The following is a 114,552-nucleotide window of genomic DNA, read 5'->3' as shown; positions in this document are numbered from 1 at the left end:
GCACAAATGACCCTAGACTCCGCCCATAGCTCTTTCATAGAGGAGGCTATGACATGGGACTCACGAGGCCAATCAACGCATTGATGATCTGTGCTGCATTCGCATTTATTGGCGCCCTTATCATAGGCGTTCTTCCGTAACCGCCAGAGCGGAAGAAGACAGCACCAAAATAGTCTAAGCTATTCGAAAGGCCGGGTTTTTCGCCCGGCCTTTTGCATTTCAGCTCAAATCAAGCTGCCGCCGACCCCGCCACTTCCGCCTCATGCGAGCGGATGCCGATCATATGGCAGATGGCGAACACCAGATCGGCGCGGTTCATGGTGTAGAAGTGGAAGTCGCTGACGCCGCGCTCGACCAGGTCGAGCACCTGCTCGGCCGCCACCGCCGACGCCACCAGCGCATGCGTTTGTGGGTCGTTTTGCAGCCCTTCGAAACGCTCGGCCAGCCATGCCGGCACCAGCGCGCCACAGCGTGCGGAGAAGTTGGCGACCTGGGTGAAATTGTGCACCGGCAGGATGCCGGGCACGATCGGGATGTAGATGCCGGCGCGCCGCGCCTTCTCGACGTAACGCTCGTAGAGATCGTTGTCGAAGAAGAACTGGGTGATCGCCCGCGTCGCGCCATTGTCGGCCTTGCGCTTCAGCATGTCGAAGTCGGTGGCGAAGTCGGGGCTTTCCGGATGCTTTTCCGGATAGGCCGAGACCGAAATGTCGAAATCGCCGGCATCCTTCAGCGCCCCGACCAGTTCGGCGCCATTGGCATAGCCATCGGGATGCGGCCGGTAGGCGGTGCCGACACCCGCCGCCGGATCACCGCGCAAGGCGACGAAGCGCCGGACGCCCATTTCGGCGAATTCTCGGACCACGGCGTCGACCTCATGGCGCGCGGCGTCGACGCAGGTCATGTGCGCCGCTGGCGTCAGCGTCGTCTCGTTGAGGATGCGCTTGACCGTGCGGGCCGTGCGTTCGCGTGTCGAGCCGCCGGCGCCATAGGTCACCGAAACGAATTTCGGCTTCAGCGGCTCGAGCCTGGTGACGGTATCCCAGAGCCTGGCTTCCATCTCGTCGGTCTTTGGCGGGAAGAACTCGAAGGAAACGCGGACCTTGTCGCCAATGTCGGGACGGCGGGAAAAGCGGAACTGGTTCATCAGGCGGTTTCCCCAATCTGGTATGCTTTGGCCGGTAGTGTGTCGTTTGAAGGCTCGGCGATCAGCATGCGGCGATCGCGGCCGAGCCACAGCTTGACGGTGAGCCTGGCTTCGTTGCCGCCGCGCGGCTCGAACTCCTGGGCATCTTCGAGGTCGAGTCCGGCCTCGGCGAACCACTCCGATATCTGCCGGTCGGAAAAGCCTAACCGGACATGCGCATGCTGGTCGCGCAGGAATTCCAGCGCATGCGGCGCGAAGTCGACGATCACCAGGCGGCCCGCCGGGCGCAACAGCCTCGCCGCCTCGCGGATGGCGCGTGCCGGGTCGTCGAGATAGTGCAGCACCTGATGGATGGTGACGAGATCGAACGCGTCGCGCTCGACCGGCGGTGCGAAGATGTCGCCCTGGCGAACCTGCGCGTTCGAAACGCCGGCCTTGTCGAGATTGGCGCGCGCCACCGTCAGCATCTCGCGCGACATGTCGATGCCGACGCCGCGCCGGTAGAGCGGCGAGAAGATTTCAAGCAGCCGCCCGGTGCCGGTGCCGAGGTCGAGCATGGACTGGAACGGTCGCTTGCCGACCAGCTTGAGGAGTGCGGCTTCCACTGCGCGATCCGGCACATGCAGCGAGCGGATGTGATCCCAGCTGGCGGCGTTTTCGGAGAAATATTCGGCCGCACGGTCCTGCCGCTTGCGCTTGACGGCAGCCAGCCGTTCGAGATCGCGCTCGACCTGCGGATCGGCACCGCGAATGCCCGAGACCAGACCCATGACGAAGTCGCGGGCGGAATCCGTGTCCGACAGCCGGAAGAATGCCCAGGAGCCCTCCTGGTAGCGGCCGATCAACCCTGCTTCCATCAGCAGCTTAAGATGGCGCGACACGCGCGGCTGCGACTGACTGAGTATCTCGGTGAGATCGGACACGGTAAGATCGCCGCGCGACAGCAGCGTCAGGATGCGCAGGCGGCTCGATTCGGCCGCCGCCTTGAGCGTATCCACCATCGTATCGAGCGAAACATGCATGGGCGCGGTCCCATTGAAAAAGATATAAACATATGTTTATGTCGATTTCGACTGGCTGGCAAGGCCTATGTCGCTTCCTGACAAGAAAATGCCGCACACGTGATCCCTGCCTCGGGGAGCCGCTTTTCCGTGACGATGGTCGCGAAACATGTGGTAGAGGCGAAACATGTTCGAGACGCGTGACGGCGAAAAGCTCCTGCAGGTCGATCCGGCCGATATGCCGCCGGATGGCCAAGTCGTGTTCATCGGCCGCGTCGCCTCGCCATGGACTTCAAGGGAAAGCTGCCCGAAGAACATGCGCGCGGCCCGCGAGACCGGACAGGCGGCGACGGTTCTGATCGACCCCGCCTTTCGCGACGGCCTGCTTGCCCTGGAGCGCGCCAGCCACATCGTAATCCTGTCCTGGCTGCATCACGCGCCGCGGAGTCTGATTGTGCAAAAGCCGCGCCATGCGGCTGAGCCGAAAGGGGTTTTCTCGCTGCGCTCGCCTGCCCGGCCGAACCCGATCGGGCTGCATGTCGCCGGGCTGATCGCCGTCGACATCGGCAGCGGCCGCATCGATATCGACGCCATCGATGTGCTCGACGGAACGCCCGTCATCGACATCAAACCCTATTTCGCCTCGACCGACGCCTTTGCTGAGGCGACCATTGCCGGGCGCGACGAGAAATGAGCGCGCCAACCGGCCGCCGCCGCGCCATCGCCAAGGCGCTGACCGCGCTCCTGCCGCTGGCGCCCTATGCCGACATGGAGAAAATCCGTGCCGAAGCCGGCGCGGTGCACATGAAGACGCTGCCGCCTGGCATTGCGGTGTGGCTGGCGACGATCGCCCATATCAGGCACGGCCATACCCACTATGAAAAGCTGCTGGCCGAGGGCTATGACCGCGACTCGGCGCGTTTTTTCGTCATCGAGCAGACCAACATGGTGCTGACGCGCTGGCGGGCAACACGCCTGCTCGAAGCCGATGATGAAGAAGAATGAAGCCGCTACGGCTATTGCCGGGTCAGCACGGCGACAGCGTTGTAGGGCTGGCCGTCGGCCTAGGGCCGCGCGAGCTACGTCTCACTTTCGATACGTTCAGCGATGGCAAACGCCTGTAGATGCTTGGCCTTGGCGGCGTCTTCTGAGTTGGCGATAATCGAATAGAACGCTGCGCGAGTTATGTCTTTTCTGGAGGCCTTTGGGTGCACCGCCTTCACGGCCTTGACTAGTTCCTTCGGCGCCATCGCCGGGGTCGCTATCCGTGCGAGCGTGGCGGCGACATCGTGCAAATCTGAAGTTTTCATAGAGGTCTCCTCCTTTCCAAAATTAGGAACGCTGGAACGCGGCTGGGGGGACATTGCCTAGGAATTCATTCGGTCGTCATGTTGGGGCGGCAAAATCGCAAGTACTGATACCTCTCAGTGGTTCCCAAGACAAACTGCCCGGCTCCTTCGGCTGGGCATTTTTTTGGGCCCAAGTCTGGCTAACTTCGATTTGCAAGCCGGAAATCGTCGTCCCCCTATTGCAACAAAACGCCAAGCCTCCACGTTCCCCCTGACAACCGCCCCAAGGAGCGCGATTTGCCGACATATCAGGTTGAAGAAATGAGCGGTGACGAGGTCACGGCAACCCACGTGATCGATGCCAAAACGCCGTTGCGGGCGGCACGGGATGCGACTGAACGTGACGTGACCCTGCGCACACACGAGACCGTGTGGATCAGAGTGGCCGACGAGAAACGAGGGCATATTTTCGAGTACACCTTCAGTCTGTAGCAGGCGGCCCCCTGGCGGCTATTGGAGGGTCCGCGCCTCACAGCCGGCGGGTCACTTAGCGCGAGCTTTATTAGTTTCGGAAGATTTTAACGAATCATTGACCGCGCTGTCCCAGAATGAGACGGCGCGGTCAAAGTGCCCACGAGGCTGCGCAGGCGGCTCCGGCAACTCACCCGCCACAGTGTGTCGGAGCCGCTCCCACCATTTGTTATACCAGCAATGGTTGAACCAACGGTTACGACACGGGCTTTCCGATACGTTATCCCGGTCGTTACGATTGCGCAGAGTTTACAGTTTCCGAGGCTTAGGCTCGTTCTTCGCGTATCAGCACTAGGGTGCGCATCGACTCGTGCTCGCGGCGTCAACCTCAACCGTCCAATCGTCATTGCGCTTGTGCCTTACGAAATCGCAACCACGCAAAGCCTCCCGAAACGTCTCCGGGTCAATGCCCGCCGCGTTCAGAGTGATATAAGTCCGCCAAATGCAAAAGGCTTTCCACCCTTTGGTTGCGTCATTCGTTCATTTGGTTGTATTCCGCCAGTACTAGCGGGCGCGTATACCTTCCTTCAGCCGGCGCCGCCATCTTGATGCCCCTGCCGGTTAGGCCCGGTGCTTACTGGCCTACCCGCCCCAGGTGCCGGGCCGCTGCTTCCGATAAGTGCCTCAAGTTCACCCAGCGTAAATTCAATCTGGTATCGGTATTTCGAATCTTCCGAGTAAATGCCCTCTGCTTCGATCGTTATCACCGGGCCGCCAGTTCCAGGTTTGACATGGCCGTCGATCAAAGGTCGATCGAAGATGGTTCGAGAAGTTCCTTCCCGTTTGGCAGGCCCGACCAGCATCCGCATTTGCTTTACCCCGTTCCGTCGTTCGCGATGAAGTGGCGGACCCTCACCCACCCCCAACCATGTCTTCTCTATGCAATTGCGGTGCCAAATAACTGACCCCATTTGGGTCACCAAAGGCCGCCGGCCGAAGAAGCCTGCCGCTCCATTCACGGCAGCGGCAGGCGCAGTTGGCCCGGGCGTTGGAGACCCGGCGCAGAACCAACCTTTAGAGTCCGCTGTTGTTCCAGCCTGTTCCGCGCTTCAGACCTTTGCGCCATGGTTAACGACCTTTGGCTGGCCGCTCTGTAAGTCGCATCACAGTGCCTGGGGATTCGACAGTCCGCCTACAGATACAGCACTATTGCAGCCCGTGTGGGGATAAGGGGAGATTACAAAATGTCATTTCCAGACGGCAATGTCGCCGAAGGCCCCGGCTTCAACGTGTTCTGCGTCAAGGCTGGCCAACTACCGACGCCGGCCATCGGCGTTCTGCCCGGCATCACCCGGCGAACCGTGTTCGATCTTTGCGCCGAAGCCCGGCCTTGCCGCCGCCCCGGCTGATGTCAGCGTCGCCGCGCTGAAGGGAGCCGACGAAGTCTTCATCACCTCCACAGCCGGCGGCATCATGCCGGTGACGGTGATCGACGGCGCTCCTGTCGCCGACGGTAAGATAGGCGCGATCACCAGTCGGCTGATGGCGCGCTACGGCAAAAGCATGACGACCCGGCCTGGGCGATCCCGGTGCGCTATCCCTGACCAACCGAGCCTGTTGCTTAACCGGCAGCCTCAAAAAGAATCTCCCTCCCCTCTGGAAAATCGCGGGATGCACCGTATATGGCACAAACGGAGAAGCCTCCGTTTCCATCCCCAATTCACGGCCCGCATGGGCAAGGATTCAACATCATGACATCAAAGGTTTGGTTCATCACCGGATCGTCGAAGGGTTTTGGCCGCGTCTGGGCCGAGGCAGCGCTCGCTCGTGGCGACCGTGTCGCCGCGACCGCGCGTGACGCCGGCACCCTCGCCGATCTCGTCGCCGAATATGGCGACAACATCGCCGCAATAAAGCTCGACGTCACCGACAAGAAGGCCGTCAATGCGGCAATCGCCGAGGCGCACAAGCGTTTTGGCCGGCTCGACGTCGTCATCAACAATGCCGGCTATGGCCATTTCGGCGCCATCGAGGAAGTCAGTGAACAGGAAGCCCGCGACCAGATCGAGACCAATGTCTTCGGCGCGCTCTGGGTCACTCAGGCCGCGTTGCCGATCATGCGGTCGCAGCGCTCGGGCCACATAATCCAGATCTCGTCGATCGGCGGCGTCAACGCTTTTGCCTCGCTCGGCCTCTACCACGCCTCGAAATGGGCGCTCGAAGCCTTCAGCCAGTCGCTTAGCCTGGAAGTTGCCGAGTTCGGCATCCACGTCACGCTGGTCGAGCCGGGCGGCTTCTCCACCGACTGGTCCGGCGCCTCGGCCAAGGTCTCCAAGCCGATCGAGGCCTACGCGCCTGCCCGTGCCGCAATGGCCGAGCGCCGAAGCCGCGCCGTGGCCGGTGACCCCGAGGCCACCGGACCGGCGATGCTCGAAATCGTCGATGCCGCGGAGCCGCCGCTGCGCGTGTTCTTCGGCGACGGCGGCCTGCCAATGATCAAGCAGGAATACGCCAACCGCATCGCGCTTTGGGAAAAGTGGGACCACGTTTCGGTCGAAGCGCAGGGCGCGAAGAAGAACCGCAAGGCAGCTTGAACGCGTCTAGAGATGGGCTGCGTCGCCTTGGCGGCGCAGCCCCTCCCTGAGCGATACTTAGGCCCGATAAATCCACTGCTCGGGCACGCGCACCGAAATCTCTTCCCCTGTAGTAATACAACCCGGTTTCTCGACCCAGGCAACCAGGCCGCGCAGCCGCTTCGCCGCCTTGGGGAAGGCCAGCGCGCCGGCCTCGCGATCGGCCATGCCGGCATTTTCGGCAATCGAACGTCCGGCAAGGCGGCACGGTCCGTTCTGCGCATCGACCTTGATCGTCACCCCATCCCTGAAGAACAACAGCGTGCCTGACGGCAGCATCGACAGATGCGGCACGCCTTCCATAGAAAGATTGGCGCCGATCCATTCCGGCTTGATTTCGGCGAGGCCCATCCGTTCGGCGACGATGGCGAGCTCGTCCGCCGCCACGATCGATATCTGCCGTTCGTTGCGCATTTCGGTGCCACGCGGATACCAGGGTTCGCGCCCGCCGGAACGGCGCGTGGCGCCGGCGTGGAAGTCGCCGTCGATACCGTCGAAACCTAGCCGCAACTCTTCCACCAGGCGCGTCTGGAAATGATCTGACGGCGCGACGTAGAGCGCCGCCACTTTGGCGGAAAGCTTCTTGGCAGGAATGATTTCGACCGGCCTCTCAGCCTCGGGGAAGAGATCCGGCGTGGCGTTCTGTCTCTGAATCATGCCCGTGGTTTTGCCTCTCGAGCGGCAAGGCCGCAAGAGCGGTCTCGGCCAAAGCGCGCAACTCTTCCACCGAAGCGCCGTCCCGCGCCTGGATCGACATGCCGTTCATGGTCCCGGCCAGGTATTTGGCGAAGCCCTCGACGGAAATTCCTTCCGGCAAGTCACCTTTTGCCTTGCCCTGCGCCAGCCGTCCCGCGATCGCCGCTTCGCTCGCCTTGCGATAGGTCTTGAGCTCATCGGCAATGGCCTGCGCCTGTGGTGAGGCTGCCAGCGCGCCGCTGACGAACAGGCAGCCGCCGGGCTTGCCGGGCCTGGAATAGGCCGCCGCCGCCCCGAGCAGCAACCGCCGGATCGCCTCCCCCGTCGAAACCGGGGCGCTCAGCGCTTCCAGCGCAAAGCCGATCTCGGTCTGGTGGTAGCGCTCAAGCGCCATGCGGAACAAAGTCTCCTTGTCGGTGAAGGCGTTGTAGATCTGTGGCGGCGTCAGCCCCATCGCCTCGCGCAGCATGGTGAGCGACGTCGCCTCATAGCCATGCTCCCAAAACAGATGCATCGCCGCATCCAGTGCCCGGTCGGGATCGAAGGCGCGTGGCCGACCGCCGCGCTGCTTTTCCAAATTATCCATAGCGATCGATACGAAACCTATTGACTCAGCTTCTCCGCATAACGTAACAATCGATACGAAACATGGCAAGCAGCAACTGCAGGGCCATGCGATACCAGGAGAGGATAGAAAATGCCCATCACCGTAACCGCACCGCATGGCGTACTGACCCCGGCGGGAGAGCACGAGATCCTGCCGCGTCTCAGCGCCGCTCTCATCGAAGCCTCTGGCGCCACCGGCAATGCGTTCTTCACCGAGATTGTCGGTGGCACGGTCCATATCCTTCCGCCGCACCACATCTACGCCGGCGGCGCCAATCGACCTGTCGTCATGGTCGAGTTGAAACTGCCCAACATCGGCCTTTCGTCTGTCGATGCCCGCAAGGCCTTCATTGCCGCTGCCGCCGCTGTAGTTGCCGAGCTCTGCGTGCCCGGTCACAGGCCCGAAAACACCTGGATCAACATCGTCAACGCGCCCGACGGCGGCTGGGGTATCGGCGACAGGCAGTATACGGGTGAAGCCCTCATCGCTGCAGCTGCCACGGCCGCGCAGTGATACGGCAAAACGCCATCGAACAGGAACCAGCCGATGCGGCTCTCCCCTTCGCTGTTCTTCACCACCAATTGCGAACTGGCACTGGCCTTCTACGAACAATGCGGTCTTGGCCGGGCAACCATCCTGCTGCGCTGGGGTGACAACGGCATGCCGGTGCGCACAGAAGCCATGCGCGGAAACGTCCTGCATGCGCGCTTCGAAGGTCCGGGCGTGGTGTTTCACGCGTCCGACAATGATGATGCGGAGCCGATGAAAGGCTCCGCTTTGATGCTGGAGTTCGACGACCCGGCCAAAATGCGCGAGCTTTTCGACCGCATGGCCGCAGGCGGCCGCATCACCGTGGCTTTGGCGAGGCAATATTGGGGAAGCAGTTTCGGCATGCTGGTCGACGCCTTTGGAGTGCAGTGGATGTTCTCCGGCCAATGAGCGCGGATCACGATCTTCTTACCTGAAAAAGGGAACCAGTTGCGCATTGCGCCGCAATGCCGCCGTGCTGCACCGGCTTCATGGTGAGAGAAGTCTGGAGATCTCCCATGCGCCCCGGGACGGCAATCACATTGCTCTGGCTGATCTGGGTCGTGTCCTGGTTTCTAGCCGCCTTCTGGTCCGATCCGGTGAAAAAGCGCGCCGGCATCCAGGCGGAGCTTCGCTATCGCGCTTTGTGGTTGCTCGGCGCGGTGCTGCTGTTCATTCCCGCGCATGGCTATGCCGGCCGGCTGAGGTTCTGGTTTCCGACCCTTGCCGAAGCGTGGATCTGCGCGGGGCTCATCGCCATTGGCCTTTTGTTCGCCTGGTGGGCGCGGCTTCATCTCGGCCGTCTCTGGTCGGCTTCGGTGACGGCCAAGGCCGAACATCGTGTCGTCGATACCGGTCCCTACGGAATGGTCCGCCATCCGATCTATACCGGACTGCTCTTGGCGATCCTGGCCACCATGGCGGCCAAAGGCACGGTCTGGGGCATCGCCGGCGCGGCCTTTCTCACCATCGGCATCATCGTCAAGGCAAGGCTTGAGGAGCGCTTTCTGCGCGGCGAACTGGGTAGTGCCTATGACGATTATGTTCGACGGGTGCCAATGCTGGTGCCGTTCGCGCCAGCCTGATTACAACATCCGCAACAGCGCGCCACCAATCGAATAACCGGCGCCAAACGCGCACAGCACGCCGAAATCGCCAGGCTTCATGTCAGCGTGGTTTTCCGACAGCGCGATGATGGCGCCGGCGCCGGCGGTGTTGCCGAGCCGCTCCAGCACCATTGGCGCACGGTCATGGTCGACCTCATGCCCGAAAGCCAGCTTCAGGATCATGGCGTTCATCCGCGCATTGGCCTGATGCAGCCAGAAGCGCCGGACGGCATGCGGCGTCAGCCCGTGCTCGGCCAGGAACTCGACAATGAATTTGTGGCCGGCGACGGTGACTTCCTTGAACACCTTGTTGCCGACCTGCTTGATCAGATTGCCCTCGAGGTTGATCATGTAGGGGTCGTCCTGGGCGGTGCGGGTGTGGTAGCCCAGATTGGTACGGATATTGTTCGACATCTGCGTCCAGGTGCGCGTGTCCAGCACCTCGAAGCGCCCCGGCCGCTTCTCGCCCTTGGCCAAACCCTCGACCACCATCGTCACGGACGCGTCGCCGAAGATGAAATGCGTCTGCCGGTCGCGGAAATTGAGATGACCGGTGATGATCTCCGGGGTAACCACCAGCACCCGCTTGTGCGCGCCCGTGCGCACCAGATTGACCGCGATGTGCAGAGCGGCGGCCGCCGACGAACAGCCAAGGCCCATATCGAAACCGGCGCCGTTGGTGCCCAGCGCCTCCTGCATTTCGATGGCGATTGCCGGATATGGGCGCTGCTGGTGCGAGGCCGAGCAGATCACTAGATCGATGTCGGACGGCTTCAGGCCGGCATGGTCGAGCGCCTTTTTCGCCGAGGCGACGCCGAACTCGGCCTGCAGCGACAGCGCATCGTCGGGCCGCGCCGGGATGCGCGGCGCCATCCGGGTCGGATCGAGAATGCCTTCCCGCTCGATGACATGACGGGTCTGGACGCCCGAGGCGTGCACGATGAAGGCGCTGTCGGATTTCTGCAGCAGCGTCTCGCCCGAAACCTCGCGTCGCGCATTCTCGGCGTCGACCCAGGCATTGAAGCTGGCGACCAGTTCTTCATTGGTGATCTTGGCTTCAGGGATTTCAACGCCGATGCCGCTGATGATGACGCGATGCATATCCAGTCCGTCCATGCGCAGGCGTTGTCGTTCTCATGTGGGCGACGAAAAGGCTCGGCGCAACACTTTTCTCACCCGGCCGGTTTACGCCGGCTTAAGCCGTGCGCATTGGAGGCGTTCGCCAAAGTATTAACTGGCCAGCTTGGCGACGATGAAAATGCGCGGGAAGCGCAGCAGCACCTTGCCGTTTGCGGTCTTCGGATAGGCCTGTTTTATCTTGGCGGTGTAGCTGCCGAGGAAAATCTTGCGCTCGTCCGTGTCCAGCGGATCGAGAAAGGGCTTCAACCCGGTCGACTTCACCCATTCGACGATCGCCTCGGCGTCATCAAGCGGATGATTGTAGGCCGTATGCCAGATATCCACCCGGTCGGAGAGCGGCGACAACAGATCATAGTAGAACGATGCTGGCGGCAATGGTCCGCGCGCAGCCCCCGCCATCTTGGCAGTGAACGGCATTTCGGCCGCGGTCTCGCGCATCAGCTGATGCGACGGTTCAAGCAGATTGTCGGGCATCTGGACAGCCAGCGCGCCGCCGGGCGCGAGAAAGCCCATCAGCCGCTGGAAGACAGCCGGATGGGTGGGCAGCCACTGGAACACCGCATTGGCGAAGATGACGTTGACCGGCTCGTCCGGCTGCCATGTCGAGGCATCCGCAAGGTCGAAGTTGACGCTGGGCAGGCGCGCCCGCGCCTTTTCGATCATGTCGGGCGAAGTGTCGAAGCCACTGACCTCGGCATCCGGCCAGCGCTCGACCAGCAACTCGGTCGAGTTGCCCGGCCCGCAGCCGATGTCGACCACCCGGCGCGGGAAATCCACCGGCACCTGCGCTACGAGATCACGCGCTGGGCGCGTGCGCTCATCCTCGAACTTCAGATATTGGGCGGCGGACCAATCAGCCATTTGAGCTCCTCATATCGCTTTGAGAACCCGCCGCCCGCTGTATCCCTTACCGCGTCAGACGCTTGTGGGTCATGCGGTGAGGCGCCGCTGCTTCCGCACCCAGGCGCCGCAGCTTGTCCTTCTCATATTCCTCGAAATTGCCTTCGAACCATTCGACATGCGCGTCGCCCTCGAAGGCCAGCATGTGGGTGGCCATGCGGTCGAGGAACATGCGGTCGTGGCTGATGATGACAGCGCAGCCGGCATAGGCTTCGAGCGCGTCTTCCAGCGCGCCCAGTGTTTCGGTGTCGAGGTCGTTGGTCGGTTCGTCGAGCAGCAGCACATTGCCGCCACCCTTCAGCATCTTGGCCAAATGCACACGGTTGCGCTGGCCGCCCGAGAGATTGCCGACCTTCTGCTGCTGGTCACCGCCACGGAAGTTGAAGGACGAGCAATAGGCGCGGCTGTTGACCTCGTGCTTGCCGAGCTTGATGATCTCGGCGCCGCCTGAAATCTCCTCCCACACCGTCTTGTTCCCATCGAGCGCGTCCCGGCTCTGGTCGACATAGCCGAGCTTGACGGTCTCGCCGATACGCACCGTCCCTGCATCCGGCTTTTCCTGGCCGGTGAACGTCTTGAACAGCGTCGTCTTGCCGGCGCCGTTCGGGCCGATGACTCCGACAATGCCGCCGGGCGGCAGCCTGAATGACAGGTTCTCGATCAGAAGCTCGTCGCCAAAGCCCTTGTTGAGCCCCTCGACCTCGATGACGACATTGCCGAGACGCTCGCTCGACGGGATGACGATCTGCGTGTCGGTCGGCTTGCGGTTCTGCGACTGCTCGACCAATTCCTCGTACGCTTTGATACGCGCCTTGGACTTGGTCTGGCGTGCCTTGGGCGAGGACTGGATCCACTCGCGCTCGCGCCAGATCGACTTCTGGCGGGCGTCGTCCTCGCGGCCTTCCTGAATCAGGCGCTTGGCCTTGGCGTCGAGATATTTGGTGTAGTTGCCCTCGTAAGGAATGCCGCGGCCGCGATCGAGTTCGAGGATCCAGCCGGTGACATTGTCGAGGAAGTAGCGGTCGTGGGTGATGATCAGCACCGAGCCAGGATAGTCGCGAAGGTGCTTTTCCAGCCACGCCGTGGTCTCGGCGTCGAGATGGTTGGTCGGTTCGTCGAGCAGTAGAAGGTCGGGCTGGCGCAGCAGCAGCTGGCAAAGCGCGACGCGGCGGCGCTCGCCGCCCGACAGGTTGGTCACTTCGGAATCGCCTGGCGGGCACTGCAGCGCGTCCATCGCCATCTCGACCTGCTGTTCGAGATCCCACAGGTTCAACCGGTCCATCTCATCCTGGAGCTTGCCGGACTCGTCCGCCGTCTCGTCGGAATAGTTCATCATCAGTTCGTTGTAGCGCTCGATGATGGCGGTCTTCCGGGCGACGCCTTCCATGACGTTTTCCATCACGGTCTTGTTCGGGTCGAGATGCGGCTCCTGCGCGAGATAGCCGACAGTAGCACCCTCGGCCAGCCAGGCCTCGCCCTGGAACTCCTTGTCGAGCCCGGCCATGATGCGCAGGATGGTCGACTTACCCGAGCCGTTAGGCCCGAGAATGCCGATCTTGGCATCCGGATAGAATGACAGATGAACGTTATCGAGCACCTTCTTGGTGCCATAGGCCTTGGACAGGCCGGACATGTGATAGATGAACTGGCGAGCCACGCGCGCTTTCCCTGACAGTTGACCGAAAATGTCGGATTGAATGGAGGTTGGGCGCTATGTAGGCGATGCCGGGCCGAACGGCAATCGCTTTTGCCATTTCAAGCCGGGCGTACACCGCACGTTAAGTTTTCCGCCGGTCGCAGGGCGCGCTGAAATCGCCGGTTAACTCTTCAGCGTCAAAACAGGATCGATCGCAGGCCGCGCGGACACTCACACCGCGGACGCGGCATAAGCGGCTGAAGCACTGGCGCCTATTGGCTCCGCTTGCGCTGCTGCACCGCGCTGACCGCAACCGAAACGCCCATCACTGCGATCGCCAGCCATTTCAGCGTGGTGATGATCGGACCGGCATCGATATCGTACGCGATGAACAGCAGGATGCCCGGCACCAGCAGGCCGCACATGACCAGCATGATGCGGTTGACCTGCCAGGACACTTTCGCCGCCAGCGCATCGTCGCCGGCCTCGGTGACAAGGCCGGCGCGCATGTCCTTGGAGGCCATGAGCGCGCTGGACAGGCGCATTGAGATTGGCAGGCCAAGTCCGATGATGAGGAAAGCGCATGCCGCCAGCAGAGCTGAGAATTTCAGCGCGCTGGTCTCGGCCGGCACTGGAAACAAGAGGGTTGCCAGCGGCAGGAAGACACAGACGATGCCGAGCGCGGCGATGGCGATGAAGATCGCGGCATTGACCCAAGTGAACAGTTGGTAGCGGCCGGCCCCGATCGGCGCGGCGAGCACGCGCATGCGCGCCCACTCGGCATCGGTATAGGAAAAGCCCGGCCATTCCATGCGGCCGTCCTGGATTGCAATCATTCCCCTGGCCCAGAAAGCCAGCCGCGCCAGTGCGCCTGATGTCATGCCGCTTATCGCCCCCCGCCGAATGAAATGCGTCCAGACCTTATCACCGCGTCGCTGCGAGGCGACAGACGGAAATCCTACTGGAACCCGGCCGCATCGACCGAGCCCTTCGGGCAGCCGGCCTTGGTCGTCGGCGCCGAGGCGAGCATCAGATTGCCCAGCGAACTGTCCGGGCCGATCGGGCCGGTCAGGCCGAGCGTGAGCTCGCCGATCAGCCGTCTGCCGCTTGACGGATCGACCAGGCAGGACACGCGCACCCGCGCGCCGGCGCCGGCGCCGAAGGCGCTGTCGAAAGCGTTGCGGATCTGGTCCGAGGTCAGCTGCTTGCCCACATTCTTGGTGAAAAGCTCGCGCACCGGCGAGGCATTCACCGCCCGCATGAGGTTCAACGCCTCGGCAAAATACTCCTGCTGGCTCTTGCCGTAGCAGGTGCCATGCTTGATCCACTCATGCCGTTCGAGCTTGGACGCCGTGCCCGGCATCACCTGGTCAAGCTCGGCGCGCGTGTTGGCATCGAGATCGACCGGCGGCAGGTCTGCCCAATGAGCCGGATTGTCATTGGCCTTGTCGCTCGCCGGTACCTGGCAATAGAAATTGCCGTTCGGCTGCGGCCACAGGCCGTGCAAGGTAAAATGCGACGCGTCGAAACCGCCCGCCGTCTGCGCCTGGCATTCCGGCTTGCTCGACTTGGTTTCGCAGAAGGCCGGCTGCCAGCTCAGCGCAAAGACATATTCAGGCTTTCCCGAAGCCGCAGGTTTGCCCTGATCGGCTGGTGCGGCCGGCTGGGCCGACGCGCTGCCACCGGTAACATGGCCACAGCTGATCTTGACCCAGCGACGCTCCGGATCGGCGCCGGGAACGCGGATGAGGTAATGCGTCGGCGTATCCTTGTTGCCGGCCAGGAGGTCGTAGCTCTGTCCGGCTGCGGTCGCGATATTGCCCGGGTTCTTGCCGCTCTTGATCGCCTGCGTTGCCGGACATGCGGCATCGGCTACGAAGGAGCCGCTCATCTTCACGTCGGCTCGCGCAGCGCCCGCGCCGGCCAGCGCAACAAACACCGCAGCCACTATTGCCGATATCCGCATTCCAGCACTCCTAGTGTGTCATGGCGCAAGCTAGAAACGTACGACATGTCAGAATTACGATTTCTTTCGCCGGCCGCAAAAAAACAATGTCCACAAGGTGCGGCTTGGCGCTTCCCAACCTCCCCTTGACGTCGCTCCCGCCGTCGCCCAACAGTCATTGAGGGAGCGAGACATGGCATTTGACAAGCAGACGACGCTGGCCTCACCGACCGGGGCGGCGCTCAACCTTTACGTGAAGCACGCAGAGGGTAGCCCGCGCGCGGTCGTCCAGATCAACCACGGCCTGGCCGAACACGCCGCGCGCTACGCCCGCTTCGCCGATTACCTGTCGCCGCGTGGCTTTCATGTCTACGTCCAGGACCATCGCGGCCACGGCGCGACCAAGGCGCCCGATGCCCCGCTCGGCAGGTTCGCTGGCACAGGCGGCCAGGCCAAGGTGATCGCCGATGTCGACGCAGTCCACGATTTGATCGCCAAGGAGCAGCCCGGCCTGCCGGTCATCCTGTTCGGCCATTCGATGGGTGCTTCGGTGGCGCTCAATTACCTCCTGGCGCACTCGCCACGGGTGCACGCCGCCGCGATCTGGAACGGCAATTTCTCGCAAGGTCTGCTTGGTCAGCTTGCGCTAGCCATCCTGGCTTATGAGCGATTCAGGCTAGGCTCCGACGTCCCCTCGCGCATCTTGCCCCGGCTGACCTTCCAGGCCTGGGGCAAGGCGGTGCCCAACCACAAGACGCTGTTCGACTGGCTGTCGCGCGACGAAGCGGAAGTGGCCAAATACATCGCCGATCCGCTCTGCGGCTGGGACGCCTCGATCTCGATGTGGCGCGATGTCGTCCAGATGGCGCAGAACGGCGGCAAGGATTCCGGCTTTGCCGGCGTCCGGCGCGACCTCCCCGTCAGCATCGTCGGCGGCGAGAAGGACCCGGCTTCAGACTATGGCAAGGGCATCGATCATCTCGCCAAACGCATGCGCGCGATGGGCTTTTCGAATCTGGCTTCAAAGGTTTACGCCGACACCCGCCACGAAAGCCTGAACGAGGTGAACCGCGACCTCATCATGGAGGATTTTGCCGCCTGGGCCGATGGCGTGTTGAAACCCTGACATCGCTGGCCCAGCGCAAGGCCCGTGACAGCGGCATCTCGGATTGATAGAGGCTGCGGTTCCGACCCGTTTTGGTGATTTATGGCTGAACCTCCGCTGAAAGGCGTCCGCGTCGTCGAACTTGCCCGCATCTTGGCCGGCCCATGGGCAGGACAATTGCTGGCCGATCTCGGCGCCGATGTCATCAAGGTCGAGAGCCCCGATGGCGGCGACGACACCCGCAAATGGGGCCCGCCCTTCGTCATGAGTCATGACGGCGAAAACCTGTCGGCCGCCTATTACCATTCCTGCAATCGCGGCAAGCGTTCCATCGCGGTTGATTTCTCGACGCCCGAAGGAGCGGAGACAGTGCGCCGGCTGGTCGCCACGGCCGACGTACTGATCGAAAACTTCAAGCTCGGCGGCCTGAAGAAGTATGGCCTTGACTTCGAGAGCCTGAAGGCGATCAACCCGCGCCTTGTCTATTGCTCGATCACCGGCTTCGGTCAGGACGGGCCCTATGCGCCACGCGCGGGCTATGATTTCATCATCCAGGCCATGGCCGGCATGATGTCGATCACCGGCGAGGCCGGACGCGAGCCGCAAAAGGCCGGCGTTGCCATCTCGGACATTTTCACCGGCCTCTATTCGGTGATCGCCATCCAGGCAGCGCTTCGCCATGCCGAAAAGACCGGCGAAGGCCAGCATATCGACATGGCGCTGTTCGACACCCAGATCTCGGCGCTCGGCAACCAGAACCTCAACTACCTCGTCTCCGGCAAGTCGCCGGTGCAGATGGGCAATGCGCATATGAACATCGCCCCTTATGAGGTCGTGCCGGTCAGGGACGGCCACATCATCCTGGCGGTCGGCAATGACGGCCAGTTCGGCAAATTCTGTGCCGCTGTTGGTCTCGACCATCTCCCAGCGAATCCCGATTTCGCCACCAACCCGGCCCGTGTCGCCAACCGGGCGAAATTGCGCGAGCATATGATCGAAACGTTGAAGAACTGGGATCGCGATCCGCTGCTGGCGAAGCTCGAAGCGGCAAGCGTGCCGGCGAGCCCGATCAACAATATCGGCCAGATGTTTGCCGATCCGCAGACCATCGCGCGCGGCATGCGCCTCGACCTTGACGACGGCCACGGCAATCGTCTGCCGTCGGTGCGCGCGCCGATGGTGATGTCCGGCACGCCGCTGGTCTATGAGCGCCCCTCGCCGCGCCTTGGCGAACACACCGAAGAAATCCTTGCCGAACTGGAGAGATCAGCGAAATGAAGACCGGCGGACAACTGATCGTCGACGCGCTGGAAGCGAACGGCATCGATCGCATCTTTTGCGTGCCGGGCGAATCCTATCTCGCGGTGCTTGACGCGCTGCATGACTCGCCGATCCGTACCATCGTCTGCCGCCAGGAAGGCGGTGCTGCGATGATGGCCGATTGCCAGGGGCGGCTGACCGGCAAGCCCGGCATCTGTTTCGTCACCCGCGGCCCCGGCGCCACCAACGCATCGGCCGGCATTCACATCGCTATGCAGGATTCGGTCCCCGTGATCCTGTTCATCGGTCAGGTCGCCAGCCACGCCAAGGAGCGCGAGGCGTTCCAGGAGGTGGATTACAAGCGGTTCTTCGGCGACATCGCCAAATGGGTGGTCGAGATCGATGATGCCGCGCGCATCCCCGAATTCGTCACCCGAGCCTTTGCGGTGGCAACCTCAGGCCGTCCCGGTCCCGTCGTCATCTCGCTGCCCGAGGACATGCTGACCAGCGTCGTCGAAGCGCCCGCGGCCTTGCCGCACACACCTGTCGAAACCCGCCCCGGCGAAGCCGAACTCGACGCGCTGGAGAAACTGCTCGGCAAAGCCAGGCGTCCTTTCGTCATCCTGGGCGGCACTCGCTGGGACGAGGAAGCAGTGGCACGCATGCGTGCGATCGCCGAAGCCTGGTCGCTGCCGGTCGGCTGTTCCTTCCGCCGCCAGATGCTGTTCGATCATCTCCACCCGAACTATGCCGGCGATGTCGGCATCGGCATCAACCCGAAGCTGGCGACGGCGATCGGGCAGGCCGACCTGGTGCTGCTGATCGGCGGCCGCATGGGCGAGATGCCCTCTTCCGACTACACGCTGCTGAAGAGCCCCTATCCCGACCAGACGCTGGTGCATGTCCATGCCGATGCCGGTGAACTCGGCCGCGTCTACCGGCCGACGCTGGCGATCAACGCTTCACCATCTGCCTTCGTCGAAGCCTTTGCCAAGCGCAAGCCGGCCTCCGCGCCAGCCTGGGCCGATGAGACAGCCAAGCTGCACGCCGCCTATCTCGACTGGTCGACGCCGCCGGAAAGCGGCCCTGGCCCGGTCCAGATGGGACCGATCATGAATTACCTGGAAAAGATGCTGCCCGACGACGCCATTCTGACCAACGGCGCCGGCAACTACGCCACCTGGGTCCATCGCTTCCACCGCTTCCGCCGCTTTGCCACGCAAGGCGCGCCCACCTCCGGCTCGATGGGCTACGGCACCCCGGCCGCAGTCGCGGCCAAGGCTCTCTATCCGGACCGCACCGTGATCGCCTTTGCCGGCGACGGCTGCTTCCTGATGAACGGCCAGGAATTTGCGACCGCCGTCCAGTATGACCTGCCGATCATCGTCATCGTCGTCAACAACGGCATTTACGGCACCATCCGCATGCACCAGGAGCGCGACTATCCCGGCCGCGTCGTCGCTACAGATCTGAAGAACCCTGACTTTGCCGCCCTTGCCCGCGCCTATGGCGGCCATGGCGAGACCGTGGAGACGACGACCGATTTCGCGCCCGCCTTCGAACGCGCACGGGCCAGCGGCAAGCCGGCGATCGTCGAGATCAGGCTCGATCCCGAGGCGATCACACCAACCCGGACGATGACGCAGATCCGCGACAAGGCCTGACGAAAAATGGGCGGTCGACCGCCCCGTTTGTCGGCCTCGTTGCGCTACTTCACAGCTTCGATCTGGCCGCGGATTTCGCCGTCCTTGTTGGCGGCGGTGTGGACGTTAACGTAGTATTTGCCGGCCTCCAGATCGGCAGCCTGCGCGTCGGTCAACGTCTCCGAACCCTTGATGGGGCTCTTGAGCTTCTTGAACGGGATCACAGGCCCGGCATTTTCGCCCATCGCGGCCGGGCCGTGAATGTGGGCGGCCGTCGCAGGCCCGCTGAGGCCGGAATATTTGACGTTCCAGCTGAGCTTCTTCTTGGCGGTGTCGAAGGTGAATGTTGCGGTCCCCTTGCCCTTGGTGGTTACAGGTGGGTTCTGCTGACCGCCATCGAGAGTCGCCTTGTACTTCACAACATCGGCCATGGCCGGCGATGCGAGCAGGAAGGCGGTCGAAACGGCGAGCGCCGAAAGCATCGGCAACGATAGGATGCGCATGAAGAACCTCCGTTGATTGCAGCATCCCGTACGGCTCCCCGGCGCACGGATGCTTCCCTGCAACGGCTGAACGAGGCAATGTATCCCGGCACACGCAGATGTTACCGGCCGCACCAAGAAAGGGCAGTCACCCGCCCTTTTTTGGATTTCCGAAAAGCCAATCAGGCGCCGGCCAGCGCCTGCGTCAGGTCGGCGATCAAATCGTCCGGGTGCTCGACGCCGATCGACAGCCTGACCGTGGTCTCCAGCACGCCGATGCGTTGGCGCACGTCGAAGGGGATGCCGGAATGGGTCATGGCCGCCGGATGGCTGGCGAGTGATTCCGTGCCGCCGAGGCTGACCGCCAGCTTGAAGATCTGCAGCCCGTTGAGAAAGGCGAAGGCTGCCTTCTGCCCGCCCCTGATATCGAAAGAGAATGTCGAGCCGGCGCCGCTACACTGCGCCTTGTAGGCGCGGCCGGCAGCGGTATCCTCACCGAGGAACGGCAGGTAATGCACCTTCTCGACCTTCGCATGGTCGCGCAGGAATTCGGCCACCAGGCGCGCATTGTCGTTGGCCCGCTCCATGCGGATCGACAGCGTCTCCAGCGAACGGCCGAGCATCCAGCAGGAATGCGGGTCTAGCTGCGTGCCGATGGCGCCGCGCAGCGCCTTGATCGGCTTGGTCATCGCCTTGCTGCCCATGGCTGCACCGGCGATCAGGTCGGAATGCCCGCCGACATATTTGGTCAGCGAATAGACCGAGACATCGGCGCCATGTTCGATCGGCCGCTGAAACACCGGGCCGAGCAGGGTGTTGTCGCAGACGACGATCGGCGTCGATCCTTGGCTCGACCCTATTTCGTCGGCGATCTTCCTGATCAGCGCGATGTCGACCAGGCTGTTGGTCGGATTTGACGGGGTTTCGATCAGGATGACCGAGACGCGCCCCTTCGCCACGGCAGCATCGGCAACCGCCCGCACCGCCTTCTCGTCGACGCCATCGGCAAAGCCGACAGCGCCGATGCCGAAGCCGGACAGCGTGCGCGTCAAAAGCGTCTCGGTGCCGCCGTAAAGCGGCTGCGAATGCAGGATGACATCGCCCGGACGGGCATAGGCAAGCAGCGTGGTGGCGATCGCCGACATGCCTGACGAAAACAGGATGCAGGCGTCGGTCCCCTCATAGACCGCCAGCCGGTCCTCGACGATCTCTGAGTTGGGATGGTTGAAGCGCGAATAGACCAGACCGGACGCCGTGCCGCTCGGCGGCTCCTTGCGGCCGGAGGTGTAGTCGAAGAAATCGCGCCCCTCTTCCGCCGACTTGAACACGAAGGTCGAGGTCAGGAACACCGGCGGCTTGACGGCGCCCTCCGAAAGCTGCGGATCAAAGCCATAGCTCAGCATCAGCGTCTCGGGATGGAGCTTGTGGTTGCCGATGTGGGTTTTCGACGGGCGCGGCGCGGTCATGGTTTTTCCTGCGTTCTGGAGGAGCCTCGCGGGGCAATTTATGCGATCCCCATCGCGCAGTCCTTGCTATTTTCGGCCCCACATGAATGCATATGAGCAACAAATTGCCGAGGGACGATAAAAGTGCAGCAGAAGATAGCCGACGATTTTGACCTTAAAATCCTGCGCGAACTGCAGGCCGACGCCCGCATCACCAACAACGAGCTTGCCGAACGCATCGGTCTGTCGCCTTCGCCTTGCCTCCGCCGGGTGCGCCGGCTGGAGGAAGCCGGCATTATCAGAGGGTACACGACACTGGTCGATCCGGCCGCCTTCGGCTGGAGCATGGTCGCCATCGCCACCGTCCGGCTCAGCCGCCAGAACGAGGACGAGATCGTCATGTTCGAGGACGCGATCCGCGGCTGGGAAGAGGTGCTGGAATGCCACCTCGTCACCGGGTCGCGCGACTATGTGCTGAAGGTGGTGACCGGCAGCCTCGAACAGTACGAGCGCTTCATCAAGGAAAAGATCGCGCGGCTGAAATGCGTTGCCTCGATCGAAACCAGCTTCGTCATGAACACCATAAAGGAACGGCGCCTTTGACACTTGGTCGAAGGCGCCGCTCTCGAGTTCGAAATTATCGAACCAGGCTTATTTGATCGCCTTGTCGGTGATCGCCGTTGTGTAGGCGCCTTCCGGCGCCTTGGTGATGATCTTCTGGTCGAGCAGCGCCTTGGCGGTGCGCTCATAGGTCGCCGGATCGAGCTTGCCGTCGGCATTGTCGATCAGCTTGGCGACTTCGCTCATCATCCGCTTCTGGTGGTTCTCGTCCTGGCCGCCGGCGTCCATGACGATGCCTGCGGCCTCGTCATTGTTGTCGACGGCGTATTTCCAGCCCTTCATCGAGGCGCGCACGAAACGCACCATCTTGTCTTCGAAGGCCGGGTCCTTGAGCTTATCTTCCGAGGCATAGAGCCCGTCCTCGAGCAGGTCGTTGCCCATCGCCGAGTAGTTGAACACGGTCAGCTGTTCCGGCTTGTAGCCGGCGTCGATCAGCTGCCAGTACTCGTTGTAGGTCATGACCGAAATGCAGTCGGCCTGCTTCTGGATCAGCGGCTGCACGTCGAAGCTCTGCTTCAGAACGGTGACGCCATCGGCGCCGCCTTCGGTCTTGAGGCCGAGCTTGTTCATCCAGGCGTAGAACGGATATTCATTGCCGAAGAACCAGACGCCGAGCGTATGGCCCTTGAAGTCGGCTTCGGTCTTGATCGGGCCATCCTTCGGGCAGACCAGCTCCATGCCGGCCTTCTTGAACGGCTGGGCGATGTTGACCAGCGGCACGCCCTTTTCGCGCGCGGCCAGCGCACCGCCCATCCAGTCGACGATGACGTCGGCACCGCCGCCGGCAATCACCTGCTCCGGCGCGATATCGGGACCGCCCGGCTTGATGTCGACGTCGAGGCCTTCGGCCTCATAGAAACCCTTGGCCTTGGCGACATAATAGCCGGCAAACTGGGCCTGTGTGACCCATTTCAGCTGCAAGGTCACCTTGTCGGCGGCCATGGCCTGGAACGCGGCCAGCGACATCGCGCCGGCGAGCATCGGAATGATCAGTCTTTTCATGTTTTTACCCTCTGAAGTTAACAACCAAACCCACCGCCCTATCCACCACGGACAGAGGGATGCCAAAACGTGACAGCTCTTTCGATGAGAGCGACCACGCCATAAAAGACCGAACCCGCCAGTGCTGCAACTGCGATTTCGGCCCAGACCATGTCGATGTTCATCCGCCCGACCTCGGTCGAGATGCGGAAGCCCATGCCGACGACCGGCGTGCCGAAGAATTCGGCGACGATGGCGCCGATCAGCGCCAGCGTCGAGTTGATCTTCAGCGCGTTGAAGATGAAGGGCGCGGCGGCCGGCAGCCGGAGCTTCAACAGCGTCGGCCAGTAGCTCGATGCATAGGTGCGCATCAGGTCGCGTTCCATATGGCCGGAAGCGGCAAGGCCGGCGACCGTGTTCACCAGCATCGGGAAGAAGGTCATGATGATGACGACGGCTGCCTTGGATGGCCAGTCGAAGCCGAACCACATCACCATGATCGGCGCCACACCGATGATCGGCAGCGCCGAGACCATATTGCCGATCGGCAAGAGCCCGCGGCGCAGGAACGGCACGCGGTCGGCCGCAATCGCCACCAGAAAACCCGCACCGCTGCCGACGACATAGCCGAAGATCACCGCCTTGAAGATGGTCTGGCGGACATCGGCGCCGAGCACCGGCAGTGAACTGGCGATGCGCGCGCCGATGGCGCTCGGCGGCGGCAAAAGGATGAAGGGGATGCCGGCGCCGCGCGTCACCGCCTCCCAGATGATCAGGATCCAGGCGCCGAAGATCGCCGGGATGATCAGGCGCAGCGCCATCCGCATTCCTTTTTTCATCGGCCGAAGCCCCGACAGCACCGCCACGCAGCGCCAGGCCAGCAGCCAGGCAGCGGCGAGCAACAGGAAAAACGGCGCCAATGCCGTGCCTTCGAAACCGGCAATGCCCGAGATCAGCATCCAGGCGACGAGATGGGCGCCGACAAACAGCACCACGGCCTCCGCCAGCGACGAAATCCTGAGCATCGAGATCAGCCCCGCCAGCAAGGCCAGGCCGATCATCGGGGTTTTTATTCCGAAATAAGGGTAGTCGAAGCTGGCCATTGGATTTGCAAGGGCTGCCGCTTCCGGCTTCGACATCGCGCCGAGCGCCAGAGCGACAAGACACAGAAGAATGGCAAGCATCGCTTGCCAGGATGGCTTCAGCCAGTTCATGCCGGCCTCCCGCCCATGGCGCGGTCGACGAGGCGCCCGGCTATGCCCACCACCATGACCAGCAGCGCCGCCACCACCGAGCCGGCAACCAGCGCTGACCAGATATCGATGGACTGGCTGTAGTAGGCGCCGGCGAGCAGCTTGGCGCCGATACCGGCGACGGCACCGGTCGGCAGTTCGCCGACAATGGCGCCGACCAGGCTTGCTGCCACCGCCACCTTCATCGAGGTGAAAAGGAACGGCACCGAGGCCGGTACGCGGAGCTTCCAGAAGGTCTGCGCGACACTGGCATTGTAGGTATGCATCAGGTCGAGATGCATAAGTTCGGGCGAGCGCAGGCCTTTCACCATACCCACCGTCACCGGGAAGAACGACAGATAGGTCGAGATCATCGCCTTCGGGATCAGGCCGCTGATGCCGATTGCCCCCAGCACGACGATGATCATCGGCGCCACCGCCAGGATCGGAATGGTCTGCGAGGCGATGATCCACGGCATCAGGCTGCGGTCGAGCGTCGCCACATGGACGATGCCGACCGCAATGATGATGCCGAGCGCGGTGCCGAAGGCAAAGCCGAGCAGCGTCGACGACAGCGTCACCCAGGCGTTGTAGACGAGGCTGCGGGTCGAGGTGATGGGCCGCAGAAAGGTGTTCTCGAAGAAATTCACTGCCACCTGATGCGGCGCCGGCAGTGTCGGCTTCGGCTGCGACAGCGTCTTGCCGATGAATTCGACGGTGCCGGGTGTTTCGTTCGCACGGCGGTCGAGATCGCGCTGGAACGGCGTGTTGAGGATGACGGCGAAAACGTACCAGAGCACGATCAATCCAGCGAGGATCGAAGTCACTGGAACGATCTTGTCGCGGAAGCTGTCCATCTAGCGCACCGCCTCAATCTTCATAGCTGTGCCCCGCGTGCAGACCATCGCGGACGCGCGCTGCGATCGCCAGGAATTCCGGCGTCTCGCGGATGTGAAGCGGCCGCTCTCTGGGCAGCGTCGATTCGATGACATCGGTGACGCGGCCCGGGCGTGGCGACATGACGACGATGCGCGTCGAAAGATAAACGGCCTCGGGAATGGAGTGGGTGACGAAGCAGATGGTCTTGTTGGTGCGTCCCCACAATTCCAGCAATTGCTTATTGAGGTGATCGCGCACGATCTCGTCCAGCGCTCCGAACGGCTCGTCCATCAAAAGCAGGTCGGCGTCGAAGGCGAGAGCGCGAGCGATCGAGGCACGCTGCTGCATACCGCCGGAAAGCTGCCAGGGGTATTTCTTCTCGAACCCGGAGAGGTTGACGAGTTCCATCGTGCGCTTGATGCGCTCGGCCTGCTCGGTCCTGGAAAGGCCAATGATCTCCAGCGGCAGCGCCACGTTGCGCTCGATCGTGCGCCACGGGAACAGGGCAGCCGCCTGGAAGACGTAACCATAGGCGCGTTTCTCGCGCGCCTGCTCCGGCGTCATGCCATTGACGGAAATGGTTCCCGATGTCGGCTTCTCCAGGTCGGCGATGACGCGCAGCAAGGTGGTCTTGCCGCAACCGGACGGGCCGATGAAGGAGACGAACTCACCCTTGCCGATGGTGAGGTCGACATTGGAGAGCGCCTGTACCGGACCGTCATTGGTCTGGAAGGTGAGGCCGAGTTTGCTTGCCGAAACGACGGCTGGCGAGGTTCCGGTCATTGGCTGCAGCCTGCCTCTCGCAGCCTCTGGCGCGCAGGATGAAATGCCGTTGCATTTGCATTGATGTTGTTTTCCACTCGTCCAATCCCCATCAATCGACGCCCGGAGCCTTGCCGATGTCGCCCAAACCCACCTGCCACCTTATCCGTCCTGAAAGCACTTATGAAGGCAAGCAGGGACTGACCTATTTTGCCGGCATCGCCGCCGAAACCGTCGGCTCGTCCGGCATCTGCATGCATCTGCTCACCATGCCGCCCGGCGCCCGCGCCAAGGCGCATCTGCATGAAAGCCATGAGACGGCGATCTACGTGCTTTCCGGCGAGGTCCACACCTGGTATGGCGACCGGCTCGAGAACCACATCGTCGTCAAGGCCGGTGACCTCTTCTACATCCCGGCCGGGGTGCCGCATCTGCCGGCCAATCTGAGCAACGCGCCGTCCTCGGCGGTCATCGCCCGCACCGATCCCAACGAACAGGAAAGCGTCGTCCTGCTGCCGGAACTGGATGCGCTGGTCGCCTAATCTGAAGGGGTAGGCACTCGCCGTCATTTGCACCGCGAGACTTCGCCCATCACATTGCCGTCCTCGTCTGTGATCGTCAGCTTCTTTGCGTTCTTGGCGCTGCGCTTGATGGTGAACTTGGTCGGCTCCTGTCCGTCTTCGCCTTCTGCCTCACATGTTGCCGTCACCACCAGCGAACCGTCGGCCTGCGCCTGCTTCTGCGTGAACGTGCAGGCGCTGGCCGCGGTGACCAATGCCTCGTCGGTCAAAAGCAGCATCTGATCGGCGGCGACTTCCTGGCCGTTCCGGTTGATGCAGCCATATTTGTCGCCATAGGGCTTCGACAGGTCGATGCCCGCCGCCGAAGCCTGACCGGCCAGAACGACAAGCATCGCAACAGACAAACCAAAACGACGCATGCTCATTCCCCCAACACCCAACGTCACGAACACGGTTGCAACGGCCCCATTTCTTCAAGGCCCGGAATGGTCACGAAGAAACCATCCTCGCCCTTGTTGGTGACCATAATGGTTTCAGCCGTCGTCCCCGCCTCACCTTCGGCGGAACAGGTCGCACCAAGCGATTGCGTACCCGAAGCCGACGTCAATTGCTGCGCGAACCGGCAGCCGCTGCCATAGGTCTCGATGCCCTCCGCGGTCAGCACGATATAGTCGTCGCGGTCCTGATAACCGGCCTTCGCAAAGGCACAGCCGGCGTCGTTGCCCCAAGAGCCGAGCAGCCTGTCGGCCGCGGTTGCGGGACCGGCGATGACGATCGCCACGACCAGTGAGATGAGCGCTGCGGAGCTCCGCAACCTCAAACCCCTGTCGCCGGAATGCCGGTGCGTTCCACCTTGCGCGGCGCGGTAATGTCCTTCCAGGTCGACAGCGCCCGATTGACGGCCGCATTCGGCTCGCGGGCGACGAACTCGCCATGGCCGGGCTTGGCCTTGATCTCGGCTTCCTCGATCGACAATTCGCCACGCGAAAACACGAAGCGCGGCGTTCCGGTCACCTCGAACCCTTCGAAAACATTGTAGTCGATGACGGACTGCTGCTTCTTGGCAGTGATCTTCTTCTTGCGCTTCGGGTCCCACACCACGATGTCGGCATCGGCGCCTTCGACGATGGCGCCCTTCTTCGGATACATGTTGAGGATCTTGGCGATGTTGGTCGAGGTCACCGCGACGAACTCGTTCATCGTCAGCCGTCCAGTGTTGACGCCTCTCGTCCACAGTACCGGCATACGATCTTCGAGCCCGCCGGTGCCGTTCGGAATCTTGGTGAAATCGCCGACGCCGTTACGCTTCTGCTTGGTGGTGAAGGCGCAGTGGTCGGTCGCCACCACCTGCAGCGATCCCGCCTGCAGGCCGGCCCACAGCGAATCCTGATGCAACTTGTTGCGGAAGGGCGGGCTCATCACGCGGCGTGCCGCATGGTCCCAGTCCTTGTCGAAATACTCGCTCTCGTCCAGCGTCAGATGCTGGATCAGCGGCTCGCCGAAAACCCGCATGCCCTTTTGCCGCGCCCGGCGGATCGCCTCGTGGCTCTGCTCGCAGGAGACATGCACGACATAGAGCGGTACGCCGGCCATGTCGGCGATCATGATGGCGCGGTTGGTCGCCTCGCCCTCCACTTCCGGCGGACGCGAATAGGCATGGCCCTCGGGGCCGCTATTGCCGGCGGCGAGCAGCTTTTGCGAAAGTGCTGCAACCACATCGCCATTCTCGGCATGCACCAGCGGCAGTGCGCCAAGATCGGCGCAGCGCTGGAACGACGCATACATCTCGTCGTCGTCGACCATCAGCGCGCCTTTGTAGGCCATGAAATGTTTGAACGAGGTGATGCCCTTGTCGACGACCGTGGCCATCTCGTCGAACACCTGCTTGCCCCACCAGGTGATCGCCATGTGGAAAGAATAGTCGCAGGACGCCTTTGAGGTCTTGTTGTCCCACATCTGCAAGGCTTCGAGCAGCGATTGCTGCGGCGCCGGCAGGCAGAAATCGACCACCATCGTCGTGCCGCCCGAAAGTGCGGCGCGCGTGCCGGACTCGAAATCGTCGGCCGAATAGGTGCCCATGAACGGCATTTCGAGATGGGTGTGCGGATCGATGCCGCCCGGCATGATGTAACAGCCGGTGGCGTCGAACTCATGGTCGCCATGCAGGTTGGAGCCGATGGCGACAATCTTGCCGTGCTGCATCAGCACATCGGCCTTCCAGGTGCGGTCGGCGGTGACGATAGTGCCGTTTCGGATGACTTTGGTCATTTTTCTTGTTCCCTTGTTCTTGTCGCGCTTCTTGTGAGCGTCGTTTGAACCCAGATTTCTAGTTCACGCCACGATCCCCGCAGTTTCCACCACCGCGTGGAACAGCACGTCGGCGCCGGCCGAAGCCCATTCCTTGGTGATCTCCTCGGCCTCGTTGTGGCTCAACCCATCCACGCAGGGGCACATCACCATGGCGGTCGGCGCGACTCGGTTGATCCAGCAGGCGTCATGGCCGGCGCCGGAGACGATGTTGCGATGCGTGTAGCCGAGGCGGTCGGCAGCATCGCGGATCGCGTTGACGCAGCCGGCGTCGAAGGTCACCGGGTCGAAATGGCCGACCTGCTCGATGGCGTATTCGATGTCGAGCGCGTCGCAGATCGTGTCGATGCCTTCGCGGATGCGGCCGTCCATCGCGTCGAGCACCTCCTTCTCCGGCGAGCGGATGTCGATGGTGAATACGGTGCGCCCGGCGATGATGTTGCGTGAATTGGGAAACACTTCCATGTGGCCGACCGCGCCGACGGCGTCGGGCTGGTAGTCCATGGCGATTTCGTGCACCAGTTCGATAACCCGGGCCATGCCGAGCCCGGCATTGCGGCGCTTGGGCATCGGCGTCGAGCCGGTATGCGCCTCCTTGCCGGTCAGCGTCACCTGCAGCCATTTCAAGCCTTGGCCGTGGGTGACGACGCCGATGTCGATGCCTTCATCCTCGAGGATCGGCCCCTGCTCGATATGCAGTTCGAAGAAGGCGTGGATCTTGCGATCGCCGACCTTCTCGGTGCCCTTCCAGCCGATGCGCTCCAGCTCCTCGCCGAATTTTTTCCCCTGCTTGTCGGTGTGCTGGTACACGTCCGCCTGCTCGAGCACGCCGGCGAAAACGCCGGAAGCCATCATCGCCGGGGCAAAGCGCGAGCCTTCCTCGTTGGTCCAGTTGGTGACGACGATCGGATGCCTGGTCGTGATGCCGAGGTCGTTGAGCGAGCGGATGATCTCCAGTCCGCCGAGCACTCCAAGCACGCCGTCATACTTGCCGCCGGTCGGCTGCGTATCGAGATGGCTGCCGACATAAACCGGCGGCAGGCTGGGATCGGCGCCTTCGCGGCGGGCAAACATGGTGCCCATTTCATCGAGGCCCATTTCGAGCCCGGCGGCCTCGCACCAGCGCTTGAACAGATGCCGGCCCTCGCCGTCCTCGTCGGTCACGGTCTGGCGATTGTTGCCGCCGGCAATGCCGGGACCGATCTTCGCCATCTCCATGATGGAATCCCACAAACGGTCTGAATTGATTCGCAGATTCTCGCCGGGTGCAGCCATTCAAAATCTCTCCAATTGCGCGGCGTCCCCCTCCCCCTCGAGGGGAGGGTGGCCGCGAAGCGGTCGGGTGGGGTCGCCCGCGACGCGCTCGACCTTTTCCTTGACCACCTGCGCGACATGCCACGCGCTGTTTATGACATCGGGCTCATCAACGCGAAAGACGTCAAACCCTAGGGAGCGCAGATAAGCGTCACGAACAGCATCGTGCCGTTTGCCCTTCTCGTATTCGTGCAGATCACCATCGACCTCGACGATCAGCTTTACGGCAAGACAAGCAAAGTCGACGATATAGGGACCTATCGGGCACTGGCGGCGAAACTTGATGCCAGCCGATTTCAGGTCCCGCAGCTCATACCAGAGCAGGTTCTCACCTTTAGTCGCGTGAACTCGAAGTGCGCGCGCCTTTTGGCGCATTTCGAAGCTCACGCGGGTACGGGGCATCAGCGGCAGCCTCGCAGCAAAAGAACAGGTCGGCGCCCGGTCGCACCGACCCCACCCGACCGCTTCGCGGCCACCCTCCCCTCGAGGGGGAGGGATATCCGCGCCCAGTGCTTCAATCTATCGCCCTTAGCACTTCACGCACATGGTCGATCAATTCGTTGATCTGGCCCTTGGTGATGATCAGCGGCGGCGACAGCGCGATGATGTCGCCGGTGGTGCGGATCAGGGCGCCGCGCTCGAACGCCTTGACGAAGGCCGAGAAGGCCCGCTTGGTCGGGCTGCCGGCGATCGGCGCCAGTTCGATCGCGCCGATCAGGCCGATGTTCCTGATGTCGATGACATGCGGCTCGCCCTTCAGCGAATGCAGCGCATCTTCCCAGTAAGGCGCGAGTTCCTCGCCACGGGTGAGCAGGCCTTCTTCCTTGTAGGTGTCGAGCGTGCCGAGCGCCGCCGCACACGCGATCGGATTGCCCGAATAGGTGTAGCCGTGGAAGAACTCGATCATGTGCTCGGGACCGGTCATGAAGGCGTCGTGGATTTCCTTCTTGACGAACACCGCACCCATCGGGATGACGCCGTTGGAGACGCCCTTGGCGGTGGTCATGATGTCGGGCGTGACGACGAAATAGTCGGCGGCGAAGGGCGCGCCAAGGCGGCCGAACCCGGTGATGACCTCGTCGAAGATCAGCAGGATGCCGTGCTTGGTGCAGATTTCGCGCAGCTTCTGCAGATAGCCCTTCGGCGGCAGGATGACGCCGGTGGAACCGGCGACCGGCTCGACGATGACGGCGGCGATGGTCGAGGCGTCATGCAGCGTAACGATGCGCTCCAGCTCGCTGGCAAGCTCCGCGCCATATTCCGGCACGCCCTTGGAGAAGGCGTTCTTCTCCGGCAGATGCGTATGCGGCATGTGATCCACGCCGCCGAGCAGCGTGCCGAACATCTTGCGGTTGCTGACGATGCCGCCAACCGAGATGCCGCCGAAATTGACGCCGTGATAGCCGCGCTCGCGGCCGATCAGGCGCGTGCGCGCGCCCTCGCCCCGCACGCGATGATAGGCGATCGCCATCTTAAGCGCGGTATCGACCGACTCTGACCCGGAATTGGTGAAGAAGACGTGGTCCATGCCCTTGGGCGCGATATCGACCAGGCGGTTGGCCAGCTCGAACACGATCGGGTGGCCCATCTGGAAGGCCGGCGCATAGTCGAGTTCGGCGGCCTGATGCTGGATTGCTTCGGTGATCTTCGGCCGGCAGTGGCCGGCATTGACGCACCAGAGGCCGGCGGTGCCGTCGAGCACCTTGCGGCCGTCGCTGGTGGTGTAGTGCATGTCCTTGGCGGACACGAACATGCGTGGCGCCTGCTTGAACTGCCGGTTTGCCGTGAACGGCATCCAGAATGCGCTGAGATCGTTCGGCGTGACTTTCAGCCGGTTGGACATGACCAAGACTTCCCCTTGTAACCTGTTTCGGTGCGCTAACGCTTGGTCGTTCCAACACTTGGTCTTTGCGACGTTTTCATGCTACGCAAATTTTGACCGATTGGACAAACGTTAGCACCGCCCTGTCGGCGGTCAAGGGATTACTAGCGGAAATGCGGCCTCCGAAGTGCGCTCCACGGCTCAGGGAAAAACTGGTCCAGAGAATTGGTCCAGATGACCCGCGCGACCAAGGCTTGGCCTTATGACCGACGCCATCGAAGGCTCCGCCCCTCGCCGCACCCGCATCCAGCAGGAAAAGCGCGAACTGATCCTGGAAGCGGCGCTCGAAGTCTTCTCCGCCAACGGCTTTCGCGGCTCGACCATCGACCAGATCGCCGAAGCCGCGGGGATGTCGAAGCCGAACCTGCTCTATTATTTCCGCCGCAAGGAAGACATTCACGAGACGCTGATGGAGCGGCTGCTGGCGACCTGGCTGGCGCCGCTGCGCGAACTCGACGACATCGGGGATCCCTTGACCGAGCTGCGGAGCTACATTCGGCGCAAGCTTGAAATGGCGCGCGATTTTCCCAGGGAGAGCCGGCTGTTCGCCAACGAGATCCTGCAAGGCGCGCCGCGCATCATGCCACTTTTGGAAGGCGAGCTGAAAACGCTGGTTGACGAGAAGGCCAATGTCATCAAGGGCTGGATGCGCGCCGGCAAGATCGCCCGCACCGATCCCTGGCACCTGATCTTCTCGATCTGGGCGACGACGCAGCATTACGCCGATTTCGACGTCCAGGTCCGTGCCGTGCTCGGCCCCGACCGCGGCGGCGACGGCCGATTCGAGGACGCGGCGCGCTTTCTCGAACAGCTGTTTATCGACGGATTGAAGCCGAAGGGCTAAGGCGCTAGCAGCTCAGGCGCTGCGCAGTTCCTGCGGCTGCGCCTTCAGCAGCTCCTCCAGCTTGGCAACCGAATTCTGCTCGGCCAGCGGCGTGTAGACGATCAGCTTCATGTCCGAGCCGTCATCGATCGACAGGCTCATATGCTCGAACGCCATGGGGCCTGCGATCGGATGGCGCAGATACTTCTTGCCGGACAGGCGATGCACCACGTCGCGTTGCGGCCACCATTCCCGGAATTCCGGGCTTGAGCGCATCATCAGCGCGATCAGCCGCTCGAAATCCGGATCGCCGGTATATTTCGCGCTTTCGGCTCGAAACGCGGCAAGGGTTGCACGCGCCACCCGTTCCCAGTCGACCAGCAGGTGGCGCCGGTGCGGATCGGTGAAAACACCATGGATGATGTTGCGGGCATCGCCCTCCAGCAGGCCGTAATCGCCAAAGATGGCGACGGCTCCTGCATTCCAGGCCAGCACATCCCAGCGCGGCCCGACAATATAGGCCGGCTGCAGGACCATGCTCTGCAGCATGTGCAGCAAAGGGCCTTCGACCTTGACCGGGGTAATGTGCCGCCGCTCCGGCTGCTGGCGGCCGGCCAGCGTGAACAAATGCCGCTTCTCGGCGGCGTCGAGCCGCAAGGCCTCGCCAAGCGCCGTCAGCACCTCCACGGACGGCCGCACATCCCTGCCCTGTTCCAGCCAGGTGTACCAGGTGGTGCCGACGCCGGCGATCATCGCCACCTCTTCGCGTCTCAGGCCGGGCGTGCGTCGCCTGGCGCCGGCAGCAATGCCTGTGGCCGAAGGCGAAAGCCTTTCGCGGCGCGAACGCAGGAAGGCACCGAGCTCGCGCCGGCGGCTGTCTTCAGGCGAAGGTGCGGAAGCATCCATGAGGTTCAGTATAGCAGTATCAATACCAGGATAAAGTTTGAACTGTTTGTGATGCGCAAAGCGCCCCATCTTGGCGGGCAGAGCGAACATGGAGGCTCCCAATATGGACGTGAAAGACAAGACAATCCTCATCACCGGCTCGACCGACGGCGTCGGCCGCGTCGTCGCGCAAAGGCTGGGCGGAGCCGGCGCCCGCGTGCTGGTGCATGGCCGCGACGCGGCGCGCGGCAAGGCAACCGTCGCCGAAATCGAAGCCGCCGGCGGCAAGGCCGAGTTTCTCGCCGCCGACCTCGCTTCGCTGGCCGAGGTTCACCGCCTTGCCGAAGCCGTGCGTGCCAGCACCGAGCGGCTCGATATCCTCATCAACAATGCCGGCATCGGCACCGCCGGCGCCAAGCGGCAGCTCAGCGCCGATGGCTTCGAACTGCGCTTTGCCGTCAACTATCTCGCCGGCTTCCTGCTGACGTCGGAACTGCTGCCACTGCTCAAGGCGAGTTCGCCGGCGCGCATCGTCAATGTCGCCTCGGCCGGCCAGCAAGCGATCGATTTCAGCGACGTCATGCTGAGCCATGGCTATGACGGCGTGCGCGCATATTGCCAGAGCAAGCTGGCGCAGATCCTGTTCACCATCGATCTGGCAGAGCAGTTGAAAGGCAGCGGCGTCACCGTCAACGCCCTGCATCCCGCGAGTTACATGGACACCACCATGGTCCGACAGGCCGGCGTAACCCCGTGGAGTTCGGTCGCGACCGGTGCCGAGGCCATCCTCAACCTTGCGACATCGCCCGCGCTGGAGGGCCGCAGCGGCCTCTATTTCGACGGCCAAAGGGAATCCCGCGCCGACGCGCAAGCCTATGACGCGAAGGCGCGGCAGCAACTGCGAACCCTGAGCCTCGACCTCGTCGGAAAGGGCTCGCCAAAATCGAAGGAACAGCATTCATGAGCAAGATCGAACACACCATCATCATCGGCGGCTCCTCCGGCATCGGGCTGGCGACGGCGCGCAAGCTGCTTGGTCCGGGCATGGAGGTGACCATCACCGGACGAAACCAGGACAAGCTGAACAGCGCTTGGAAGAGCCTTGGCGGCGCCGTCGGCAAGGCGGCCTTCGATGCTTCGAAGCCGGACGAAGTCCGCCAGTTCTTCAGGGAAATCGGACCTTTCGATCACCTCGTGCTCGCCGCCAGCGGCGGCAAGGGGCTTGGCCCTTTCGAAAGCCTCGACCTTGCCGACATCGCCGGCGGCGTCGACGAAAAGGTGCGGCCGCAGCTGTCATGCCTGCAGGCAGCCTTGCCGACCCTCAACAGATCGGGATCGGTCACCTTCATATCGGCGGTGTCGGCACAATTGTCGGCGCCCGGCGTCGCCGGCATCGCCGCCGTCAACGGCATGCTCCTGACCGTCGTGCCGATCCTTGCCGTCGAGCTGAAGCCGCTGCGCGTCAACGTCGTGGCGCCCGGCGTCATCGACACGCCATGGTGGGATTTTTTGCCCAACGACCAGCGGCAGGCGGTTTTCCGCGAATATGCCGGCAAGACGCCCGTGGGCAGGATAGGACGCGCCGAAGATGTCGCCGGCGCAATCGCCTTCCTGGTTTCCAACGGTTTCATGACCGGCCAGGTGCTGACCTGCGACGGGGGCCTGCGCTACGCAGCCTGAACAATGAGGGCGCGCGGACCTTTCATCCGCGCGCAGCGCGTCCGATCACGCTGCTTTGGCAGCCGGCATCGGGTGAATGGCGTGGAACGGGATGCAGAGCCTGTTCCAGGTGTTGATCATGCCGATCGCGACCGACAGCTTGACCAGTTCCTCTTCAGAAAAATGCGCGAGCGTGCGGGCATAGAGTTCGTCCGAAACGTCATTGCTGGCGATCAGGGTCGTGGCCTCGGTCCAGGCAAAGGCCGCACGTTCGCGCTCGGAAAACAGCGGCGATTCCTTCCAGGCCGAAACCAGATAGAGGCGTGTCTCGGTCTCGCCGTCGCGCCGCGCCTCGCGGCTGTGCATCTCGACGCAGTATGAGCAGCCATTGATCTGCGACGCCCTGAGCTTGACCAGATGCAGCAGGCCCACCTCAAGCCCGCAGTCGTCGACCGCCTTGTTGAGCGCCGACACCGCCTTCATGATCTCGGGCGCCTTGGCGAAGAATTGCAGTCTCTGTTTCATCATCTTTCCTTTCACATCTGTCTGGCGGGTTAAATCTGTTTGGTCGAAGCGGGTTTCTGCAGCCGCTGATGGCGCGCCACAAAGGCACAGCTGGCGGCAAACGATCGCGGATCGCCTTCGGCTTCATAATCAGCCACGATGTCGGACAACCGGGTTTCCGCCAGGGCCGCGCGATAGGCGCGCTCGGCCTTCAGCATCGCGGCATTGATGCCGCAGGGCTTCACATAGGCCGAAGCATCGATCTTGACCGGGCCGCGCTGGCGGATCTCGCCGCAGCGGAAAGCAGGCTCACGGCCTTCGATGGCCAGCACGATGTCGAGCAGCGTGATGCGCTCGGCCGGCCGCGCCAGACGGTAGCCGCCCGACGGCCCCGGCACCGATTCCAGGATGCGTGCCGCCGTGAGCTGGTTGAGATTCTTCAAGAGATAGCTCGGCGACAGCCCGAAGCACTCCGCGAGCGCCGCGCCCGGCATCGTGCTGTTGCCGTCGACGCTGGCCAGCGTCGCCGCGCAGTGGATAGCCGCCTCAACGCCCTCGCCCAGTTTCATCGTGCCATCTCCAATTCATGGATGTCTTTTATCGTGGATATTTTTTATCTGCAATAGGAAAATACAGAAATTCGCGAGTTCGCGATGGCTTTACAGGACTTGGGTTCCTCGCCCCGTGAAGCGGGGGAGAGGTGGCCCGGCGAAGCCGGGGCGGAGAGGGGGACGCCCTCTGCGAAGTCAGAATCTATTAGGGATGCGCGCGAACAGGGTAGAAGGCGAAACCGTGGGCAACTCTCAGTCGTCCGAAGGCCCCTCTCCGTCCCGGCTTCGCCGGGCCACCTCTCCCCACTTCGTGGGGCGAGGAACCCAAGCTTATTCCGCGGCCACCTTCGCCATCGGGTTGTTGGGATGCGTCGTCCAGTTGGCGTAGACCGGCGATACCGGCTTGCCGGTGCGCTGATCCATCACGCCGGCGGCCAGCGGCTCCATGGTGATGCAGTTCTCCACCGGGCAGACATTGACGCATAGATTGCAGCCGACGCATTCGGCCTCGATGACCTCAAAGTGCCTGACGCCGTCGACCATATTGGTAATCGCTTGGTGCGAAGTGTCCTCGCAGGCGATGTGACAGCGGCCGCATTTGATGCAGGCATCCTGGTCGATATGCGCCTTGGCGACATAGTTGAGGTTGAGATACTGCCAATCGGTGACGTTGGGCGTGGCGCGGCCGATAATGTCGTCGAGCGTCGCGTGGCCCTTCTCGTCCATCCAGTTTTCCAGACCGGCGATCATCTCCTCCACGATCTTGAAGCCGTAAGTCATCGCCGCGGTGCACACCTGCACATTGCCGGCGCCGAGGGCCATGAATTCGGCCGCATCGCGCCAGGTGGTGATGCCGCCAATGCCGGAGATCGGCAGGCCGCGGGTTTCGGCATCGCGTGCAATCTCGGCCACCATGTTCATGGCGATCGGCTTCACCGCCGGGCCGCAATAGCCGCCATGCGAACCCTTGCCGTCGATGGTCGGCTGCGGCGCGAAACTGTCGAGATCGACGCCGGTGATCGAGTTGATGGTGTTGATCAGCGATACCGCGTCGGTACCGCCGGCAAGGGCGGCGCGTGCCGGCTTGCGCACATCGGTGATATTGGGCGTCAGCTTGGTGATGACAGGCATGCGGGTGTTCTGCTTGCACCAGCGCACTACCATTTCGATATATTCCGGCACCTGGCCGACAGCCGCGCCCATGCCGCGTTCGGACATGCCGTGCGGGCAGCCGAAATTGAGCTCGATGCCGTCGGCTTCGGTCTCCTCGACCACCGGCAGGATCGCCTTCCAGGCGTCCTCGACGCAAGGCACCATCAGCGAGACGACGATGGCGCGGTCGGGCCAGTCCTTCTTGACCTGCTTGATCTCGCGCAGATTGACCTGCAGGTCGCGGTCGGTGATCAGCTCGATATTGTTGAGGCCGAGCAGGCGGCGGTCCGCGCCCCAGATCGCGCCGTAGCGCGGGCCGTTGACGTTCACCACCGGCGGGCCTTCCTCGCCCAGCGTCTTCCAGACCACACCGCCCCAGCCCGCCTTGAAGGCCCGGATGACGTTGTAGGCCTTGTCGGTCGGCGGCGCCGAGGCCAGCCAGAACGGATTGGGCGATTTGATGCCGACGAAATTGTTGCGGATGTCAGCCATGACAGGTCCCTTTCAACCGAGACGAAGGAGCAGTTCGACGGGTGCAAGAATGCCGCCTTCAAGCGCGGCGGTGAGATTGGCGATCTTGGTCCGCGCGTTCTCGCCCATGATAAGATTGACGCCGGGCGGCGGTTTTTTGCCTTCCGCCTGCGCCGCAGCCATGCGCGCTCGTATCGTGGCGAAGAATTCGATGGCAAAGGCGCCGCGTGGGCGCTCGGCGGCTACGGAGAACCCTGCAGCCGCGGCAGCCGAGCGATAATCGTCGGGCGTGGCGACGAAGGACATGCTCTCGTCGGATGCCCATGGCAGCGGATAGGTCAGCGTGCCCGACTTCAGCCGCATCACATCGTAGACGGCAAAGACGCCGCCCGGCTTGAGCACACGCGCCGCCTCGCTCATCAGCTTTTTCTTGTCGGGCAGATTCATGCCGACATGCAGGATCATGGCCGTATCAAAACTTGTGTTGCTGAACGGCATGTCAAGCGCGCTGCCCTGCACGAACCGGACTTTGTCGGCCATTCCCACCCGCTTCGACAGGCTGGTCGCGATGTCGACATAGCTTTGCGTCAGATCAATGCCGGTGACATCGGCGCCGGCATTGTTGGCGGCAAAGCGGGCTGGGCCACCCACGCCGGAACCAATGTCGAGCAGCCTGGCCCCCGGCTTCAACCCCATCTGGCCGATGAGTTCCCGGGTGGCAGCGATACCGCCAATGTGGAATTCGTCGACCGCTTCGAGATCGCCAGCGCGCAGATGGGCAATGTCCACGCCGGTATCGGCGAGCACGGCAAGAATGTGCTGCTCAAGATCCGATACGTCGTAGTGACGGGCGATGCCCGATTCCACCGAGGCCATGATCTCTATCCCTGCGTCAGACTCCTGTTGATGCTCTCCGCCGCATCGCGGCCTTGCGCGACGGCCGAGACCGTCAAATCGTCGCCGCCAAAAATGCAATCACCGCCGGCCCAGACATTGGCGAGCGAAGTGCGCCCTTCCGCGTCCACCTTGATGCGGCCAGCTTCGAGTTCGATCGACGCGCCGCTGCCGTTGAGTGCGGCCGGCACAAAGCTCTGGCCGATCGCCTTGAACACCTGGTCGGCGGCGAGCGTCAGCGTCTCGCCAGTGCCGGCAAGCCTGTCGCCGTTCATTGTTGTGTATTCGAGTTCGATACCCGACACCTTGCCACCTTCGGCAATGACCCGCTTCGGCTGCAGCCAGTGGCGGATGGTGACGCCGTTGGCGGCGGCCAGATCCTGTTCGAATTCGGAGGCGTTCATGTGCTCCTGGCCGCGCCGGTAGCAGATCGTCACCTCCTCGGCGCCGAGCAGCTTCGACTGCACCGCCGCATCGATCGCCGTCATGCCGCCGCCGATGACGACGACGCGCCGGCCGACCGGCAGGCTGGAGAGATCGCTGGCCTGGCGAAGCTCGGAAATGAACTCGACCGCATTGGTGACGCCGTCCGCGTCCTCGCCGTCGGCGCGCAACGCATTGACGCCGCCAAGCCCCATGCCGAGGAACACGGCATCGTAATTCCGGGTCAGGTCCGACAGCTGGTAGTCGCGCCCGAGCGCCTTGCCGTTCTGGATGTCGATGCCGCCGACAGCGGTGACGTAGTCGACCTCGGCCTGGGCAAAATTGTCGATGCTCTTGTAGGCGGCGATGCCGTATTCGTTGAGGCCGCCGGCCTTCGGGCGGGCTTCGAGAATGGTCACCTCGTGGCCATGGCGGGCAAGCCGGTGCGCGGCGGCAAGGCCGGCCGGTCCTGCGCCGACGACGGCGACCGACTTGCCGGTCGATTCCGCGCGCGGATAAAATTGCTTGTGCTCGGCCATGGCGACATCGGTGGCGTAGCGCTGCAGGCGGCCGATCTGCACCGGCTTGCCTTCCGCCACCTCGCGCACACAGACCTCTTCGCACAGCGTCTCGGTCGGGCAGACGCGGGCGCACATGCCGCCGAGAATGTTCTGGTCGAAGATCGTCTTGGCCGAACCGATCGGGTTGCCGGTCGAGATCTGGCGGATGAACAGCGGAATGTCGATCGAGGTCGGGCATGCGTTCATGCACGGCGCGTCGTAGCAGAAATAGCAGCGGTCGGATTCGACCAGCGCCTCGTGATGATCGAGCGGCAGATGCAGGTCGGAAAAATTCTCAGCATACTGGTCGGCCGGGAGCCGTCCGCCGGCAATACCGTCCTTGAACTGGCCTTCTGGCATCGTCAGTTCCCCATGTTTTCGTTTTGGGGGAAGGCTAGCACGTTTTATTTTTTTATCAATTGGTCAATTTTCACTGCAAGCCTCTGAAAACCTTCAATAATAACATGATTTTTTTACTCATGTTATGGGTTTTCGCCTCAGCTTGCAGGTGAAAAGCCGGAGCCTGGAGCGCCACCATGGATGGACCTGATCTCATCGGCGACCAATTGCTGCAGCCGCCACAGATTGCGGTCGCGAATGCCGAATTCCTCGAGGTGACTGACGGTGTTGTAGAGATATTCCGCACCCGAGCCGACATGCCCGCAGGCCCTCGCCAGTACCCGCGCCACCGTGTCCAACGGCTGCCCGAGCGACGTCCCCCTGCCCCTCACCCCGACCCAGAAGCCGAGCGCCCGCACCACCCCTTGCGCCGTGCGCACCGGAACCCACCGGACCGAGCCGACACTCTCATGGTCGTCGATCTCGCGCCGCAACAGTCTTTCGATCTGCTGCGGCTTGTCACCTTCAGGCAGACGGTAGATGACGCCATCGCATCGGCCGCCGCGTTCGAGCGCCATCATCAGCCCCGGCTGCGCGACGCTGCCGCGCCAGCGCACCATGTCGAGGCAAAACGAGCGATGCCAGCCGAACGCCGTGGCGCACTGGCGCTCGACGGATTCGAAAGCCGGCTTCCAGATCAGCGAGCCATAGGCGAACACCCACAGCGGCCCCGCATCGGCTTCGTCGGAGAGCTGCAAGGCAAGCGTGCGGAAGTCCTCGTCGGTGAGCTGGGTCCAGCTGCCGTCGGGGCCGGGATCGACCTCCTCGCGATGGCACAGTGACACAAGCTCAGGCGTGAGTGACATACGGCGCATGAAACGACTACCCCTCGTTCGCCCAAGGAAAGTCGAAAACCGCCGCGCGTGCAAGCCGCCGAGTGGGGCGAAGTGCGGAACGATGTGTCAACGCACACGTTGAATTTTCTGCGGTTCGCTGTCGGGTTCGCGTCGGTGAAATCGTCCTTTGACGGATCGGACAACGATCGATGCAGGAAGGTGAGGAGACCAAAATGCCAAAATCGCCGATGCCCTTCTTCTGGTACGAGCTGATGACCACCGACCTCGATGCGGCGCAAGCGTTCTACACAACCGTCGTCGGCTGGCGGGCCGAGCCCTTCGACAAGGCGCCCGGCATGCCGCGCTACATCGTGGTGAACTCCGCCGAGCGTGGCGTCGGCGGGCTGATGACCATGCCCGAGGACGCCGCCAAGATGGGCATGAAGCCGGCCTGGCTCGGCTATATCCACACCAAGGATACAGATGCCTCGACCAAGGCGCTGAAGGAAGCAGGCGGGGCCGTCCACCGCGAACCCGACGACATTCCCGGCGTCGGCCGCTTCTCCGTCGTCGCCGACCCGCAAGGCGCTGCCTTCATGTTCCTGCAGCCTAATGGGCCCGACCAGCCCGCCCTGCCGTCTACCACACCCGGCCATGTCGGCTGGCATGAGCTTTATGCAGCGGACCGGCAGAAGGCCTTCGATTTCTATTCCAGCCAGTTCGGCTGGACCGATGCCGGCAGCATGGACATCGGCGAGATGGGCATCTATCAGACCTTCTCTGCCGGCCCTGAATCCGGCGGCGGCATCATGAACAAGCCGCAGCAGCTTCCGGTGCTGGTGTGGCTGTTCTATTTCAATGTCGACGCCATCGACGCCGCCGCCAAGCGCGTCACCGACAATGGCGGCAAGATCGTCATGGGTCCGATGCCGGTGCCGACCGGCCAATGGATCGCTCAGTTCACCGATCCGCAAGGCGCCTATTTCGCCCTCATTGCGCCGGAACGCTGATCCGGCTGACAGGCATGAACCGAACGGTTCTCATCGCGCCGCCCGGCGCGATGAGAGAGGACGTCACTCCGGCGCCAGCACCGCGACCTTGATGGTCTGTTCCTTGGCGCCACTGATCTGAATCGAGGCCAGCCCCGCCGGCAGCTTGAAACGCACGCTCTTGCGTATGCCGGGGCAGGTTTTGACGCCACTAAAGCCTGCCGACTTGATTGCATGGTCGCCTTGGATGACATCGATCCAGGCTTGGCCGGAGAGGCTTATCTGCAGCTCGCCTTCAGGCGGCACGGTCACATTTGCTGTCGCGCCGAACGTCCCTGCTGCGGGCGCGCGTTCCGGAGGCAAGGTGAAGGCGACCTCGTCCACCGCTTCCAGTGTGAAGTCGACCGCGTGGCCAACCGCCAAGGCTGCGCCGGACTGCGCGGCGGGTGCTGCCGCAAACAGTGTCTGTTCTCGTGTAACTGGCCATTTGAAGGCATCACAGCCAGCGTCCTGGGCCATGGCGACGCTGGTGCCTGCAATAATTGCGAAGAGGCTGACGGCGAATGTTTTCATGATGCGAGAACCACCCCGTGGGAATATCGCCATCGATACAACCATAAGGATACAAATGCAACCCATACGAGAAAAATATTCACCCAGAATTGTGGAACGTCACCATCACCGATTGTTGATGACAGGCCCTGGGAAGTGAATGGTCCACCGTGGGACGATCATTTATGGGCGATCTGGGGGTAATTGGAGATTTAGATGACGCTTTTTGACGGTCTCGCCAGATTTCAGCCGCAGGCACTCGGAATTCTGCGCATCATCACGGCCCTGCAGTTCATCGAGCATGGCTCGCAGAAGCTATTCAACTTCCCGGTCAGCGCCGAGCCTCACGCTCTTAACGGGCTGTCGACGACGGCAGGAATTCTGGAATTCGCCGGCGGCATCCTGCTGGCGCTTGGGCTGTTCACCCGACCCGTTGCCTTCCTGCTCGCCGGCGAGATGGCCATCGCCTATTTCATGGCGCACTTCCCGCGCGACTTCTTCCCGATCAACAACAGTGGCGACGCGGCGATCTCGTTCTGCTTCATCTTCCTCTATCTGGTGTTTGCCGGCGCCGGCGCTTTCGCGCTCGACAACCGCCGCAACGCCTGACAAGGGCGGGATAAGAGGGTGAGCCTTCACCCTCGCATGCGTTCGAAATTCGCATCGAACAGCGGCGCGGCCTGCATGCGCGCGGCGTGACGCTTGCCCAACAGTTCGATCTCGAAGCCGTCGCTCTCATCGGCGATCTCCTTCGGCACATAGCCCAGGGCGACGGATTTTTTCGGATGGTGCGCATAGCCGCCTGACGTCACCCAGCCGCGCACCGCGCCGCCGAACCAGATCGGCTCGTCGCCGATGACATCGGCATCGTCGGCATCGAGGATGAAGGTGCGCAGCCTGAGCTTGCCGCCTTGCTTGCGCTCGGCGAGAGCCGCCGCCTTGCCGATGAAATCCGCCTCCTTGCCATAAGCGACGAAACGGTCAAGCCCGGCCTCCAGCGGCCCGTAGATCGGCCGGTATTCGCGCGCCCATGAGCCGTAATTTTTCTCCAGCCGAAGCGCATTGAGCGCGCGCGAGCCGAACAGGCCGATGCCGAACTCCTCGCCCGCCGCCGTCAGCGCCTGGAAGGCGGCGCGCTGATATTCCGGCGCCACCCAGATCTCGTAGCCGAGGTCGCCGGTGTAGCTGACGCGGCCAACCAGGCACGGCGCCATGCCGATATCCATTTTGGCGACGGCCATGAACGGAAACCCGGAATTGGAGACGTCCGTGCGCGTGACTTTCGCCAGCACCGCCCGCGCCTTGGGCCCGGCGATCGCCAGGCCGGTGAGTTTCTGCCCAAGCGCCTCGATCCGGACCGAGCCGTCCTTGGGTAGATGCGCCTCGAACCAGCGCATGTGATATTGCTCGGCGACACCCGAGCCGGCGATGAACCATTCGCCGTCGCCGATGTTGGCAAGCGTGAAATCACCGATCAGCTTGCCGTCGTCCTTCAGCATCGGCGCCAGTGTCATGCGGCCAGGTTTCGGCAGCTTGCAGGCAAAGATACGATCGAGCCAAGCGGCTGCCCCCTCGCCGGTCACCTTGTATTTGGCGAAGTTCGAAATCTCAGCGAGGCCGACGCCTTCACGGACGGTCGCAACTTCCTTCGCGACATGGGTGAAGTCGCTCGAGCGCCGCCACGAAAACTCGTCCTTGACGCCCTCAGGCGCATACCAGAGCGGCACCTCCAGCCCATAGGACACGCCCCATTGCGCGCCCCTGGCCGACAACAAATCGTAGATCGGCGTCGTCTTCAGCTGCCGTCCGGCGAGCAGTTCCTCATTGGGGAAGCGGATCGAGAAGCGGCGCGAGTAATTCTCGCGCACTTTGGCGTTGGTGTAGGCCATCGTCGCCCAGTCGCCATAGCGCGCAACATCCATGGCCCAGATGTCGGCGCCGGGATCGCCCTCGATCATCCAGTTGGACAGCGCCAGTCCAACGCCGCCGCCCTGGCTGAAGCCGGCCATGACGCCGCAGGCGACCCAGAAACCCGGCAGCCCGCGCACCGGCCCGACCAGCGGATTGCCGTCGGGGGCGAAGGTGAAGGGTCCGTTGATGATCTGCTTGATGCCGGTCCTCTCGAACGCCGGGAAATGCCGAAAGCCGACCTCGAGCGACGGCGCGATCCGGTCGATGTCGGGCTCCAGCAATTCATGGCCGAAATTCCACGGTGTGGAGAACTCGGACCAGACCTTGTTGGCCTTCTCGTAGGTGCCCATCAGCATGCCGCCGCGCTCCTGGCGCAGGTACAGCTCGCCGTCGAAATCGACGGCATGGATGATCTCGGTGCCGGTCTTGGCGTTCCACGCCGCGACCTCGGGCATGTCTTCCGTGATCAGGTACATGTGCTCCATGGCCAGCACCGGCAGTTCCAGCCCGACCATGCGGCCGACCTCCCGCGCCCACAAGCCACCGGCATTGACGACATGCTCGGCCACCACCTCGCCCTTGTTGGTGATGACGCGCCACATGCCGTCGGGCCGCCGCACAACGTCCTCCACCTTGGTGAAGCGCTCCACTTCCGCGCCCAGTTTCCGCGCGGCCTTGGCATAGGCGTGGGTCACGCCGGACGGATCGAGATGGCCGTCCTCCTTGTTGCGGACGGCGCCGACGAATTGTTTCGGGTCGAGCAGCGGCATCAGTTCGGCCGCCTCATTGGCCGAGATTTCCTCGAGGTCGATGCCGAGATAACGCCCCTTGGCAACGACGCCGCGCAGCCAGTCGAGCCGCGCCTCGGTGGCCGCCAGAAGCACGCCGCCGGTCAGGTGCACCCCGGTCGCCTGACCCGAAAGCTCCTCGATCTCCTTGTAGAGCGAGATCGTGTATTTCTGCAGCTTGGCGACGTTGGGGTCGCCATTGATGGTGTGCATGCCGCCGGCCGCATGCCAGGTCGAGCCGGAAGTCAACTCGTCGCGCTCCAGAAGCACGACGTCGGTCCAGCCATGGCGTGCCAGATGGAACAGCACCGAGCATCCGACGACGCCACCGCCAATGACCACGACCTTTGCATGCGATTTCATGGATTTTTTTCTGATATCAGTGAGTTGTATGGATGAAATGAATCAGGATGGGAGCATCACGGCTCGCCCTGCCCGATCGCTTCCTTGCGCCTGGCCATGTACGCCTCCAGCGCCTCGCGCACGGCTATGTCCATCACCGGCTCGACATAGTCTTCCAGCGCCTTCTTCCACAGCCGCGTCGCGCGCGCCGTCGTGTCGAGGCCACCGGCTTCCTGCCATGCCTCGTAGTTCTGCCAGTTGGACAGGATCGGCTGGTAGAAAGCGGTGGCATAGCGTTCCAGCGTGTGCGGCTCGCCGAAGAAGTGGCCACCTGTGGGCACCGCGCCAAGCGCCTCGACCGCCAGCTCCGCCTCGTCGACGACGATCGGGCGCAGAAACTCCATCATGTGCTGGATCATTTCGACATCGATGATGAGCTTTTCGAACGACGCCGTCAGCCCGCCCTCCTGCCAGCCGGCGGCGTGGTAGACGAGGTTGCCATGGCCCAGCACCGTGCCCCACAGCGCCATCAACGTCTCATAGGCGCCTTGCGCGTCCGCCGCATTCGAGGCCGACCCCGGCGTCGTGCGGTAGGGCAGAGAATAGCGCCGCGCCAATTGCCCTGAGGCAATGTTGGCCTTGGTGTTCTCCGGCGTACCGAAGGCCGGCGCGCCCGACTTCATGTCGACATTGGAGGTGAAGGCGCCGTACATCACCGGTGCGCCGGGGCGCACCAGCTGCGTCAGCACCACGCCGAACAGCGCCTCGGCATTCTGCTGCGCCAATGCGCCTGCCAGCGTCACCGGGCTCATCGCGCCCATCAGCGTGAACGGCGTCACCGCCACCGACTGGCCGAATTCGGCCATGGTCATCAGACCCTCTGCCATCATCTCATCGAAGCGGCGCGGCGAGTTGACCGAGATGATGGTGGCAATGCCGGGATCATCGCGCATCTCGTCCAGCTTCAGTCCGCGCGCGATCGCCATCATCTCGATGCCGTCCAGCGCCCGGCCCCGGCCGATCGCCGAGACATGGAAGGATTTGTCGGTCAGCGTCAGATTGGTGAAATAGGTGTCCATATGCCTGGTGTTGGCGGGCAGTTCCACCGGCGCGCAGACCTGGTTGCCCAGCATGTGAATGCAGTTGAAATGCTGCGCCAGCCGGGTGAGGTCGGCATAGTCGCGCAAATTGCCGGCACGGCGGCCACGCTCCATGTCGTGCACATTGGGCGGCCCGGCGACGAGGGTGAAATTGATCGTATTGCCGCCCAGATGAATGGCGTTTGCCGGATTGCGCGGGGTAAGCGTATAGCTCGCCCGCGTGGTCTTCAGCGCCTCGGCAACAAGGCCCCTGTCGATGCGGACATTCGCCGTCGCATGGTCGACCGTGGCGCCGGCTCTTTCGAACAGCGACAGCGCCCGCTGAGACATCACCTCGATGCCGAAATTCTCCAGAATGTGCATCGAAGCCTGATGGATGGCCTCGATCTGGTCGGCCGACAGCATTGCCATCGGCGGATAGGGATTGGTCACCCGCCTGAGCGGCAGTTGCCGGATGGCCGACGGCCCTCTGTTGCTGGTTCGCTCTGCGCCGCGCTTGCGTCTTGGTTCGTTCATGCCCGGCATCAGAGCGCCGGCATCGGCGCGCGGCTGTCAGGAATCCGCCCTTCACGGGCGTGATTTTAGCCAAGGCGGCATTTTCGTATTTGAATGAAGACAAAAGCGACGCAAAAAGTCGGAATAGTGGTGCCAACTCGAGGCAGCGCAACCGAGCCGGCAGGACGTTAAGAAAGGCCGCAAGATTCCCTTTATGATTTCGGCCTATTCGTCTTTCCCATGCGTAGGTCGAGTTTTAGTAAAATTGTAGCGGTTGGTGTGCTGCTGGCTCTCTCGGCCTGCGCGACGCCGCCAAACCATATCAACAATGTCTGCGCCGTCTTCGACCAGAATGACGGCTGGTTCGACAACTGGCAGGCGGCGGCCGAGCGCGCCTCGCAGAAATACGGCATCCCGGTTCCGGTGCTGATGGCGACGGTGCGCAAGGAGTCCGGCTTCAAGAGCAACGCCAGGCCGCCACGCACCAAGCTGCTCGGCTTCATTCCGTGGAAGCATGTCTCCTCGGCCACCGGTTTTTCGCAGGCACTCGACGGCACCTGGTCGCAATATCAGAGCGAAACCGGCAGCTGGGGGGCGCGGCGGACAAAATTCGCCGATGCCGTCGATTTCGTCGGCTGGTATCATTCCAAGACCGCCGACACCTTCGGCGTCGCCCACAACGACACCTACAATCTCTATCTCGCCTACTATCTCGGCTGGACCGCCTATGGCCGCGGCAATCGCGGCGACGCCGGTGTGCAAGGCTATGCGCGGGCGACCGAAAAGATGGCCCGCGACTATGATGCGCAGTTACGGCAATGCGAAAACTAGCACCCTTCCCGGTTTAGTGCCGCCTTGTCGTATCTTTCGGCTTTTTGACACCGGTTTCGGAAGCCTCGTCGACTACTTTGTTGCGACGGGCTCGCATTCCAGCCTGGCCCTGCTCCACGGCCTCGCCGATCTCGTCCGCTTCCGCGCTCGACGATTTGCCACGCGGCCGGTTGGGCGCTGTTCCTGTCGAACCCGGACCACTGCCATGCGGTGCGTCTTCCGGCACGCCCTCATGCGCGGCATGCTCCTTGTCGAACTTGATCACCTGATCCATCTTGGCCAGCACATCGTCAGACAGCCAGCACAGGCTCATATGGCCGTCGCCAAGATTCTTCACCGGCGGCACCTTGGTCTCGCACAGATTGTCCGGCACCAGCTTCTTGTAGCCGCAGCGCGTCTGGAACGGGCAGCCGGTCGGCGGGTTCATCGCCGACGGAATGTCGCCCTCGAGCACGATGTGCTTCTTCACCACGCTGGTGTCGGCGATCGGGATCGCTGACAGCAACGCCTCGGTATAGGGATGGTAGGGCGGCGAGAAGATCTGGTCGGTCGTGCCTTGCTCGACGATGTAGCCGAGATACATGACGACGACGCGGTCGGCGATGTAGCGCACCACCGACAAATCGTGGCTGATGAACAGCATCGTCGTCTTGTTCTTGCGCTGGATGTCCATCAACAGTTCGGTCACCGCCGCCTGCACCGAGACGTCGAGCGCCGAAACCGGCTCGTCGGCCACCACCACCTTGGCATCGCCGGCAAAGGCGCGCGCCACACCGATGCGCTGCTTCTGTCCGCCCGACAGCTGGCGCGGCTTGCGGGTCTCGAAGGCTCTCGGCAGCTTCACCAGGTCGAGCAGCTCAAGCATCCGCTTGCGGCGTTCGGCCACCGTCTTGCCGACATTGAATTTTTCCAACGTGCGGATGATCTGCGAGCCGACCGAGTGGCTGGGGTTCAGCGTATCGAACGGGTTCTGGAACACCATCTGGATCGACGACACCGTATCGACGCTGCGCTTCTCGATGCCGGTCGACTGGATCTCCTTGTTGCCGAGCGTCACGCTGCCGGAACTCGCCGTCTCCAGCCCGAGCAACACCTTTGCCAGCGTCGACTTTCCGCAGCCGGATTCGCCGACGATGGCAACCGTCTCGGATTCACGCGCCTCGAACGAGATCGTCTCGTTGGCCTTGACGACACGGCCCTCGCTCGAGCCGAACACCTCGCTGCCGCCGACCTTGTAGTATTTCTTGAGGTCCTGGATCTTGAGCACCGGCGCACCGGGCTCGACCTTGTCATTGACCTTCTTGGCGCCCGGCGGCAGCGCCTCCCAGTCGATCTCGTTGAAGCGCACGCAGCGCGAGAAATGCCCCTCGTGGCCGGCGACTTCGATCATCGGGATTTCGGCGGCGTTGCAGACGCCCTCGACGAAATGGTGGCACCGGGGCCCGAAATTGCAGCCCTTGGGCCGCTCATGCGGCAACGGCAACTGGCCGGGAATGGCGATCAGCGGCCGCGAATTCTTGTCGGCGCCGGGCAGCGGGATCGAGCGGAACAGCCCTTGCGTATAGGGATGACGCATGCGGTCGAAGACGTCCTTGATCTTGCCGGTCTCGACCGCTTCGCCCGAATACATCACGGTGATGCGGTCGCAGGTTTCGAGGATCAGGCCGAGATTGTGCGACACGAAGATCATCGAGGTGCCGAACTTTTCGCCCAGCCCCCTGACCAGTTCGACGATGCCCGCCTCCACCGTCACGTCGAGCGCCGTGGTCGGCTCGTCGAGCAACAGCAACGCCGGCTTCGACAGCAGCGCCATGGCGATGACGATGCGCTGCTGCTGGCCACCGGAAAGCTGGTGCGGATAGGAGCGCATCATGCGCTCGGGATCCGGCAGCTTTACAGCGCGCACCATTTCGAGCGCCCTTTTGTACGCCTCCTCCTTCGACACCTTGTCGTGGATCAGCGGCACTTCCATCAATTGCTGGCCGACCTTCATCGCCGGATTGAGGCTGGCCATCGGCTCCTGGTAGATCATGGCGATCTTGTTGCCGCGAATGGCGCGCAGCTCTTCGTCGGAGAGCTCGCCCATGTCCTTGCCCTGGAACTTGATCTTGCCGCCGACGATCTTTCCGATGTTGGAGAGGTCGCGCATGATGCCGAGCGACACCGTCGACTTGCCACAGCCGGATTCACCGACGATGCCCATCGCTTCGCCGGGCATTACCGTGCAGGAAAAATCCATGACGGCAGGGATCTCGCCCTTGCGGGTGAAGAAGGAGATCGACAGGTTCTCGATCTCGATGATCGGTTCTCCGGGATTTCGAACTGCCTCATTCATGGGTCGCTCCAATCCTTGGTTTTTCTCTGAGCATGATCTTTTCCGAAAACCGGTTGCCAATTTTCGGGATCATGCTCTGCGGGCCGAACCCGCAGATCAGTCTTTCATCGATTGCTCGCGCAGCGAGTCGGCGAGCAGGTTCAGCCCCAGCACGAACGACATCAGCGCGATCGTCGGCGGCAACGCCGGATGGATGAAGGAGCGCAGCAGGCGGCTGGCGTCCTTGATCGCGGTGCCCCAGTCCGGGCTCTCCGGTGCCAGGCCGAGACCGAAGTACCCCAGCGTGCCGAGCAGGATCGTGGTGTAGCCGATGCGCAGGCAGGCATCGACGATCAGCGGTCCGCGCGCATTGGGCAGGATCTCCCACAGCATGATGTACCAGGGTGATTCACCGCGCGTCTGCGCTGCCGCCACATAGTCGCGCGTCTTGATGTCCATCACCAGGCCGCGCACGATGCGGAACACGCCGGGGCTGGAGGCGAACACCACCGCCACGAAGATGTTGAGCTGGTTGGGATCGATGTGGATGACCCTGAACGGATCGGCATCGAAGACCAGGCCGGCATAGACCCACCCCCCGATGACCAGCGTCAGCCCCATGAGAATGTAGAGCCGATCCGGCCGGTTTTTGTAGCGGGTCCAGAACAGCACGGAAAAGAAGATGATCGGAAACAGAAAAAACAACCCGGCCATCGCATAGGGGATAGGCGTGTCCATGATGCCCGGCGTCACCAGGAGGTAGAACAGCAGGATCACCGGGAAGGCCAGAACCAGATTGGCCAGGAACGACAGAACGGTGTCGATCCTGCCGCCATAATAACCGGCTGGCAGGCCGAGCGTAATGCCGACCATCAGCGCGAACCCCGTCGCCGCCGGTGCGATGATCAGCACGATCTGGCTCCCATAGACCATGCGTGAGAAGACATCGCGGGCGAGCTTGTCGCCGCCGAAATAGTAGATGAGCTTCGACGTCGGCTCGATCGCGCCCGGCAGCGCGTCCTTCATGATCGGCACCTGGGAGAGCGGATCGAAGGGCGCGACGGTCGCTGCGAAGATCGCCGTGAACAGCCAGAACAGGCAGATGCCGACACCGACAATGCCGACGCCGCTGTCGAACAGCTGGCCATAGAGGCCGAGGCGTTTCTTATAGGCGAAGCTCGCCCCCATCACCAGGGCAAGCCCTAACCAGACCGGCCAGAAACGGGCAATCACGCCCAGTATGATACTGAAGGCACCGATATATTCGACCTGCATCCGCTCAGCCCCCTATTGCACTCTGATACGCGGATTGAGGAACGCGTAGCCGACATCCGAAATGAGCTGGGTGATGAGGACGATGAACACCGAGACCAGCGAACAGCCAAGCAGGAGATCGATGTCGTTGTTGCCCGCCGCCTCGACCAGCGTGTAGCCAAAGCCCTGATAGCGGAACATCACCTCGACGATGACGACGCCGGTGAGCAGCCAGGGAAACTGCAACATGATGACCGTGAACGGCGCGATCAGCGCATTGCGTAGGGCGTGCTTGATAACGACGCTGCCGAAGGACAGTCCCTTCAGCCGGGCGGTGCGTATGTATTGCTGCGTCATCACCTCGACCATCGAGGCGCGGGTCATGCGGGCGATGTAGCCGATGCCGTAGATCGCCAGCGTCATCACCGGAAGCGTGAAATTGTAGAAAGTGATGCCCTGGCTTGCCGAGGCGGCCGAACCGTTCAACCAGCCGAGCCACGAGGCGAAGATGACGGTGAAGATGACGCCCGACACATATTCAGGCGTAGCCGTCGACGCGATCGAGGCGACGGAAAGCGTCCGGTCCGTTCGCGAGCCCTCGCGCATGCCGGCAAGGATGCCGACCAGCAGCGAAATCGGCACCATCACCGCGAGCACACAGAGCATCAGGATGCCGGTGGCGCCGAGTGCCGGAAAAAGCTTGGAGGCGACGGATGCCTTGAACTTGGTCGAGCAGCCGAAATCGCCCTCGATGATGCCGGAGAATTTCGGCTCCAGCGGATCGTTGCAAAAGGAAAAGCGCTGCGCCGGCTTGCCTGTCGCGGGATCGGTCACCGGTTGCTTGGGCAGGATGCCCAGCCATTGGCCGTAGCGCACGAAGAAGTTCTGCCGATAGCCGTGTTCGGCCAGCCAGCTTTCGAGCTGATCGGCGGATGTATGCATTTCGGTCTGGCTGATCGCCAGCTTCTTCAGATTGGGGTCGAGATTGATCAGGAAGAAGACGACCATCGTCAGGCACAGCATCGTCAATGCCATGGTGCCGAGACGCCGGATTACGAAAGAAAGCATGGCGGTCCCCTGCCCGTCTGGTTGGGGTTGGAGCCAGCGTGGACAACCAGCTTTGCCGTTACCGGCAGAGTTGGCCGTCAAACAGGCCCTCGGATGCGATCAACCCTGTTTTATTGCACGATCCCTCGCGAAGAGTCCGCAACTTTTTTGCTGCGCCGGCTCCAGGTTCTGGATCATGCGAGGAGTGATGGGGAGGGCGGCGAAGCGCCCTCCCGATCGGTCCGATCAAGCCTGGTCGAGCCAGATCTTGCCGTAGTCGCGTTCGTAGGTCGGATGCATCTTGTAGTTTTGCACCGCCTTGACCGAGTGGCTGTAGAGCTTGCGCCAGTAGGGCTGGATGATGATGCCGGAATCCTGCAGCGTCTGCTCGATGTCCTTCATCATTTCCTTGCGCTTGACAGCGTCGGCGACCGAAAGCGCGGCGTTGAGCTTGGTGTCCCAGTCGGGATTCGACCAGGCACACTCGTTCCAGGCTTCGCCGGTGCGGTAGGCCAAAGCCAGAACCTGGACGCCGAGCGGGCGCATGTTCCAGTTGGTCATCGACAGCGGATACTTCGTCCAATCGTTCCAGAACGTCGATCCCGGCAGCACTGTGCGCTTCACCTTGATGCCCGCGTCGCGCAGCTGCGCGGCGATGGCATCACCGGTGTTCTTGTGCCAGTCCTCGTCGACGGTGATCAGTTCATGCTCGAAGTCGGCCTGGCCGGCTTCCGCCATCAGCGCCTTGGCTTTGGCCGGATCGCGCGCGATCTTCGGCAGTTCGAAATATTCCGGATGGATCGCGCAGACATGGTGGTTTTCTGCGACGGTGCCGGCATTGCCGTAGCCAAGCTGCAGGACGACGGCGTTGTCGACGCCGAGCTGCAGGGCCTGACGGACCTTCTGGTTGTCGTAAGGCTTGTTGGTGACGTTGGTGCGGCAGACGATGGTCGCCGCGGTCACTACCTCGGACTTCACCAGATCCATCCCGTCGAGAATCGACACATAGTCGGCCGAGGTCTCGAAATTGGTGTGGACTTCGCCGGCTTCGAAGGCGCTGACCATGGCCGCCGGATCCGTGCCGTAGTCGATAAACTCGATGCCGTCCAGGAAGACCTCGCCGTCCCACCACTTGTTGTCTTCGCGACGCTTGTAGACCACCTTCTGGCCGACATCGTAGGACACCAGTTCGAACGGACCTGTGCCGATCGGGCAGGCTTTGAAGTCGCCGCCCTTCTCATCGAAGCTCTTGTGGACGATGAGAGCAACATAGTCGCAAATGCCGGGAATGATCGAGATGTCGGGCTTTGTCAGCGAGAGCTTGACGGTCATGTCGTCGACTTTGGTCACCGCGCCTTCACGCAGCTTGCCGGTTTTATCGTCGAACAATGTGCCAAGACGGCCAGGCATGGAATTGCCTTCGGCGGCCTTCTCGCCCCAACGATTGAAATTGAACAACACGTCGTCGGCGGTAAATGCATCGCCGTTATGCCAGGTCACGCCCTTGCGCACATGCAGCGTGTACTCAGTGGCGTCGTCGTTGACTTCCCAGCTCTCCAGAAGATAGGGGCGGAATGTGTATTCGGTGGTGTACTTGACCAGCGGCTCGAGCGCCTGGCGCTCGGCATTGGCGATTTCCGACCAGTCGGACTTGCGCGGATCCTTGGGATCCTTGATCCACTGGGCAACCTTCAGAATGCCACCTTTCTTGCCTTGAACCTCTTCGGCCTTGGCCGGCGTCGGCTCTACCAGGCCGAGCATGCCATAGGCCATCGCCGTGGACGCGCCAAAGACGCTGGCCAGAGCGAGGAATTCGCGGCGATCGACCTTGCCTGCCTTGGCCTCTTCGGCCATCGCCAGGATATGATCGGGAACGCGATCGCCATTACTCTTGTAAATTGTCATGACTTAACTCCCATTGTTGGCTTTCCGCCTTTTAACATTCCGCATCCAGGCCGCGATGTCAAAGACGGCATGGATTGGGAACATGTTGGCGAATGTGCAACTTTGAAAGGGGAGCGGTTCGCGCGATAACGACAGTCTTGGCGCAAATTTGCTACTGCCTGACGGATTCCTCAGGAATCTCGTTTCGTCGATGAAACGAGACATCGACTCAAGCTTGGCCAGTTCCACCGGTGGGCCCAGAGTCCGGCCGAAGGATCAATACTCCTTCTCGTAGAAAATGCCGCCCTTGGCTTCGCCGCCATCGTTGGCCTCGCCGCGCAGCTTGACGCCGCGCCCGACATTGAGGTCGATCGTCGCCTTGCCCGATCCCGGCTTGTCGCCCTTCTGGATCGTGACATAGGTGCGGTCGTTGAGGTATTTGCCCGCCGACACGGCGGTACCGCCCTGATCGTCCGTAGTCACATCCAGGTCGTCGACGCCGATTGCACTGCGCAGGTTTTCAAGCAGCGAGGTCGAGCCGCCGACGCCGGCCAGCTGCCCGGCAGCCTCAGCCAACTGTGCGATCTGCAGCGGCGACAGGTTCGACATAGAGCGGCCGAAGATCAGTTGCGCCAGCACTTCGTCCTCCGGCAGCGCCGGCACGGAGGAGAAGGTGAATTTCGGATTGGTCGCCTCGCCCGATACCACGATGGTCACGGTGGTGCTCGTCGTTGTCGAGGTCGCGGTCAAATTGAGATAGGGCACCAGCGAGCCGGAAAAGCCGACCGTGCCCTCGGTGAAGGTCAGCCGCTTGCCGAGGATCGACAGCCGCCCGCGCTGCAGGGTGAAGGTGCCGACCGCTTGCGGCGAAGCCGCGGGGCCGGTCAGCCTCAGCGAACCACCGAGTTCGGCGTCGACACCCCTGCCCTGGACGAAGATCTGGTTCGGCGCATTGACGGTGACATCGAGATTGAGGCCACTGCCGCCACTGCCGCTGGCCGCTACCGGCCGCAAGGCCTTGTCCTGCGCCCGCACGCTGGCCGGCGCGTTCTTGTGCTTGACGCCGAGCGCCGCCAGCGATCCCGGCAGTTTTTCCGGAACGGTAATGACCGTCTTGGCCAAGTTGACGGTACCCGAAATCACCGGCGCCGAGGTCAGCGGCCCCTTGATGGTAAGGTCGCCGCCGAGATTGGCCGTGACCACGCGTCCATCGGTATAGCGGCCGTCGACCAGCTTGATCGACAGGTCGGCGGGGAAGCCTTGCGCCGGATTGATGCCGACCGTGCCTGAGGCCGACAGGCTGCCGCGTGTCGACAGCGTGCCGGTCAGGCGGTTGATCCTGGCGACGCCGTTGCCGATCGAAACATCCGCGGCAATGTCATTGACGGCAAGGCCCGAGCGCGCGTCGACGAGGCGGGCGCCTGAGGTGCTGACCGTGCCGCCGATTACGGGCGATGTCGCCGGGCCGCGCACCTGGATATTGACGTTGGCAGTGCCACTCAGCGACAGGCCTTGCGCGGCAAGCTTGGCGGCGAGGAACGAGAAAGGCACCTTGCCGTTGAAGTCGAGCACCAGCGCCGGTGTGCCCGCTGTGGTCACCGTGCCGCCACCCTTGAGCCCAAGCCCGGCGCCGTCGCTGATGTCCGCGTTGAAGGTGAGTTTCTTGCCAGCGAACGTTCCCGACGAGGAAATGTTCATGCCGCCGAGGCCGGCACCGCGGGTCTGCGATGTCTGCACCCCGCCGGCGTCGATGTCGAAGGCAACGGCAGGATTGGCCGGCGCGCCGGTCACCTTGACTGTTCCGGAAATCGACCCGGCGGCCTGGAGGCCCGGCGAGAAACTGTTGGCGAGCGAAGCCGGCACCTTGGCCAGTGCGGCATTGATGTCGAGCGCCTGCCCGACCCTGCCGGTCACCGTCGCCGTGCCGCCGCCGAGATTGAGCACCAGCCTGTCCAGCGTCGTCGTGCCATTGGCGATGCTGACGGTCGAGGCCTGCGCGATAGCAGCCTTGATGCCTTGGACGGTTGCCTGGCCTGACGCAAGTTCAATGGTGGTGGTGCCGCCTGCCACCCTCACCCGGCCCGCAGCCTTCGCCGGAATGCCCTTGACGGTGGCGCCGCCGGAAAAGCCGGTCCAGTCGCCATCGCGCTTGAGGTCGACATCGATGCCGCTGATGACGGTGCCGCTGGAGACAACGCTGTCGGCGCGAATTTTGCCTGAGATGACCGGTGCGGCGAGATAGTTGGCAATCAGCGCATCGACCGACACCGTCTTCGCCTGGAGGTCGCCGCGTGTGATCGAAGCCGTCGAAGCCTTGACGGCAACGTTGGCACCGTCCGCGGTCTTGGAGAAGGCGATGGTGCCGCGCATATCGCCCTCGGCCTTTTCCAGCGCCAGCGCTGCCAGCGGTCCGATATCGGGCAGGTCGAGCGCGATGGTGCCGACCGGCACGAAGGCCTCGTCGAGCGCGAGATCGCCGGAAATCCTGTTCTTGCCGAGCGACAGCAGCAGGCCGTTGATGGCGCTCTTGCCGTCGGTCGTCGCCAGCACCGCACTGCCTTGCAGCGCCTGCCCCGCGACATTGCCGGTCAGTTGCACATTGGCCGCCGGATTGGCTGCATCGGCCTTGCCGGTGGCCGTCAGCTTCAGCCCGGTGATTTCGCGTTCCGCCACCAGCAGCCGGTCGCTGTTGACCGTCAGCGACAGGTCCGGCGCCATCATCGGGCCCTGCGCATCGAGCGCGAAGCGAACCGCGCCCTTGGCGTCCTTCGACAGCAGCGAGATGTCCGATAGCGCGCCCTTGATATCGGCGCTGAGCTTGTTGTCGGCGAGGCCGGCCTGGCCGTCGGCGGTCAGCGCGCCTGACACCAGTTTGACCGGATTGGCGCTGACATTGCCTTTGTCATCCCGCTTCAGCGTGGCGCTGAGCTGCGTCCGCTCGGCCAGCACGCTGCGCACTGCCGCCGGCAACGCCGATGACAGTGCATCGGCGTTGAGGTTGAGGTCGATGGCGCCGTCGGCGAAGGAGACGCGGCCATTGAAGGCGCTGACCAATGCATCGCCCTGTACCGAGCCATTGTCGATGGTGATTGCATCCGCCGCCAGGCTGCCGGCGACCTTGGCGGTAATCTTGCCGGCAATCAGCGGTGCGATGGTTGGATTGTCCAGACCGATCTTTTCCGCCGTCACCGTGCCCGAGATCGGGCCGGTTCGGCTTTTTACATCGAAGGCATCGGAGTGCAGCGCCAGCGCGATGCCTTCAACCTTGGTGAAATTCGTCGCCGCCGACGGCAACACCGCCGAGATGTCGAGCTTCGCCTGCGCGGCCTGCCCCGCCGCCTTCACCGACAGCGCCTGCAATTCGAGCTTGATAGGACTCTCGGTGCTGCCAAGCGTCAGCGGCAGGCTTGGGCCGGACGATGTCAGGTCGAGCACGAAATCGCTGGTGCCGTTCGGGTTGATGGAGCCGGCCGCCTTGCCGGAGATTCTTTCGCCACTGAGCGTCGCCTGGTCCAGCACCACGCCACCTGCCGTGGAATAACTGCCGGCCGCATCGAGGTCGAGCGGCCCGAGCCCCGCCTGGCGGGTCTGGCTGGTTTCGGCGCCGGCCAGTTTTGCCTTAAAGCGGATGTCGGGATTTGCCGATGGCCCGGTGATTTGCGCCGTGCCGTCGAGCGTGCCCGCCGCAGCGAGGCCTGGCGAGAAATCGTTGGCGAGCGCCGCCGGCAGCGCCGAGAAATTTGCCGCCAGATCGAGCGTCTGCCCTGCCGTGCCCGAAAGCGTCACTGAGCCGCCGCCCAGATCGACCACCAGTCTTTGAATGGTGGTGACGCCATCGGCGATCGTCAGGCTGGACGGCTCGGTGATCGCCGCCTTGATGCCGCGCACCGTCGCCTCGCCGGACGCGATCTCGACGCTGGTCGTGCCGCCGGCGATCTTCGCCCGCCCTGCAGCAGTCGCCGGGATGCCGGCGATGGTGGCGCCGCCGGCAAAATTGGTCCAGTCGCCGTCGCGCTTGAGGTCGACACCTATGCCGCTGACCACCGTCGTCCCCGAGGTCACGCTGTCGGCCTTGATCGTCCCGGAGATCGCCGGGCTGTTGAGATAGTTGGCGATCAGCGCGCTGACGGTGATTGCCTTGGCCGCCACATTGCCGCGCGATATCGACACGCTGGCCGCATTGACGGTGACGGTGGGGGCCTCGCCGTCCTTAGCGAAGACCACGGTGCCGCCGATATCGCCGGCCGCCGTCTGCCCGGCCAGCGATGCCAGCGGCGCGATGTCGGGAGCGGCGATCGTCAACGTGCCCAGCGGCAGGAAATGATCGTCGAGCGCGAGGTCGCCCGACACCTTGTTGTCGCCCAGCGCCACGCTGAGCCCATTGATCGAGCGCTTGCCATCGCTGGTCACCAGCGCTGCCTTGATGGCAAGCGGCTGCTCGTCGACCGAGCCGGTCAGCGACACATCTGCGGCCGGGCTGACAATGTCCGCCTTGCCCGATGCGGTCAGCTTGATGTCCTTGACCGTCCGGCCCGACGCCGTCAGGCTGACACTTTCAGCCGTGACAGAAAAATCCGGCGCGTTGCGCGCGCCGCTCGCCGTCAGTGCGAAATCGACGCCACCGGCGACCGGCACGCCAACCAGCGGCGACAGCACCGAGACGTCGCCGAGCTTGCCCTTGATGTCGGCCTGGATGTCGCTGCCTTGCGCGCTGGCGGTACCGCTGGCGCTGAGCGAGCCGGAGGTAAGTTCGATCGAATTGGCGGCAAACGAGCCCTGCGGATCGCGGGTTGCTGTCGCCGAAAACTTGACCCGTTCGCCGAGCAGCGAACTGATCTGTGGTGGCAGCGCCGTCGACACCGCATCGGCGTTCATCTTCAGCGTCATGGCGAGATCGGCCAGCGTCACCTTGGCCGTCAGCCCGGCATTGAGCGCATCTGAGCGCAACGTGCCTTCATCGAGCGAGATTTCATCCTTGCTGACCGTACCACCGAGAGAGGCGGTCAGCTTGCCGGTGATCAGCGGCGCCAGCGTCGCCACGTCGGTCTTCAGGCCGGCCGCCGCCAGCGACACGCTGACCGGGCCGCTGCGGTTCTCGATGTCAAAGCCGTCGGAATGGATCTTCGCATCGAGATTGTTCACCTGGGAGCCGCCCGCCACCACCGAGACGAGTGAAGCGCTGGCGTCGATCATCGGCGCCTTGCCATCGCCGAACGCGCGCGCGGTGACATTGTTGATGGCCACCATGATCGGCTGCGCCGGGCTGCCGACATTGACGGTGACCGGCTCACCCTTGGAAGCGAGTTCCACCGAAAGGTCGCTGGCGCCCTTCGGATCGACCATGCCTGAGGCGGTGCCGTGGACAGCGTCGCTCTCGATCGCGGCGCGCTCGATGTCGACGCCGCCGGCCGTGGTCGCGGTCCCGGCAAAATCAAAACTGGTCTTGCCGGCAAACAGCGACTTGAACCGTTCCGGTAGAAAGCCTTCGAACGAACCATCGCCCTTGGCCTCTATCCGGTTACCCTTGTCGGTCAGCTGATGACGGCCGGTGAGTTGGGTGACGATCTGGCCGTCGACCATGAAAGTGCCGACGCCGCTCCAGTTGGCCAGCGGCCCGGTGCCGGAGACGACGATGTTGACCGGCGGCGCGCCCGGCAGCTTGAGCAGATTGGCGATGATGCCGCCCGCAGGCTCGGATGCCTTGAGATCGAGGTCGAGCTTGTTGTCGGCAGGCGCGAAATGGATGTTGGCGTCGACATTGCCTTGCTTGCCGTCATGGCGGGTGAGGTTGAGCACCGTCTCAATCGCCAGCGGCGAGGCATCGACCTTGGCAGATCCCTTGGCGGCGAGCTCGGCAATGCCGCTACCGGCAAGTTGTTGGCCGAGAGCGATCTGCGGCAGATCGATCGCTCTGATATCGAGCGAAACCGGCAGACCGGTCGACCCGCTCTTGCTCGGCTCGGTGCTCGCGACCGGCAGCCGCGCCAGTTCGATGCGCTCGGCGGCGATCCGGTCAGCGCTGAAATTCTTCGACAGCAATGCCAAGGGCGACCAGTCGACGGCCACTTTTCGCGCCACCAGCCAGGCGCCGTCGCGGTCTTCCAGAACGACATGGTCCACCGTCAGCGCGCCGGACCAGATGCCGTCAATGCCGCTGACCGTGACCTTGCTGTCCCCCGATGAGGCCATAGTCGAAATGATGCCGGCGAGGTTTTCACGGCCGCGCTCGGTCTTGGTCAGCACGACGAGCGCGCCTATGGCCGCCGCCAGCACGATCAGCAGCGTGTAAAGAAAGAGGCGAAGGATGCGTTTGACTATCTTCATCGTCAGAACGCCTGTCCGATGCCGGCATAAATGCCGAAACGCGGGTCGCCACGATCGCGGTTGAGCGGCAGGGCGGCATCGATGCGCAGCGGCCCGAACGGGGTAATATAGCGCAGACCGACGCCGGCGCCGACCTTCACGTCGGAAAAGTCCGGCGTCGATTTGGTCGACACGGTGCCGGCATCAACGAACGGGACGACGCCGATCGTATCGGTGATCGCGATGCGCATCTCGACCGATGTCTCGAAGAAGGAAAGCCCGCCGATCGGCTGATTATCGATATCCTTGGGGCCGATCCCCTGATAGGCGTAGCCGCGCACCGAGCCGCCGCCGCCGGAATAGAAGCGCCGGTCGGCCGGAACATGTTCGAGGCTGGTGCCGACGATCGAACCCAGGGCGACGCGTTCGGCAAGCACGAATTTCGACGCCGTGTCGAGCGACTGATAGGCCGACCCCTCGCCCTTCAGCTTGAGGAAGGCGGCGCCGCTCATAATGTCGTAGCTCGGCTCGGCATAGGCCAGCACCCTGAAGCCGCTGGTCGGATTGAGCCGGTTGTCGCGGTTGTCATAGACATATTGCAGCGGAATGCTGGCGATCAGGTATTTGTGCTTGCCGAAAGCGTCGGTGATCCTGGAATAGTCGAGCGCGATTTCAGCCGAAACCGTCTGCTTCTTGTCGATCTCATAGGACAGGCCGGTGCTGCCCTTGACCGAGAAATGGTCGTAGGCGTCGGGATGTTCGAGCACTGTCTTGACGCTGGCGATGAATTTGGAGGCCGGCCCGACGACACCCGGCTTTTCGAACATGATGCCGGCATTGTAGTTGAGCTCGCTCAAATCATTGCTGCCGATGCCGCTGATCTTGCCGTCGATGCGCAGCTTTTCGGCCCGGCCGAACAGATTGCGGTGGCCCCAATAGCCTTCGAGGCCGAGCCCCTCGGTGTTGGAGAAGGTGCCGCCGACGCCGAAATAGCGCGGCTTGCGCTCGCTGACCTGCACGCCGATCGGGATGTTGCCGTCGGCGTCGAGAGCGTCGGCTTCCTTCAGCGTGACACTGTTGAACACCTCCAGCCCGAGCAGCCGGTCGCGGGCGTCGTCGATCTCATCAGGCGAATATTGCCGGCCGCGTTTCAGCCCGGTCATGTATTCGGTGAACTCGCGATCCACCTTCTCGGTCCCCTCGACGGTGGTGTCGCCATAGCCGGCTACCGGCCCTGCGGCCACCGTCAGCGTCACGTCGAGCGTCGAGGTGTCGTGCTCGGCGACGACCTGCCGGTCGGTGATTCGGGCCAGCGGCCGCCCCTCCTGCTTCAGCGCCCGCACGATCAGCGCCTCGGCCTTGAGCACGGCGCCGGACCCGGCATCGCCGCCCGCAATCAAGCCGAAATCGGCGCTCGCCAGCCCGGCGGCATCGCCTTCCAGCCTAATGTTGCCAAGGGTGAATTTAGGCCCGCTGGCGATGCTGATCACCACCGGAATCGGCTGCGGACCAGCAAATTCGGCGTCCGGCGGCAGATCGTCGAGCGCCTTGCCCTGGATGGTGATGGTGACGACGCCTTCATAGCGGGCATCCGAATAGAGGGCGGCGACCAGCTGCTCGCGGTCGCTGCGCGCCTTGGCCAAAAGGCCGAGCGAACCGGAAACCGGGCGCTCCTCGTCGGCTTTCAGCGTCGAGGCGTTTTCGAGCTTCTTGACCAGGTCCTTGTCGGCATCGGGCGCCTCGATGCTGACGGAATAGCGCAGCGGGTCGACAATATCGGCGTCCTCATCGTTCGATGAGCCCCACAATTTGATGCCGAAGATCTCGAAGGCGGCCGCCGACCCCGATTCGAAGACAAGCACGGTCGAGCACGCCAACGCCAACAGCAGCGCGCGCGAAGCCACGCGCCGCAGCGCGCCTCCCCCTGACATGTGCCTTTCATACGCCGGCATTAAGACAACCTAGATGACAAAACTAAAATTGGAATGAAGTTTTGAAGTGCTCGTAAAGGGGCCACAATCCAATTGTCTGAAATAGGCAGGGCTTGGAATTCACACCTTCTGCGTTGCCGCAAGAAAGCGTGATCCCTTTCCCTGTGGATGAAACATCTCACATACTGGCCATCGGCCGGCATGGGAACCCGTTGGCAGGCGTTAACCTGTCCGTCCTCGTGTTGACAAGCTTGACTGAAGCTTGAACATGCCGCGGACGTAAGCAGTGTCTGGAGGGTGTTATGGCAATGCGCGCGGCTCGTGGTCTGTCTATCCTGATCCTTCTCTTTTTCGCCTGGGGGGCAGTCGCGCAAGCGGCCGAAGCCCGCCGGGTTGTGACCTCAAACAATTCCGACTATTTCGGCTTCGATCTCAGATCGGACCAGAATGTCAGCCTCGATCAGTGCAAGACCACATGCCTTGGCGACCCCGCCTGCCGCGCCTTCACCTACAATAACAAGGCCAAGTGGTGCTTCCTCAAATCCGACTACAACCAGCTGAAACCGTTCAGCGGCGCTATCGCGGGCAAGGTCGTCAATGTCGATGGCGACCCCGATATCGGCGCCCCGCCGGAACTCACCTTCTTCCCCAACTGGATGGCCGACCAGGCCCAGCAATACCGCAACAAGTTGACCGATCCGGCCTATGACAAGCCGAGCGATGGGCTGGAAGCGCTCCGCGCCGCGGCCGAACAGGCCGCACTGACCGGCGACCATGTCCAGGCCATGAACAAATATGAGGCTGCCGTTTCGGTCCTGCCCGATGACGCCCAGCTGTGGCTCGGCCTGGCCCGCGAAACGCTTGCCCAGCAGCCCGCTAATGGCAGCTCGGGAGCTTATAATTTGCCGGTTAAGGGTACGTCCGCAGCCTTCAATGCCTACAAATTGCTGCGCACCACCAAGACCCGCGCCGAGGTGCTGGCGCTGCTCGGCAACGGCCTCGACCGCCGCGATCTCTACCGTCCGGCCCTGCAGGCCTATGAGGCGAGCCTTGCTCTGGTCAGCTCGCCGGCGGTCAAGGCCGAATATGAGGACCTCAAGGCCCGCAAGGGCTTCCGCGTCATCGATCACTCGGTCGACGCCGATACCAGCGCGCCGCGCATTTGCGCGCAGTTTTCCGAGGAACTGGTCAAGACCGGCGTCGATTACGCCCAGTTCGTCACCGTCGACAACCAGCCGCCCAAGGGCGTCGAAGCCAAGGACAAGCAGATCTGCGTCGAAGGTCTGGAGCATGGCCAGCATTACGAAGTGACTTTCCGCGCCGGGCTGCCGGCGGCGATCGGCGAAGTGACTGCCGCCCCGGTTGTGCTGTCGATCTATGTCCAGGACCGCGCACCGTCCGCCCGCTTCACCGGCGACAGCTTTGTGCTGCCGGCCGGCGCCCGCCGCGGTATTCCGGTCGTCACCGTCAACATGACCGCCGCGCAGATGAAGCTCTACCGCATCGGCGATCGTTCGCTGGCGCAGCTTCTGTCCGGCTACCAGTTCCTGAAGCAGCTCGACGGCTACGACATCTCAAGCATTTCCGACCAGATGGGCGAGCCTGTCTGGGAGGGCCAGCTCGACATCGCCAACGACCTCAACAAGGACGTCACGACGTCGTTCCCGGTCGACGAGGCCTTGCCGCAGCGCAAGCCCGGCGTCTACGTGCTGACCGCGGAACCGGTCAACGAAAATGATGACGACAATTACAATTCGCTTGCCACCCAGTGGTTCGTCATCTCCGACATCGGCCTTTCGACCTATACCGGCCAGGACGGGCTGAATGTGTTCACCCGCTCACTCGGCACCGCCAAGCCGATCGCAGGCGCGGAACTGACGCTGCTGGCCAGGAACAATGAAATCCTCGGCACCGCGACGTCGGATGCCGAAGGCCACGCCGTCTTCAACCCAGGCCTGACACGCGGCGACGGCGGCATGGTGCCGGCCGTGCTGATGGCCAAGCAGGGCGACAACGACTTCGTCTTCCTCGACATGGGCCGCGCCGGCTTCGATCTTTCCGATCGCGGCGTCTCCGGACGTGCCGCACCTGGTGCGCTCGATGTCTATGCCTGGACCGAACGCGGCATCTACCGCGCAGGCGAGGACGTGCATGTTGCGGCCCTTGCCCGCGACGGCGCCTCCAAGGCGGTCGAGAACCTGCCGCTTACCTTCATCTTCACCCGTCCCGACGGCGTCGAGAACCGCCGCATTGTCGCCGACGGCGTGTCGGCCGGCGGCTATGCCGTCGACCTGCCGCTCGAAGCCAACGCCATGCGCGGCACCTGGACGGTGTCGATCTACACCGATCCCGAGCAGGCCGCCGTTTCCAGCCAGATGTTCCTGGTCGAAGACTTCGTGCCGGATCGCATCGAATTCGACATGAAGTCCGACAAGCAGGAGATCGCACAGGGCGAAACCGCCAACATCGACATTGACGGCCGCTTCCTCTATGGCGCGCCGGCTGCCGGTCTCGCGCTCGAAGGCGAACTGACGCTGTCGACCGCTCGCGACTGGGACCGTTTCGCCGGCTATTCGTTCGGCCTCGCCGACGAGCAGTCGGCCGAACCCTCGGTCACGCCCTTCACCGGTCTTCCGGTGGTCGGCGACGACGGCAAGGCGACCTTCCCGGTCAGCGTCGACCAGCTGCCCGCGACCACCAAGCTGGTCGACGCCAAGGTCACGGTCCGCATGCGCGAAACCGGCGGTCGTGCCATCGAGCGCTCGCTCAACATCGGCATTCGCCCGCAGGGCCACATGATCGGCATCCGTCCGGACTTTGCCGACAATGAGGTGCCGCAGGGCGGCACCGCCAAATTCAGCCTGATCGCGGTCGATCCCGACGGCAAGCGCGAAACGTTGAAGGGCGCACAGTGGTCGCTGGTCAAGGTCGAGCGCAATTACCAGTGGTACCGCAACAACAACTCCTGGAACTACGAGCCGGTCACCTTCACCAAATCGATCGCGAACGGCCAGGTCGATCTCAGCGCCGATGCCGAGGCGACCGTGACGATGCCGGTCGACTGGGGCCAGTACCGGCTCGAGATCGAGACTGCCGATCCCGAAGGTCCGGCGACCAGCTATGAGTTCGACGCCGGCTGGTATGTCTCCTCGACTTCCACCGAAACGCCTGATGGCCTCGAGATCGCCCTCGACAAGGATAGCTACGCCGCCGGCGAAGTGGCCAAGCTGAAAGTGTCGCCGCATTTTGCCGGCGAACTGCTGGTTACCATCGGCGCCGACAAGCTGCTCAAGACCGTCACGGCAACCGTACCGGCCGGCGGCAGCACGGTCGACATTCCGGTCGGCGACGATTGGGGCGCCGGCGCTTACATCACCGCAACCCTGTTCCGGCCCGGCGATGCGCAGGAAACCCGCATGCCTGCCCGCGCCATCGGTGTGAAATGGCTGACGGTCGATCCGGGCTCGAAAAAGCTCGCCGTTACGCTCACGCCGCCGGACAAGACCATGCCGCGCCAGCAGCTGTCGATCCCCGTTTCGGTGGCCGGCGTTGCACCGGGCAGCAATGCCTATGTCACGGTCGCTGCCGTCGATGTCGGCATCCTGAACCTCACCAACTACAAGGCGCCGGATCCGGAGAATTGGTATTTCGGCCAGCGCATGCTGGGGCTTGAGGTCCGCGATATCTATGGCCGCCTGATCGATGGCTCGCTCGGCACCACCGGCAAGCTCAGGACCGGCGGCGACGGCGCCGCCATGCAGACGCAAGGCAGTCCGCCGACCGAAAAGCTGGTCGCCTTCTTCTCCGGCCCGGTCCAGCTCGACGCCGACGGCAAGGCAAGGGTCGACTTCGACATTCCGCAGTTCAACGGCACCGTGCGCGTCATGGCCGTCGCCTGGACCAAAGATGCCGTCGGCCATTCCTCGACAGACGTCATCGTGCGTGATCCGGTGGTGATCACCGCCGGCCTGCCGCGCTTCCTGGCGCCTGGCGACAATGCCGTCATGCGGCTCGACGTCGCCGACACGGACGGTCCGGAAGGCGACTATGCCTTGTCGATCGACACCACGGGCGACCTCTCGACCGGCGACAAGCCGCTGCCCGAAAAGCTGACGCTGGCCAAGGGCAAGCGCCAGACGCTGACGGTGCCGCTTATCGCCACGACGGCCGGTAACGCTTCACTGACCATCAAGCTCGCCCATGGCGACGGCACCTCCGTCGAACAGACGCTCTATGTGCCGGTGCGTCCGGCGCAATTGCCGGTCACCACCCGGCTGGTGGTCGACCTCAAGGGCAATGGCGGTTCGCTGCGCGTCGACAAGGAACTGCTCGCGGCAAGCCTGCTCGACGGCGCCTCGGTCAGCGTCGGCGTTTCGCAGGCAGCCGCCTTCGACGTGCCGTCGCTGCTGATGACGCTCGATCGCTACCCCTATGGTTGCGCCGAGCAGACCACCAGCCGCGCCATGCCACTGCTCTACGTCAACGATCTGGCGTCATCCGTCGGCATGCAAAGCGATCCCGATCTGCACGACCGCGTCCAGGCCGCCATCTACAAGGTGCTGAGCTACCAGGCCTCGGCCGGCAGCTTCGGCCTGTGGGGTCCGGGCTCCGGCGATCTGTGGCTGGATTCCTACGTCACCGACTTCCTGACCCGGGCGCGCGAGCAGAACTACGACGTGCCGGCGCTGGCGATGAGCCAGGCGCTGAGCAATCTGCAAAACTCGGTCGGCTACGACCAGGACGTCCAGGACCGCGGCAGCGAGATCGCCTACGCGCTCTACGTTCTGGCCCGCAACAAGAAGGCCTCGGTCGGCGATCTGCGCTACTACGCCGACACCAAGCTCGAAGCCTTCTCGAGCCCGATGGCCGTCGCCCAGCTGGCGGCGAGCCTGGCGCTCTACGGCGACGCGCAACGTTCGGAAGCGACCTTCCAGACGGCGTTGCAGCTGGCCAAGTCGACCACGGACTACGATTACTACCGGTCCGACTATGGCTCGCGGCTGCGTGACGGCGCCGCGATCCTGGCTCTCGCCGCCGAATCGAAGCCGGTGCCGACCATCGTGCCGGAGCTGATCCGGCTGGTGGCGAGGGAACGCGCCGATACCCGCTGGACCAGCACGCAGGACGAGTCCTGGATGCTGCTGGCGGCCCGGGCGCTGAAGTCGGGCAACGACTCGATCAAGCTGTCGGTCAACGGCGCGCCGCATGCCGGTGGTTACTCCACCCAGCTCAGCGGCACTGATATATCCGACAGCCCGCTGACCATCGCCAACACCGGCTCGACGCCGCTGCAGGCGGTCGTCACAACGGTCGCCTCGCCGGTCGAGCCGCTGCCGGCCGGCGGTGACGGCTTCACCATCGATCGCACCTACTACAAGCTCGATGGCACCGAGGCCAACGTCACCGAGGCGACGCAGAACGAACGCTATGTGGTCGTGCTCAAGATCTATGAGCAGAACCGCTGGCCATCTCGCCTGCTGATCACCGACCTGTTGCCGGCCGGTTTCGAGATCGACAATCCGGGCCTGGTTTCCAGCGCCCAGCTGTCGAACTTCACCTGGCTGGCGCAGACCGACGCCGCTCATCTCGAATTCCGCGACGATCGTTTCGTCGCGGCGTTCAACCCCAATGACGGCGACGGCGACCGCAACATCATGCTGGCCTACGTCGTACGCGCGGTGACGCCGGGCACCTATGCTCATCCGGCAGCCACGGTGGAGGACATGTACCGGCCGCAATACTCGGCCCGCACCGCCACCGGCATGATGGAGATCAAGGCGCCGTAAGGCGCCTTGGCGAAGATGAGCGCGCCGACGGCAGTGATAGTCTCCTTCTCCCCGTCACCACACGGGGAGGTGAGGAATGGTCCGCGCAGCGGACGAAAAGCCAATTGCTTGGCTTTTCGAATGACGAACGCCCGAAGGGCCGTCGGCCCGGCAGGCGGATGAGGGGCAGCACCATGCTCTCCAGAAAATTTCTCCATCGAACAGGCATCGCCGCAGCTTCCCTCCTGGGCTTTGCTGCATTCGCGGCTGCTTCTCTCTGGGAACTCGACCGCGCCTTCCCGCCGCCGCTGCCCGAAAAACTCACCGTCTCCACCGAAGTCCAGGATCGCGACGGCCAGCTGTTGCGCGCCTTCGCTACGCCGGACGGCTACTGGCGGCTCGACACAAGGCTCGACCAGGTCGACAAGCAGTTCGTCGACATGCTGGTCACCTATGAAGACAAACGCTTCTGGGACCATGATGGCGTCGACGTGCTGGCGCTGGCACGCGCCGCCGGCCAGTTCGTCACCAACGGCCATATCGTCTCAGGCGGCTCGACGCTGTCGATGCAGCTCGCCCGCCTGATCGAGCCGCGCGAAAGCCGCAGCCTCGGGTCCAAGCTCAAGCAGATGCTGCGCGCCATCCAGATCGAACGGCGTCTGTCCAAGCAGGAGATCCTTGAGCGCTATCTGACGCTGGCACCCTATGGCGGCAACCTCGAAGGCGTGCGCGCCGCGTCGCTCGCCTATTTCGGCAAGGAGCCGAAACGGCTGACGGTCTCGGAAGCCGCCCTGCTGGTGGCGCTGCCGCAATTGCCGGAAAAGCGCCGGCCGGACCGCAATCTCGGCATCGCGCATGCCGCCCGCGACCGTGTGCTGAACCGCATGGTTTCATCGGGCCTGCTTGGAGAGCGCGAGGCCGCGCGCGCCGCCCTTGACGATGTCTCGGGCCTGCGCCGCAAACTGCCGGCGCTGGCGCCGCACGCCGCCTATGCCATGCTGCCCAAGGCCGTGCCCGGCAAGCCGCTGCAGCTGACCATCCGCAAAAGCGTCCAGCAAGGGCTGGAACAGGTGGCACGCGATGCCGCCATCAAGCTCGGCCCTCGCCTTTCCGTCGCCATGGTCATGGCCGATGCCCGCACTGGCGACATTCTGGGCGAAGTGGGCTCGGCCGACTTCTTCGATGCCAGCCGCTCCGGCTGGATCGACATGACCAAGATCGTGCGCTCGCCCGGTTCGACGCTGAAGCCGTTCATCTATGGCCTCGCCTTCGAGCAGGGTCTGGTGGCGCAGGAAATGCTGATCGAGGACAGTCCGGTCGATTTTGGCGGCTACCGGCCGAAGAATTTCGACATGGGCTATCAGGGTGATGTCTCGATCCGCCAGGCGCTGCAGCTGTCGCTCAATGTGCCGGCGATCCGTGTGCTTGATTCTGTCGGCCCGGCACGGCTGATGGCGCGCTTCCGCCAGGCCGGCGTCAGTCCCGTGCTGCCGGTCAACGAGGCGCCGGGCCTCGCCATCGGCCTCGGTGGCGTCGGCGTGACGCTGCGCGATCTCGTCCAGCTCTTTACCGGGCTCGCCAATGGCGGCAAGGCGAACACGCTGCACGACGGCACCGAGCCGGCCAATGCCGAACGCACCACCGCCACCATTCTCGACGCCCAGGCGAACTGGCAGATCACCGACATATTGTCAGGCGTCAAGGCGCCCGAAGGCGCCTTGCAGCGTGGCATCGCCTACAAGACCGGGACGTCCTACGGCTATCGCGATGCGTGGTCGGTCGGCTTCGATGGCCGCTACGTGCTGGGCGTATGGGTCGGCCGCGCCGATGCCGGCGCGGTGCCCGGCTTGTCCGGCTATGTCTCGGCCGCGCCCATCCTGTTCGAGGGCTTTGTCCGCTCAGGCCTCGCCGCCGTTCCGCTGCCCAGCCAGCCGGCCGGCGTTGTCAAGGCAAAGCGCGAGGATCTGCCGGTGACACTGGCGCGCTTCGGCGCCGGCGCTGACGGGTTGGTGCAGGCAAGCCAGACCGAGCCGGCGCCAACGATCATATTCCCGCCCAACGGCGCCCGAGTCGATCTCGCCACCAATTCCGCCGAAGCCTCACCGCTGGTGCTCAAGCTGCAGGGCGGCCGCGCGCCATTCCGCTGGCTCGCCAACGGCAAGCCGCTCGTCGGCATCGACCGCCGCCGCACCGCCACCTGGCTGCCCGACGGCGCCGGCTATTCGACGCTGACGGTCATCGATGCCGTGGGCCGTGCGGCCAGCGTGAAGGTGTTCGTTGAATAGAGTGCGGCAGGCGATTCAAAGCATTGGACTTTGCGTCCTGCAGCTAGTCGTCTTCGTTCTCCCCGCCTCCGCCGACCCCCTGCCCGCCGGATTTGTTCGCCTGGCCGATGTCGATCTATCGATCCGCCAGGACATCCGCTATGCCGGCCTGGAAAATTTCCTGCATCGCAAGGCACAGGGCTATCACGCACCGGTCTGCATTCTCACGAAGCAAGCTGCGAAGGCTCTGTCAGGTGTGCAGAAGGAACTCGCGACCGACGGCCTGACGCTGGTCGTCTTCGACTGTTACCGACCGGCGCGTGCCGTCGCCGACATGGGCAAGTGGACCAGAGAAGGCGGGCCACCCGATCCGCAATGGTATCCCAAGGTCAAGCGCGGCGACCTGATCGCCAAGGGCTATATCGGCGAACTGTCCACTCATTCGCGCGGCTCGACCGTCGATGTCGCCATCGCCCGCAGCGACGGCAAGAGCACGTCATTCGCCACTTGCGGTGCGACCGGCGCCGGGACCCTCGATTTCGGCACCAGCTTCGACTGCTTCGACCCGGCAAGCGAAACCGCCCACCGCCCGCTGGCAACAGAGGCGGCGGCAAACCGCAAAAGACTGCTCGATGCCATGCGTGCCGGCGGCTTCAAGAATTATGCGCGCGAGTGGTGGCACTACACGCTGGCGAATGAGCCGTTCCCGAAGCAGCGCTTCGACTTCGCCGTCACTGCGAATTGAAACCCTGCCAAGTGCTTCGACGAATCTCCACCCGAGCGACCTTGCCTCCGCTCGGCCCGCTTCTAAATAGCGCCCCACCGGCCTGGAGTCGGCACAGGCTAATATGAGGAAAATGTTTCCTCTCAGCGCATAATATCGGCGAAAAATTGCTTCGGAGGGGCAAAAAAGGCAACGTTGAATGCATCTAATTTCTATCAATTCGATAGAGTTCAGCCGTCATCAACGGAGGCGGAAATGACCAAACCTCATTTCAGGAAACTGCTCGGCGCACTGGTCGCCACATCGATCCAGTTCGGCACGCTCGGTTTCGCGTTTGCCGATACCACCATTCTCAACGTGTCGTATGACCCGACACGCGAACTCTACAAAGCCTATGATGAGGCCTTCGCCGCGCACTGGAAGGCCGAGACCGGCGAGACGGTGACCATCCAGCAATCGCATGGCGGATCGGGTGCCCAGGCCCGCGCCGTGATCGATGGCCTCGACGCCGATGTGGTCACGCTGGCGCTCGAAGGCGACATCAACGCCATCGTCACCAAGTCGAAGAAGATCAATCCGGACTGGCGCAAAAAGTTCGAGAACAATTCGGCGCCCTACACGTCGACCATCATCTTCCTGGTCCGCAAGGGTAACCCTAAGGGCATCCATGACTGGAGCGATCTGGTCAAGGACGGCGTCCAGGTGATCACGCCGAACCCGAAAACGTCGGGCGGCGCGCGCTGGAACTACCTCGCCGCCTGGGCCTACGCCAGCGCCAACGACGGCGGCGACGAAGCCAAGACCAAGGAATTCGTCGGCAAGCTCTACGCCAATGCTCCGGTGCTCGACACCGGCGCGCGTGGCTCCACCGTCACCTTCGCGCAAAAGGGTCTCGGCGACGTGCTGATCGGCTGGGAAAACGACGCCTATTTGGCACTCAATGAATTCGGCGCCGACAATTTCGAGATCGTCTACCCCCCGACCTCGATCCTGGCCGAGCCGCCGGTCGCCGTGGTCGATGCCAATGTCGATGCCAAGGGTACGCGCAAGGTCGCCGAAGCCTACCTCGGCTGGCTCTATTCCAAGGAAGCTCAGACCATCATCGCCAAGAACCACTATCGTCCGGCCAAGCCCGAACTGGTGGATCCGGCGGATGTTCCGAAGACGCCGGAAATCAAGCTGATCTCCATCGACGATCCGCTTTTCGGCGGTTGGAAGAAAGCACAGCCTTATCATTTCGGCGATGGTGGTATATTCGACCAGATCTACAAGCCGGCCCAATGAGCTAAGACCCGCGAGTTAAGATCAGGACGACATGACCACAGCACCCGCCAAGGCGGGGTGGCGATTCAGGCAGCCGAGTGTCATTCCGGGTTTCGGATTGACGCTCGGCTTCTCGCTTGCCTACCTCACGCTCATCATTCTCATCCCCTTGTCGGGGCTCATCTGGCGTTCGGCTGCCCTCGGCTGGACCGATTTCCTTGCGATCGCCACCGATCGCCGGACCCTCAACGCGCTTGAAATCAGCTTCGGCACCGCCTTTATCGCGGCTGCCGTAAACGTCGTATTCGGCACGCTCGTTGCCTGGGTGCTGGTGCGCTACCGCTTCCCGGGCCGCCGCATCGTCGATGCCATGGTCGACCTGCCCTTCGCGCTGCCCACAGCGGTCGCCGGCATTGCGCTCACCACGCTTTACGCGCCCAATGGCTGGATCGGCTCCCTTCTGGCGCCGCTCGGCATCAAGGTCGCCTATACCCCGCTCGGCATCGTCGTGGCGCTGGTCTTCATCGGCCTGCCCTTCGTCGTGCGCACGGTGCAGCCGATCATGGAGGAGATCGACAAGGAAGTGGAGGAGGCAGCCGCCACGCTCGGCGCCAATCGCTTCCAGATCATCACCCGCATCCTGTTTCCGGGACTGGCGCCGGCCATCGTCACCGGCTTCTCGCTCGCTTTCGCGCGCGGCGTCGGCGAATATGGCTCGGTCATCTTCATTGCCGGCAACCTGCCCTACAAGTCGGAGATCGCGCCGCTTCTGATCGTCATCCGGCTGGAGGAGTATAATTACCCCGCAGCGACCGCGATCGCGGCGATCATGCTTCTGCTGTCGTTCCTGATGCTCCTGATCGTCAATCTCGCGCAGTCATGGAGCCGCAAACGCTATGGCTGATCCCGAAATCAAATCCTACGAGCCGCATCACGAGAGCCAGTCGGCGGCGGTGACCGAGAGCCTGCCGGTGCGGCTGCTGCTGATGGCGGTGGCCTTCGCCTTCCTCGCGATCTTTGTGCTCCTGCCGCTGATCATCGTCTTCCACGAAGCGCTGGCCAAAGGCGTGGGCGCTTACTCGGAAGCGCTGTCCAATCCCGACACACGCTCGGCAATCCGACTGACGCTGCTGGTGGCGGCCATCGCCGTGCCGCTCAACGCCGTCTTCGGGATTTCGGCTTCCTGGGCGATCGCCAAGTTCGAGTTCAAGGGCAAGGCGTTTCTGACCACGCTGATCGACCTGCCCTTCTCGGTCTCGCCGGTCATTTCCGGCCTGGTCTATGTCCTGCTGTTCGGCGCGCAAGGGCTGCTTGGCGGCTGGTTGAAGGCGCACGGCATCCAGATCCTGTTCGCCGTGCCCGGCATTGTGCTCGCCACCGTCTTCGTGACTTTCCCCTTCGTCGCCCGCGAACTGATCCCGCTGATGCAGGAACAGGGCAATGGCGATGAGGAGGCAGCCCTTTCGCTCGGCGCCAATGGCTGGCAGACCTTCTGGTACGTGACACTACCCAACATCAAATGGGGATTGCTCTACGGCGTGCTTCTGTGCAACGCACGCTCCATGGGCGAATTCGGCGCGGTTTCGGTCGTGTCCGGCCACATACGCGGGCTGACCAACACCATGCCGTTGCATGTCGAAATCCTCTACAACGAGTACAACGCCGTCGGCGCTTTTGCCGTCGCTTCGCTGCTTGCCGGCCTGGCACTGGTGACGCTGGTCTTGAAAACACTTCTCGAGATGCGCTACGGCGCCGAGATCGCCGCGACACGCGGGCATTGATTGAGGGATTTGCATGGAAGTTCGCGTTGCCAACGTGCGCAAGGAGTTTGACCGGTTTCCGGCCCTCCATGACGTATCGCTTGACATCAAGTCGGGTGAGCTGATCGCGCTGCTGGGGCCGTCCGGCTCTGGCAAGACGACGCTGCTGAGGTTGATCGCCGGACTGGAGCGGCCGACGCTTGGAAAGATCTTCTTCGGCGACGAGGATGCCTCACAGAAGTCGATCCAGGATCGCAATGTCGGCTTCGTCTTCCAGCACTATGCGCTGTTCCGGCACATGACGGTCGCCGCTAATATCGGCTTCGGCCTGAAGGTCCGGCATGGACCGTCGCGGCCGCCGGCAGCCGAAATCCGCCGCCGCGCCTCGGAGCTGCTTGACCTCGTCCAGCTTTCCGGCTTGGAAAAGCGCTACCCGGCGCAGCTTTCGGGCGGTCAGCGGCAGCGCGTGGCGCTGGCGCGCGCCATGGCGATCGAGCCCAAGGTTCTGTTGCTCGACGAACCGTTCGGCGCGCTCGACGCGCAGGTGCGGCGCGAACTCCGCCGCTGGCTGCGCGAGATTCACGACCGCACCGGCCACACCACCGTCTTCGTCACCCACGACCAGGAAGAGGCGCTGGAGCTTGCCGACCGCGTCGTGGTGATGAGCCAGGGCCGCATCGAACAGGTCGGTTCGGCCGACGAGATTTACGACACCCCGAACTCGCCCTTCGTCTACTCCTTCATCGGTGAATCGAGCTCGCTTCCGGTCAAGGTCGAAAATGGCGAGATCTGGCTTGCCGACCGTCCGATCGGCGTGTCGGCGCCGCATGCGCCCGAGGGCGATGCGACGTTGTACTTCCGTCCGCACGATATCGAACTGCTCGACGGCTGCAGCGGCTGCATCGCCGGCACGGTCGCCGCCAGCCGTCGCGTCGCCGGCACCAGGCGCGTTGAACTCGAAATCGGCGGCGAACGCCAGCGGGTAGAAATCGAATTGCCTGTCGACCACCCGGCGGCGCAGAAGAGCCGGGTAGCCTTCAGGCCGAGGCGCTGGAAGCTTTTCCCGGCGGCATAGACGTCATCCATCAACGGGCCGAAGCGATTCAACTTGGAAGGAAATCCTACCAACCGGCTGTTTCGGCAATACTATTTCTCACCACTGGATGGCAGGCCGCGTCTGCATGTCTGGTCGCGCTGGACATGGTCCTATTATGTTGGCGCATTATATCGATGCATTCGAGCCGGCAGTCCCAAGGAGTCCCTTTTCATGAAGCGATTTTTGCTCAAGTTTGCCACCGCCGCCGGCCTGTTTCTCGCCTCTTCGCAAGCTTGGTCGGCCGACAAGTTGCTCAACGCCTCCTATGATGTCGGGCGCGAACTGTTCGTCCAGGTGAACAAGGCTTTCATCGCCGGCCATCCCGGCGTCAGCATCGACCAGTCGCATGCCGGCACCTCGGCGCAGGCGCGCGCCATTGCCGAAGGCCTAGCCGCCGATGTCGTCACCTTCAACCAGGTCACCGACATCGACTTCCTGGTCAAGAAAGGCCTTATCTCCGCCGACTGGCAGAAGGATTTTCCCGACAACGCCTCGCCCTTCTATTCGCTGCCTTCATTCCTCGTCCGCGCGGGCAATCCCAAGCACATCAAGGACTGGAATGACCTCGTGCGCGACGACGTGCAGGTGATCTTCCCCAATCCGAAAACCTCGGGCAACGCGCGCTACACCTATCTGGCGGCGACCGCCTACGCCAAGGAGGCCTTCAACGGTGACGACACCAAGGTGAAGGAGTTTGTCACCAAGCTGTTCAACAACGTGCCGATCTTCGACACCGGCGGCCGCGCCGCCACCACGACCTTCGTGCAGCGCGAGATCGGCGACGTGCTGATCACCTTCGAGTCCGAGACGCGTGGCATCCGCAAGGAGTATGGCGACGACAAGTTCGAACAGGTCACCCCTACCGTCAGCCTGCTCGCCGAATTCCCAGTGGCCATTGTCGACAAGGTCGCCGACGAGCATGGCAGCCGTGACCTCGCCAAGAGCTATCTCGACTTCCTCTACACACCGGAGGGTCAGACCATCGCCGCCGAAAATGGCCTGCGCGCCCGCAACACTGAAATCGCCGCCAAATACAAGGCCGATTTCCCCGATGTCCGTCTGCTGACGGTGGAAGACGTCTTCGGCGGCTGGGACAAGGTGCAGAAGGAACACTTCGCCGCCGGCGGCCTGCTCGACCAGATCTACGGCAGCCGCTGATATCAGCAGCGTCCGGACTGAAAACTGAACAAGAAAGCCGGCTCTTTGCCGGCTTTTTCGTTTGGCACAGACAAACTGCTTCCCCGAACGATCAGCGCTATCCGTGAAAAACGTTACAAAGAATCAACGCCTTTGTGCCTAACCTCTCGACCGGGCGGCTTGTTCTGCGCGAAACCGGGTTGTTCAGGCGAAACGTCATGATTTGCACACAAACAACCGCCAGATGCGGGTGGTTGGGGTTTTCATGAACTGAATCGGGCATGCTTACCAAAAAAGGCAAATACGGCCTCAAGGCCCTCGTGCATCTTTCCGGCCTGCCGGTCGGCCAGCTTGCATTCGTCAACGACATTGCTGTTGCCAACAACATTCCGAAGAAATTCCTCGACGCCATCCTGGGTGAGTTGCGCAATGCCGGCTTCGTCCAGAGCCGCAAGGGCAAGGAAGGCGGCTATCGCCTCGCCAGGCCAGCCTCCGAGATCAAGATCGGCCATGTCGTGCGCGTCCTGGACGGGCCGCTGGCGCCAATCCCCTGCGCCAGCCGCACGCAGTACCAGCGCTGCGAGGATTGCGACGAGGCGACCTGCCAGGTCCGGCACATGATGCTGGAGGTGCGCCAGGCCATCGCCGAGGTGCTGGATAACAGAAGCCTCGCCGCCATGCGTGATGCCGACAATGACGATTTTCCGGTCGAGCTGACGTCGCAGATCTAAGCAATTCCAGGAAAAGTGTGAAGCGGTTTTCCGTCCGGAATTGCGTAAAAACAAAGAGATAGATCTGATCTCTCAGACCAGACCGAGCCTGCCGGCCAGGCCGACGCGCTGGATCTTGCCGGTCGGGCCCTTGGGTATTTCCTGCAGAAACAGGATGTGGCGCGGCACCTTGAACTCGACGATGCGGCCGCGCGCAAAATCGCGGATCTGCTCTGCATCGGCGGTAGCGCCCTCGGCCAGCACGATGGCAGCACCCACCTCCTCGCCCAGCATGGCGTGCGGCACGGCGAAGGTCACCGCCTGCGCCACCAGCGGATGATCGAGCAGCACATTGTCGACCTCAAGCGGCGATATCTTCTCGCCGCCGCGATTGATGATCTCCTTCAGCCGCCCGGTGATCTTGAGGTCGCCATCCTCATCGATCAGGCCCTGGTCGCCGGTGCGGAACCAGCCATCGGTGAAGGCAGCTTCATTGGCCAACGGATTGTTGAGATAGCCATCATGGATGTTGGCGCCCCGCACGGCGATCTCGCCCTTCTGGCCCGCCGGCAGGATCGTCCCCTTGTCGTCGAGGATCGTCACCTTCGGACCGGCAGGCAGGCCGACCGAGCCCGGCTTGCGGCGCGCCGGCGGCAGCCCGTTCGAGGTCATCTGGTGCGCCGCCTCGGTCATGCCATAGGCCTCGACCACCGGACAGCCGAAGACGCGCTCGAGGTCGCGGAACACAGTATCGGGAAGCGCTGCCGAAGACGACCGGATGAAGCGCAGCCTTGCAGCCGCGATCGTCTCGCCATTGCGCGCCGCGCGCGCCAGGATCGCCTGATGCATGGTCGGCACCGCGCTGTACCAGCTCGGTCGGAAGTCGGCCAGCCAGCCATAGAATTTGAGCGGGTTGAAGCCTGGCGTGCAGACAACGGCGCCGCCGACTGCCAGCTGTGCGCTGAGCGCCGCCATCAGCCCGTGAATGTGGAACAGCGGCATCACGTTGAGACAGACATCGTTTGCCGACAGCGCCAGCGTGCGGGCGATGTTGGCCATCGATGCCTGCAGATTGCGTTGCCGCAAGCCGACGATCTTCGGCCGCGCCGTGGTTCCCGATGTGTGCAGGACCAGCGCGAAATCGTCGGGTCCGTTGAGCTGCGCGTCGCCGGCGCCGGCAAGCTGGGCGTTGCCCGAAAGCACAAACTCGCCAGTTTTCGCGCCTTCAGGCACAACGACATCGAGCACGGCAATGCCGAGCCCCTTTGCGGCGTTGCGCGCGGCCTCGCCCATCCCTTGTCCGCACAGCAGAAACTTCACGTCGAGATCGCCGAGATAGAAGCGAAATTCGTCTTCGCCGTAAGCTGGATTGAGCGGCGCCGCCGTCGCCAGCGCCGAGACCGCCAGGAAACAGGTCGCCATTTCCGGGCCGTTGGGCAGGACGATGCCGACAGCTGTGCCCCGGCGAACGCCGCGCCTGGCGAGATCGCCGCAGAGTTGGTCGACAAGGTTTGTGAGGCCGGCAAAGCTGAGCGGAGCCCGGTCCGGCGCCATCAGCGCCACCGCGGCCGGCTGCCAGGGCGCCAGTTGCGGAAGTGCTGCCGATAGGGCCTGTTTCAAGCTCGAACCCTGAATGGCGTTCACCATGGCCTGCCGGCGCCGATTGCGCGCCTGTGGCAGACGCAGTAAAGCGATTTTAGGACGCGCGCAAGAACAGGTGGACACCGATCGGATGAGGCTGCCGTGGCTGGGAAAATCCCGGAAAGCCGATCGGACACCATCGTCCGCCGTCATCTACCACACTGAAATCATTGCCGACGTGCTGGTGCCCGATCGCGCCGAGCATGTCCGCTTCTTCAGCCGCAAGGTGGTTCGCGCCGGCAAGTTGCGCACCTTCAACAACAGGGATCTTCGCGAGTGCCTTCTGGCCGTCTTCTATCTCGGCGTCGCGGCAGTGCTGCCGGCCGGTTGGTGGGCCGCGATCTGCAGCCGCGTATCGGGGCTGCGCCTCAAGCGCCACACCCGCAAGGATTTCGTGCGTTACGCCGCCGCGACACGAGCAGTGCTCGGCAATGGCATCGATGCACAAAAGCAGTTCCGGGCCTTGCTCTACGCCAGCCATCGCCGGCGCCTGCTGTTTGCCGTGCATCTCGTCGGCCGCCGCTGGTCACCCGATATCCGGCTGGAGGGCCTGGAAGGCCTGCAAGCGGCGCTGAAGCGCGGCCACGGCGCCATCATCTGGTGCGATCAATTCACCGCCCAGACCATCATCGGCAAGCGCGCGCTCTATGAAGCCGGCATTGAGGCGCACCAGCTCAGCGTCAGCGCTCACGGCATATCCGACTCGACCTTCGGCCTGCGCTTCCTGAACCCGCCGATCGTCCGGGTCGAGAATCGTTTCCTGAAAGGCCGGATCGTGTTCGATCGCAGCGACGCCTTCCAGGTCACCGGCCGGATCCAGAAGATCCTTGGCAACAACGGCGTCGTGTTGGTGACCAACACCGTGCATGCCGGCTCGACATTCACCGAAGTCGGCATTGGCGAAAGCGGCTGGACCCACCTCGCCTCGGCGCCGACGAATTTCGCCGCCAGAGGCAAGGCGGCGCTGTTTTCCATGTCGACCTTCGAGACCGACCCGTTCCGCCAATACCGTGCCATCCTGAGCCCCGAACTGGTGCCGGCCCCGGCGGGAACCGGTGAGCCCACGACAAGGGCCGGCGGCGCCAAGAACATGGCATTGCAGGCCGAGTACATCCTGCTCAAGCGCGACCGCTTGCTGGAGGCGCTGAAACTCTATCCCGAGCAAATGATGGTCTGGTCCGGCCACGACCGGTTCACCGAACGGCCCGAAAGCGCCCTGCCCGATGACGGTGGTTCATGATTTTGCGCCGGCCAGCAGGCTGGCAACGGCGGTGACGATGCCGGCCACAGGAAGTGTGGCATCGACCGTCAGCGCCTGCTCGTCGGCGCCAGGTGGCTCAAGGATGGCGAACTGGCTTTCGACCAGGCTGGCCGGCATGAAATGCCCCTTGCGCTTGGCGACGCGCCGCTTGGCGGTGGCGGGATCGATCTCCAGATAGACGAAAACGATATCCCGGCGGAAGCCACGCAGCCGATCGCGGTAGCTGCGCTTCAGCGCCGAACAGGCGGCGACCACGCTTTGGCCGCTGCCGGCCAGGTCCGCGATCTGCTCGCCAATGGCATTGAGCCAGCCTTCGCGAAGCTGATCGGTGAGCGGCTCGCCTCTCGCCATGCGCGCGACGTTTTCGGGCGGGTGCAGCCTGTCGCCTTCGACAAATACGGCCCCCTCCGCTGCTGCCAGCGCCTTGCCGACGGCCGACTTACCGCAGCCGGCGACGCCCATCACTACAATGGTTCGAGGCACCGGGCCGGGAGCGTCCATTGGCGCTTTTGCCGTCTTTTCGTCCACGGTCAGCGGCTTGCCGGCGCGCGGCCGTAGAGCAGGAGCATGGCGACGATGACAACACCATAGATAATCTGCCGCCCCGCCTCGGGCATCTGCATGACCGACAGGATGGACTGCAGGAGCGTAATCAAGATGACGCCGGCGACCGTGCCGAGATAGGAGCCGCGGCCGCCGAGGATCGAGGTGCCGCCCAGCACCACGGCGGCGATCGACGGCAGGAGATAGGCATCGCCCATCGACTGCGCCGCCTTGGAAGCATAGCCGGCGAGAAGCACGCCGCCGAAGGCCGAGAGGCCACCCGATATGGCGAAGGCGATCATCACCACGCGTCTGGTGTCGACGCCGGAGAGATAGGCGGCACGCTCGCGGTTGCCGATGCCGTAGACGGTGCGGCCGAAGCTGGTGCGGGTCAGCACGAACACCATCGCAGCACCGATCAGCGCCCAGATGATGACGGCGTTAGGCACGCCCGGAATGGTAAAACCTGTCGCGAGATAACGCATGGCGCCGGTGGCCGAATCCTGTGGCGAGAAGCCACCTGTATAGACGACCATGAGCCCTTGCGCGACGGCGTTGGTGGCGAGTGTGATGATCATCGAGGGGATGCGCAGATAGGCGACGCCGATGCCGTTGACGATGCCGATCATGATACCGCAGAAGATGCCGAACGGGATGGCAAGCGCCACGCCGACCGGGCCGTAGGCCGCAGCCGCGGCCGCCATCATGGCGCCGACCGCCACCGACCACGGCACCGACAGATCGATCTGGCCAAGCAGGATGACCAGCATCATGCCTGTGGCGATGACCCCGAGGAACGACGCCACCTTGAGCTGCTGCAACAGATATTCCGGCGACAGGAAGCTGCGCGAATAAAGGCTGCCGAGAAACAGCAAGAGCACGATGCAGGCAAAGGCGGTGACAACTGCCGGATCGGCGCGGCGGATGAATTTCGGCATGCGCCCGGCGATGCCGCCGATGGTCGTCTCGCTCACAGGAACCACTCCAGCCGGTTGCGGACCCGAAACAGGGCGAAGGCGCCGAGGCTGACCGCGATCAGCAGGACAACGCCCTGGAACAGCGGCTGCCACAGCGGGTCGAAATCGAAGACGAACAGCAGGTCGCCGATGGTGCGGAAGGCTAGCGCGCCGAAGATGGCGCCGATGGCGCTGCCCTTGCCGCCGAACAGCGAGACCCCGCCCAGCACCACGGCGGCGATCGAAAACAGCGTATAGGCGTTGCCGCTGGCATAGGCGGCATCGCCCGTATAGGTGAAGAAGGTCAGGAACAGCCCGCCGATCGCCGCCAGCAGCCCGGCAAGCGCGTAGGCGGCGAACTTGCCGCGCCGGATCGGCACACCTGACATGTAGGCAGCCGTCTCGGAGGAGCCCGCGGCGTAGGCGGCACGGCCCAGCACCGAACGGCTGAATGGCACCCAGACGATCAGCACCACGGCGAACAGCGTGACCAGGCTCGCCGGCACGATGCCGAAGAGGCGCCCGGTGAGCGCATCGGCCAGATCCTCGTTGACCGAGCCGCCCGGGAACGGCCTGAGCAGCAGTGCGATGCCGAAATAGACGGCACCCGTGGCGATGGTGGCCACGATCGGCTGCAGTCGGCCGTAGATGACGATGGCGCCGTTGATCGCGCCGCACAGCAGCCCGGTGCCGAGCACGGCGACGACGCCGAAGGCGGTCTCGAGGCCGGTGCCGATGACCAGCCAGGAGGCCAGGCAATTGGTCAGCGTGAAGATCATGCCGACGGAAAGGTCGATGCCGGCGGTGATCACCACCAGCGTCTGCGCCATGGCGACGAAGGCGAGCAGCACGCCCTTGTTGGAGGCCGTCTGCACGACATTGGCGGTAAATCCCGCCGGATGGTTCGCGGTGTAGATCGCGAACATGACGATGAAGATAGCGAACGCCAGCAGGGTTCCGCGTTGTTCGGCAAGCCAGTAGCGCCAATCCTTCACGCGTCCGCTCCATGCCTGGGGGTGGCGTCGCCGCCATGGATGTTGAGCGCGCTGGCGATCAGCGCCCGTTCTGTGATCTCGGCGCCGACCAGCTCTCGCTTGACCGCGCCGTCATAGAGCACCAGCACCCGGTCGCAGCAGCCGATCAGCTCGTCATAGTCGGTCGAGTAGAACAGGATCGCCGCACCCGCGTCCGCAAGCTTGCGCATCAGTTGATACAGCTCCTGTTTGGTGCCGACGTCGATGCCGCGCGTCGGATCGTTGAGCAGGATGATGCGCGGCTGGCGCATCAGCCATTTGGCGATGACCACCTTCTGCTGGTTGCCGCCCGACAAGGCGCCGACCGGAATGTCGAGGCCGGCGGTCTTGATCGCCAGCAGCCCGACCATGTCGTCGATCAGCCGCTGCTCGGCGGCGCGGTCGATGATGCCGGCTTTGGACAGCCGATCGAGGGCGGCGAAGGAGAGGTTCTCGCGAACCGTCATCGGCAGCATCAGGCCTTCGGTCTTGCGGTCTTCCGGGATCAGCGCCATACCGACCCTGTTGTCGCGCGCCGCTGCCGGGCTGGTGATCGAAACCGGCTTGCCGTCGATAAGGATCTGGCCGCTGAGGCCGCGCAGCACACCGAAAAAGGCAAGCAGCAATTCGCGCTGGCCTTGCCCGTCCAGCCCGCCGAGACCGACGACTTCGCCAGCCCTGACGCTGAGCGAGATGTCGTCCAGCCGGTCCGTCCAGGAGAGCTTGCGCGCCTCGAGAACCGGCGGGGCGGTGTCGAGCGCCCGCGTCGGCTTCGGCGGAAATATGTGGCTGTATTCGCGGCCGATCATCAGCTCGACAACCTCATTGTCGCTCTTGGTGCCTGCCGCATAGGAGGCGACGGTGCGACCGTTGCGAAACACCGTGCACTGGTCGGCGAGTTCGGCGATCTCGTTCATCCGGTGCGAGATGTAGAGCAGCGCCAGCCCTTCGCCACGCAGCCGCTTCAGGACTGCGAAGATCTTGGCGACATCGGCGGCAGCCAGCGCCGACGTTGCCTCGTCGAGGATCAGGATGCGCGGCTTCCTGGCCAACGCCTTGGCGATCTCGACCATCTGCCTTCTTGAAAGGGGAAGATCCTTGACCAGCGCCAGCGGATGGATGTCGGCCGCACCCGCGCGTGCCAGCGCCTCTTCGGCAATGCGGCGCTGCGCCTTGCGGTCGATCATGCCGAACCGGGTCGGCGGATCGGAAATGACGATGTTGTCGGCGACGCTAAGCTCGGGGACCAGCGACAGTTCCTGGAAGATGCAGACGATGCCGGCCTGGTTGGCCGCGGCCGGCGAGGCAAAGCTGACCTCACGCCCGTCCAGCGTCATCGTGCCCTCGTCGGGCGCCACCACGCCGGCCATGACCTTGATCAGCGTCGATTTGCCGGCGCCGTTTTCGCCGAGGATGGCGTGGATGCTGCCTGATGTGACCGAAAGTTCGGCCTTCTCCAGCGCACGCACGCCGCCATAGCGCTTGGAAATGCCTTCCATGCGAAAGAGTGGAGCTGCACCGTCCATCAGCCCTCCGGGGCAGTTTTATGGATTGAGATGGCAAGCGGTTCGGCGCCGCGGAGCATCCCGCGGCGCCGATTGTGCAGCCTATTGGTCGGCCTTGGTCTGGCCCATGATTTCCTGCGCGGTGAAATTGATGCCGCAGGTCGGGAAGGAATTGCCGACGAAGAAATTGTCGGACTGGTCAGGGAAGTAGTCCTGGCCTTCCTTGAAGTTTGGATCCTCGACGATGGCGAGCGGTAGCTTGACCGATTGCGGCACGACCTGACCCTCAAGTGCGGCGATCGCCGTCTTGATGGCGACCGCGACCTGGGCAGGGCCAGTGCCGGCCGAGGAGCATTTCAGGCCGTCCGCCGCGTGCGCCGCGCAGAATTTGCGGAAACCGTTCTCGGTTTCGCCGCCGAACGGCACGAACGGATGCTTGGCGTCGATCATCGCCTGAACAATGCCTGTGTCGCCGCCCTGGCCGGTTATGCCGACGAACGGACCATTGGTGGCGATCGCGTCAGCCGTGACCTTCTGCGCTGTCGGATCATCCCACTTGCCGGCGACTTCGGTGACGTCCCATTTCTTGCCCGAGGCGTCGAAGACCTCATGGATGCCGTTGTGGCGGTCGGTATCGACCGACGTGCCGGCAACGCCGCGCACTTCAAGTATCTTGCCGCCATCCGGTATATGGTTGATTAGCCATTTGGCCCACAGTTCGCCAAGACCCTTCTGGTCCACGTTGACGTTGATGGCGTCCTTGGTGTCGAGGATGTTGTCGAAGGCGACCAGCACGACACCGGCTTCCTTGGCGCGCTTGATGACCGGCCCGAAGGCGGTGGGATTCTGCGCGTTGACGACGATGGCGTCAAAACCGGAATCGATGAAGTTATTGATCGCCGAGATTTGCGCCGGCACATCCTCGCCGGTCGATACGACCTTGAATTCCTTCAACTTTGCCGCGACGTCCTTCTGCGCAGCATAGGCCTTGGCCGTCTGGATCATCTGGATGCGCCAGGTGTTGGCGATATAGCCGTTGGCGAGCGCGATGCGGTATGGGCCTTCCTTCTTGGGGAATTTGAAGAACTGTGTATCGGCCGCCCACGGCGCGAAGCAGTCGGGCTCGGCCGCTGGTCCCTTGACGACTTCAGGTTCGGCCATCGCCGACGAACTCAACATGACGAATGCAGTGGCGGCAACGATGCCGCCAACGAATGACTTGATCATCGATATTCCTCCCGTTTGCAGTTCTACTTGATGCTGCTGCTTGATGCTGTTTGTCGTGGTAATTTCCCACGCCCGGCGACGGCTCCGCAGCCTTGCCGGCGGCACGTCTCAAGGGCCCGAAGCCGGCCCGATCCCCTCCCCCTCGCCGCCTCACGGGCGAGAAATGAAACCTAGCATATTATACATAATAAACAAGATGAGCTGTTGCTTATGTATAATAAACAGGCTTGGCTCCTCCGCCAAAGTGCCTGCCTGTCAAAAATGGTAGCGCTACCATGACGTTGTGTAAAGCACCATTTGCTGAAGGTTCGAAAGCATTTTCAGCGTGCCGTGCTCAAGCGCGGCTTGAGCTCGAAACCAAGGTCGACGACCCGCTGCTCGGGCCTTCGCCCAGCGATCGCCGCCAGCGCCATGGCAACGGATCGACGTCCGATTTCATAGCGAGGGGTGCGGATGCTGGTGATCGGCGGGAACGCCGCCTGCATCATCTCAAGATCGTTGAAGCCGACAATGCCGATCGTCTTCGGCACGTCGAGTGCGGCGCTATGGCATTCGAACAGAACGCCGAGCGCGATATCGTCATTGTTGCAGAAGACGCCGTCGAGCGCCGGCATCTTGGCCAGCGCATCGCGAAGCAGCTCGCGGCCGAGCGTCACGCTGGACAACAGCGGCGTGGTGGTGATCAGCCGCGGGTCGAACAGGCCGGCCTTCTCCATTGCGGCGCGATAGCCGGCCAGGCGCCGTTGCGAGCGCGGATCCATGCGCGCGCCTATGAATCCGATCCGCCGGTAGCCCGCCTCGATCAGATGCTCGGTCGCTGTCCTGCCGCCGTCGAAATGCGAGAAGCCAACCAGCATGTCGACCGGGTCGGGCCCGGTCTCCATCACCTGCACCACCGGACAGCCGGCGCTCTCCAGCAGTTTTCGCGACGTCGGCGTCTGGTCGATGCCGGCCACGATCAGCGCCGCGGGACGCTGCGGCGCGAACACCTGCAGCAGGCGTTCCTCTTCGAGGCCGGAATAATGGGTGTTGCCGAGCTGGACGCGAAACGGGCCGTCCGACAGACTGTCATAGATACCGCGCACCACTTCGGCGAAGACGTTGTTGGTCAGCGACGGCACCAGCACACCGAACACATCGGCACGCGCCGAGGCCAGCGCCCGCGCATTGGGATCCGGGACATAGCCGAGCTCGTCGACGGCGGCCAGGATCTGGCGGCGCAGATCCTGGCTGACGCGGTCGGGTTCGCGCAGCGCCCGCGACACGGTGATGGCGCCGACGCCGGCCTTGCGCGCAACATCGGAGATCGTCGGGCGGCCGCCGCCGCGGCGCGAGCGTGGCTTGGTCATGGCCCTGCCCCTTGCGTCGCGCGCGATTGCGGCTTCGTCGTCTGTGTCGCCATGTTTGCCCGGCTTCCCCACTGCGCCATGCCGCTTGGCGTCGCGCAGCAACTGGCGATTGTCAAGCCAACGCCGATTGCGGCCGCCGACTGACGTCCTCAGGCCGTAACCATGGCCGGGCGCCGCGCCCTCCACATCAGCAAAAGGATGGCCGCCACGTTGATCAGGTTCCACGCGATGCCGTTGAGGAACGCTGCCGCGTAGGAGCCAGTCAGGTCGTAGATCCAGCCCGACATCCAGCCACCGATCGCCATGCCGAAGATGGTCGCCATCATGACGATGCCGATACGCTGGCCGGCCTCCCTGGCCGGTAAATATTCGCGCACGATGATAGCATAGCAAGGCACGATGCCGCCTTGCGACAGGCCGAACACCAGCGACACGACATAGAGCGAGGCGAGCCCGTCGAACGGGATGTAGAACAAAAGCGACAGGCATTGCAGCACGGAACCGATAAGCAGGGTTTTCACGCCGCCGATGCGGTCGGCGACAAAGCCGGAGGCGAGCCGGCTGACGACGCCCGCCGCCATCATGATCGACAGCATGTCGGCGCCATGGGCGATGCCGTAACCAAGATCCATGCAATAGGCGACGATGTGCACCTGCGGCATCGACATTGCCACGCAGCAGCCTAAACCCGCGACGACCAGCAACACCTGTAGCGCCGCCGGCGAGATTGAAATCGGCTGCACAGGCCGGCTTCCGGACGAGCCTGCCGCCGCGTCGGGAGCGCCGCGCCGCAGCAAAAGCACCAGCGGTATCATGGTGAGCAGACAAAAGATGCCGATCGCGGCATAGGTGAAGCGCCAGCCTTCCGCCTTGATCAGCGTCGGCATGATGGTTGGCCACAGCGTTCCGGCGAGATAATTGCCCGCCGCCGCCGCCGTGACGGCGACGCCGCGTCGACGGTTGAACCAATGCGAAATGTCGGCGATCAACGGTCCAAAGATCACTGATGAGCCAAGGCCGATAAGCACCCCCTGGGCAAGGGTGAATTGCAGGATCGACGTTGACGCCGCCGCGAGCAGCAGTCCGGCGGCGAGTGCCATCGAGGAGATCAGCGCCGGGATCCAATAGCCCATGCGGTCGATGGCGCGGCCGACCAGCACATTGCCGGCGGCAAAGCCCACCATGGTTGCGGTGTAGGGCATCGATGCCGCCGCGCGGTCGACGCCGAATTCCGCCTGCACGGCCGGCAGCACCACCACGACGGCCCACATGCCGACCGCACCGATGGTCGCCAGCAGCATCGAGATGGCAAGCCGCATCCAGGCATAGGAGCTGTCGATGCCGGGGCTGCTCGCCTGATTGGCGACGATTGGGGTCAAGGCGTTTCCTGTCTGCGGTTCCGGGAGTCGACACGCTGGCGTCACTATCGGCACATTCGTAGCGACGGGCAGCGCCACAGCGCTCCGATCCGTGGCTCCAGCGGCCAGGGGATTTTTTCCGGAACCGGCAACGCCGTGCCGAGTTTTCGACGAGAAGGAGTTTGCCATGACCACGAAGAAAAAATGGTCCGCCGACGTGACCGAACACAGCGATGCGATGGACCTCGAGGCGCACATCTTCGAAGCCGACGATGCCAAAAAGATCGCGGCGTCGCTCAAGCGCTCGGCCGAACACAGCGACCGCCGCAAGGCCGAGCCCTTCCAGTCGGCCATGTCGATGCTCAATTTCTACATCAACCGTGCCGGCAAGAACCTGCCGCAGAAGCGCCGGAAAGTGCTCGAGGACGCCAAGGACGAACTGCGCGCTGCTTTCGGCCGGCAAGAGCAGCATTAGTCCTCACGATTGGTTCTGCCGAATTCACCTCAACTGGACCTAGTGACAGGTCCTCTTTCCCTCCAGTTTGCAGCCTCGGCATTGCGTTCCCCCAAGCCTGCAAAGCAGCGGCATGACGGTCAAGATCGGCATCAATCCCATTACCTGGAGCAATGACGATGTTCCCGAACTCGGCGGCGACACGCCGCTCGAGACCTGCCTGTCGGAAACCAGGCAGGCCGGCTATCGCGGCACCGAGCTCGGCGGCAAATTTCCCAGGCGAAGCGACGAGCTTGGACCGATCCTGTCCTCCTATGGGCTGGAGCTCGTCTCCGGCTGGTATGACGGCCGCATTCTCGACCGCACGGTCGACGAGGAATTCGCCGCCATCACCCCGCATCTGACGCTGCTGCGCGACCTCGGCGCCAAGGTCGTCGTCTATGCCGACACGTCGCGCGGCCGTCATGACGGCATCTTTGCGCCGATCTCGCAGCGCCCTCGTCTCGCCGATGGCGAATGGGCGGCCTATGGCGAGAAGCTGACCGAGCTCGCCGACCGCATGACCGTCTTCGGCGTTGGCATGGCTTTCCATCACCATATGGGCACCATCGTCGAGACGGACGATGAGGTCGGCAGGTTGATGGCAACGACAGGAAAAAGCGTCGGCCTGCTGTTCGACACCGGCCATTGCCTGTTTTCGGGCGGCGACCCGGCCTCTCTGTTGCACCGGCATCTCGACCGCATCGTGCACTTCCACTGCAAGGACGTCCGCGCGGCGGTGCTGGAAAGGGCGCGGCGCGAAGACATGAGTTTCATGGCGGCGGTGATGGAAGGGATCTTTACCGTGCCCGGCGACGGTTCCGTCGACTTCCTGGCATTGCTGAAGCCTCTCGCAAAGCGCGGCTTCGAAGGCTGGATCGTCGTCGAGGCCGAACAGGACCCGGCCAAGGCAAATCCCTTGACCTATGCCACGAAGGGTTATGCTTCGCTTCTAGCCACGGCCCGCAAGGCCGGGTTCGAGGTAGCGACACGAGACTTGGCCTGACCACCGCCGGGGGGCTGGTGGTTGGCCGGTTGGGCGCGCGCCTCGGTAGGGGTAGCGACGCGAAAGCGCCCGGCGATCCGCGCCGCCGTCCTCCCCTGGCGGCGCGGATCGCATAATTCTCGGCACCGGCTTGGGGAGGTCGGACTTTCCAAGGAGTTTCCAGCTTGAGGCTGGCGGCAAGCCGTGCCTTGATGCAGGTGGAGGGGCGACATGGCATTCGAGGCGGCACTCGGCACGGAACGGCTTTGCACCATCCGTGAGATTGCGCAAAAGGCGGAGCTCGGCGCGGCCACCGTGCATCGCGCGCTGAAGAACAGCCGCGAAGTCCGTGCCGAAACCAGGCGGCTGGTGCTCGAGACCGTCTGCCTGCTCAACGAAGAAAAGATCGCCCGCGCAGCCAGGTTCGTCGGAGACTAGCTTGGCCGACCACATGCGCCTTTCCCTCGACATCATGTCGGTCGACCGCGCCTCGGACGAGCCGATGCACCGGCAGATCTACGGTGCCTTGCGGCGTTTCATTCTGGACGGCCAGATCCAGCAGAACACGTTGCTGCCCTCGACCCGCTCGCTGGCCGAGGATCTGAAGGTCGGCCGCAACACGGTGATTGCCGCTTACGACCAGCTGCTCGCCGAAGGTTTTATCGAGGCGCGCGCCGGATCCGGCACCTGGGTGGCGCCGATCCAGCAGAAGCGCCCGCCGGCCTCGATGCGCGCCGGCCTCGCCGCTCCGCAAAAATTGTCGCGGCGCGGCCAGACCATCGTCAACGGCCCGCAGCCGCCGCGCAACGCCGGCGTCATCAACTTCCACCCCGGCGTACCCGAGACCGCGTCCTTCCCTTTCACCATCTGGTCGAGCCTGCTCACGCGCAATGCGCGCAGCCGCGACGAAAACCTGCTGGGATATCTCTCCTTTGCCGGCCATCCCGGCCTCCGCCAGGCCATCGCCTCGACCATCAGCCTGTCGCGCGGCATCAACTGCACCGCCGACCAGGTCATCGTCGTTACCGGCGCGCAGGCAGCGCTCGACCTCGCCTCGCGCGTGCTGATGGACGAGGGCGATCATGTCTGGATGGAGGAGCCCGGCTATCTCGGCGCCAAGAGCGCCTTCCTCGCCAGCGGCGCCAGGCTCGCGCCGTTAAAGGTCAACCGGCACGGCTGGCACCTATCCGACCCCGATCTGCCGCCGCCGCGGCTGATCTATGTGACGCCGTCCTGCCAGTGGCCGTTCGGCACCATCATGCGCATCGAGGAGCGGCTGCAACTGCTCGACATCGCCGAACGCCACGGCGCCTGGATCGTCGAGGACGATTATGACGGTGAATACCGTTTTCGCGGCCGGCCGGTGCCGGCTTTGCGCGGCCTCGATCACGCCGACCGCGTCGTCTATATCGGCTCCTTCGGCAAGACGCTGATCCCGGCGCTGCGCATCGGCTATCTCATCGTGCCGCGCGAATTGTCGGTGCCGTTCGACCGCGCCGTCTCGATCACCGGCCAGTTCGCGCCGCTGATCCTGCAGGCGACGGTCAACGACTTCATCACGCAGGGCTATTTCGCAACGCATCTTAAGCGCATGCGCCGGCTCTATGCGCGCCGGCAGGCCAATTTCGTCAAGCTGTGCCAGGAACATCTGTCCGAATGGCTGACGGTGGCCGAGAACGATTCCGGCATGCAATTGTTGGCGAGTTTCACAAAGCCGTACAAGGACATCGACGTCGTCGTCGCCGCCGTGAAGGAGGGGCTGGACGTCCAGGGCATTTCCATCAACTACCATTCGAGCGAGCCCGAACACGGCCTGCTGCTCGGCTACGCCGCGATGGACGAGCGCCAGATTCTGCGCGCAGTGCTGGCGCTGCGTGCCGCCTTCATGCGGCTGGACCGGCAGTAGGCCGGGCCCAGCCGGCGTGCCTCAATTCACACTGTCGAATTTCTGCAGATCGACGGGGGCGGCCTTGCGCACCTCGACATCGTCCAGCGAGGCGTGTTCAAGCGCTACTCGCGCGGCTGCATCGATGTTGTGGATCATGTCGTCGATCTCGGCATCGCTGTGTGCCGGGTTCATTGCCACCATCACCGTGCGGTTGAGGATGTCGAGCGAACCCTTGCCGAGATCGTCGGCATAGGTGAGCCGCAGGCCTTTGTTTTCCGGCAGCGTGTAGGGGTTCAGGGCCGGATGATGCGCGCCCTCGTGCATCAGCACCTGGTCCCACTGGGTGAAATTGTGGCGGCCCGTCTTGCCGGCAATGACGCTCGGAATGGTCTTGGAGAAAGTCTGCGCCGCCTGTTCGCTGGGCAGCAGATACATCACCTGCGCCGCGCAATCGTCGTCCGGGCTGTTCATCGGCGACGGCGTCAGGCCTAGATTGCCGAGATGACGGGTGCCGGCCAGCACCTTCTTCTTCTCGGCCCGCATCGCCTCGATGATGCCGTCGAGCCGGTCGAGCTGCACGTTGAGCATCGCCCCCATAAGTTCCGAAGCGCGCGCGCCGATGCCGGCGAACGGCTTGATGCTGTCATTGCGGCCCTGCCAGTAGAAATGGCAGGGATCGATGGCGCAGCGCGCACGCTCCGCCACCTTCGGATCGCTGGTGGCGATGCCGCCGCCTTCGCCCGAGGTCATGTTCTTGAAGTAGTTGAAGGAGTAGGCGCCGGCATGGCCGATGGAGCCAAGCTTCTTGCCCTCATAGCCGCCGCCAATGCCCTGGCAGACGTCCTCAAGAACCAGCAGGCCGCGTTTTTTGGCGATGTCCATGATGGCATTCATGTTGCAAGCCGCCCCCCACATATGCACAGGAATGACCGCCTTGGTTCGCGGGCCGACTGCGTCGCGCAGGGCTACCGGATCGATGGTCAGGCTTTCGTCGATATCGACGATGACCGGAATGGCACCGACTGACAGGACAGCGGTAGCGGTCGCCATATAGGTGTGCGCCGGCACCAGCACCTCATCGCCAGGCCCGATGCCGAGCCCGATCAGGCCGGCGGCGAGCCCATAGGTGCCGCTGGCGGCAAGCGCAAAGTGCTCGACGCCGAGATGCCTGGCGTAGCGCGCCTCGAAGCGGTCGCACTCGCTGTTGTCGCCATAGCGAAACAGTGCGCCCAAGCGGATCACTCTGGCAATGGCTTCGATCTCTTCTTCGCCGGCGGTGTACATGGCAAGTCTCCACATCGCTTGATGGTGTGAAAGCAGTACGCTTGCCGGCGCGGTTTGAAAGAACCACTCCGCCGCGATCGAACCAAGCCATCCCGGCCTAAATCGTACCCATCCGAATTCGCTGAAGTGGCCCTGTTGGAACAACCAGTTTGGGCGTTCCATCGCGTCCAGTTGGGCAAACGGTCGGTTCCATGCAGGACGGGACATACTTTGGAAGACCCTCGCGAGCGGCATGCCGGACAGGCGGTGCCCGTTCATGAATGCCCCTGCCGCTTCCAGACGACAGATCGTGCTGCATGAAGACGATGTCGGCATGTGCCATGGCGCCAACAGCGCTTTCCTCGAACTGACTGGGCTCGGCGCCTGCAGTTCCGGCGCGGTGATGGTGCCTTGCCCGTGGTTTCCTGAGATGGCCGAAGCGGCGGCTGCCGATCCGCGGCTCGATCTCGGCGTCCACCTGACGCTCAACAGCGAAAAACAGCACTACAAATGGCGGCCGCTGACGTCGCCCTCGCGCGCCGCCGGCCTGACCGACGAGTTCGGCTATTTCTGGCCCGATGTCGCGACCACGCGCCGCAAGGCAGCACCTCAGGCAGTCGAGACCGAACTGCGCGCCCAGATCGACACCGCCTACCGCGCCGGCATCGACGTCACCCATCTCGATGCCCATATGGGCACGGCGCTCTCGCCCGAATTCTGCGACATCTATATCCGGCTCGGCCTGGAATATCGCCTGCCGGTGCTGCTGACCAAAACGCTGTCGGCCTATGCGCCCAACGACAATCTGGTTGGCGTCACCGAAGCGGCGTTCCAGCGCGGCGTTGCCGAGGCCCGCGCCAAAGGCTTTGTCATCTTCGACGCCGCGATCCAGACGACCTGGGGCCGTCCGCGTTCGAAGCCGATAGAGCCGGCCTACAAGGCATTGGTCGAAGGCGTGCGTGAAGGCCTGACCTTCTTTTGCCTGCACTTCAACGCGCCGGGCGAACTCGAGCTGATCGAGCCGCGCTCCGCCTATATCCGTACCGAGGAATATGAACTGTTCCGCGACCATGCCTTTCGCGACTGGCTCGGCGCGCGGGACATCGACATTATCGGCATGAAGCCGTTGCGCGAGGATCTGCGCGCGCGGCTCGGAGCATCGACACCGGCAAAGGCCCGCAAAGCGGCCACCCGGTCAGCGCTGTAAGGCGAACCGTCGGCCTGCGGCGCAAAGAGGGAATTGGAACTGCAACGACAATGGGAGAATGACATGAAGACCGTTCTGAAACTGGCGCTCGGCGCGCTTGTCTCGATGAGCATGCTGGCAGGCGTCGCGCATACCGCTGGCCTGAAGGATCCGAAGGATGTCCGCATCACCTTCGTGGTGCATGGCTCGGCCTCCGACCCCTACTGGTCGGTGGTCAAGCGCGGCGTCGACGATGCGGCAGCACTGACCGGCGCCAAGGTCGAATATTACGCGCCGCAAGTCTTCGACGTGGTCGAGCAGGCGCGTTTGCTCGACGCGGCCATCGCCACCAATCCGGATGGCATTGCCGTCTCCATCGCCGACGCCAATGCACTCGGCAAATCCGTCAAGGCGGGTCTTGCTGCCAATATCCCGATGGTGGTTCTCGATTCCGGCGAGAAGGAAGGCGCCGAGCTGGGCACCACGCTCTATGTCGGCACCGTCTCCGAATATGACTCCGGCAAGAAGGCCGGCGAACGGCTGGCCAAGGACGGCACGCTCAAGGTCGTCTGCATCAACCATGAGGTCGGCAATGTCAGCCTCGACCAGCGCTGCCAGGGTTTGAATGACGGGCTGAAGCCTTCAGGCGGCGGCACCGAAGTGCTGACCGTGTCGCCCGATCCGGCCGACATCCAGCGCCGCACCGAGGCCTATCTGTCGGCACATCCCGACACCCAGGCCGTGTTCGCGCTCGGCGCCACCGCAGCCAACCCGCTGATCCCGTTCTTCCGCCAGAAGGAACTGTTCGGCAAGATCAAGCTCTACACATTCGACATCAGCCCCGAAGTCCTGGATTCCGTCGTCGCCGGCGAAATGGGCTTCGGCATGGACGCGCAGCAATATCTGATGGGTTACCTGCCGGTGATCTATCTGGTCGAGCACGCAACGCACGGCTTCTGGCCGCAGAACAATGCCTATACCGGCCCGCTGTTCATCGATACGCCCGACAAGGCCAAGGCTATCCTGGCGCTCGCCAAGGACGGCATCCGCTAAGGCCTGAACGATCTCTGCAGGGGAAGGCCCCGTGGCGCTTTCCCTGCAGTCATCGACATTGCGAATTGAGCGATTGGGGAGCCTAATGGCTGTCGTGGAAGACAAGGCGATACCTTCGGAAGCACCAGCGAAAGACCGCTTCGGCATGACGTCGAAGCGCGCCGCCGGCGCCGATGAGCGGCTGGCCAAAACCGGCCGGCTGACGCAATGGCTGCGCCGGCCTGAAGCCGGCGCCGCCGGCGGCCTGATCGCCACAATCGTCATCTTCGCGCTGCTGCCCGGTGCGTCGAACCTTTATTCGCTGCAGGGGTCGATGACCTTCCTGACGCTGGCGGCCGAGCTCGGCATCATCGCCACCGCCGCCGCCTTGCTCATCATCGCCGGCGAGTTCGATCTTTCGGTCGGTTCTATGGTCGGCTTTGCCGGCGTCGTCATCGGGCTGACGGTCAAATATTGGGGCCTGCCGTTGTGGGGCGGCATCGCCTGCGCCTTCGCGGTCGCCATCCTCACCGGCTACCTCAACGGCCTGATCGTCGTGAAGACCCGCCTGCCCTCGTTCATCGTGACACTGGCCTCACTCTATATCCTGCGCGGCCTGTCGATCGGCATCACCCGCGCCGTCACCGGCCGCACGCAGATCCCCTATATTCTCGACGGCGCGCCGGACCCGGCCACATCAGGCCTGTTCAACGGCCATATCCTGACCGGCTTCTTCCACTGGATGGGCACGCAGGGCTGGATCGCCACCCGCACCGACGGCATCCCCTTCGTCGTCGGCATTCCGATGTCGATCGTCTGGTGGCTCGGCCTGACCGTGCTTGCCGGCTACGTCCTGACGCAGACCAAATACGGCAACTGGATTTTTGCCACCGGCGGAGATCTCAATGCCGCGCGCAATGTCGGCGTGCCGGTCGACCGGGTGAAGATCGCGCTGTTCATCTACACCGCCTGTGCGGCGACCTTGCTTGCCACCATCCAGGTGATGGAGGCGGGTTCCGCCGACACCACGCGTGGCCTGCTCAAGGAGTTCGAGGCCATCATTGCCGCGGTCATCGGCGGCGTGCTGCTCACCGGCGGCTACGGCACCGTCTATGGCGTGCTGTTCGGCGCGCTGATCTTCGGCCTGGTGCAGATGGGCATCTTTTACACCGGCATCGACACCGACTGGTTCAAGGTCTTCCTCGGCATCGTCATCCTGATGGCCGTGCTGGTCAACAACTACATCCGCCTCAAGGCACTCGGACGCGGAGGCGGCAAATGACCAATCCGGCCCAGACAATCCAGCCGGCCCATACCGTCCAGCCAGCCATGGAATTGCGCGGCGTCTCCGTCAATTTCGGCTCGGTGCGCGCGCTGCAGGACATCGACATCAAGGTCTATCCCGGCGAGGTCCACTGCCTGCTCGGCGACAACGGCGCCGGCAAGTCGACGCTGATCAAGGTGCTGTCGGGCGTGCACCGGCCGACCAAGGGCGAGATCTTCGTCGACGGCAAGCCGGTCGCCTTCCGCAGCCCGCGCGACGCGCAGGACCTTGGCGTCGCCACGGTGTTCCAGGACCTCGGCATGATCTCGCTGATGTCAATCACCCGCAATTTCTTCCTCGGCCGCGAGCCGACGAAGAGCACCCTGCCCTTCTCGCGCATCGACAAGGACCGCGCCAACACCATTGCGCGTCAAGCGATGGCCGATATCGGCATCGACGTGCGCGACCCGACGCAGGCCGTTGGGACGCTGTCGGGCGGCGAGCGCCAATCGGTGGCGATCGCGCGCGCCGTGCATTTCGGCGCCAAGGTGCTGATCCTCGACGAACCGACCTCGGCGCTCGGCGTGCATCAGGCGGCGATGGTGCTGAAATTCATCATCGAGGCCCGCATGCGCGGACTGGCCGTCATCTTCATCAGCCACAACATCCACCACGCCTACCCCGTCGGCGACACTTTCACCTTGCTCAACCGCGGCCGCAACCGCGGCACCTACGCCAAGTCGGATATTTCCCGCGACGAGGTGATTTCGATCATGTCGGGCGGCGAGGATTTGAAGGCGGTGGAAGCCGAGATCGCCGGGCTTTTGGCGCAGATCGGCAATCGGCCATCGTCGTCGCCGTGACGTTTCAGACCATCAAGAGAGATATTGCATGAGCCGGATACGGGTCGGCGTCATCGGCGCCGGCATGATTTCTCAGGTCGAGCATATTCCAAACCTGTTGCGGCTCGGCGATCTGTTCGAACTGGTCGGCGTTGCCGATCCGTCGAAAATCTCGCGCCAGTTCGTCACAGATATCCACGGCATCGCCAATTTCGAAACGTCGGAGCAGTTGTTCGACCAGAAGCTCGACGCCGTCGTCATCGGCTCCCCCGACCCGCTGCATCACGAGCAGGTGCTGGCGGCTCTTGAGCGTGGCCTGCATGTCTTCTGCGAAAAGCCGCTCTGCTATTCACCGAAGGAGATCGCCGAGATCGTCGCTGCGCGCGACAAGGCCGGCAAGGTCATGCAGGTCGGCTACATGAAGCGCTTCGATCCGAGCTACCGGCTGGCGCTGGCCTCGCTGCCCGGCACGGCGAAGACGCTGCGTTCCGTCTCGGTCGAGGTCAACGATCCCGACGCCTGGCCGTTCATCGCACACCAACATTACAAGCGCGGCAGCGATATTCCCAAGGAGCTGATTGCCGCCGCTCAAGCCGCGCAGAAGAAACAGGTCGAGCACGCCATTGGCCTGCCCCTGACCGAGCTTGCTTTCCGTGGATTTACCGGCGCTTACAGCTCCGCATTGATTCACGATGTCAATGCCGTGCACGGCCTGCTCGACGCGCTCGGCGTGCCAGATGGCGAGGTTGTCGGCGCGCAGATCTTCGCCAATGGCGACGGCGGCCAGGGCGCGGTGAAGCTGCTCGATGGCCAGGCACTGTGGACCATGACGCATCTGACGGTGCCGAAACTTGCTGACTACAAGGAGCGCATCACGCTGTTCTTCGACGACGCCAGCCTCGAGCTCGAATTCCCCTCGCCCTGGCTCAACCATCATCCGACCCGGCTGACGCTGAAAACATCGGACGGCCACACACTCTCGACGAAGGATTTGCGCGCCGGCTACGGCGAAGCGTTCGTCGAGGAACTGCGCTGCTTCTGGGGTGCGATCGTCAGTGGCGATGAAGTGGTCAACCGCCCCGAGCACGCCGCCCGCGACCAGGCTTTGCTGATAGCGCTCACCAAGCAGCATTTGGCAGGATAGCCTGCGGGGCCCTGCTTCTATCTTGAGTTGATGACGCCGTCGGTGTTGGCGAGCAGCTTGCGCACCGCGCTGCGGGCAGCTTCCGGCCGCTGCAGACGGATGGCCTTCTCGATCGCCTCATGCAGCTGCTGGGCGTGCGCCAGGTCGTCGAGCTCGCGCGTCGTAAAGGTGAACAGATGATCGAAGGCGGATTCGATCAGCACGCCGAGCGGCACAAGAAGATCGTTGCCCGACGCCCGCAATATTGCGAGATGGAAGCGTGTATCGGCGCGCGTGCGTTCCTGCAGGCTCGTCGCCTCGCCCATCTCGCGGCAGGCCTGGCTGATCTCGGCCATCTGCTCGTCGGTGCGCCGCATGGCGGCGAAGGCGGTCGCTTCCGGCTCGATGATGTGGCGGAATTCCTGCACCGTTTTCAGGAACACTTCGCGGTCGGGTGAGGTCGCGTACCAGGCGAGCACATCGCGGTCGAGCAGGTTCCAACGTTCCCTGGGTTCAACCCAACTGCCGATCTTGGGGCGCGACGCCAAAAGGCTTTTTGCCATCAGCATCTTGATCGCTTCCCGCACCGCCGAGCGGCTGACGTTGAAGGTTTCGGACCATTTGGCTTCGTTGGGCAGGATGGTGCCCGGCGGATAGTCGCCACGCACGATCCTCAGCCCGATTTCGCTGGCCAGCGAGGCATGCACGCTGGAGCCGGGCACCCGGGTTGCGTCGGCCCGACGAAGCGCCGCCGGGCGCTCGGCGGACGCCGCCTTGTCGGGCTTGTTTCCCTTATTCGGCTTTCCGTCCCTCATGCATCCACAAAGTCCGGATTTCGAAGGCTGTCAAGCGGTGCCGGCCACGCCGGCGGCAAAGCCTGGAGCTGTGCACAGATCAGCTTACAACCTCGCCCCGGACAGCCCTATTTGACGTATTTGCGCCAGCTGTGCTCGGGACGAAAGTCAAGCATGTCCCGGGCCTTGCGGTTGGACAGCAGCGTTTCGTACTCGCCGAGCTTCGTCTTGACCGGCACATCGGGGTAGAACCGCTTCAACAGTTCAGCCGTCGGCAGGTCGGATGAGGTGTCGTCATTGACGGCGTTGAACACCTGGAAGCCGAGCCCGTCCTTTTCGACGGCGCGCAGCGTGATCTGGCCGAGATCGCGGGCATCGACATAGCTCCAGGCGATACGCTTGCGGAAACCCGGATCAGCGAACCATTTCGGAAACAGGGAATATTCGTGCGGCTCGATGACGTTGCCGATGCGCAAGGCGTAGATATCAGTGCCGTTGCGCTGCGCAAAGGCGCGCGCCGTGTGTTCGTTGACAACCTTGGAGAGCGCGTAGCTGTCCATCGGATCGACGTCATACTCTTCGTCGAGCGGGAAATATTTGGGATCGCGCGGCTCGTTGGCGAACACCACGCCATAGGTCGTCTCGCTGGAGGCGATCACCACCTTCTTGATGCCGAGCTTCACCGCCGCTTCGATGACATTGTAGGTGCCCATCGCATTGATGCGGAACACCTCATTGTCGGTCGTGATCATGATGCGCGGGATGGCGGCGAAATGCACCACCGCGTCGACCGGCTGTGGGCGCAGCGACGGGTCGAATTCATGCAGGCCCATATAGCTCGACAGCGCGTTGAACACCTGGCCGCTGTCGGTGATGTCGGTGATCAGCGTGCGCACCTTGGGATTGTCGAGCGGCTTGGTGTCGATGTTGAGCACCTGGCAGCCCTGCTCGACCAGATACTGCACGACATGGCGTCCGGCCTTCCCGCTGCCGCCGGTGAACATGATCCGCTTCGTCATTTTCGCCTCCAATGCCTAGGATTTCTGTGTATTGTCAGACAATATAGCGTTCCGCAACCACCCTCGCCCGCAAAACGGCGGCGCCAGATATCAATCATTGCAAACAGGACGACACGACATGAATACGACCGCCGCGCGCGAAAAGATCGGCTTCATCGGGCTTGGCCTGATGGGGCACGGCATCGCCAAGAACATCGTCGACAAGGGCTACGGTCTGACCTTCCTCGGCCGCAAGAACCGCAAGCCGGCGGAAGACCTGCTTGGCCGCGGCGCAAAGGAGGCGGCAACCTCTCGCGATGTTGCAGCGGTGTCCGATATCGTCTTCATCTGCGTCACCGGCTCCCGCGAGGTCGAAGCCATCATCCGCGGCCCCGGCGGCCTCAAGGAGGGCCTCAAAAAGGGCTCCGTCGTCGTCGACTGCTCGACCTCCGATCCGGTCTCGACCGTGGCGCTGGCGGCGGAACTGAAAGAGATCGGCGTCGACTTTGTCGATGCCCCGCTCAGCCGTACACCGAAGGAAGCCTGGGAAGGCACGCTCGACGCCATGGTCGGCGCGCCCGACGCGCTCTTTGCCCGCGTGAAGCCGGTGATCGAAACCTGGGCCGGGCGCATCGTCCACATCGGCGACACCGGCGACGGCCACCGCATGAAACTGCTCAACAACTTCATTTCACTGGGCTACGCCGCTATCTATTCCGAAGCGCTGGCGCTGGCCGAGAAGGTCGGCATCTCGCCGCCGCGCTTCGACAGCGTCATCCGCAACGGTCGCATGGATTGCGGCTTCTACCAGACCTTCATGCGCTGGACCCTGGAAGGCGACCGCGACGCGCACAAATTCACAATCGCCAATGCCTTCAAGGACCTGACCTATCTGGAATCGATGGCGGGTGCTGCCGGCATCGCCAACCCGCTCGGCAATGCCACAAAGAATTCCTTTGCCGGCGCCCATGCCACCGGCCCGGCCGAACAGTTCGTGCCGATGCTGGCGACCCATATCGCCAAGGTGAACGGCCTCGACTTGATGCCGATGAAGGACGGCAAGAAGCAGACAATCTGAACTCAGCGATACGCGCCTCGCGCACTGCCTCTGGCTGCCGCCTGAAATCATCGCCGCGACCGCTCGACAACCTCGTCGGTGTTGGCAAGCAGCCTGTGGACCGCGTTGCGGGCGGCGGCCGGGCGTTTGAGGCGAACGTTCTTTTCGATCGCCTCATGCAGGGACTGCGCCCGCCGCTGGTCGCTGTGCTCGCGCGTGACGAAGACGAACAGGTGGTCGAGCGCCGATTCTATCAGCACGCCGAGCGGCACCAGGAGATCGTTACCCGAAGCCCGCAATATTGCGAGATGGAAGCGCGTGTCGGCACGGATGCGCTGCTGCAGGCTCGTCGCCTCGCCCATCTCGCGGCAGGCCTGGCTGATCTCGGCCATCTGCTCGTCGGTGCGCCGGATCGCGGCAAAGGCACTGGCTTCCGGCTCGATGATGTGGCGGAACTCCTGTACGGTGCGCAGAAAGGCCTCCCGGTCCGGTCCAGCCGCATACCAGGCCAGCACATCGCGGTCGAGCAGGTTCCAGCGCTCCCTGGGCTCGACCCAGCTGCCGATCTTGGGGCGCGACGCCAAAAGGCTTTTCGCCATCAGCATCTTGATCGCTTCGCGCACAGCCGAGCGGCTGACGTTGAATATCTCGGACCATTTGGCTTCATTGGGCAGGATAGAGCCCGGCGGATAGTCGCCGCGCACGATCCGAAGCCCGATTTCGCTGGCCAGAGAGGCGTGCACGCTGGAGCCGGGGTTCCACGCCATATCCGGCCGTCGAACGGCCGTTGCGGGCGGGCTGGCCGGCGCGTGCGCCCTGGCGGATCGCTTTCTGGATGTGTCGTCCGGCATCTTGTTCCGGCATCGGCAATATGTCGCTGGGAAATCGTCCGGAATTGTCCGTGCCCGGCATCTCTTCGCCGAAAGCCAACCTTCGTCGAAGCAAAGGCGCATGGGCCCGTCAAAGCCGGAGCTTGCCGCCCCGACAATGCTGCCTGTCCTTGTCCCTGAGGGATGTGACGGGGCGCCCTCAAAGGACGCCCCGGTATTGCCGAAACTACTTCTGGATGCAGGTGTCGACCGTATCCTTGGTGCATTCGTCGAGGCCGGTGAACACCGGATCGTCGACCTTCTTGCCTTCGATCAGATCGATCATCACCGACGGCGCCTTGTAGCCCATTTCGAACGGCCGCTGGCCGACCAGCGCGGTCACCAGGCCATCCTTGGCGATCGCCACTTCGTCGCCGATCGTGTCGGCGGCGCCGATGACGAAATCGTTGCTGGCGATGCGGTCCTTGAGCGGCCCGAACAGGTCGCGATAGGGCTGCGGCGCGCCGAACAGCGGCCAGCCGCCCATGATGCCGAACGCGTCGAGCTTGGGGTTGGCGGCGAGGATGTCGGTCATCGCCTGCACGCCCTTGGCGCCGTCGTCATTGGTGAACACCGGGCATCCCGCGACTTCCGTCCAGCCGCCTTCGCCGGCAAGTGCCGCGAGGCCTTCCTTGCCCGACAGCGCGTCACGCATGCCTTGCGCGCGGCGCAGGATGTTGTCGGCCGCCGGATTGCCTTCGATGGTGCAGATCGTGCCGCCGTTCGGCTTGCCCTTCTTGATGTACTCGCCGATCTTGTGACCCATCAGATAGTTGTCGGTGCCGAGATAGGTCTTGCGCAGCGCCGCATCTTCCTTGGCGAGATCCGCGTCGAGCGTCATGATCGGGATCGTCGGATTGGCGGTCTTGATCGTCTGCGCGATCAGCGGCGCGTTGGACGGCGAAATCGCCATTGCCACCGTATCGGCCTTGCTCAGCATGTCCTGGACGATTTGCGCCTCGCCGGCCTCGTCGGAAGTCGACGCCGGGCCGGTGTAGAAGCATTCATATTCCGAGCTGGCGTTTTCCTTGTTCCACTTCTCGCAGCCCTGGTGGATGGCCTCGAAGAACGGATTGTCGAGACCTTTCACCACGATGACGAGCTGCTTCTTGGCCAGAGCCGGCCCGGCGCCCAGCGCCATGGCGGCGACGGCAGCGAGCAAAAGTGTTTTCCTCATGTCAGTCCTCCCTTTGCAAACAAACGGACACGGCGTGCCCGCCACACAGACCAACCCGGATGCGGCGGACCGAGGATCGTCATGCGAGCGCTCGTGTGGCCAGGCCGGATCGATAAGCATTTTCAATTCGGTCAGTGAGGTTCGAATGGAACCTGCAAAGACCGCACACCCCTACTGACCCGCCCGGCAAGCCGGCGTGGGGTCGGCTGGATGCCCTCCAGCACACAGCTAATATCGGCTCGCGGCCAACGTCAATCCTATTTGTCCTACAAAACTGATTTTTAGATTCCAGCGGCACAAACCATTCGATATAAGCTGCTTTCTTATTCGTCTGACAATTGACGACCGCACAGGCTTTGCGTAAATGCCGGTTATCGCTGCCTCTGGGAGGACGTTGAGATAGCGAAGGCTGAGGCAAACGACCGGCGGCCAAAACGTGGGAGGCAAAGTCTGGTGGCGGTTCTCGAACTCACCAACATCTCGAAACATTTCGGCGCCATCCAGGCGGTCAACGATGTCTCATTGGCGATCGAGCCGGGACAAGTTGTCGGCCTGATGGGCGATAACGGCGCCGGCAAGTCGACGCTGGTCAAGATGATCGCCGGCAATTTCCACCCGAGCCACGGGATCATGCGGCTGGAAGACAAGGAACTGATCCTGCACAAGCCGGCGGATGCGCGCCAGCACGGCATCGAGATCGTTCACCAGGACCTGGCGCTGTGCAACAATCTCACCGCCGCCGCCAATGTCTATCTCGGCCGTGAGCTGCGCCGGGGCGTCGGACCGTTCCGCGTCCTCGACTACGCCGCCATGTACAAGCGCGCCGGCCAGCTTTTCGCTCAGCTGAAATCGGAAACGCGGCCCCGCGACCTCGTCAAGCAGATGTCGGGCGGCCAGCGCCAGGCGGTGGCGATCGCCCGCACCATGCTGTCCCAGGCCAAGATCGTGCTGATGGACGAGCCGACGGCGGCTATTTCGGTCAGGCAGGTGGCCGAGGTGCTCAATCTGATCCGCCATCTGCGCGATCAGGGCATCGCAGTCGTACTGATCAGCCACCGCATGCCCGACGTCTTTGACGTGGCCGATCGCGTCATCGTCATGCGGCGCGGCCGGAAGGTCGCCGACAAGACCATCGCTTCAAGTTCGCCCGAGGAAGTCACCGGGCTGATCACCGGAGCCATCGAGCAAGTGGCATGAGCAGGATGCAGTTAACCACGCCGGCGCACTTGGCCATCGGCAGGAGAGGTCGATAATGGCAGTCACCCTTGACCAGACGATCGCGCAGAAACAGCACACTTTTCTGTCGCGCATGTTCTCCAACCAGACCTTCTGGGTGGTGATCGCCGTCATCCTCGCCTGCATCTTCCTGTCGTTTGCCACCGACGCCTTCGCCACCTCGAAGAACCTTTACAACATCACCCGCAACATCACCTTCGTTGCCATCATCGCGCTGGGCATGACCTTCGTCATCATCACCGGCGGCATCGACCTGTCGGTCGGCTCGGTGCTGTGTCTGTCGTCCATGGTGCTGGCCGTCACCATGCATGCCGGCTATTCGATCGAGATCGGCATCCTCGCCTCGATTGCGACCGCGCTCGCCATCGGCGCTTTCAACGGCGTGCTGATCGCCTATCTCGGCTTTCCACCCTTCGTGGTGACGCTGGGCATGCTGTCGATCGCGCGCAGCCTGGCCATGGTCGCTTCCAACAACACCGTGGTCTTCCAGTTCGGCCCCGACCACGACAAGCTCTTGGCACTGGGCGGCGGCGCCTGGGTGTTCGGCATCGCCAATCCCGTGCTCTACATGATCATTTTGGCGCTGATCACCGGCTTCACCTTGCGCTGGACCAAGTTCGGCCGGCACATCTTCGCCATCGGCGGCAACGAGCATGCGGCGACGCTGACCGGCGTTCCGGTGCGCCAGATCAAGGTCGCCGTCTACATGATCTCGGCGCTCTCGGCAGGCATTGCCGGCATCATCCAGACCGGCTGGCTCGGCGCCGTCACCACCAACCTCGGCAACGGCATGGAGCTGCAGGTGATCGCCGCCACCGTCATCGGCGGTGCGGACCTCGCCGGTGGCGTCGGCACCGCCTTCGGCGCCATTGTCGGCGCTGCGCTCATCGAAGTGATCCGCAACAGCCTGGGCCTGCTCGGCATCAACGCCTTCTGGCAAGGTGTCTTCATCGGCGGCGCCATCCTGCTCGCGGTGTTGTTCGACCGCATCCGCAACTTCAGGCGCAACGACTAAAACCTTTCGCTGGAAACCATTGCTTTGACGTCGAAATCCCTGTTCAGCCTTGGCGGGCGGCTGGCACTCATCACGGGCTCCAGCCAGGGCATTGGCCTGGCGCTGGCGAGCGGCCTTGCCGAACATGGCGCAAGCGTCGTGCTCAACGGCCGCGAGGCGGACAAAGTCGCCAATGCTGTCGCCGGCTTGCGCGATGCCGGCTTCAAGGCGCATGCCTCGACCTTCGACGTGACGGATTTTCGCGCGGTGGATGCTGATGTCGCCCGTATCGAGGCCGAGATCGGTCCCATCAACATCCTGATCAACAATGCCGGCGTGCAGTTCCGCGCCCCGCTCGAGGATTTTCCCGAGGAGCAGTGGGAGCGGCTGTTCAAGACCAATGTCTCCGGTGCCTTCCATGTCGGCAAGGCGGTGGCTCGTCACATGATCGCGCGGGGCAAGGGCAAGATCATCAACATCGGCTCGGTACAGAGCGAACTCGCCCGGCCCAACATCGCCCCCTATACCGCAACCAAAGGCGCGATCCGCAACCTGACCAAGGGCATGTGCACCGACTGGGCGAAACATGGCCTGCAGGTCAATGCGATTGCGCCAGGCTATTTCCGCACCGAGATGAACCAGGCGCTGGTCGACAATGCCGAATTCTCCGCCTGGCTGGAAAAGCGCACGCCGGCCGGCCGCTGGGGCACTGTCGACGAACTGATCGGCGCCGCCGTCTTCCTGGCGTCGGACGCATCGTCCTTCGTCAACGGCCACACTCTTTATGTCGACGGCGGCATGACGGCTTCGGTTTGAAGTTCCACTTCCCTTCCCCCTTGTGGGAGAAGGAGAAACCAGCGTCAGCGCTATTCTCTTTTCTACCTATCGCTCAGTCTGAAAATCGGCCGGCATGGATCAGCATCGGCGCCCATCCAAACCCCCATACCTTGACGCGAACCTAAACTCAGCCGCACAATCGCCAATGCAGGCGAAGGGAGGCCAGTCGTCTGCGGGAGGATATACCCATGACGGACGCGATCAGGCTCTATTGGGGCCGGTTCGGACATGTTTCTGTCCTGAATGTCGCCAGCGACTTCGTCACCCATGCCCATGTCGAGGCCCATATCATCATCTGGCTGGAAGGCACGGCCGGCGAAATGACCATCGGCCGCGAGACGGTGGCCTTGGGTCCCGGCACCGCGGCAGGGATCAACTCTTTCCAGCCGCATAGCCATATCCTGTCGCAGAATGGCAGGCCGGGTCTGTTCCTCGCCTTCTACATCGATCCCGACTGGGCGCGCCGGCGCCGCGACCTGCCTTCGTCGGCGCCGCTGTTTGCCCAGGCCGCGATCACGCTCGAACCCTGGTTGCACCAGGCAGCCGCCAATCTGCTCGACCATCTGAGCGACAATGAAAGCGTCGACGACATCGCCAATTACGAGATCGAGCGCTTCATCGACTCCGTGCTCGACGCCGCCGACGCTTCGGCGCCGCAAGAGGCGCGCATCCGCATCAACACCATGCAGGATTTCCGTGTCCGCAAGGCGATCCAGCTGATGAAGGCCAATGTCTGTGAGCGCATTTCGTTCGATGACGTCGCCCGCAGCGTCGGCCTGTCGCGGCCGCATTTCTTTGCGCTGTTCAAGGAACAGACCAATCTGACGCCCAACGTGTACTGGAACACGCTGCGCATGGAGGAAGCCGTGCGGCAATTGCAATGGTCGCAGGAACCGCTGATCTCGGTCGCCTGCAATCTCGGCTTCACCACACAGGGCAATTTCTCGCGCTTCTTCCGCGATCATGTCGGTGTGCCGCCGACGCTTTACCGCGAGGCGGCGCGGGCGATGGCCTAGGCGATCTGCTCGTTTTTCAGACTCCTTGATAGGGCCGCAAGACCCATTGATAAGCACAGCACCCGCCGCCGCCTTACCCTTGAATGCAAATTTGATTGCAAGGGAACGAGCCCATGGTTGATGTCACCATATCCAGCGTCATCGACGCGCCTGTCGAAAAGGTCTGGGCGCGCATACGCGACTTCAACGACCTGCCAGGCTGGCATCCGCGCATGGTCGAAAGCCATATCGAGGACGGCGCGGACGCGGAAACCATTGGCTGCGTGCGCAATTTCGAGCTCGCCAGCGGCGCGCGTATCCGTGAAGAACTGCTCGACTTTTCCGATGAGAATTTCCTCGTCAGCTACTCCATCCTGGAGACGCCGCAGCCGCTGACCAATCACAAGGCGACGCTGCAATTGCGCCGGGTGACAGACGGCGACCGCACCTATGCCGAATGGACCGCAAGCTTCGACGCCGCGCCCGAAGAGGCCGACAAGATCGCCGCGGGCATGGGCGCCAACGTCTTCCAGGGCGGCTTCAACGCGCTGAAGAGCCATTTCGCTGGCCAGAGCTGAGCCAAGGAGCCCGCCATGGCGCTTGCCCTCCAGACATTCCCGACGGCGAAGGACGCCAACGCAGCCCTGAAGGCCGCCGGCACGCGCTATCTCGGTGGCGGCACGCTGGTAATACGCGCTGCCAATGAAGGCGATGTCTCCATCACCGGCCTTGTCCGTTCCACCGATCCGGCCCTGTCCGGCATCACTGTATCGGGCGGCACGGCTCGCATCGGCGCTTCGGTGACGATGGCGGCGATCGCCCGCCATCCGGACCTCGGCGACATTGCCAAAGCCGCGCGCGCCGTTGGCGGCCCGGCGATCCGTAACATGGCCACCGTCGGCGGCAATCTATTTGCGCCCGCGCCCTATGGCGACTTCACTGTCGCCCTGTTGGCGCTCGACGCCACCATTGGCACCGATGATGGGGAATTATCTTTGGAGGATTTTCTGGCCAAGCGGGACGACAGACGCGCCATCGTTACGTCAGTGAGCTTCGCGCTTCCAAAGGATGGCAGCTTCCGCTTCCTGAAGATATCGCGGGTCAAGCCGAAGGGCGTCTCGGTCCTCGTCATCGCAGCGATGCTCGAACAGGCCGCCGACGGCACACTGTCGTCAGCGCGGATTGCGCTGGGCTGCATGGCAGACCGGCCGATGCGCGCCCGCGCAGCGGAAAAGGCGCTGATCGGCAGGAAACTTGACCAGGACGGCATCGCGGCGGCTCTGGCCGCCGCCGGTAAAGGCACTTCGCCCATCACCGATCCGATTGCCAGCGCTTGGTATCGCGCTGAAGTTCTGCCGGTGCATCTCGGGCGGCTACTGCTGAGTTAACCAGACAACACGTCGGGGGGCGCGCGCCTGCCCCTCGGGGCAGGCGCGCAAGGGAGGAAACATGGCAAAGGTCCCGGTCCAGTTCACACTCAACGGCTCCGAAAAGGCCGAATTCGTCGAGAGCGGCACGACTCTGCTGCATGCGCTGAGGGACAAGATCGGCGACACGTCGCCGAAAGGCGGTTGCCATCAGGGCACCTGCGGCGCCTGCTCGGTGATCATCGACGGTGAGTTGCGGCTCTCCTGCCTGACCTTGGCCGAAACCTGCGGCGGCGCTGACATCCGCACCACATCAGGCCTCGCTGAAGCCGGCGTTCTGCATCCGCTGCAGCGCGCCTTCCTCGATGCCTTCGCCACGCAATGCGGTTTCTGCACGCCGGGTATGATCATGGCGGCCAAGGTGCTGCTTGACCACACGCCCAACCCCAGCCGCGAGGAGGTGGTCGAGGCGCTGTGCGGCAACATCTGCCGCTGCACCGGCTACGAGCCGATCATCCAGGCGGTGCTGCTTGCTGCGCGCGCCAATTCGCAGAACGCCGCCTGAGGGGACCAAAAGAATGGAATTGCGCAAAAACTATTTCGCCGATCAGCGCAAGGACGGCCTGCACGAGATCGGCCAGGGGCGGCCACGGCTGGATTCGCCGGGCCATGTCACGGGGAAAACCGCCTATTTCGCCGACCGCAATTTTCCTGACATGCTGCACCTGAAAATGGTGCGCAGCCCGCATCACCACGCCCGGATCCGCTCGATCGACACGTCGGAGGCGGAGAAGCATCCAGGCGTGGTGAAAGTCCTCACCGCCAAGGATGTGCCGCACAATGTCTACACCATCCTGATCCTGATCCAGATCGGACCGGAGGACGAGACAGTGCTGGCCGACGGCAAGGTGCGCTGGAAAGGCGAAGCCGTGGTGGCTGTGCTGGCCGAAACGGAGCGCGCGGCGCAGGAGGCCGCCGCAAAGGTCAAGGTCGACTACGAGGTGCTGCCCGCCGTCTTCGACATGGAGGAAGCGCTGAAGCCGGGGGCGCCGCTGGTCAACGAATATCACGGCCAGAACTATTATCTCTATGACAGCGGCGAATGCCGCAAGGTGCGCTTCGGCGATGTCGAGGCAGGCTTTGTCGAGGCCGACCATATCCTCGAACAGAGCTACCAATCCTCGCCGATCGAGCATGCGCCGACTGAGACCACGGGCTGCGTCGTAGTGCCTGAAAGCAATGACCGTTTCACCTGCTACACCAACACGCAGGCGATGTTCTTCACCCTCGACAACGCCTCGATCATCCTGCAAATGCCGGGCTCCAAACTGCACTTCGTCGGCGGCACGGTCGGCGGCGGCTTCGGCGGCAAGGTCGACGTGATCGTCGAGCCGATCGCCATTCTCGGCGCCAAGCTCACCGGGCGTCCTGTCTCCTTCATCTACAGCCGCGAGGAGGAGATGCAGATTTCCTCACCGCGCGCGGCCGAAAAAGTCGTGATCAAGGACGGCGTGATGAAGGATGGCCGCATCGTCGCGCGCAAGGTGACGGGGTATACCGATGCCGGCGCCTATTCGCGCCATTCGCCCTATGGCGCGCAGAAGGGCGCCGCACACTATCCCGGGCCCTACACCATCCCGAACGTCTGGATCGACACCTATTGCGTCTACACCAACCGCACGCCCTCCTCGGCCATGCGCGGCTTCGGCGTCACCATCGGCGACTTTGCGCTGGAGGTGCAGATGGACAAGCTGGCCCGGCTGATCGGCATGGATCCGCTCGAATTCCGCTTCATCAACGCCTACCGCGATGGCGACATGAAGGCGCATCGCCAGCCGACCGAGGGGGCAGCCCTGATCGAATGCATGCAGGAGGCCTCGCGCGCCGCCGACTGGCCGGTGGCGGAGAAGTACATGGCAATGTCCTCCTACAAGACGGGAGCTTGAGATGGCGATCCGGCGCGGACGCGGCGTCGCCGCGATCAACTATCCCACGGGCATGAATCTCGGCGGCGACCCGACGCAGGCGCTGGTGCATTCGACCCCGACCGGCAATTTCATGGTGACGCTGTCATCCGTCGATCTCGGCCAGGGCCTGAAGCAGATCATGGCGCAGATCTGCGCCGAGACCATCGGGGTGCCGACCGACCGCGTCATCATCGACACCGCCGACACCGACACCGGCCCGCACTGCATGGGCACCTTCGCCTCGCGCGGCACCCACCGCGCCGGCAATGCCGTCATTCAGGCGGCCAAGGAAGCCCGCCAGGTGATGCTGGAAGTGGCCGCCGAGGAGTTGGAGGTGAACGCCTCCGACCTCGAGACCGACGGCCAGGGCAACATTCTCGTCAAGGGCGCCCCACAAAAATCGATCTCGATCTTCGATGTCGCGCTGTCGGCGCATTTCAAGCGCGGCCGTTCGATCTCCGGGCGCGGCATGTTCCTGATCCCGCGCTCCTATCCTGAGAAAGAGACCGGGGCGATGAAGCCGTCGACCTGCTACGTCCATGCCTGCACGGTGGCCGAGGTCGAGGTCGATGACGAGACCGGCGAAGTAACGGTGCTGACGGTGAAGAACATTTTCGAGATCGGCCGCGCGCTGAACCCAAAGATGGTCGAGCAGCAACTGGTCGGCGGCTCGTGGATGGGTATCTCCCATGCGCTCTACGAGACGACAGAACCCTACTACCCAAACCGCGACCATGGCGGCACTGACTTCAACCAGTATCTGATGCCGGGCCCAGGTGATCTCGCCCAAACCGAGATCATCGTGCTGGAGCGTCCATCGGCGGATGGCCCCTATGGCGCCAAGGGACCGGGCGAGATGTGCGCCAACCCGCAAATACCCGCCGTTGCCAATGCCGTCTTTGACGCCGTCGGCGTCCGCGTCGACACGCTGCCGATCACGCCTGAACGGATCCTGCGCGCGCTGAAGGCACAAGCGGCTGGCTGAGGACGCGATGATAGAAGCAAGTGCCGAGCAGCTCGCAGCCTCACCCGAGGCGATTGCCGATCGCCTCGCCGCTTCGCGCTATCTGGCGGATGAAAGCCTGGCCACCGCGATCTTCCTTGCCGTCCGCTTGGGCAAGCCGCTGCTGCTCGAAGGCGCGCCGGGCGTCGGCAAGACGGAAGCGGCCAAGGCAATCGCCGAATTGCTCGGCCGCGATCTGGTGCGGCTCCAATGCTATGAAGGCATCGACGCCGCGCATGCGCTCTACGAATGGAACTACCAGCGCCAGCTGCTCGCCATCCGCCATGCCGGTGAGCACGAAATCGACATCTATGACGATCGTTTCCTGATCGCCCGACCGCTGCTGCAGGTGCTGCGGGCGCCTCGGCAGCGCGTGCTGCTGGTCGACGAGATCGACCGTTCCGATCATGAATTCGAAGCCTTGCTGCTCGAATTTCTCTCCGATTTCCAGATCAGCATTCCCGAACGTGGCACCATTCGCGCTGAAGCGCAGCCCATCGTCATCCTGACCTCAAACCGCACCCGCGAACTCGCCGAGGCGCTGCGCCGGCGCTGCGTCTATCACTGGATCGGCTATCCCGACGCCGAGCGCGAGGCCGCCATCATCATGCTGCGCGCCGGCGATGTCGCGGAGGCAACGGCTCGCGCCGTGGCGGCTGCCGTGCAGACCATCCGTGCACGCCCACTCGCCAAGCCGCCCGGCATCGCCGAAGCCGTGGAGTGGGCCAATGCCGCGACCATTCTGGAGAAGGGCGGCAGCCCGTGGCCGGAAGCCTTCCGCCGCGCCATCGGTGTGCTGATCAAGGACGAGGAGGATCTGACCGAGATTGCGCCTGGGCTTGGCCGGATTGTCGAGGAGGCGCTGGGGTGAGCCGGGACCTGGGTGACCCCTTCGCCCCGTTTACGGGGAGAAGGTGCCCCGAAGGCGTGGATGAGGGGCAGCGCCAACCTCAGACGTCGGCGCCGCCCCTCACCTGCCTGCCTGCATCCTCTCCCCGTAAACGGGGCGAGGAGAGCTTTCCCCGCGCCGCCGAACCCTTCCTAGGCTTCGCCCAGCTGCTGCGCCGCCACGCCTTCGCCATTGCCCCCGAACAAGTCTCGAGCTTCATGCAAGCGGTAACCCTGCTCGGGCCGCGCTCGATGGCCGACATCCACGAGGCGGCGCTCGCAACGCTCGCGCCCTCACCCGACCGCCGGAATGAATTCGAAGCGCATTTCCGCAGCCACTTCCATGGCAATGGCCAACCCTCCGTCGAAGGCGAAGAAGATGAGGAAACTCGCATCAAGGACGATGGCGGCAGGCAGGAGGAACAGAGTGAGACCGCACGCCAGGAGAAGGGCGGCGAGCTGTCGTCGGCCAACGAACAACTGAGCACCCGCGATTTCCAGCGCGACGACGATGACCTCGGTTCCTTTCGCCGCAAGCTCTCGTCCGCCTTGCCCGCCCGCCGCTCCTTCCGCACCGTGCGCACCCATTCGCGCGGCAAGCTCGACCTGCGCCGCTCGCTCAGCGAAATTGTCAGCGCCGATGGCGACATCCCCTCGCCGCAGCTTCGCCGCCGACAGACGGTGCCACGCAAGCTGCTGATGCTCATCGATATCTCCGGCTCGATGAAATTGCACACCGCCGATTATCTCAAGCTCGCGCATTCAGTGGTGCAAGGCGCGGATCGCGCCGAAATCTTCACCTTCGGCACGCGGCTCACCCGCATCACCTCGGCGCTGCGCATTCGCGACTGCGACCAGGCGCTGGCGCGCGCTGCGGCCCAGGTCGACGACTGGGATGGCGGCACCCGCATGGGACCGACCTTGCTCGCATTCTTGTCCGTGCCACGGTTCTCCGCCTTTGCGCGCGGTGCCGCAATCGTCATCCTTTCGGACGCGCTGGAGCGCGGCGATCATGGCGCCTTGGTAACAGCGATGCGCCGGCTGAGCGCCCGCGCCTTCCGGCTGTCGCTTGCCACACCGTTGGCCGGCGATCCACGTTTCCACCCTGAAACAGCAGCACTCAAAGGCATCCTGCCTGACCTCGACGATCTCATCGACGGCTCGTCGCTCAGGAGTCTGACCGATTTCATCCTGTCGCTCGCCCGCCCCGCCCCGGCGGCTTCGACAATCTGGAAAAGGGTATCGTGATGCAGAAAGCCATCGACGCGCATTTTCACATCTGGCGCCAGCAGGATCAGCCCTGGCTGGTCGGGCCGATGGTGCCGCGCATCTTCGGCCCTTACGAGCCGATCCGCCGCGACTATCCGATCCGGGAATTCCTCGAAGACCAGAATGGCTCGGGAGTCGAAAAGGCGGTCTATGTCCAGACCAACTGGGCCAAGGAAGATTTCGAGAAGGAAGTCGCCTTCCTGCAGAAGACCGCCGACGAAACCGGCTGGCCGCATGCCATTGTCGGTTATGCCGACATGACGGTGGACGATGTGCGTCACCAGATCGATCGGCTGATGAAGTATCCCCTGCTGCGCGGCGTGCGCATGCAACTGCACTGGCACGAGACGCCGGCCTTCCGCTTCGCCGCCTCGGCCGATCAGGTCATCGAGCCGAAGGTGCGCGCCAATGTCGCGCGACTGAAGGACTACGGCCTGTCCTTCGACCTGCAGCTTTTCCCCGCCCAGATGAAGGACGGGCTGACGCTGGTCGGCGAGAACCCTGAAACCAACTTCATCCTCACCCATGCCGGCATGCTGACCGGAACGGATGAGAAAACCACCGAAGCGTGGAAAGCCGGCCTGCGCACGCTCTCGGCAGCGCCGAACTTCTACGCCAAACTCTCAGGCCTGGGCACTTTCGTCCACCGCAACGACCCGGATCTGATAGCCTACATCGTCGACAATGCGATCGACATTCTTGGCGCGGACCATTTGATGTTCGGCTCGAACTTCCCGATCGAGAAGCTCTGGACCAGCCACGCCGAACTCATCAAGGCTCACCGCGCTGCGGTGGCCAAGCACGGCGCGGCGGCTGAGGCGGATATCTTCTGGAACACGGCAGAGCGGGTTTATCGGCCGGTCTAGCGCGGCGCTGCCCTTGCCTTCCCCTTGTGGGGGAAGGTGGATCGGCGAGCAGCGCCGAGACGGATGAGGGGTGTTCCAGCGGAGTGAGGCGCTGGCGTTCCCTGGAACACCCCTCATCCGTCGCCTTCGGCGACACCTTCTCCCACAAGGGGCCTGTTGCGTTATTAGGCTTTGGACGCCTGGAGAGACGGCAGGGGCGCAGCGAAGTGGTTTCCG

Annotated in this window: 102 protein-coding genes and 1 pseudogene; 51 read left to right on the top strand and 52 right to left on the bottom strand. The window is 63.3% G+C overall.

Annotated features, from left to right (window positions below):
* Positions 1–229: 229 nt before the first annotated feature.
* Complete coding sequence (gene metF / locus ACWTU9_RS16655; protein ID WP_454589733.1) at positions 230–1,147, bottom strand: methylenetetrahydrofolate reductase [NAD(P)H]; 918 nt, start codon at positions 1,145–1,147, stop codon at positions 230–232.
* Positions 1,147–2,169: an ArsR/SmtB family transcription factor gene (locus ACWTU9_RS16650; RefSeq protein WP_455859230.1), complete on the bottom strand. Its 1,023-nt coding sequence runs from the start codon at positions 2,167–2,169 to the stop codon at positions 1,147–1,149. The genes metF and ACWTU9_RS16650 overlap by 1 nt, the downstream gene beginning before the upstream one ends.
* Positions 2,170–2,335: 166 nt before the next feature.
* Here ACWTU9_RS16650 and tsaA point away from each other — a divergent pair, with 166 nt between their 5' ends.
* Together tsaA and ACWTU9_RS16640 are read left to right on the top strand one after the other, a co-directional pair.
* The gene (gene tsaA / locus ACWTU9_RS16645) at positions 2,336–2,842 is read left to right on the top strand and encodes a tRNA (N6-threonylcarbamoyladenosine(37)-N6)-methyltransferase TrmO (RefSeq protein ID WP_455859229.1); all 507 of its coding nucleotides are present in this window, start codon (positions 2,336–2,338) and stop codon (positions 2,840–2,842) included.
* A complete protein-coding gene (locus ACWTU9_RS16640; RefSeq protein WP_455859228.1) occupies positions 2,839–3,153 on the top strand; it encodes a DUF2293 domain-containing protein in 315 nt (104 codons plus the stop codon). Before tsaA ends, ACWTU9_RS16640 begins: the two co-directional genes overlap by 4 nt.
* Before the next feature lie 74 nt (positions 3,154–3,227).
* Here the strand turns inward: ACWTU9_RS16640 and ACWTU9_RS16635 are convergent, their stop codons facing one another.
* Positions 3,228–3,458: a hypothetical protein gene (locus tag ACWTU9_RS16635; protein WP_455859227.1), complete on the bottom strand. Its 231-nt coding sequence runs from the start codon at positions 3,456–3,458 to the stop codon at positions 3,228–3,230.
* A 276-nt stretch (positions 3,459–3,734) separates the two neighbouring features.
* On the opposite strand from ACWTU9_RS16635, the gene ACWTU9_RS16630 reads away from it, so the two are divergent.
* Entirely contained in the window at positions 3,735–3,929 is a 195-nt protein-coding gene (locus ACWTU9_RS16630) for a hypothetical protein (RefSeq protein ID WP_455859226.1), read from the top strand.
* Positions 3,930–4,495: 566 nt separating this feature from the next.
* Here ACWTU9_RS16630 and ACWTU9_RS16625 read toward each other — a convergent pair.
* Positions 4,496–4,777: a hypothetical protein gene (locus ACWTU9_RS16625; RefSeq protein ID WP_454574862.1), complete on the bottom strand. Its 282-nt coding sequence runs from the start codon at positions 4,775–4,777 to the stop codon at positions 4,496–4,498.
* Between the two features lie 387 nt (positions 4,778–5,164).
* Between ACWTU9_RS16625 and ACWTU9_RS16620 the strand changes: the two are divergent.
* Both ACWTU9_RS16620 and ACWTU9_RS16615 read left to right on the top strand, forming a co-directional pair.
* A pseudogene (locus tag ACWTU9_RS16620) lies at positions 5,165–5,512 on the top strand (aminotransferase class IV); the annotation flags it as partial.
* 147 nt (positions 5,513–5,659) lie between these two features.
* Positions 5,660–6,502, top strand: a complete 843-nt coding sequence (locus ACWTU9_RS16615) for an SDR family oxidoreductase (RefSeq protein WP_454585215.1) — start codon at positions 5,660–5,662, stop codon at positions 6,500–6,502.
* 57 nt (positions 6,503–6,559) lie between these two features.
* Here the strand turns inward: ACWTU9_RS16615 and ACWTU9_RS16610 are convergent, their stop codons facing one another.
* Both ACWTU9_RS16610 and ACWTU9_RS16605 read right to left on the bottom strand, forming a co-directional pair.
* Positions 6,560–7,198 carry an MOSC domain-containing protein gene (locus ACWTU9_RS16610; protein WP_455859225.1) on the bottom strand — a complete coding sequence of 213 codons (639 nt, stop codon included), beginning with the start codon at positions 7,196–7,198 and terminating at the stop codon, positions 6,560–6,562.
* Entirely contained in the window at positions 7,152–7,823 is a 672-nt protein-coding gene (locus ACWTU9_RS16605) for a TetR/AcrR family transcriptional regulator (RefSeq protein WP_455859224.1), read from the bottom strand. The genes ACWTU9_RS16610 and ACWTU9_RS16605 overlap by 47 nt, the downstream gene beginning before the upstream one ends.
* Positions 7,824–7,934: 111 nt before the next feature.
* Here ACWTU9_RS16605 and ACWTU9_RS16600 point away from each other — a divergent pair, with 111 nt between their 5' ends.
* The 3 genes from ACWTU9_RS16600 to ACWTU9_RS16590 all read left to right on the top strand — a co-directional run bounded on the left by ACWTU9_RS16600 (position 7,935) and on the right by ACWTU9_RS16590 (position 9,457).
* A complete protein-coding gene (locus ACWTU9_RS16600; RefSeq protein ID WP_455859223.1) occupies positions 7,935–8,357 on the top strand; it encodes a hypothetical protein in 423 nt (140 codons plus the stop codon).
* 33 nt (positions 8,358–8,390) lie between these two features.
* Positions 8,391–8,783: a VOC family protein gene (locus ACWTU9_RS16595; protein ID WP_455859222.1), complete on the top strand. Its 393-nt coding sequence runs from the start codon at positions 8,391–8,393 to the stop codon at positions 8,781–8,783.
* A gap of 107 nt (positions 8,784–8,890) precedes the next feature.
* The gene (locus tag ACWTU9_RS16590; RefSeq protein ID WP_455859221.1) at positions 8,891–9,457 is read left to right on the top strand and encodes a methyltransferase family protein; all 567 of its coding nucleotides are present in this window, start codon (positions 8,891–8,893) and stop codon (positions 9,455–9,457) included.
* On the opposite strand, the gene ACWTU9_RS16585 is transcribed toward ACWTU9_RS16590, so the two are convergent.
* The 5 genes from ACWTU9_RS16585 to ACWTU9_RS16565 form a co-directional block, all read right to left on the bottom strand.
* Positions 9,458–10,579 (bottom strand): beta-ketoacyl-ACP synthase III, encoded by a 1,122-nt coding sequence (locus ACWTU9_RS16585; protein WP_455859329.1) that lies wholly within the window; start codon positions 10,577–10,579, stop codon positions 9,458–9,460.
* A gap of 129 nt (positions 10,580–10,708) precedes the next feature.
* Positions 10,709–11,479, bottom strand: a complete 771-nt coding sequence (gene tam / locus ACWTU9_RS16580; protein ID WP_455859220.1) for a trans-aconitate 2-methyltransferase — start codon at positions 11,477–11,479, stop codon at positions 10,709–10,711.
* 46 nt (positions 11,480–11,525) lie between these two features.
* Entirely contained in the window at positions 11,526–13,175 is a 1,650-nt protein-coding gene (gene ettA, locus ACWTU9_RS16575) for an energy-dependent translational throttle protein EttA (RefSeq protein WP_454585222.1), read from the bottom strand.
* A 251-nt stretch (positions 13,176–13,426) separates the two neighbouring features.
* Complete coding sequence (locus ACWTU9_RS16570; RefSeq protein WP_455859219.1) at positions 13,427–14,035, bottom strand: hypothetical protein; 609 nt, start codon at positions 14,033–14,035, stop codon at positions 13,427–13,429.
* A 77-nt stretch (positions 14,036–14,112) separates the two neighbouring features.
* A complete protein-coding gene (locus ACWTU9_RS16565; protein ID WP_455859218.1) occupies positions 14,113–15,120 on the bottom strand; it encodes a ribonuclease T2 family protein in 1,008 nt (335 codons plus the stop codon).
* 172 nt (positions 15,121–15,292) lie between these two features.
* Here ACWTU9_RS16565 and ACWTU9_RS16560 point away from each other — a divergent pair, with 172 nt between their 5' ends.
* From ACWTU9_RS16560 to ACWTU9_RS16550, 3 genes are all read left to right on the top strand, one after another.
* A complete protein-coding gene (locus tag ACWTU9_RS16560; RefSeq protein ID WP_455859217.1) occupies positions 15,293–16,225 on the top strand; it encodes an alpha/beta fold hydrolase in 933 nt (310 codons plus the stop codon).
* An 81-nt stretch (positions 16,226–16,306) separates the two neighbouring features.
* A complete protein-coding gene (locus ACWTU9_RS16555) occupies positions 16,307–17,482 on the top strand; it encodes a CaiB/BaiF CoA transferase family protein (protein WP_454585226.1) in 1,176 nt (391 codons plus the stop codon).
* Positions 17,479–19,128 carry a thiamine pyrophosphate-binding protein gene (locus ACWTU9_RS16550; RefSeq protein ID WP_455859216.1) on the top strand — a complete coding sequence of 550 codons (1,650 nt, stop codon included), beginning with the start codon at positions 17,479–17,481 and terminating at the stop codon, positions 19,126–19,128. The genes ACWTU9_RS16555 and ACWTU9_RS16550 overlap by 4 nt, the downstream gene beginning before the upstream one ends.
* 44 nt (positions 19,129–19,172) lie before the next feature.
* Here the strand turns inward: ACWTU9_RS16550 and ACWTU9_RS16545 are convergent, their stop codons facing one another.
* Positions 19,173–19,610 (bottom strand): CHRD domain-containing protein, encoded by a 438-nt coding sequence (locus ACWTU9_RS16545; RefSeq protein WP_455859215.1) that lies wholly within the window; start codon positions 19,608–19,610, stop codon positions 19,173–19,175.
* A gap of 161 nt (positions 19,611–19,771) precedes the next feature.
* Positions 19,772–21,055 carry a cystathionine gamma-synthase family protein gene (locus tag ACWTU9_RS16540; protein WP_455859214.1) on the bottom strand — a complete coding sequence of 428 codons (1,284 nt, stop codon included), beginning with the start codon at positions 21,053–21,055 and terminating at the stop codon, positions 19,772–19,774.
* A 123-nt stretch (positions 21,056–21,178) separates the two neighbouring features.
* Here ACWTU9_RS16540 and ACWTU9_RS16535 point away from each other — a divergent pair, with 123 nt between their 5' ends.
* Complete coding sequence (locus ACWTU9_RS16535) at positions 21,179–21,637, top strand: Lrp/AsnC family transcriptional regulator (protein WP_454574847.1); 459 nt, start codon at positions 21,179–21,181, stop codon at positions 21,635–21,637.
* A gap of 48 nt (positions 21,638–21,685) precedes the next feature.
* Here the strand turns inward: ACWTU9_RS16535 and ACWTU9_RS16530 are convergent, their stop codons facing one another.
* The 4 genes from ACWTU9_RS16530 to ACWTU9_RS16515 are packed head-to-tail and all read right to left on the bottom strand — an operon-like array spanning position 21,686 to position 25,530.
* Positions 21,686–22,657 carry an ABC transporter substrate-binding protein gene (locus ACWTU9_RS16530; protein ID WP_455859213.1) on the bottom strand — a complete coding sequence of 324 codons (972 nt, stop codon included), beginning with the start codon at positions 22,655–22,657 and terminating at the stop codon, positions 21,686–21,688.
* A gap of 38 nt (positions 22,658–22,695) precedes the next feature.
* Positions 22,696–23,850 (bottom strand): ABC transporter permease, encoded by a 1,155-nt coding sequence (locus ACWTU9_RS16525; protein WP_455859212.1) that lies wholly within the window; start codon positions 23,848–23,850, stop codon positions 22,696–22,698.
* Positions 23,847–24,725 (bottom strand): ABC transporter permease, encoded by an 879-nt coding sequence (locus ACWTU9_RS16520; RefSeq protein WP_455859211.1) that lies wholly within the window; start codon positions 24,723–24,725, stop codon positions 23,847–23,849. The genes ACWTU9_RS16525 and ACWTU9_RS16520 overlap by 4 nt, the downstream gene beginning before the upstream one ends.
* A 13-nt stretch (positions 24,726–24,738) precedes the next feature.
* Complete coding sequence (locus tag ACWTU9_RS16515) at positions 24,739–25,530, bottom strand: ABC transporter ATP-binding protein (protein ID WP_455859210.1); 792 nt, start codon at positions 25,528–25,530, stop codon at positions 24,739–24,741.
* A 116-nt stretch (positions 25,531–25,646) separates the two neighbouring features.
* Here ACWTU9_RS16515 and ACWTU9_RS16510 point away from each other — a divergent pair, with 116 nt between their 5' ends.
* A complete protein-coding gene (locus tag ACWTU9_RS16510; protein WP_455859209.1) occupies positions 25,647–26,051 on the top strand; it encodes a cupin domain-containing protein in 405 nt (134 codons plus the stop codon).
* 23 nt (positions 26,052–26,074) lie between these two features.
* On the opposite strand, the gene ACWTU9_RS16505 is transcribed toward ACWTU9_RS16510, so the two are convergent.
* From ACWTU9_RS16505 to ACWTU9_RS16480, 6 genes are all read right to left on the bottom strand, one after another.
* On the bottom strand, positions 26,075–26,449 hold the full coding sequence (locus ACWTU9_RS16505; RefSeq protein WP_455859208.1) for a hypothetical protein: 375 nt from the start codon (positions 26,447–26,449) through the stop codon (positions 26,075–26,077).
* 23 nt (positions 26,450–26,472) lie between these two features.
* Complete coding sequence (locus tag ACWTU9_RS16500; protein WP_454585236.1) at positions 26,473–26,811, bottom strand: hypothetical protein; 339 nt, start codon at positions 26,809–26,811, stop codon at positions 26,473–26,475.
* A 35-nt stretch (positions 26,812–26,846) separates the two neighbouring features.
* The gene (gene hydA, locus ACWTU9_RS16495; RefSeq protein ID WP_455859207.1) at positions 26,847–28,298 is read right to left on the bottom strand and encodes a dihydropyrimidinase; all 1,452 of its coding nucleotides are present in this window, start codon (positions 28,296–28,298) and stop codon (positions 26,847–26,849) included.
* A gap of 63 nt (positions 28,299–28,361) precedes the next feature.
* Positions 28,362–29,612, bottom strand: coding sequence for a Zn-dependent hydrolase (locus tag ACWTU9_RS16490; protein WP_455859206.1), 1,251 nt, complete (start codon positions 29,610–29,612; stop codon positions 28,362–28,364).
* A complete protein-coding gene (locus ACWTU9_RS16485; RefSeq protein WP_455859205.1) occupies positions 29,613–30,053 on the bottom strand; it encodes an endonuclease domain-containing protein in 441 nt (146 codons plus the stop codon). It abuts the gene before it with no gap.
* A 112-nt stretch (positions 30,054–30,165) separates the two neighbouring features.
* Entirely contained in the window at positions 30,166–31,494 is a 1,329-nt protein-coding gene (locus tag ACWTU9_RS16480) for an aminotransferase class III-fold pyridoxal phosphate-dependent enzyme (RefSeq protein WP_455859204.1), read from the bottom strand.
* Positions 31,495–31,735: 241 nt separating this feature from the next.
* On the opposite strand from ACWTU9_RS16480, the gene ACWTU9_RS16475 reads away from it, so the two are divergent.
* Complete coding sequence (locus tag ACWTU9_RS16475) at positions 31,736–32,377, top strand: TetR family transcriptional regulator C-terminal domain-containing protein (protein WP_455859203.1); 642 nt, start codon at positions 31,736–31,738, stop codon at positions 32,375–32,377.
* A 12-nt stretch (positions 32,378–32,389) separates the two neighbouring features.
* Here ACWTU9_RS16475 and ACWTU9_RS16470 read toward each other — a convergent pair whose 3' ends face one another.
* A complete protein-coding gene (locus tag ACWTU9_RS16470; protein ID WP_455859328.1) occupies positions 32,390–33,262 on the bottom strand; it encodes a helix-turn-helix transcriptional regulator in 873 nt (290 codons plus the stop codon).
* Positions 33,263–33,365: 103 nt separating this feature from the next.
* Here ACWTU9_RS16470 and ACWTU9_RS16465 point away from each other — a divergent pair, with 103 nt between their 5' ends.
* On the top strand, positions 33,366–34,205 hold the full coding sequence (locus ACWTU9_RS16465; protein ID WP_455859202.1) for an SDR family oxidoreductase: 840 nt from the start codon (positions 33,366–33,368) through the stop codon (positions 34,203–34,205).
* Positions 34,202–34,921 carry an SDR family oxidoreductase gene (locus ACWTU9_RS16460; RefSeq protein WP_455859201.1) on the top strand — a complete coding sequence of 240 codons (720 nt, stop codon included), beginning with the start codon at positions 34,202–34,204 and terminating at the stop codon, positions 34,919–34,921. Before ACWTU9_RS16465 ends, ACWTU9_RS16460 begins: the two co-directional genes overlap by 4 nt.
* A 45-nt stretch (positions 34,922–34,966) precedes the next feature.
* Here the strand turns inward: ACWTU9_RS16460 and ACWTU9_RS16455 are convergent, their stop codons facing one another.
* The 6 genes from ACWTU9_RS16455 to ACWTU9_RS16430 form a co-directional block, all read right to left on the bottom strand.
* Positions 34,967–35,425: a carboxymuconolactone decarboxylase family protein gene (locus tag ACWTU9_RS16455; protein WP_455859200.1), complete on the bottom strand. Its 459-nt coding sequence runs from the start codon at positions 35,423–35,425 to the stop codon at positions 34,967–34,969.
* 29 nt (positions 35,426–35,454) lie between these two features.
* Positions 35,455–35,973: an RrF2 family transcriptional regulator gene (locus ACWTU9_RS16450; RefSeq protein WP_455859199.1), complete on the bottom strand. Its 519-nt coding sequence runs from the start codon at positions 35,971–35,973 to the stop codon at positions 35,455–35,457.
* A 312-nt stretch (positions 35,974–36,285) separates the two neighbouring features.
* Entirely contained in the window at positions 36,286–37,599 is a 1,314-nt protein-coding gene (gene preA, locus ACWTU9_RS16445; protein ID WP_455859198.1) for an NAD-dependent dihydropyrimidine dehydrogenase subunit PreA, read from the bottom strand.
* A gap of 12 nt (positions 37,600–37,611) precedes the next feature.
* Entirely contained in the window at positions 37,612–38,454 is an 843-nt protein-coding gene (locus ACWTU9_RS16440; RefSeq protein ID WP_455859197.1) for a class I SAM-dependent methyltransferase, read from the bottom strand.
* 5 nt (positions 38,455–38,459) lie between these two features.
* Positions 38,460–39,815 (bottom strand): NAD(P)-dependent oxidoreductase, encoded by a 1,356-nt coding sequence (locus tag ACWTU9_RS16435; protein ID WP_455859196.1) that lies wholly within the window; start codon positions 39,813–39,815, stop codon positions 38,460–38,462.
* 137 nt (positions 39,816–39,952) lie between these two features.
* Positions 39,953–40,669 (bottom strand): gamma-glutamylcyclotransferase, encoded by a 717-nt coding sequence (locus ACWTU9_RS16430; RefSeq protein ID WP_455859195.1) that lies wholly within the window; start codon positions 40,667–40,669, stop codon positions 39,953–39,955.
* Positions 40,670–40,863: 194 nt separating this feature from the next.
* Between ACWTU9_RS16430 and ACWTU9_RS16425 the strand changes: the two genes are divergently transcribed.
* Positions 40,864–41,640: a VOC family protein gene (locus tag ACWTU9_RS16425; RefSeq protein ID WP_455859194.1), complete on the top strand. Its 777-nt coding sequence runs from the start codon at positions 40,864–40,866 to the stop codon at positions 41,638–41,640.
* 63 nt (positions 41,641–41,703) lie between these two features.
* Here ACWTU9_RS16425 and ACWTU9_RS16420 read toward each other — a convergent pair whose 3' ends face one another.
* Positions 41,704–42,237 carry a hypothetical protein gene (locus tag ACWTU9_RS16420; RefSeq protein WP_455859193.1) on the bottom strand — a complete coding sequence of 178 codons (534 nt, stop codon included), beginning with the start codon at positions 42,235–42,237 and terminating at the stop codon, positions 41,704–41,706.
* Between the two features lie 150 nt (positions 42,238–42,387).
* On the opposite strand from ACWTU9_RS16420, the gene ACWTU9_RS16415 reads away from it, so the two are divergent.
* A complete protein-coding gene (locus ACWTU9_RS16415; protein WP_455859192.1) occupies positions 42,388–42,780 on the top strand; it encodes a DoxX family protein in 393 nt (130 codons plus the stop codon).
* Positions 42,781–42,806: 26 nt separating this feature from the next.
* On the opposite strand, the gene ACWTU9_RS16410 is transcribed toward ACWTU9_RS16415, so the two are convergent.
* Positions 42,807–45,233, bottom strand: a complete 2,427-nt coding sequence (locus ACWTU9_RS16410) for a GcvT family protein (RefSeq protein ID WP_455859191.1) — start codon at positions 45,231–45,233, stop codon at positions 42,807–42,809.
* Positions 45,234–45,289: 56 nt separating this feature from the next.
* Positions 45,290–46,828: a trimethylamine methyltransferase family protein gene (locus ACWTU9_RS16405; RefSeq protein WP_455859190.1), complete on the bottom strand. Its 1,539-nt coding sequence runs from the start codon at positions 46,826–46,828 to the stop codon at positions 45,290–45,292.
* Between the two features lie 219 nt (positions 46,829–47,047).
* Here ACWTU9_RS16405 and ACWTU9_RS16400 point away from each other — a divergent pair, with 219 nt between their 5' ends.
* On the top strand, positions 47,048–47,638 hold the full coding sequence (locus ACWTU9_RS16400) for a transglycosylase SLT domain-containing protein (RefSeq protein WP_455859189.1): 591 nt from the start codon (positions 47,048–47,050) through the stop codon (positions 47,636–47,638).
* 13 nt (positions 47,639–47,651) lie between these two features.
* Here ACWTU9_RS16400 and ACWTU9_RS16395 read toward each other — a convergent pair whose 3' ends face one another.
* The 6 genes from ACWTU9_RS16395 to ACWTU9_RS16370 form a co-directional block, all read right to left on the bottom strand.
* On the bottom strand, positions 47,652–49,973 hold the full coding sequence (locus ACWTU9_RS16395) for a dipeptide ABC transporter ATP-binding protein (RefSeq protein ID WP_455859188.1): 2,322 nt from the start codon (positions 49,971–49,973) through the stop codon (positions 47,652–47,654).
* Positions 49,974–50,069: 96 nt separating this feature from the next.
* Entirely contained in the window at positions 50,070–51,227 is a 1,158-nt protein-coding gene (locus tag ACWTU9_RS16390) for an ABC transporter permease (protein WP_455859187.1), read from the bottom strand.
* A 12-nt stretch (positions 51,228–51,239) separates the two neighbouring features.
* Complete coding sequence (locus ACWTU9_RS16385; protein WP_454585258.1) at positions 51,240–52,274, bottom strand: ABC transporter permease; 1,035 nt, start codon at positions 52,272–52,274, stop codon at positions 51,240–51,242.
* Positions 52,275–52,499: 225 nt separating this feature from the next.
* The gene (locus tag ACWTU9_RS16380; RefSeq protein ID WP_454585259.1) at positions 52,500–54,158 is read right to left on the bottom strand and encodes an ABC transporter substrate-binding protein; all 1,659 of its coding nucleotides are present in this window, start codon (positions 54,156–54,158) and stop codon (positions 52,500–52,502) included.
* 255 nt (positions 54,159–54,413) lie between these two features.
* On the bottom strand, positions 54,414–60,461 hold the full coding sequence (locus ACWTU9_RS16375) for a translocation/assembly module TamB domain-containing protein (RefSeq protein ID WP_455859186.1): 6,048 nt from the start codon (positions 60,459–60,461) through the stop codon (positions 54,414–54,416).
* Between the two features lie 2 nt (positions 60,462–60,463).
* The gene (locus tag ACWTU9_RS16370) at positions 60,464–62,392 is read right to left on the bottom strand and encodes an autotransporter assembly complex protein TamA (protein ID WP_455859185.1); all 1,929 of its coding nucleotides are present in this window, start codon (positions 62,390–62,392) and stop codon (positions 60,464–60,466) included.
* A gap of 281 nt (positions 62,393–62,673) precedes the next feature.
* On the opposite strand from ACWTU9_RS16370, the gene ACWTU9_RS16365 reads away from it, so the two are divergent.
* The 9 genes from ACWTU9_RS16365 (at position 62,674) to ACWTU9_RS16325 (ending at position 77,111) form a co-directional block, all read left to right on the top strand.
* The gene (locus tag ACWTU9_RS16365) at positions 62,674–68,157 is read left to right on the top strand and encodes an MG2 domain-containing protein (protein ID WP_455859184.1); all 5,484 of its coding nucleotides are present in this window, start codon (positions 62,674–62,676) and stop codon (positions 68,155–68,157) included.
* Between the two features lie 173 nt (positions 68,158–68,330).
* Positions 68,331–70,421: a penicillin-binding protein 1C gene (gene pbpC, locus ACWTU9_RS16360; protein ID WP_455859183.1), complete on the top strand. Its 2,091-nt coding sequence runs from the start codon at positions 68,331–68,333 to the stop codon at positions 70,419–70,421.
* A 1-nt stretch (position 70,422) separates the two neighbouring features.
* Entirely contained in the window at positions 70,423–71,145 is a 723-nt protein-coding gene (locus ACWTU9_RS16355; protein WP_455859327.1) for a M15 family metallopeptidase, read from the top strand.
* A 234-nt stretch (positions 71,146–71,379) separates the two neighbouring features.
* Positions 71,380–72,408 carry a sulfate ABC transporter substrate-binding protein gene (locus tag ACWTU9_RS16350; protein WP_455859182.1) on the top strand — a complete coding sequence of 343 codons (1,029 nt, stop codon included), beginning with the start codon at positions 71,380–71,382 and terminating at the stop codon, positions 72,406–72,408.
* A gap of 31 nt (positions 72,409–72,439) precedes the next feature.
* Positions 72,440–73,291 carry a sulfate ABC transporter permease subunit CysT gene (gene cysT / locus ACWTU9_RS16345; RefSeq protein ID WP_455859181.1) on the top strand — a complete coding sequence of 284 codons (852 nt, stop codon included), beginning with the start codon at positions 72,440–72,442 and terminating at the stop codon, positions 73,289–73,291.
* Positions 73,284–74,168, top strand: coding sequence for a sulfate ABC transporter permease subunit CysW (cysW, locus tag ACWTU9_RS16340; RefSeq protein WP_455859180.1), 885 nt, complete (start codon positions 73,284–73,286; stop codon positions 74,166–74,168). Before cysT ends, cysW begins: the two co-directional genes overlap by 8 nt.
* Positions 74,169–74,181: 13 nt before the next feature.
* On the top strand, positions 74,182–75,222 hold the full coding sequence (locus ACWTU9_RS16335) for a sulfate/molybdate ABC transporter ATP-binding protein (protein ID WP_454585268.1): 1,041 nt from the start codon (positions 74,182–74,184) through the stop codon (positions 75,220–75,222).
* Between the two features lie 192 nt (positions 75,223–75,414).
* Positions 75,415–76,401 (top strand): sulfate ABC transporter substrate-binding protein, encoded by a 987-nt coding sequence (locus ACWTU9_RS16330; protein ID WP_455859179.1) that lies wholly within the window; start codon positions 75,415–75,417, stop codon positions 76,399–76,401.
* Positions 76,402–76,661: 260 nt separating this feature from the next.
* A complete protein-coding gene (locus tag ACWTU9_RS16325; RefSeq protein WP_006202816.1) occupies positions 76,662–77,111 on the top strand; it encodes an RrF2 family transcriptional regulator in 450 nt (149 codons plus the stop codon).
* Positions 77,112–77,183: 72 nt separating this feature from the next.
* Here ACWTU9_RS16325 and ACWTU9_RS16320 read toward each other — a convergent pair whose 3' ends face one another.
* Complete coding sequence (locus ACWTU9_RS16320) at positions 77,184–78,710, bottom strand: acyl--CoA ligase (protein WP_455859178.1); 1,527 nt, start codon at positions 78,708–78,710, stop codon at positions 77,184–77,186.
* A 112-nt stretch (positions 78,711–78,822) separates the two neighbouring features.
* On the opposite strand from ACWTU9_RS16320, the gene ACWTU9_RS16315 reads away from it, so the two are divergent.
* Positions 78,823–79,971 (top strand): hypothetical protein, encoded by a 1,149-nt coding sequence (locus ACWTU9_RS16315; RefSeq protein ID WP_455859177.1) that lies wholly within the window; start codon positions 78,823–78,825, stop codon positions 79,969–79,971.
* Here the strand turns inward: ACWTU9_RS16315 and ACWTU9_RS16310 are convergent.
* The 7 genes from ACWTU9_RS16310 to ACWTU9_RS16280 form a co-directional block, all read right to left on the bottom strand.
* The gene (locus ACWTU9_RS16310) at positions 79,966–80,493 is read right to left on the bottom strand and encodes a gluconokinase (protein ID WP_455859176.1); all 528 of its coding nucleotides are present in this window, start codon (positions 80,491–80,493) and stop codon (positions 79,966–79,968) included. The two genes, ACWTU9_RS16315 and ACWTU9_RS16310, sit on opposite strands and share 6 nt — an antisense overlap.
* A gap of 29 nt (positions 80,494–80,522) precedes the next feature.
* Positions 80,523–81,509: an ABC transporter permease gene (locus tag ACWTU9_RS16305; protein ID WP_455859175.1), complete on the bottom strand. Its 987-nt coding sequence runs from the start codon at positions 81,507–81,509 to the stop codon at positions 80,523–80,525.
* Complete coding sequence (locus ACWTU9_RS16300; protein ID WP_454585274.1) at positions 81,506–82,486, bottom strand: ABC transporter permease; 981 nt, start codon at positions 82,484–82,486, stop codon at positions 81,506–81,508. Before ACWTU9_RS16300 ends, ACWTU9_RS16305 begins: the two co-directional genes overlap by 4 nt.
* Complete coding sequence (locus ACWTU9_RS16295) at positions 82,483–84,030, bottom strand: sugar ABC transporter ATP-binding protein (protein WP_455859174.1); 1,548 nt, start codon at positions 84,028–84,030, stop codon at positions 82,483–82,485. Before ACWTU9_RS16295 ends, ACWTU9_RS16300 begins: the two co-directional genes overlap by 4 nt.
* A gap of 81 nt (positions 84,031–84,111) precedes the next feature.
* Complete coding sequence (locus ACWTU9_RS16290) at positions 84,112–85,236, bottom strand: sugar ABC transporter substrate-binding protein (RefSeq protein ID WP_454574805.1); 1,125 nt, start codon at positions 85,234–85,236, stop codon at positions 84,112–84,114.
* A gap of 320 nt (positions 85,237–85,556) precedes the next feature.
* The gene (gene gntR, locus ACWTU9_RS16285; protein WP_455859173.1) at positions 85,557–86,585 is read right to left on the bottom strand and encodes an HTH-type transcriptional regulator GntR; all 1,029 of its coding nucleotides are present in this window, start codon (positions 86,583–86,585) and stop codon (positions 85,557–85,559) included.
* A 149-nt stretch (positions 86,586–86,734) separates the two neighbouring features.
* Positions 86,735–87,904, bottom strand: coding sequence for an MFS transporter (locus ACWTU9_RS16280; protein WP_455859326.1), 1,170 nt, complete (start codon positions 87,902–87,904; stop codon positions 86,735–86,737).
* A gap of 226 nt (positions 87,905–88,130) precedes the next feature.
* On the opposite strand from ACWTU9_RS16280, the gene ACWTU9_RS16275 reads away from it, so the two are divergent.
* From ACWTU9_RS16275 to mocR, 4 genes are all read left to right on the top strand, one after another.
* On the top strand, positions 88,131–88,418 hold the full coding sequence (locus ACWTU9_RS16275) for a DUF3175 domain-containing protein (protein ID WP_455859172.1): 288 nt from the start codon (positions 88,131–88,133) through the stop codon (positions 88,416–88,418).
* A gap of 112 nt (positions 88,419–88,530) precedes the next feature.
* Entirely contained in the window at positions 88,531–89,442 is a 912-nt protein-coding gene (gene iolE / locus ACWTU9_RS16270) for a myo-inosose-2 dehydratase (protein WP_455859171.1), read from the top strand.
* A gap of 210 nt (positions 89,443–89,652) precedes the next feature.
* A complete protein-coding gene (locus ACWTU9_RS16265) occupies positions 89,653–89,859 on the top strand; it encodes a LacI family DNA-binding transcriptional regulator (protein WP_455859170.1) in 207 nt (68 codons plus the stop codon).
* A gap of 1 nt (position 89,860) precedes the next feature.
* Positions 89,861–91,327 carry a rhizopine catabolism transcriptional regulator MocR gene (gene mocR, locus ACWTU9_RS16260; protein ID WP_455859169.1) on the top strand — a complete coding sequence of 489 codons (1,467 nt, stop codon included), beginning with the start codon at positions 89,861–89,863 and terminating at the stop codon, positions 91,325–91,327.
* Positions 91,328–91,348: 21 nt separating this feature from the next.
* On the opposite strand, the gene ACWTU9_RS16255 is transcribed toward mocR, so the two are convergent.
* On the bottom strand, positions 91,349–92,593 hold the full coding sequence (locus ACWTU9_RS16255; RefSeq protein WP_455859168.1) for a DegT/DnrJ/EryC1/StrS family aminotransferase: 1,245 nt from the start codon (positions 92,591–92,593) through the stop codon (positions 91,349–91,351).
* A 256-nt stretch (positions 92,594–92,849) separates the two neighbouring features.
* Between ACWTU9_RS16255 and ACWTU9_RS16250 the strand changes: the two genes are divergently transcribed.
* From ACWTU9_RS16250 to ACWTU9_RS16230, 5 genes are all read left to right on the top strand, one after another.
* Positions 92,850–93,779 (top strand): polysaccharide deacetylase family protein, encoded by a 930-nt coding sequence (locus tag ACWTU9_RS16250; RefSeq protein WP_455859167.1) that lies wholly within the window; start codon positions 92,850–92,852, stop codon positions 93,777–93,779.
* Between the two features lie 63 nt (positions 93,780–93,842).
* Positions 93,843–94,811: a rhizopine catabolism ABC transporter substrate-binding protein gene (locus ACWTU9_RS16245; RefSeq protein WP_455859166.1), complete on the top strand. Its 969-nt coding sequence runs from the start codon at positions 93,843–93,845 to the stop codon at positions 94,809–94,811.
* 145 nt (positions 94,812–94,956) lie between these two features.
* Positions 94,957–96,072, top strand: coding sequence for an ABC transporter permease (locus ACWTU9_RS16240; protein WP_455859325.1), 1,116 nt, complete (start codon positions 94,957–94,959; stop codon positions 96,070–96,072).
* The gene (locus tag ACWTU9_RS16235; protein ID WP_455859165.1) at positions 96,069–96,917 is read left to right on the top strand and encodes an ATP-binding cassette domain-containing protein; all 849 of its coding nucleotides are present in this window, start codon (positions 96,069–96,071) and stop codon (positions 96,915–96,917) included. Before ACWTU9_RS16240 ends, ACWTU9_RS16235 begins: the two co-directional genes overlap by 4 nt.
* A 28-nt stretch (positions 96,918–96,945) precedes the next feature.
* A complete protein-coding gene (locus ACWTU9_RS16230; protein WP_455859164.1) occupies positions 96,946–98,040 on the top strand; it encodes a Gfo/Idh/MocA family protein in 1,095 nt (364 codons plus the stop codon).
* 17 nt (positions 98,041–98,057) lie between these two features.
* Here ACWTU9_RS16230 and ACWTU9_RS16225 read toward each other — a convergent pair whose 3' ends face one another.
* On the bottom strand, positions 98,058–98,834 hold the full coding sequence (locus ACWTU9_RS16225) for a FadR/GntR family transcriptional regulator (RefSeq protein WP_455859163.1): 777 nt from the start codon (positions 98,832–98,834) through the stop codon (positions 98,058–98,060).
* Positions 98,835–98,941: 107 nt separating this feature from the next.
* Positions 98,942–99,832 carry an NAD-dependent epimerase/dehydratase family protein gene (locus tag ACWTU9_RS16220; RefSeq protein ID WP_455859162.1) on the bottom strand — a complete coding sequence of 297 codons (891 nt, stop codon included), beginning with the start codon at positions 99,830–99,832 and terminating at the stop codon, positions 98,942–98,944.
* A 97-nt stretch (positions 99,833–99,929) separates the two neighbouring features.
* Here ACWTU9_RS16220 and ACWTU9_RS16215 point away from each other — a divergent pair, with 97 nt between their 5' ends.
* Positions 99,930–100,889, top strand: a complete 960-nt coding sequence (locus ACWTU9_RS16215; protein ID WP_455859161.1) for an NAD(P)-dependent oxidoreductase — start codon at positions 99,930–99,932, stop codon at positions 100,887–100,889.
* 47 nt (positions 100,890–100,936) lie between these two features.
* Here ACWTU9_RS16215 and ACWTU9_RS16210 read toward each other — a convergent pair whose 3' ends face one another.
* Positions 100,937–101,719 (bottom strand): FadR/GntR family transcriptional regulator, encoded by a 783-nt coding sequence (locus ACWTU9_RS16210; RefSeq protein WP_455859160.1) that lies wholly within the window; start codon positions 101,717–101,719, stop codon positions 100,937–100,939.
* A 205-nt stretch (positions 101,720–101,924) separates the two neighbouring features.
* A complete protein-coding gene (locus ACWTU9_RS16205) occupies positions 101,925–102,914 on the bottom strand; it encodes a sugar-binding protein (protein WP_454585291.1) in 990 nt (329 codons plus the stop codon).
* A gap of 453 nt (positions 102,915–103,367) precedes the next feature.
* Between ACWTU9_RS16205 and ACWTU9_RS16200 the strand changes: the two genes are divergently transcribed.
* The 12 genes from ACWTU9_RS16200 (at position 103,368) to ACWTU9_RS16145 (ending at position 114,336) form a co-directional block, all read left to right on the top strand.
* The gene (locus ACWTU9_RS16200; protein WP_454574789.1) at positions 103,368–104,111 is read left to right on the top strand and encodes an ATP-binding cassette domain-containing protein; all 744 of its coding nucleotides are present in this window, start codon (positions 103,368–103,370) and stop codon (positions 104,109–104,111) included.
* A gap of 55 nt (positions 104,112–104,166) precedes the next feature.
* Entirely contained in the window at positions 104,167–105,165 is a 999-nt protein-coding gene (locus tag ACWTU9_RS16195) for an ABC transporter permease (RefSeq protein WP_454574788.1), read from the top strand.
* Between the two features lie 18 nt (positions 105,166–105,183).
* Positions 105,184–105,960, top strand: a complete 777-nt coding sequence (locus tag ACWTU9_RS16190; RefSeq protein WP_455859324.1) for an SDR family oxidoreductase — start codon at positions 105,184–105,186, stop codon at positions 105,958–105,960.
* A 209-nt stretch (positions 105,961–106,169) separates the two neighbouring features.
* Positions 106,170–106,997, top strand: a complete 828-nt coding sequence (locus ACWTU9_RS16185; protein ID WP_455859159.1) for a helix-turn-helix domain-containing protein — start codon at positions 106,170–106,172, stop codon at positions 106,995–106,997.
* 113 nt (positions 106,998–107,110) lie between these two features.
* Positions 107,111–107,554: an SRPBCC family protein gene (locus ACWTU9_RS16180; RefSeq protein WP_455859158.1), complete on the top strand. Its 444-nt coding sequence runs from the start codon at positions 107,111–107,113 to the stop codon at positions 107,552–107,554.
* 15 nt (positions 107,555–107,569) lie between these two features.
* On the top strand, positions 107,570–108,364 hold the full coding sequence (locus ACWTU9_RS16175) for an FAD binding domain-containing protein (RefSeq protein WP_455859157.1): 795 nt from the start codon (positions 107,570–107,572) through the stop codon (positions 108,362–108,364).
* Between the two features lie 61 nt (positions 108,365–108,425).
* Positions 108,426–108,908 carry a (2Fe-2S)-binding protein gene (locus ACWTU9_RS16170; protein ID WP_455859156.1) on the top strand — a complete coding sequence of 161 codons (483 nt, stop codon included), beginning with the start codon at positions 108,426–108,428 and terminating at the stop codon, positions 108,906–108,908.
* A gap of 13 nt (positions 108,909–108,921) precedes the next feature.
* Positions 108,922–110,289 (top strand): xanthine dehydrogenase family protein molybdopterin-binding subunit, encoded by a 1,368-nt coding sequence (locus ACWTU9_RS16165; protein WP_455859155.1) that lies wholly within the window; start codon positions 108,922–108,924, stop codon positions 110,287–110,289.
* A 1-nt stretch (position 110,290) separates the two neighbouring features.
* A complete protein-coding gene (locus tag ACWTU9_RS16160; protein WP_455859154.1) occupies positions 110,291–111,295 on the top strand; it encodes a xanthine dehydrogenase family protein molybdopterin-binding subunit in 1,005 nt (334 codons plus the stop codon).
* Positions 111,296–111,302: 7 nt separating this feature from the next.
* Positions 111,303–112,184, top strand: a complete 882-nt coding sequence (locus ACWTU9_RS16155; protein WP_455859153.1) for an AAA family ATPase — start codon at positions 111,303–111,305, stop codon at positions 112,182–112,184.
* Entirely contained in the window at positions 112,181–113,449 is a 1,269-nt protein-coding gene (locus ACWTU9_RS16150) for a vWA domain-containing protein (protein ID WP_455859152.1), read from the top strand. The genes ACWTU9_RS16155 and ACWTU9_RS16150 overlap by 4 nt, the downstream gene beginning before the upstream one ends.
* A complete protein-coding gene (locus ACWTU9_RS16145) occupies positions 113,449–114,336 on the top strand; it encodes an amidohydrolase family protein (protein ID WP_455859151.1) in 888 nt (295 codons plus the stop codon). The genes ACWTU9_RS16150 and ACWTU9_RS16145 overlap by 1 nt, the downstream gene beginning before the upstream one ends.
* The last annotated feature ends 216 nt before the right edge of the window (positions 114,337–114,552 follow it).

The sequence above is a fragment of the Mesorhizobium sp. 128a genome, from assembly GCF_053848025.1.
The sequence above is the reverse complement of the archived record's forward strand: the minus strand, read 5'-3'. Positions and strand labels throughout refer to the sequence as shown.

Excerpts from the sequence above, each read along its gene's own strand:
- metF (WP_454589733.1), bottom strand. The coding sequence starts at position 1,147 with ATGAACCAGTTCCGCTTTTCCCGCCGTCCCGACATTGGCGACAAGGTC.
- ACWTU9_RS16650 (WP_455859230.1), bottom strand. The coding sequence starts at position 2,169 with ATGCATGTTTCGCTCGATACGATGGTGGATACGCTCAAGGCGGCGGCC.
- tsaA (WP_455859229.1), top strand. The coding sequence starts at position 2,336 with ATGTTCGAGACGCGTGACGGCGAAAAGCTCCTGCAGGTCGATCCGGCC.
- ACWTU9_RS16640 (WP_455859228.1), top strand. The coding sequence starts at position 2,839 with ATGAGCGCGCCAACCGGCCGCCGCCGCGCCATCGCCAAGGCGCTGACC.
- ACWTU9_RS16635 (WP_455859227.1), bottom strand. The coding sequence starts at position 3,458 with ATGAAAACTTCAGATTTGCACGATGTCGCCGCCACGCTCGCACGGATA.
- ACWTU9_RS16625 (WP_454574862.1), bottom strand. The coding sequence starts at position 4,777 with ATGCGGATGCTGGTCGGGCCTGCCAAACGGGAAGGAACTTCTCGAACC.
- ACWTU9_RS16615 (WP_454585215.1), top strand. The coding sequence starts at position 5,660 with ATGACATCAAAGGTTTGGTTCATCACCGGATCGTCGAAGGGTTTTGGC.
- ACWTU9_RS16610 (WP_455859225.1), bottom strand. The coding sequence starts at position 7,198 with ATGATTCAGAGACAGAACGCCACGCCGGATCTCTTCCCCGAGGCTGAG.
- ACWTU9_RS16605 (WP_455859224.1), bottom strand. The coding sequence starts at position 7,823 with ATGGATAATTTGGAAAAGCAGCGCGGCGGTCGGCCACGCGCCTTCGAT.
- ACWTU9_RS16600 (WP_455859223.1), top strand. The coding sequence starts at position 7,935 with ATGCCCATCACCGTAACCGCACCGCATGGCGTACTGACCCCGGCGGGA.
- ACWTU9_RS16595 (WP_455859222.1), top strand. The coding sequence starts at position 8,391 with ATGCGGCTCTCCCCTTCGCTGTTCTTCACCACCAATTGCGAACTGGCA.
- ACWTU9_RS16590 (WP_455859221.1), top strand. The coding sequence starts at position 8,891 with ATGCGCCCCGGGACGGCAATCACATTGCTCTGGCTGATCTGGGTCGTG.
- ACWTU9_RS16585 (WP_455859329.1), bottom strand. The coding sequence starts at position 10,579 with ATGCATCGCGTCATCATCAGCGGCATCGGCGTTGAAATCCCTGAAGCC.
- tam (WP_455859220.1), bottom strand. The coding sequence starts at position 11,479 with ATGGCTGATTGGTCCGCCGCCCAATATCTGAAGTTCGAGGATGAGCGC.
- ACWTU9_RS16570 (WP_455859219.1), bottom strand. The coding sequence starts at position 14,035 with ATGACATCAGGCGCACTGGCGCGGCTGGCTTTCTGGGCCAGGGGAATG.
- ACWTU9_RS16565 (WP_455859218.1), bottom strand. The coding sequence starts at position 15,120 with ATGCGGATATCGGCAATAGTGGCTGCGGTGTTTGTTGCGCTGGCCGGC.
- ACWTU9_RS16560 (WP_455859217.1), top strand. The coding sequence starts at position 15,293 with ATGGCATTTGACAAGCAGACGACGCTGGCCTCACCGACCGGGGCGGCG.
- ACWTU9_RS16555 (WP_454585226.1), top strand. The coding sequence starts at position 16,307 with ATGGCTGAACCTCCGCTGAAAGGCGTCCGCGTCGTCGAACTTGCCCGC.
- ACWTU9_RS16550 (WP_455859216.1), top strand. The coding sequence starts at position 17,479 with ATGAAGACCGGCGGACAACTGATCGTCGACGCGCTGGAAGCGAACGGC.
- ACWTU9_RS16545 (WP_455859215.1), bottom strand. The coding sequence starts at position 19,610 with ATGCGCATCCTATCGTTGCCGATGCTTTCGGCGCTCGCCGTTTCGACC.
- ACWTU9_RS16540 (WP_455859214.1), bottom strand. The coding sequence starts at position 21,055 with ATGACCGCGCCGCGCCCGTCGAAAACCCACATCGGCAACCACAAGCTC.
- ACWTU9_RS16530 (WP_455859213.1), bottom strand. The coding sequence starts at position 22,657 with ATGAAAAGACTGATCATTCCGATGCTCGCCGGCGCGATGTCGCTGGCC.
- ACWTU9_RS16525 (WP_455859212.1), bottom strand. The coding sequence starts at position 23,850 with ATGAACTGGCTGAAGCCATCCTGGCAAGCGATGCTTGCCATTCTTCTG.
- ACWTU9_RS16520 (WP_455859211.1), bottom strand. The coding sequence starts at position 24,725 with ATGGACAGCTTCCGCGACAAGATCGTTCCAGTGACTTCGATCCTCGCT.
- ACWTU9_RS16515 (WP_455859210.1), bottom strand. The coding sequence starts at position 25,530 with ATGACCGGAACCTCGCCAGCCGTCGTTTCGGCAAGCAAACTCGGCCTC.
- ACWTU9_RS16510 (WP_455859209.1), top strand. The coding sequence starts at position 25,647 with ATGTCGCCCAAACCCACCTGCCACCTTATCCGTCCTGAAAGCACTTAT.
- ACWTU9_RS16505 (WP_455859208.1), bottom strand. The coding sequence starts at position 26,449 with ATGCGTCGTTTTGGTTTGTCTGTTGCGATGCTTGTCGTTCTGGCCGGT.
- hydA (WP_455859207.1), bottom strand. The coding sequence starts at position 28,298 with ATGACCAAAGTCATCCGAAACGGCACTATCGTCACCGCCGACCGCACC.
- ACWTU9_RS16490 (WP_455859206.1), bottom strand. The coding sequence starts at position 29,612 with ATGGCTGCACCCGGCGAGAATCTGCGAATCAATTCAGACCGTTTGTGG.
- ACWTU9_RS16485 (WP_455859205.1), bottom strand. The coding sequence starts at position 30,053 with ATGCCCCGTACCCGCGTGAGCTTCGAAATGCGCCAAAAGGCGCGCGCA.
- ACWTU9_RS16480 (WP_455859204.1), bottom strand. The coding sequence starts at position 31,494 with ATGTCCAACCGGCTGAAAGTCACGCCGAACGATCTCAGCGCATTCTGG.
- ACWTU9_RS16475 (WP_455859203.1), top strand. The coding sequence starts at position 31,736 with ATGACCGACGCCATCGAAGGCTCCGCCCCTCGCCGCACCCGCATCCAG.
- ACWTU9_RS16470 (WP_455859328.1), bottom strand. The coding sequence starts at position 33,262 with ATGGATGCTTCCGCACCTTCGCCTGAAGACAGCCGCCGGCGCGAGCTC.
- ACWTU9_RS16465 (WP_455859202.1), top strand. The coding sequence starts at position 33,366 with ATGGACGTGAAAGACAAGACAATCCTCATCACCGGCTCGACCGACGGC.
- ACWTU9_RS16460 (WP_455859201.1), top strand. The coding sequence starts at position 34,202 with ATGAGCAAGATCGAACACACCATCATCATCGGCGGCTCCTCCGGCATC.
- ACWTU9_RS16455 (WP_455859200.1), bottom strand. The coding sequence starts at position 35,425 with ATGAAACAGAGACTGCAATTCTTCGCCAAGGCGCCCGAGATCATGAAG.
- ACWTU9_RS16450 (WP_455859199.1), bottom strand. The coding sequence starts at position 35,973 with ATGAAACTGGGCGAGGGCGTTGAGGCGGCTATCCACTGCGCGGCGACG.
- preA (WP_455859198.1), bottom strand. The coding sequence starts at position 37,599 with ATGGCTGACATCCGCAACAATTTCGTCGGCATCAAATCGCCCAATCCG.
- ACWTU9_RS16440 (WP_455859197.1), bottom strand. The coding sequence starts at position 38,454 with ATGGCCTCGGTGGAATCGGGCATCGCCCGTCACTACGACGTATCGGAT.
- ACWTU9_RS16435 (WP_455859196.1), bottom strand. The coding sequence starts at position 39,815 with ATGCCAGAAGGCCAGTTCAAGGACGGTATTGCCGGCGGACGGCTCCCG.
- ACWTU9_RS16430 (WP_455859195.1), bottom strand. The coding sequence starts at position 40,669 with ATGCGCCGTATGTCACTCACGCCTGAGCTTGTGTCACTGTGCCATCGC.
- ACWTU9_RS16425 (WP_455859194.1), top strand. The coding sequence starts at position 40,864 with ATGCCAAAATCGCCGATGCCCTTCTTCTGGTACGAGCTGATGACCACC.
- ACWTU9_RS16420 (WP_455859193.1), bottom strand. The coding sequence starts at position 42,237 with ATGGTTGTATCGATGGCGATATTCCCACGGGGTGGTTCTCGCATCATG.
- ACWTU9_RS16415 (WP_455859192.1), top strand. The coding sequence starts at position 42,388 with ATGACGCTTTTTGACGGTCTCGCCAGATTTCAGCCGCAGGCACTCGGA.
- ACWTU9_RS16410 (WP_455859191.1), bottom strand. The coding sequence starts at position 45,233 with ATGAAATCGCATGCAAAGGTCGTGGTCATTGGCGGTGGCGTCGTCGGA.
- ACWTU9_RS16405 (WP_455859190.1), bottom strand. The coding sequence starts at position 46,828 with ATGAACGAACCAAGACGCAAGCGCGGCGCAGAGCGAACCAGCAACAGA.
- ACWTU9_RS16400 (WP_455859189.1), top strand. The coding sequence starts at position 47,048 with ATGCGTAGGTCGAGTTTTAGTAAAATTGTAGCGGTTGGTGTGCTGCTG.
- ACWTU9_RS16395 (WP_455859188.1), bottom strand. The coding sequence starts at position 49,973 with ATGAATGAGGCAGTTCGAAATCCCGGAGAACCGATCATCGAGATCGAG.
- ACWTU9_RS16390 (WP_455859187.1), bottom strand. The coding sequence starts at position 51,227 with ATGCAGGTCGAATATATCGGTGCCTTCAGTATCATACTGGGCGTGATT.
- ACWTU9_RS16385 (WP_454585258.1), bottom strand. The coding sequence starts at position 52,274 with ATGCTTTCTTTCGTAATCCGGCGTCTCGGCACCATGGCATTGACGATG.
- ACWTU9_RS16380 (WP_454585259.1), bottom strand. The coding sequence starts at position 54,158 with ATGACAATTTACAAGAGTAATGGCGATCGCGTTCCCGATCATATCCTG.
- ACWTU9_RS16375 (WP_455859186.1), bottom strand. The coding sequence starts at position 60,461 with ATGAAGATAGTCAAACGCATCCTTCGCCTCTTTCTTTACACGCTGCTG.
- ACWTU9_RS16370 (WP_455859185.1), bottom strand. The coding sequence starts at position 62,392 with ATGCCGGCGTATGAAAGGCACATGTCAGGGGGAGGCGCGCTGCGGCGC.
- ACWTU9_RS16365 (WP_455859184.1), top strand. The coding sequence starts at position 62,674 with ATGGCAATGCGCGCGGCTCGTGGTCTGTCTATCCTGATCCTTCTCTTT.
- pbpC (WP_455859183.1), top strand. The coding sequence starts at position 68,331 with ATGCTCTCCAGAAAATTTCTCCATCGAACAGGCATCGCCGCAGCTTCC.
- ACWTU9_RS16350 (WP_455859182.1), top strand. The coding sequence starts at position 71,380 with ATGACCAAACCTCATTTCAGGAAACTGCTCGGCGCACTGGTCGCCACA.
- cysT (WP_455859181.1), top strand. The coding sequence starts at position 72,440 with ATGACCACAGCACCCGCCAAGGCGGGGTGGCGATTCAGGCAGCCGAGT.
- cysW (WP_455859180.1), top strand. The coding sequence starts at position 73,284 with ATGGCTGATCCCGAAATCAAATCCTACGAGCCGCATCACGAGAGCCAG.
- ACWTU9_RS16335 (WP_454585268.1), top strand. The coding sequence starts at position 74,182 with ATGGAAGTTCGCGTTGCCAACGTGCGCAAGGAGTTTGACCGGTTTCCG.
- ACWTU9_RS16330 (WP_455859179.1), top strand. The coding sequence starts at position 75,415 with ATGAAGCGATTTTTGCTCAAGTTTGCCACCGCCGCCGGCCTGTTTCTC.
- ACWTU9_RS16325 (WP_006202816.1), top strand. The coding sequence starts at position 76,662 with ATGCTTACCAAAAAAGGCAAATACGGCCTCAAGGCCCTCGTGCATCTT.
- ACWTU9_RS16315 (WP_455859177.1), top strand. The coding sequence starts at position 78,823 with ATGAGGCTGCCGTGGCTGGGAAAATCCCGGAAAGCCGATCGGACACCA.
- ACWTU9_RS16310 (WP_455859176.1), bottom strand. The coding sequence starts at position 80,493 with ATGGACGCTCCCGGCCCGGTGCCTCGAACCATTGTAGTGATGGGCGTC.
- ACWTU9_RS16295 (WP_455859174.1), bottom strand. The coding sequence starts at position 84,030 with ATGGACGGTGCAGCTCCACTCTTTCGCATGGAAGGCATTTCCAAGCGC.
- ACWTU9_RS16290 (WP_454574805.1), bottom strand. The coding sequence starts at position 85,236 with ATGATCAAGTCATTCGTTGGCGGCATCGTTGCCGCCACTGCATTCGTC.
- gntR (WP_455859173.1), bottom strand. The coding sequence starts at position 86,585 with ATGACCAAGCCACGCTCGCGCCGCGGCGGCGGCCGCCCGACGATCTCC.
- ACWTU9_RS16280 (WP_455859326.1), bottom strand. The coding sequence starts at position 87,904 with ATGCGGCTTGCCATCTCGATGCTGCTGGCGACCATCGGTGCGGTCGGC.
- ACWTU9_RS16275 (WP_455859172.1), top strand. The coding sequence starts at position 88,131 with ATGACCACGAAGAAAAAATGGTCCGCCGACGTGACCGAACACAGCGAT.
- iolE (WP_455859171.1), top strand. The coding sequence starts at position 88,531 with ATGACGGTCAAGATCGGCATCAATCCCATTACCTGGAGCAATGACGAT.
- ACWTU9_RS16265 (WP_455859170.1), top strand. The coding sequence starts at position 89,653 with ATGGCATTCGAGGCGGCACTCGGCACGGAACGGCTTTGCACCATCCGT.
- ACWTU9_RS16255 (WP_455859168.1), bottom strand. The coding sequence starts at position 92,593 with ATGTACACCGCCGGCGAAGAAGAGATCGAAGCCATTGCCAGAGTGATC.
- ACWTU9_RS16250 (WP_455859167.1), top strand. The coding sequence starts at position 92,850 with ATGAATGCCCCTGCCGCTTCCAGACGACAGATCGTGCTGCATGAAGAC.
- ACWTU9_RS16245 (WP_455859166.1), top strand. The coding sequence starts at position 93,843 with ATGAAGACCGTTCTGAAACTGGCGCTCGGCGCGCTTGTCTCGATGAGC.
- ACWTU9_RS16240 (WP_455859325.1), top strand. The coding sequence starts at position 94,957 with ATGACGTCGAAGCGCGCCGCCGGCGCCGATGAGCGGCTGGCCAAAACC.
- ACWTU9_RS16235 (WP_455859165.1), top strand. The coding sequence starts at position 96,069 with ATGACCAATCCGGCCCAGACAATCCAGCCGGCCCATACCGTCCAGCCA.
- ACWTU9_RS16230 (WP_455859164.1), top strand. The coding sequence starts at position 96,946 with ATGAGCCGGATACGGGTCGGCGTCATCGGCGCCGGCATGATTTCTCAG.
- ACWTU9_RS16225 (WP_455859163.1), bottom strand. The coding sequence starts at position 98,834 with ATGAGGGACGGAAAGCCGAATAAGGGAAACAAGCCCGACAAGGCGGCG.
- ACWTU9_RS16220 (WP_455859162.1), bottom strand. The coding sequence starts at position 99,832 with ATGACGAAGCGGATCATGTTCACCGGCGGCAGCGGGAAGGCCGGACGC.
- ACWTU9_RS16210 (WP_455859160.1), bottom strand. The coding sequence starts at position 101,719 with ATGCCGGACGACACATCCAGAAAGCGATCCGCCAGGGCGCACGCGCCG.
- ACWTU9_RS16205 (WP_454585291.1), bottom strand. The coding sequence starts at position 102,914 with ATGAGGAAAACACTTTTGCTCGCTGCCGTCGCCGCCATGGCGCTGGGC.
- ACWTU9_RS16195 (WP_454574788.1), top strand. The coding sequence starts at position 104,167 with ATGGCAGTCACCCTTGACCAGACGATCGCGCAGAAACAGCACACTTTT.
- ACWTU9_RS16185 (WP_455859159.1), top strand. The coding sequence starts at position 106,170 with ATGACGGACGCGATCAGGCTCTATTGGGGCCGGTTCGGACATGTTTCT.
- ACWTU9_RS16180 (WP_455859158.1), top strand. The coding sequence starts at position 107,111 with ATGGTTGATGTCACCATATCCAGCGTCATCGACGCGCCTGTCGAAAAG.
- ACWTU9_RS16175 (WP_455859157.1), top strand. The coding sequence starts at position 107,570 with ATGGCGCTTGCCCTCCAGACATTCCCGACGGCGAAGGACGCCAACGCA.
- ACWTU9_RS16170 (WP_455859156.1), top strand. The coding sequence starts at position 108,426 with ATGGCAAAGGTCCCGGTCCAGTTCACACTCAACGGCTCCGAAAAGGCC.
- ACWTU9_RS16165 (WP_455859155.1), top strand. The coding sequence starts at position 108,922 with ATGGAATTGCGCAAAAACTATTTCGCCGATCAGCGCAAGGACGGCCTG.
- ACWTU9_RS16160 (WP_455859154.1), top strand. The coding sequence starts at position 110,291 with ATGGCGATCCGGCGCGGACGCGGCGTCGCCGCGATCAACTATCCCACG.
- ACWTU9_RS16155 (WP_455859153.1), top strand. The coding sequence starts at position 111,303 with ATGATAGAAGCAAGTGCCGAGCAGCTCGCAGCCTCACCCGAGGCGATT.
- ACWTU9_RS16145 (WP_455859151.1), top strand. The coding sequence starts at position 113,449 with ATGCAGAAAGCCATCGACGCGCATTTTCACATCTGGCGCCAGCAGGAT.